The sequence below is a fragment of the Bacillus cereus group sp. MYBK227-1 genome, from assembly GCF_051916325.1.
In the GTDB taxonomy this organism is placed as follows: Bacteria; Bacillota; Bacilli; order Bacillales; family Bacillaceae_G; genus Bacillus_A; species Bacillus_A cereus.
The window spans coordinates 115,343-205,662 of sequence record NZ_JBQAGK010000008.1 but is presented as its reverse complement, the minus strand read 5'-3'; the positions used below and the strand labels follow the sequence as shown (position 1 = coordinate 205,662).

The following is a 90,320-nucleotide window of genomic DNA, read 5'->3' as shown; positions in this document are numbered from 1 at the left end:
CGTGTAAACCTTCTTCTCCATGGAGTTCGTATAAGCGTAACCAGTATTGAAATTGTGCCTTTGTAATATGCATCTGTTTTGCATATTCTGCTTGAGAAATTATTTTCGGATTAAATCCTTGAACGAGCGTTAACTTTAAATCCTTCGTAAATTTTGTCATACAAAAAACTGCACCTCCAATTGTTAGACTGTGTCTAACAATTGGGGTGCAGTTCAAATATCCTTGGCTTTTTTAACTATGCATCCACCTTTTGTATTTCTTCACTCTTTCTTGAAAGTTTACCTGGCCAAAAAGCAAATCGGCCTAAAACTACTGTAATCGCGGGTACAAGTAACGGTCTTACGATAAACGTATCTAGTAATACGCCAATTGCAGTTACAATACCAAATTGAACTAATACTTGAATTGGAAGTGTACCTAACACTGCAAAAGTTCCTGCTAAAATTAAACCTGCCGATGTAATAACACTACCTGTTTGTATTACACCATTTTTTACTGCATCCAAGTGATTTTGTGTCTTTCTGTTTTTCCATATTTCTGAAACCATAAAAATATTATAATCTTCACCTAAAGCAACTAAAAATACGAATGCGTACAACGGTATCGCACCTTGAATGGCCGGCGCTCCCATACCGTAATGAAGTAATACCCATCCTGCTCCTAACGCTGAGAAGAATGATAAGACAACAGTTACAATTAAATAAACCATTGCAACAACCGATCGTAAATAGACAAGTAATAGTAAAGCGATAATGCTAATCATTACTGGAATAATTACTGATTCATCACGTTCCGTAATTTGCTTTGTATCATATAATGAAGCTGTTTCTCCACCAATCCACAATTGCTCTTCAGCATTACTAATCCCAGCATCTTTTAATACTTTTTCCACACTGTTTTTCAATTTAGGAATTTGATCTAATGCTTCAATTGCGTATGGATTTTCCGCTAAAGAAACTTCATACATTTGTATTTGCTTATTTTCTTTTCCCTCTTTTGGCTCTTTCACTGTATTTACGAAAGAAAATTTCTCTAGTTCTTGTTTAATAGGAAGCTCTTTGCCTTTCGTATCAACAACAACTTTTATTGGTGCTAGTTCACCAGCTGAGAAATGATCACTAATTAACGTAAACCCTTCACGAGAAGGCATATCCTTTGGAAACGACTCTAATAAGTCATATGTGTATTGAATACGTGGTACGAATGAAGCCAATCCGCCTAATACAAATACAGTTAGCATAATTATTGTCCATGGTCTTCGTACTACAATATCTCCAAGTTTTTTACTAAAGGAGCCTTTTGATTTTTTAACTTTTACAGCCCTCTTTTTCTTTCTTGCAAACTCCTCATTCATTGAAGTTGTTCTCGGTATAAACGGGAAAAATGCAATTCTACCGAAAATTAATAATAGTGCTGGTAAAATTGTTAAAGCCGCGATTCCCATTATAAATACAGCAACACTAAATGGTACTGCAAATCGATGAAAGGCACCATAATGAGCAAGTAGTAATGTTCCTAATCCAAGTACAACAGTTAACGCACTCATTATTATTGCACCGCCAGATGCTTTAATCGCAAGTTGCAGCGCTTTATATTTACTTTCTTCTTCTAACAAGTACTCTCTATATCTCGAAATTAAAAATAGACAATAGTCCGTTCCAGCGCCAAACAATAATACTGTCATAATTGATATCGCTTGGGCATCTACTTTAATCCATCCGTGATCAGCTAAAAAACCGAGTGTAGGACTAATAATACCGTATGCAAAGCCAACAACAAGTATAGGTAAAATCGCTAAAATTGGTGAACGATACAGTAAAATTAACAAAACTAACACTAGTAGTACAGTAGCCACTAACAATTTCACATCTGCTTGACTAAATAAACTAACTGCATCTGTTTGAATACCTACAGGTCCTGATAATCGAACATGTAAACCAGATTCACTTATTTTTTGTTTAAATGGATCTTCATCCACCTTACTATTCACTATTTTTCTAAACTCTTCAAGATTTCCTTTTAATATATCCGTACCAGCAGATTTATTAAAAAATACCGGTGTAACAAATGATGTACCATCTTTTGACGCACTTTTTGATAATACTTGTTCCGGGATTGTATCAAATGGTGGTAACGTTGATTGTTCCTTTAAAGGACTAGCTTTTAACTCTTTATAAACGTCTTGTATGAGTTTATAATCCTGCGACTGTAATCCACCATCTCTATACCATACTACTAATAAAGGATTCCCTGCATTATTCGGAAACTCTTTTTTCATAAGTGCTTCCGCTTGCTGCGACATAGCTGTTTCGGGTAAATTTTTCGGGTTCGGTTCTTTCGTACTATTTACTTGTGGTAACGTAAATGAAAGTAATAATGTAATAAGAATCCATACCGATAAAGTGATCCATTGCGTATTTTTACCTGCTACAAGCCTCCCTAACATATGTAACGGGTGCTTTTTCATAAAAAACCCACCTTTCTTTTTTCCTCCACTATTAATTATATATACTGGTCGGTTAATTAATCAAGAATGAATAAAAATTATGTTATAATTATCTAAACAATACATGTCAGGAGCGAATGGATTTGGAACAAAAACAACGCACTCTTGGAAGGCCTCGTCAAAATAAAAATACAAAATCTACAAAAGAAACCATTTTAGAAGTTGCAACTCGGTTATTTCTTACTCAAAATTATCAAGTCGTTTCTATGGAGGAAGTAGCAAAAGTTTGTGGTATTACGAAAGCAACTGTCTACTATTACTATTCAACAAAAGCCGATTTATTTACCGCTACTATGATCGAAATGATGGTACGTATACGTGAGAATATGTCTCAAATACTCTCTACAAACAAAACTTTAGAAGAAAGATTATTAGACTTCGCTAAAGTTTACTTACACGCAACGATGGATATTGATATGAAAAATTTTATGAAAGATGCAAAACTGTCGTTATCTGAAGAACAATTGAAACAATTAAAAAATGCTGAAGATAATATGTATGAAGTACTAGAAAAAGCACTCGATAATGCTATGCACATCGGAGAAATTCCGAAAGGAAACGCTAAATTTGCGGCTCATGCTTTCGTATCTTTATTATCTATTGGGAATTTTAAAGATGAAAATCACAATCCTATTCTTGCAAATATAGATGAATTAGCACAAGAAATCGTTTCTTTTTATTGGAACGGATTAGGTCATTCATATTAAACAGATTTCCTTTAATAAAAAAGCATGTTTGAATTTTTTTCAAACATGTTTTTTATAATTTAGCATCCATTATCTAAAAATTATTATCTTCGACTTTTATAAATTTTGAAGTTGAATCTTTATATTCCCCTTACTTAATCCCCCATGGTAACAAACTACAGATTCAATATCTAGATTTAAATACTTCTTCAAAGACTGCTGTGCTTCCTTAATATTTATAGTTGTTGGGGCGTGAATTCCTCCTAACATCCCATTCACACTATACATAGAGTCTCCTGCAACAAGAATTTTACTTTGTTTCAAATATAAACTAATATGACCCGGGGTATGCCCTGGAGTATGAAGAATTAGTATTCCACCGCAATACGGAAGTTCTTGCCCGTCAATCATAGTATCACTCACTTTTCCTTTTGGTCGGTTCTCTACATTTCCGTCCTTCAATAAAGGTAAATCCCCCTCGATATATGGCTTATCTAGTTCGTGCGCATAAACTTTAATATTACTTCGACAGCGCTGCAACAACTCCGGAAGACTACCTATATGATCAATATCCTGATGCGTCAAAATCACGACTTTTAACTTATCAAATGATACCCCAACCTTTTCCATCTCTACTTGTATATCTTCAATTTGTCCTGGGAAACCCGTATCTATTAATACTGCCATTTCATCATCCCATAAAAGAATTGGATGAATAACAAATTCTTGAAATTCAAGTTGTAACATTTCTATCCCTTTAGCAATCTCCATACAGCCATTCTCCTTTATGTTGAAGTTTGAAAATATGTACGAGTAAACTGAAAATATAAAGTGAAACTTTAATCCGTGGGGCTTTTACTACTCGGCAAATAGCGGGATAAAGCACCTCTATCTTATAATATGTTTTGTCATCCCAATAGAGAATGCTTCAAACCCTATAGATTCATAGTAAGATTGCAATTTTTCTACACACATAAGTTGTGGAATAACCTTGTTTTGTTCACAGTGTTGGATTAATCGTTTCACTATTTCTTTTCCGATGCCACTAGACTGATATTTTGGCAATACACCAACTCCACAAATAATGCCTGTTATGACTCCATCTGATATGACACGCCCCATCCCTACTAACCTCTTATCATCAAAAACATAAATTGCATACCAACTTTGCTTACACATTCGTTCTAACTCGTTAACCGTTAATTTAAGAGAATTCCATCCTAAAGATTCGTATAAGGATAATAATCCATTAAAATCTGTAGGATGTTCACTTATGTAGCGTATACTATTTTCCATGTCAATACACCCTATTCTCTGGCTTGTTTATATTTCATAAAATTCCCTTTACACAAATCTGATTGATGTAAAAATAACTAGAACAAACTTCAATAAGAAAGATAGAATTCCTTCTCAATATAAAGTAAAAAGAAGTTATCTCACTTAAGATAACTTCTTTTATATAAGACTCTCATTATATTATCAACCAAAAAATATACAACTGCATACGATTAGCACAAACAAAACTAATAAACCATTTGAGAAATAACCCATTGAATACTACCCCTTTATTAAATTATGTAAAAGATTTTATCATAAAATGATTTACAACTTAATAACTGAAAAAGACATTGTATTCATTAGTTATATATGTTTAGTAATATTTTATTTTCGGTTATATTCTCGTTCCCTGAAAGTGCTTATCATACTCTTCTACTTCAGTTCATATAAGTTCAAAATATTAAATAATAAGTAAAAAAGACCTCCACCTTACGAGATCTTTTTTACTTATTTTCCAAATACACTAATTGATTCTTCCTCAATTACAAGTAAACAATTAGCATATTACATGATTTAATATCCCAATAGCCAATTCAACTCTATTAATTCGGTTCGACCTTAATATCCCCCTTTTGTTCCAAAAACTCAATAATCGTTTCACAGACTTTATCCATCTCCTCGATATCTGGGAAATGTCCACTATTTTCAAATATAACAAGTTTACCATTTTTCAATTGTCTCGTTATTCTATAACTCATTCCTACACCCGTGTTATAGTCATGCGCTCCAACTATGACACACGTATCAATTTCTAAACCTTTAATACGCTCAATAAGCGGTAAAGATGCTTTTGTTCCAAAAATAACTTTGCTCATCTTCCCTGTATTACTTAACTGACTTTCCTCCCAAAACCTTCTATTTAGCTTTGCAAATTCTTCATTTTTAAACAATAGTCGATCTACATTTTCTGTATCAACTATACTCCAAACTTGATTATATTTTTCTTTTAGCGCAATTTTCGACTTACTTATTTTCAATATTTGTTCTTTCATTTCCCCTTTCGTTACTTGTAGAAAACCTTCTATCTGCACAGTATACATATCATTAAAATCATCTAACGATGGTGCTTGTAATACCATTTGTTCAACATTTTTCGAATATTTCAAAGCATACTCTAAACAAAGTTGTCCACCAAAAGAGTAGCCTAACAAATTTATCTTCTCTACATGTAATTGCTTTCTTAATTCCTCTAAATCTTCGACTAGAGTATTGATTGAGTACTCACCGTCATCTTGTGGTGCCTCACTTCGTCCGCAACCTCTTTGTTCGTAATAAACTACAGTCATATTTCCTTCTAACTTCAAACCAAGCGTTCTTTCGAATACATAATGATTACCACCTGGACCACCATGTACTATAATAAGAGGGACTGTATTATGAGCTGTCCCTGCAACTTTACACCAATGCATAATCCCATTGATTTTCAAATAGTGTATACCATCTTGCAACATTAACTGATTCATTTATCTTCTCTCCTCATCGCTCACTTATTACTATCTAAATATATAAGTTCTGACCATTTACACTTTTTCCCTTTATATTCTTTAGACACTATCCTCATTTATAAGAATAGCTTTCTTATTCAAAAATAGATTTTTAAAAATTCCTACTCCCACAATTAATAAACCTATACCAACTAATTTATTTACTTGTAATGGAACACTCTCCATTCCAAATAATCCGAATGTATCAATGCATAACGCAACGACCAATTGAGTAATAAGACTAATTAGCACCGTATATGCTGGACCTAAACTCTTTATTGCACCCATTATACAAATAATTAACCCGATGCCAAACAGTCCACTTACATAAAACAAATAATTTGCAGTATACACTTTAATGCTAATACTGTTTTCTGTAATGATATAAAATAGAATAGAACTAATGAGACCTATTCCAAGGACACATGTAGTTGTTAACCACTGTCCTACATTTTCATTTACTTTTGCATTAAAAACAGATTGTACGCTAATTAATATTCCTGCTAATATAGCTAAACTAAATCCAATCAAAATCTTCCTCTCCCTTTCATTGCTCATATATATTATCTTTAGCGACTTCCTTCATTCTAGAAAAATCTTTAATTACAATAACTCCATTACTCTTTTCAATTAGTTTTTCATTATAAAATCTTTGTAATACCCGAATTACGTGCCTATAACTTACCCCTATAAAATCTGCAATACTCGTTACTGAAGTTGCATCCAAATCCCCTTTATACATATTCCCGTTACTATCTGTTGAAATTGAAAGCAAATAACTAGCTACACGTACTTCTACAGGATAAAGTAAATTAAGAGCAGTAAAACGAGTCGATATTTTTAACGTGTTGGCAATGTTTTCAAGCAAGAACTTCATAAATATAGGATCATGTAATAACTTGTTTCTAATAACCGTATTAGAAATAGAGATTGCTACAACATCTGAACAAGCCTCAACGACATTATATGCTTTGCTATTTTGAATTAGTTCAATATCACCAACAATGGCCAATGGATTGATAAAGCGAAGAATTAGTTTCTTCCCTTCAGGTGTAATCGTATAAACTTTTACTTTCCCTTTAACAACAAAATATAAACGATCCATTTCGTCATCTATATTGCAAATAAGCTCGCCTTTTTCAAAGTGATTTAATTGAAAATATGCTGTATCTATTTCTGAAAAAACCTCGAGCGTTTTATTGATTTTCAAATAATGCGTAATTAAACTTGATCTATTCTCCATATTCATTTCCTCCTTTCATTTACATATTAAATACAACAATACCTATAATCATTACTATTGTTCCCACAATATGATATCTCTCCATCTGTATCTTTTTTATATGAAACAGTCCTTTCATTTCAATAACTGTTGCCGTTAACAATTGAGCAACCATTAGTGTGCCAGCTGTCAATGTAACTCCTAGTGAATATATCGCCATAGTTTCTGCGCAAATAATGAATCCACCAAATGCACCCGCTACTAAATATATTTTTTTTACACTCTTTAAATCCGTTACTTTCTCTTCTTTCTTTAACAAAAATACAGTTGTTGCAATAATGAATCCAATTAAATGGGTTATAATACTCGTCGACCATATACCGATATGTGAACTAAGTTTCGCATTAAAGGTTCCTTGAAGTGTTATAAATATCCCCGCAAAAACAGCAAATAGAATACCTTTCAAAAAATCATCTCCTCATCCTTTATTTCTGACTTAATTAAAAACCATCATCCTATAATGACAAAAGGACAAATGTCACATCACTATGAAAATAACTTGGAATGAAAAAAAACACACCTCAAAAATGCGAGATGTGTTTTTTATTTATATATAGTGTTTTATAAATGAAAATTACGCTACATTAAAAGATTTCTTTTTCATAACAAACTTTGCAAATAAGAAACGTACAAGCGGTCCCATAATAATTAATTGTAATGGATATGCCATTATGAAATTTTTAATAAAAATCGAAAAATAAATTGAAACAAATGAAGCTCCTTGTAGTCCATCATGTAAATGCATCATAGCCATACCGAAAAATGACATAAAGAACACCATTCCGATTACCATAGTTGTCGCCATCGCAACGATAATATTTATTTTCTTAGATTTATCAAATGGCAACATGAATACAATTTTTTTCGCACAAGGTCCAACTATACTTATTTCAATTAATAGCGCAATAATAAAGCCAATTAATAGTTCTAATGCAATCTCTTTAATATAAATTGGTCCTCCTGTTTCATTCATTAGTAAATTGTAAAACGTCATTACGATAACCATTCCAAGGCACATCATCATGCCAAATTGGAGGTTTTCTTTTCTTGTTGTTGGCAAATTTCATCATCCTCTCTCTTTGAGTCTTTGTCATTATATCGACATTGGAACCCCCTTCGTAAGTGAACATTTTGTGAACAAATTTAAAACGTTTTCATGTATTTTCTTTACTTTCAACTCAAATTCTCACTTTTACTTATAAAGGTTTTATATATTTCAATGTTGAATTACTAAATTTAACATTGCATTACATTATTACCAGGAGGATAACCATGAATGAAACAGAATTTTACGCATATCACATCGTAACAAGGAAAAAAATGCATATCGGACAAATGATTCCTTTTAACAAAAATCAACACAATACTCTATATCACTTCTTTTTTGAAAGAGAACAATTAAATGCTAATGGTGAAGATGGCATACAAATTTTAAATAATCACTATAAAAATGACGAATTACATATAAATAATGAAAATGCTAAAGTAGTTATAAGTTATATGGATCAAACAATTAGAGCAGCTAGAGAAACCATTGTAGAAATGGTTAGACTACAAGAATTCCCTGAATATCCTTCCAGGTTATCTTGTTTATACGCTGCAAAAAGCTATGAAGATGCTTTAAAATGGAAAGCATTATTTGATTCTTACAATCGAGAAGTTTTACAGATTGTTAAACTACGAGTAATCGGAAGTTCTTTTGAAGGTGACGGGAATCTTTTACCAAAAGAAGATGGTATTCCTTTTTCTCAAAAAATCGAACAAGCTAGAAAGTATTGGAAAGGAAATATTAGAAATGAACTTCCTGAGCTACTGATTAATGGAGAAATTGAAGTGGTGGAAATTATTGATGACTTCTCCTCAATTCATATTTAATTTCTAACTAAATCATATAGGATGGAGATTACAATGAAGAAAAAAGTGTACTTCAATCATGATGGCGGCGTAGATGATTTAATTTCATTATTTTTATTACTTCAAATGGAAAACGTTGAACTTACCGGTGTATCTGTTATCCCAGCAGACTGCTATTTAGAACCCGCAATGTCTGCAAGTCGTAAAATTATTGATCGCTTCGGCAAAGGTAATATTGCAGTAGCCGCTTCAAACTCTCGCGGGCAAAACCCGTTTCCAAAAGACTGGCGGATGCATGCATTTTATGTAGATGCTCTACCAATTTTAAATGAGTCTGGAAAAGTTGTAACACCCGTGGTGGCAAAGCCTGCACATCACCATTTAATAGAAACACTTCTACAAACGGAAGGAAAAACAACTTTATTATTTACCGGGCCCCTAACTGACCTTGCTCGTGCATTATATGAAACTCCCATCATAGAAGATAAAATTGAACGTCTCGTTTGGATGGGTGGTACATTTCTTACAGCAGGCAATGTACATGAACCAGAGCATGATGGAACAGCTGAGTGGAATTCGTTTTGGGACCCTGAAGCAGTGGCTCGTGTATGGGATGCAAAAATTAAAATCGACTTAGTGACACTAGAAAGTACAAACCAAGTTCCGTTAACTATAGACATACGTGAACAATGGGCAAAAGAACGAAAGTATATTGGTATGGATTTCCTTGGTCAATGCTATGCAATGGTTCCCCCTCTCGTTCACTTCTCAACGAACTCTACCTACTATTTATGGGATGTACTAACTACCGCGCTTGTCGGAAACACTAACCTTGCAAAAACTGAAACAATTAATAGTATCGTTCATACATACGGACCAAGCCAAGGACGTACAGAGGAAACTGCTGATGGACGACCTGTAAATGTCGTTTATGATGTAAAACGTGATGTATTCTTTGAATATATTACTGAATTAGCAAAGAAAGCTTCTACTTGAACCACTATCTATACGAAAAATAAATAGAATAAAATCACTTCAGACGATGAACCCCTATATTTAGAATTTAGTTGAAACTACATATTTAACTATTGAAAAGAGTATTGAATTAAATTTCAATACTCTTTTTGTGCAATTTAATTATATTGGATTAATGTAGTGTCTTATTGATTATTCATTTCATAACCATTGACAAAATAAGTTATTGTTTCTAACTCATCTTCATTTAATTCTCTATCTAGTTCTTGTTTATACGCTGCCTTTATCTTCTCTTCATCGCCCTTATGAGCTTCTGTATAAGTTCCTACTGCTTTTAACATGCGAATCTCTTGTAAAAACTCCTCTCGATTTATCGCTTCCCCATGAGAAAGAATATATGTCTCAGCATCAAATTTTTCTAATTCATCTATTAATGCAAACGTTCTTTTCGTCGTATAGTTCCACTTCGAAGAAAAAATATCTGCATATATACAGTCTCCTAAAAATAATATCTTTTCTTCTTTCACGTAAATAACAACTGAATCATGTGCATGATCTCCGCCCACATGTTTTAACACGCATGTCACTTCACCAAGATCTAATTCCATTTGATTCTGGAACGTTAAGGTCGGAGGAATAATGTTAATATTTCTCGCTTTTTCTTCAAACTCTTTTTTTATGCAATCCGCACAAAATGCAATTTCAGTACCCTCTTTTACGCGTGCGTCCAAAGCTTCATCTGTCCATTCATAAGAAACAAGTGTACGCATCTCTTTTTTCGTTTCAGAATGTGCAATAGACAATGCATCTTGTAGTACAGGCAATCCAAAAATATGATCCCAATGCCAATGGGTTAGTGCTACGAAATCTGGATTCGATACATTTTGTTCTTTTAACATTTCTAAAAATAATTGTGCATGTTCTTCTGAATTCCCTGCATCAATCATTAACGTTTTTTCTTGTCCAACGACCATTCCTAAGATAGGTCTATCTGTTTCAGAAACAGGTGTCATATACCAAAATGAGTTTCCTATTTTTTTAATTTGTTGCATAACCAATTCCCCTTTTCATTTCCTCACTTAAGTTTAATATATAGATTATAACGAATCACTACTTTTTTCTCTATACTCAAACACAATTACTTGGACTATTCTAACTTTCCTTTTCGTAAGCTAAAAATAAGTGGAAGAATCGGAGTGTGATACTATGGAACGATTATGGATTCCAATGATTGTTACGTTTTTTTCATTTGGTGGATTACTATTAGGCGGTGCTGTTGGAGTAGCAACACGCCAACTCATTGAAGAAAAGATGCATCGTTTATACGCATTATGTGGCGGAATTTTACTTGGGCTTTTATCCCTTGAAATTATTCCTGAAACATTTTCAAGCTACGAAATGATTGGGCCTATACTTGGTATAGCCATCGGTATTTTAGTTATGAGCTTATTAGATAACTATTGTCACCATCCAATGATACATAAAAAAGATCAACAAGCATGGCAAACCTTCCTTTTTCTCTCTTTCGCTATATTTATTCATAATATACCTAGTGGATTTGCGTTAGGTACAGCTTTTATAAATCATAATGACTCTGCCATTCCCTTTTTAATAGCAATTGTCGTTCACCATATTCCAGAAGGATTAGCTTTAATTATTCCATTTCTTTTTACAAAACATAAATATATTTCCTTTTTATTAACGACTTTATTACTTTCGCTTATTCTCGGTACTGGCACAGTTTTTGGCATTTTGATGGAAGGAAAAGCTCTTCACCTGCAAGGGCTCATTATGGGAAGTGCTATTGGTTCACTTGGATATGTCACAATTCATGAAATGCTTTGGAAAGCTAAGAAACAGCTCTCTTTCCTTACATTTCTAATGTGGGCGACTAGTGGTTTTTTACTAATAACAGTGTTCACTTTATTCGCTAGTCATCATTAAAGTTGCTAAAGTAAAACTTTTGTTCCTCCCACACTGATTCTTAGATTACAAATAACCAGATAAATTTTCTTATTTGTATATTTTTCCTTTTTATCCAAAACATAATGTTATCTACCTATTATAAGGAGGAACACTTATGTTTGGGAAAACAGCCAGTGAAGCATTAGTTGATTTATTAATTGACTGGGGAGTAGAACACATATACGGTATGCCTGGAGATTCCATCAATTCTATCATTGAAGCTTTAAGAAAAAAACAAGATAAAATTAAATTCATTCAAGTTCGCCATGAAGAAGCTGGTGCATTAGCAGCGGCTGCCTATGCAAAATTAACAGGAAAACTTGGCGTTTGTATGGCAATTGCAGGACCTGGTGCTATTCATTTATTAAATGGTTTATATGATGCGAAACTCGATAAAGCCCCTGTTCTAGCAATTTCAGGTCAAGTAGAAACCGATTTACTTGGAACGGACTTTTTCCAAGAAGTAAATTTAGAAAGAATGTTTGATGATGTTGCGGTTTATAACCAGCGTATTATGTCAGCAGAACAGCTACTTGCTGTCGTGAATCAAGCGATTCGAATGGCTTATACGAAAAAAGGGGTCTCTGTTCTTACAATTCCTGATGATGTTCCGAAATTCGAAGTAAAAAGTGGTGCTCGAGTTACAAATACTTCCTTTACATTACCTGATTTATTTCCTCAAGAAGAAGATTTAGATGCTGCAAAACTCGCAATTAATGCAGCGAAAAAGCCTGTTATTTTAGCTGGAAAAGGTACGAAACATGCGAGAGAATCTTTACTTGCATTGGCAGAACATATTGGTGCTCCAATCGTACTTACATTGCCAGCTAAAGGAATTATTCCTGATGAACACCCTCTTTGTATTGGTGGATTAGGATTGATTGGCACGAAACCTTCTTATGAAGCAATGAAGCATGCAGATACTTTAATTATGGTCGGTACTTCTTATCCGTTCACCGGCTTCTTACCTGAAAAAGCAAAAACAATTCATATCGATACAGATCCTGCCCAAATCGGGAAACGTTATGCGACAGATATTGGTTTAGCTGGTGATGCTGATAAAACATTACGATGGTTAATTGAAAATGTTGAAGAACACACAGACCATTCCTTCTTAGAACATCACCAAGAAATGATGAAAAAGTGGGAAGAAAAATTACACGATCAAGAAGAAGACTCTTCCATTCCAATTAAACCACAACGCGTTATGCATGCTCTGCAGCAAGTAGCACATGATGACGCAATTCTATCAGTCGATGTCGGAAATGTAACAGTATGGACCGCAAGACACTTCCGTATGACAAACCAGCAATTTGTCATTTCTAGCTGGCTCGCAACACTTGGTTGCGGTTTACCTGGTGCTCTTGCTGGAAAAATTGCATTCCCGGATAAACAAGTATTTGCAGTTTGTGGTGATGGCGGATTTGGAATGACGATGAATGACTTCGTAACAGCTGTAAAATATAAATTACCAATCGTTGTCGTCGTATTAAACAATAATAAAATTGCGATGATTAAATTCGAGCAAGAAGTTATGGGTAATATCGAATTCGAAACAGACTTAACGAACCCTGATTTTGCAAAATATGCAGAGGCGTGTGGAGGTATTGGATACCGTGTTGAGAATTTAGATGAACTACTTCCCGCTTTCCAAAATGCAGTAAAACAAAATAAACCATGTATTATTGATGTAGTTGTAGATGCTAACGAAGCACCAATGCCAGCAAAAATCACATTTGGTCAAGCCGCTGGTTATACGAAACATATGATAAAAGAATTATTTGAAGAAGGTAAGATTGATTTACCACCACTTTAAGCGAAAAAAGATAGCTGAAAACAATTTGTCTTCAGCTATCTTTTTTATTTTTGTATCTCTCTATAAAAAGAAAAGTCATCCATAGTTAGTTGTACTTGTTTCTCTACTTGTAATTCTTTACTTTCCCTCTCTAGCTTTCTCACATTTCCTAACTTAATCGCATCTTGCATGCTATTACTAATTAGATTTCCAGCTAAAATTGTCATACTATAAAAAGCAATCGGTATAAGTACAATCCATGTATGAGTAGTTAAATGACGGAAGTTTTGACCAATTAGGCCGGTCCATTCTTTTGTTACACTATCTGCCTCTGTACCAAAGATAATTGTTCCGCCAAAAAATAACTCTAACAAGCCAAGATGCAAGAGAAGTAATAAAGTACTCACAAATTGTTGAACAACAAGTAAAAAAAATGATGGTAATACGTGTGGCCATACGTGATTTTTCACTCTATGCCATTTACTGCCCCCAAGCACAGTTGCTGCCATCATAAATTCTTCTCTTTTTATCCGACGGACTTCCTGCGCTGTATATAACATAATTGTTGGTACCGCTAAACATGTAAGGATAACCATTTGAAATATTACCCTTAAATGAAACGGCTCTGGTACTGTCCCATTTTCAAACACTAAAACTTCCTTTAACACAAAAAGAGAAATCATAACCATAGGTACAATGCTGAACGGATCAAAAAAAGATGCTATAACTGGAAAAGAACGTTTGCTATACATACCAAGAAGCAAACCAATACCTCCTCCAACTATAACTCGTAGAATCGCTATAATTACGCTCGCACCAACTGTCCATTTCGCTCCTTCTATTATTAGCTGGAAAAGATCGCGTCCTTTCTCATCACTACCGAACCAAAATTTATTCGACGGTGAAAATGGAGCAGCCTCTAGTTCTCCTTTTTCGTTATACATCATCGTAAGTTCACGGATATTCCCATCGAAAAATAAAGTATTTCCAATACTAACAATCATAAGTACGCTTAAAAAAGTAACACCAAACCAAAATCTCACATCTCTTTTTACAACTTGCCACATGCTAAACACGCTCCTTTATTACATTTTGTAAAAACGTATGTAATAAACGAAATAGTATAAAAAGCGGTACGTATAATATAATTAAACTTACTGTAAATATTTCTAATTTCGAATTTTCTTTTACAAAAACAAACATACCGTACGTATTAAATATCCATTCAATAATATATAAATTTGATAACATAAATAAAATATTTGTTTTTGCATAATAGATTGTTGTTAACAAAACATTTCTTGAAATATGATTTGTTAAAATATGTCGTAAACTAAGCCCTTTACTTTTAGCAAATATACTATAATCTTTCTCTAATTCTTCTCTGAAACGTAATAGTAGTAGCTTAATAAATAATAGTGTTGTAGGCAAAGTTAGACATATTATTGGCAATAGGCGAGCCCTTTCCTCCCCAATCCCCGCTAGTTTTACTGGCATAAAGCCTGTCTTTTGAAAGATTATTACGACTAGAAGTTGCGATAATAAAATTATTAAAATATCTGGGATGCTTTCAAGTACGACAAAAATCCCATTCCACATTCGTTGCTTTGATTGAGACCGTTGTAATACCCACACAACGAGAACATACGCAATAAGTAATGACAGTAAAAATGCCGAAATAAATACAAACATTGTCTCTAAATAATGAATCCATATTTGCGGAAATAATTTCCTCGAATCTCGAAATCCATATGTAATTTCCCAAGGTTGGAGTAACTTTCCTCCAATAAACACAATCGTGTTCCAAAAACCAATTAAATCAATTTGTAATCCCTTAAATAATCGAGGGAGCGCACCTAAACAGATTATACATAGAATTGTAGCGAATAATTGTAAACAAGTAATCCCACACCACTTAGCAGTTCGCATCAACATAACTATCACCCCTTTAAAAAAGAATATTCAGAAAAAACAAACCTCTTCAACCATACCTTGAATTCGCTTTTTCCCACTTAGTAAAATAGCTTGGAATAAACACGTAACAAAAAATAATCAACCAAACACGATAAATCCCAAAAGTAATTTTTTAAAAGTTTCATTTAGGTATATATACCTAATCCCTTCTTTAAACTCTGTTATTAACATCTTCAAATTAACTTCTTTCCATTTTGTTCTACCATTTGGTAAACAAACTTTTTCTGGAATGGAGATTGTTTGAATCAAAATACCACTCATAATAAAAGTGAGCGTATTTACTAAAATGCTCCCGTAAATTCCAAAAGTTCAGTACACCATCGTTGCAATTCCTACACCAAATAAAGCATACAAACTATTTACCATTTGATTAATACCCGCTGCTGCACCATATTGGTCTGATTCAACTACTCCCTGTATCATCGATTGTTCTGATGGAGAGGAAAATTGTATACATGCATTTTCCAAAAATAAAAATATAAAAACAAGTATAATTATCCCGTAATAAAGCGAAATTAGGATTCCAATATTACAGAGCGAACAACATATGTTACTTACTGTACAAATACGTTGTCTATCAAATCGATCCACTACTGTCCCTACTAATAGAAAAAAGATTAATGCAGGTAATGCAATCATAATTTTTGTCATCGTTGCGTAAACTGGTTGTTTTCCGTATTGATCTAACAAGTAAAACATTAAAGAAATTCCAGCAATCATAGAACCGAGTCGCTCTAAAATATTTGCTAGAAAAAACGTGCATACACTTTGTTGCGAAATAACTGTAGCATTTCTTTCATACTTCGTATCCTTCCTCTCGACAAAATAGTATTATTTTAGTCATTTCTTGGAAGTTACATTATATTTTTCGACCATTATCCAATCTTTTCCTTCTTTATAAAAAACATAAAAAAGAGCCCCTATTTTCAAAACAAGGACTCTTTTCATAAAATAAAACTTTAATCAGCCCTCACCAATCGGGCTGCCTGGCAAATAGCGGGATAAACTATTTAGCTACCTCTTCTTTCGGCATTACCATACCTTTATAAAGTTGAACAGTTATCCAGTAATAGATGAAATAAATGACTAAGAATATCCCAATTGGCACCCACACTTTTACAAACGGGTCAACTAATATAAAGCTGAATAAGTTAAGCCCTACTAAAACGTGAGAAATGCCAATGATTGCTGGGAAGATAAATAAATATGAAATTTCTTTATATATACTTTTCGTTAGCATACTGCGTCTCACACCAATTTTTCGTAACATTTCATAACGGCGTACATCACGAGAAGCACCTGTTAATATTTTGAACATAAGGGAACTCGCCATCATTGCTAAAAAGGCAATTCCGAGGAAAAATCCCATAAACATTGTTCCGCTCATGAAGCTGTTCATAAACTGATAAATTGTCATTTTCGTAAATAAGTCTACCTTTTCACCTGTTGCTTTTTCAATTTGTGCTTTTTGTCTCTTGTCTATTTCGATCAATAACGGTTTATATTTTTTCATATCATCTACTTTTGCTAATGTTACAGTGTGTTCTGTTCCTTGAATTCCTTTATAATGCTCTTCGTCTGCAATTCTTACTGGTTTTCCGCTAAATTGATTATGCGTAATTTGTATCTCTCTTACAACTGCATCTTCCCAATCCTTTGGCATACGAGGGAATTTTGCTAATTCAGGAGCCTCTAAAGCTGAATATACAGGTTCAGTTAAAGGTTCAGTCACACGTTTACGAACAGGCTCTTTTAACGTTTTTGTATCAAAATGGTCTGAAACAAGTGGTGGTTTCGCAGTTAAGTCGTTACGTAAATAATAAACCGCTTCTCCATCTACTTTATAGTTGTACTTGCTTTCTTCAACAATTTCCATTTCTTTTAAGGCAGCTTTGTCTTGATCATTCGGATCATGAATTACAACATCATATACACGAGAAAAGTCTGTCATAATACCTACATTTTTTTGGAAAGCCATACCTGCCGTCATCGCACCTGCGCCTAATGCAATTAACATCGCTACAGTACCTAATACTCTCGATAAACTATTTACTCGAAAGCGTAGCTGTGCATATGTAAAACTATTTAGACCAGTTTCATTTCGTTTTTTATTCCCCTTAATTTTCATCACAAAAAATGGGAGTAATGAACTAAAGATAAAATATGTTCCAAGTGTTGTAACGATGGTTGCTATAATAAAACCTAATTCAGCATATATTTTTACATTGATCATAAAATAGTACCCTATACTTACTAGTAATACACCAAGTACTGTCATTATAATAATGCGAGTTTTACTTTTCTTTACTTCATCTAGTGTTTCATCTTCACGAATTAACGCTAGTTCAGTTTTACGTAACAATCGGACACTGTTCATTAAGCCAGTAATGAAAAATAGTATTAAGAAGAAAATAGCTGTAACTAAAATTGCTGGTGTGTATACAGATGCATAACTACCTTTTGCTGAAATTTCCATTCCATTCATTAAAAAGTTTCCTGCTACACTTGCAAGTAACATCCCTACTAAAATACCGATAATAATACTGACAATACCCATACCGAATGTTTCAATAAATAATAACTGTGCTACTTTTTTCTTTTTTGCACCAAGCATCATGTACATACCGAGTTCTTTTCTTCTTAACGTGAGTAAGAAAGAGTTGGCATATATAATATAAAATACAGTAATGAAAGATAATAGTATTGCACCTACCCAAAAGACGAGTCTAATACTACTAATTAGGCTATTATCTTTCGTAAATTCGCTATTCATCGCCATCGTTTGGAACATATAGAAAATACTAATACTAATAACGAGGCCAATAAGTAAAACCATATAATCTTTTAACATTTTTTTCATACTATGACGTGATAATTTAAATAACATAGTTTCGCCCCCCTACTTAGACTCAGCAGCTGAGCCCATATGAGCGAGCACACCTAAAATGTCTTGATAGAAATTCTCTCTAGTGCCTTGACGATTTAATTCTTTATAAAGAAGACCATCTTGAATAAATAAAATACGCTCACAATAACTTGCACTAAATGCATCATGTGTAACCATCAAAATACTTACATTGTGATTTTCATGTAAATCTTGCATTGCTTCTAATAAACTTTTTGCGTTTTTACTATCAAGCGCACCTGTCGGTTCATCTGCTAATACAATTGCTGGATTATGTACTAAAGCTCTTGCCGCCGCTGTTCTTTGCTTTTGTCCACCAGAAACAGCAGTTGGATATTTTGTTAAAATTTCAGTAATTCCTAATTTCTTCGCAACGTCATTTACCTTTCCAGTAATCTCACTTGATGGTACGCCTTGCAGAGAAAGTGGTAAAGCTATATTTTCATAAATTGATAAGTTTTCTAGTAGATTAAAATCTTGAAAAATGAAACCTAATTTTTGAGAGCGAAAATCAGATAACGCATTGCCCTTCATAGAAGTAATATTTGTACCAGCTATCGTCACACTACCACCTGTCGCTTGGTCAAGTGTACTTATCACATTAAGTAAAGTCGTTTTTCCAGACCCAGAAGGACCCATAATCCCGACAAATTCTCCTTCTTTAATACTTAACGATACACCCCTTAATGCTTTTGACTGATTCTCATTTCTTTTTCCATACGTTTTTTCTACACTTTCTACAGTAACTACATTTGTTGACATCTCTTTCACTCCATCCCTTTTGTATAAAATTAATTTCTCACATATTTCTTATTATTTTGTCATGTAAATCCTTAAGATTTTTTTAATTATTCATTCAATAAGAGTTACACCTGTAACATGAACCTATTTCCTACTTCATATTCTCATTTTTCTACAACTCGTTCCCTCGATTTCGCTTACATTTACCTTACATTTTTGTAAGATAAAAAAGAAAACACACTAATTTCTAATAGTGTGTTTTCTTTACAATCAATATTTTCTATTCTTTATTTCTTCTTCAATAGTTGCCACAAATACATCTAGTGCAATAACTTCTGACTTCTCTTCCCCATATTTACGTACATTTACAGCTCCGTTTTCCATTTCCTTATCTCCAATAACAAGAACATACGGTACTTTTTGCATTTGTGCTTCTCTTATTTTATATCCTAATTTTTCATCTCGTGCATCTTGTTCAACACGAACTCCAGCTTGTGCTAATTTAAGTGCAATCTCATTGGCATATTGTTCATGTACTGCATTTGAAACTGGAATTACTTTCACTTGAACTGGTGCCACCCATGCCGGGAACGCACCTCCAAAGTGCTCAATTAATATTGCTAAGAAGCGATCTAATGACCCTAAAACTGCCCTGTGAATAACAACTGGTCTTTTCTTTTCATTATTTTCATCTATATAATTTAAATCAAATTTCTCTGGCATTTGGAAATCAAGCTGGATTGTTCCGCACTGGTGACTTCTATTTAAAGCATCTTTAATATGAAAATCAATTTTCGGCCCGTAAAATGCACCGTCACCTTCATTTAGTCTATATTTATAATTTAGCGATTGTAATACATTTTCTAATGCTGCTTCTGCTTGCTCCCATAATTTATCATCACCCATTGAGTCTTCTGGACGAGTAGAAAGCTCTACTTCATATTCGAATCCAAAAGTTTTATATACGTAATCAATTTGCGCCATTACTGATTTAATTTCATCTTCAATTTGTTTTGGAGTTACAAATAAATGTGCATCATCTTGGCAGAAAGTACGTACTCTTAATAATCCGTTTAAGGCACCACTAAATTCATGGCGATGTACTTGACCAAATTCACACATACGAATCGGTAATTCACGATAAGAATGCAATTTATTTTTAAACATAAGCATGTGCCCTGGGCAGTTCATCGGTTTTAATGCAAAACTTTTATTATCTACTTCAGAGAAATACATATTATCTTTATAATGTCCCCAGTGCCCTGATCTCTCCCATACTTCTTGGTTCATCATGAACGGAGTGCGTACTTCTTGATAATTGTACTCTTTTTGAATTTCTCTTAAAAATGCTTCCAATTCGTTACGAATCATTTGTCCTTTCGGTAAATAAAATGGCATTCCCGGAGCCTCTTCAGAAAACATAAATAACTCAAGCTCACTGCCTAACTTACGATGATTTCTTTTTGCTGCTTCTTCAACGAAATGTAAATACTCTTCTAATTCTTTTTGAGAAGAGAATGCAACACCATATATGCGCTGAAGCACTTGGTTATTACTATCACCTCGCCAATATGCACCGGAAACGTGAGTTAATTGAAATGCTTTCAAATAACCTGTAAATGGTAAATGTGGTCCTCTACATAAATCTACAAATTCACCTTGTTTATATAGTGTTACACTTTCCCCACTAGGAATTGCTTCTAAAAGTTCTAATTTCAAGCGATCGTTCATTTCTTGAAACAGTTTTGCTGCTTCTTCTCGAGAAACCTCAACTCGTTCTATCTTTATATTTTCATTTATAATCTTTTTCATTTCTTTTTCTATTTTCCGTAAATCTTCTACGTTTACACTACTTGGAAGATCCATATCATAATAAAATCCATTTTCAATAACAGGCCCTACTCCAAGATTTATATCACCATACAATCTTTTTACAGCTTGCGCTAAAATATGTGCCGCAGAGTGTCTTGCAATTTCTACACCTTCATTTGAATCTATAGTAATGATTTCTACTTCCGCATTTTCTTCAATCTTTCGGCGTAAATCATATAATCCATCATTTACTTTCCCCACGACTGCTTTCTTTTTCAAACTACTGCTAATGGATCCCGCAATTTCTTCTAAAGTAACTCCATTTACAAATTCTTTCACGCTACCATCTGGAAATTTAATTTCAATCATTTGTTCTTTCATTTTTCATCTCTCCATTTCATAATAAAAAGCACACTCATCCCTAACATAGGGACGAGCGTGCTTTTACCCGTGGTTCCACCCAGATTCCCATCACAAAATGCAATGGCTTCTTTTACGGTAACGTCGTTTATACGGCACTAGATACTTAATTTCCCCAGTGCAGCTCTAAGGTGGTAAGTTATTTTTCTGCGTTAGGAAGTTCTCAGCTTTCCTTCCTTCTCTGTATAACCGGGTAAAATAACTCGTGTCCTTTTCTTCGCTTATTATGAAATTGAATGCAAAAAAGCATATTCATCCCTAAATATAGGGACGAATATGCTTATATCCGTGGTTCCACCCAGATTCCCATCACAAAAAACATAATGGCTTCTTTTGCGATAACGTCGCATACACGGCACTAGATACTTAATTTCCCTAGTGCAGCTCTAAGGTGGTAAGTTATTTTTCTGCGTTAGGAAGTTCTCAGCTTTCCTTCCTTCTCTGTATAACCGGGTAAAATAACTCGTGTCCTTTTCTTTGCTTTTTGTAAAACATCCATTTATTGTTATTTAATATATCTTATTCATTTTATTTTTGCAAGTGTTTAAAAAAATTATTTATTTAATTAAAAAAGTGAAACCAAATTTTTTTGGTTTCACTTCACAATTTTACCAATCTTGTGGTTCGTAATTTAAATCTGCAAATAGACGTCTTTTCTCTTTCTTTGTTAAATCTCTCCACTGCCCAACCGGTAAATTATTCAATTCAATATTCATAATTCTCGTACGTTTTAACGTGTATACTTGATAACCTAAAGCTTCACACATACGGCGAATTTGACGATTTAGCCCTTGTGTTAAAATAATTTGGAACTCATATTTTGATAACTGTGTAACCTCACAAGGAAGCGTTTTTGTTCCTAAAATTTTAACACCCGCTGCCATTTTCTCTAAGAAATCAGGTGTAATTGGCTTATCTACTGAAACGATATATTCTTTCTCATGTTTGTTTTCAGCACGTAAAATTTCATTAACAATATCACCATCATTCGTTAACAAAATTAAACCGTCTGAGTCTTTATCAAGACGTCCAATGTGACTAATTCGTAAAGGATGGTTCACTAAATCGATAATATTACCTTTTACTGATTTTTCACTCGTACATGTAATACCTACTGGTTTATTTAAAGCGATATATACGTGATCTCGAGCAATTCGAAGCTGCTCTCCATTTACTCGTACATCATCACCTGGGTTCACTTGGTCACCAATTTTTGCAACCTTACCGTTAATAATTACTCTTCTCTCATTAATTAGTTTATCCGCTCCACGTCGAGACGCTTTTCCAGCTTCACTAATAAATTTATTGATACGCAAATTAGGCACATCCTTTTCTAAAAAAATTTCAAGCTCACACTGCTTCTACCGTACAATACAAAAGGGTAAGCCTCCTATTATAACTTAAATATATTAACATGAAAGGGTATATAACGTCTTCTATTAATTACTTGTTTATAAGAAAATATCTTTATTATACATTCATTTATACACTTTTTCAGCGTTTAATATACAAGCCATTCTTCCTTACATACAGCTTGTTTTCCTTTTATCTCTTCTATATCTTCATGAATATTAGCTAATTTATATAAATCTAGGAAAATCTCTTCCACATAATTTTGATGCGTCTGTTCATCTTTCCAATACGTTAACACTATGTAACGATTTTCATTTTTTAAAGACTTCCCAACTACTCCACCTAACATTCCTTTTGCTTTTTCCATTCCTTTATTCCAAATTGTTTCTTGCTTCTGTAAAAAATACTTTTCCTTTTCCACCTTTACATCACATATAGCAACTCTTACGAATGATCCTTCTGTAACAACGTCTTTCAAATGCGTATCAGTTATATCATACAACGTTTGAAATAATTCAATTTCACACGAAAGAAACGTATCCTCTTGATTACTATTTAAATAAATTGTATCGTGAGCACCATTCATAAATGATTGATATGTACTTCTATCTTCCCATAAAGTAAATACACATGCCTCATCTTCATACCATCCACCAAATTGTCCATGAAAACCATCTAGATGCCGTATATCACTCCATTTTTCTTGCGCATTTGAAAACAATTTCTTTTTCTCTTCTTCCACCTTACAGTAGATTGTTTTTAGTAACATTTTTAATTCCCCCTTTAGCATATAATTTATCTTCTTCTCACAATAATTAGTTCACATAATATTTTTATAATCACCCTAATACTCTTTATAGACATATAGAACTAATCATATTTATCACTACATCTATCAAAACATCTATCGAATTTAATTTCAAATGATTCAGAATAAAAAAAGATGTAACTCTTAATGAATTACATCTTTAGCTAATCTCCCTTATTCATCTTTTTCTCAAATAAATAATACGTAATTTCTCCCGGATAATGTACTACTGCTACCTTCCTTTCCCCTTTTTTAAAACTAACAGTATGCCCGTTTTCCCCTAAGTTCTCCCATCCATTTGCTTTTGTAATAGGCATTACACTTATATATTGATAGTCCTCTTCATTATCATCGTTAATATAGATTGCTGACATTGGCACTGGAAAATCTTTAATTTTAGATTCTTTGTCTACATATATGAGTGCAAATAAACCAACTAATAACATAGCCATTGAAATACTTAAAACCAGTTTTCTTCTATTCATTTTCACTAAAAACCCTCTCTTCTCGCATATAACTTTCATCATTTTACTAAATTTAATTATTCATGTATAGAAAAGACATAATTCAAATTATTTCTAACCTATTTTCTCTACTTTAAACAACATTATTGTTATATATTATAATTATAAGTTTTTAAATTTTGGAGGCGTTACATATTGCAGAAATTACTTTTTACTAAATGGACAGTTGTTATTTCTATTTTCATCATTTTCGGTACGATTTTCTATGTTACTAATGTTAAAAATAACAACGAAAAAGCAACTGTAGAAACAGCGGAGACAAAAACTTTCAAAACGAAATTACAACCTAAAATTCATGAATTGACTACTCATTATAATGACATCATCGAAAAAGATTGGTTACCTGCCTGGGAAGAGATTAACACGAATGGAGATTCAGTAGATCGAAATAAACTATTAGTTACAATGAGTGCTGTTTCCAAACAGTACGAAACAATTATGAACGAAATAGACACGCTTAAAATTGAAGAAAACATAACAGATATAGATATACAAAAACAACTACTTCAATTCACAACTCAGTTTAAATCCGCATCAAATTTCATGAAAAATGCAGCAAATTTGATTATAGACGGAGCAAATAACTCTACTTCAACCAATGAAACTATTGAAAAAGCAAAACAAGCTTTAGGACTTGCGGATCAACATATTGTCATCGCTTTATCTACTTTAAATGAAGTTGAAGATAAATTAGGACTTACAAAAAAATAAAACTATTTACTATTTTAAAATAAAAAATGATTGCAATTCACAATTTGTATGTCTATAATGTTTTTATTGATTTACAATCAATGTGTTTATAAATTTTATAATTCGGATGAACCATTCAGGAGAAGGTCTATTGATCTACCGACGGGGCAAAAAGTTGTTATACCAACTTTGAAACTCTCAGGTCTTGGTTACAAGTAGAACTGCATGGGGACGAATCTCTGGAGAGACTCCCTCTCGCTTTCATAGAGCGCGGAGGAAAACGAGCACCGAAGGAGCAAATCCGCTACTTTAGCGGATAATCTCTCAGGTAAAAGGACAGAGACAAGCGAAAGAAAAAGCCGATTGTATCGGTTTATTTTTCTATCCCTTGTTTCTCCAGAGACCATTTCATTTACTTGAAGTGGTTTTTATTTTTTCTAAAAAAGGAGAATAAAGATGGAGACAGTAAGTAAAGTATTAGAACAACTAAATCAATACGTGTGGGGATTACCAACTTTGTTGCTACTCGTTGGAACAGGTATCATTCTCACAGTGCGTTTGAAAGGTTTACAGTTTAGTAAACTATTATACGCTCACAAACTAGCGTTTAAAAAATCAGAAGATACTTCTTCTTCTGGAGATATTAGTCACTTCCAAGCACTCATGACAGCTATGGCCGCAACGATTGGTATGGGTAATATAGCCGGTGTTGCAACAGCGGTTACAATTGGTGGTCCTGGTGCAATATTTTGGATGTGGATTACCGCTTTATTCGGTATGGCAACAAAATATGCAGAGGCAATACTTGCAGTGAAATATCGTGTTAGTAATGAAAATGGTGAATATTCAGGTGGACCAATGTATTATTTAGAGCGTGGTTTAGGTAAGAAATGGCTTGCTATATTATTCGCTATATTTGGTACAACTGCTTCTTTCGGTATTGGTAATATGGTGCAATCTAACTCAGTTGCAGAGGCAATGCGAATTAATTTCTCTTTCCCTCCTGCTTTAACTGGTATAGTAATGTCATTTTTAATCGCAATTGTTATTTTAGGCGGTGTAAAAAAAATCGGGAAAGTGACGGGATATGTCGTTCCTATTAAAGCTTTCTTTTATATAATTGCTGGTCTTATAATTATTTTCTATCACTACGACCAAATTCCAGAAGCATTTTCACTTATTTTTTCTGGTGCATTTAATGGTACAGCAGCTGCTGGTGGTTTTATTGGGGCAACAGTTGCATCAGCTATCCAAATCGGAATGGCGCGTGGTGTATTTGCGAACGAAGCTGGTTTAGGGAGTGCACCAATTGCGGCGGCGGCGGCAAAAACCGATTCGCCTGCAAAGCAAGCTTTAGTTTCAATGACTGGTACTTTTCTAGATACGTTTATTGTATGTACAATTACAGGACTAGTATTAATTACTACAGGCGCTTGGAAATCAGGTAAAACTGGTGTTGAAGCTACAACACTTGCATTCCAATCTGTATTCGGTACTGCTGGTAGTATGATTCTCGGTATCGCAATTATTTTATTTGCCTACTCTACTATTTTAGGCTGGTCGTATTATGGAGAAAAATGTGTAGCTTATTTATTCGGAGAAAGTGCAGTTAAATATTATAAAGCAATCTTTATTTTCATGATTGCAATTGGTGCTAATTTAAAGCTAGGAATCGTATGGACATTTGCTGATATTGCAAATGGACTTATGGCAATTCCAAACTTGATTGGTCTGATTGGATTAAGTAGTATTGTTGTTGCTGAAACGAATCGCTTTTTACAAGCAGAGAAATTGAAAGAAAATAATAAAAAACAGGCAAGTTAATCTATGAAAAAAGGAATGACTCATACATGATGAGCATTCCTTTTTTCATCCCTTCTTTTACTTAATTACTATCATTAAAAATATATTTATATCAATATTTACTCCTTTTTATTCCTCCAAAAGTTTTTCACATAAATGTCATAAATCGTATGGTCTAACTATATAGTTGAAAAGGAATGCGACATTAAAGTGTCGCTGAAAAACTCATCCAAGAAAAGGGAGGAAAAATCTTTTGAAAAACAAAATCATTGTTTTCCTATCTGTTTTATCATTTATTATTGGTGGTTTCTTCTTTAACACGAATACTTCAAGTGCTGAAACATCATCTACTGATTATGTTCCTAACCAATTAATCGTTAAGTTCAAACAAAATGCATCTTTAAGTAATGTGCAATCTTTTCATAAATCTGTCGGAGCTAATGTCTTATCTAAAGATGATAAGTTAGGTTTTGAAGTCGTACAATTTTCAAAAGGTACTGTAAAAGAAAAAATAAAGAGTTATAAAAATAATCCAGATGTGGAATATGCAGAACCAAATTATTACGTTCACGCCTTTTGGACTCCAAACGACCCATATTTTAATAATCAATATGGATTACAAAAGATTCAAGCTCCACAAGCTTGGGATAGCCAACGAAGTGATCCGGGTGTAAAAGTAGCTATTATTGATACAGGAGTTCAAGGCTCACACCCTGATCTGGCTTCGAAAGTAATTTACGGGCATGATTATGTTGATAACGACAATACATCTGATGATGGTAATGGTCATGGTACACATTGCGCTGGAATTACTGGAGCACTTACGAATAACAGCGTCGGAATTGCTGGTGTTGCCCCACAAACTTCAATTTATGCTGTCCGCGTATTAGATAATCAAGGAAGTGGTACTCTTGATGCTGTAGCGCAAGGTATTCGAGAAGCTGCTGATTCGGGTGCAAAAGTAATTAGTTTAAGTTTAGGAGCTCCAAATGGTGGTACTGCATTACAACAAGCCGTTCAATATGCATGGAATAAAGGCTCTGTTATAGTTGCAGCTGCTGGAAATGCTGGAAATACAAAAGCTAATTACCCTGCTTATTACAGCGAAGTAATCGCAGTTGGTTCTACAGATCAATCAGATAGAAAATCTTCATTCTCTACTTATGGTAGCTGGGTAGATGTTGCAGCACCAGGTTCAAATATATATTCAACATATAAAGGAAGCACGTATCAATCATTAAGTGGTACATCTATGGCAACACCTCATGTTGCAGGAGTCGCTGCTCTTTTAGCAAATCAAGGATATAGTAATACACAAATTCGCCAAATTATTGAGTCAACTTCTGATAAAATTAGTGGTACAGGTACGTACTGGAAAAACGGTAGAGTCAATGCATATAAGGCTGTACAATACGCTAAGCAATTACAAGAAAATAAAGCTTCTTAAGAAAACTTTAATCAGTCGATCTACCATGAATGCGGAATAAAATAGAAGGAGAGACTTCTATAATTAAAGCCTCTCCTTCTTACAAACTATATTACTCTCCCTGCTTTTTAACCATATGTAAATACAGTACAAAATCCATCATTGTCGACGAATGACCAAGTTGACGGATCATCGCTGTTATATTTCCTCTATGATATGTACCATGATTTACGACATGTTGCACTAATTCTAAAATCGAAGTTTCTAATTTCCCTACATATGGATTCTCAATAACAAATACAGCATTCACATCTTGTATTGTAATTAAAAAATCTTTATATTGATTTGCCATGTTTTCAAACATTTTTTCTAATTCATGTAACGATTTAGTTTCAATTTGTTTTCGTAAATCTTCTCGGTCTTGTATTGCTTCATTCATACTTTTACCATGCAATATATGTAACCACACTTGATCTGTAATATAAATATGCACAAAAGTATCCTTAATGGATGGGAATACACTCTGTATCTGCTCATTAAAAATCGTCTCATAGTTTGGTAACTCTTTTAATCGATTGAATAATCTTGTATTGGCCCAAGCATGATAATCACACTGTTTTAATATATAATCTTTCAATTTATATTACCTCCTTATTGTATGAAACGAATGGTTTGTTTCTTCATTTCTGATTCTCTATCAGCCTTTGCAATCCCTTTTTCTTTCATTTCATGCTTATTTATCGTTTTATATTTTACATACGTATAAAATTCCGTTTGAAATGGAAATGGTGTAATCCGAATTGTTTCCTCGTCCACCCATTCAGCTTGAATAAGTTTCTCCTCTTCACTATTAAACATTTCTGTTCCTTCAAAACCATCTTTAAATAAATCAATTTCATCTTTCTTTTTGACACCAGGCTTATTGATACATACGTATAAAGAAAGTTCATCACAAAACTTTAATAATTTATAATGTTTATCGAACATCGCAAACTGTTCTTTTGTTAACGTTTTCAAGATTCTTTTTTGTCGTTCTAATTCATGTTTATAAAATGACATCATCTCTTCATCTTCCTCGTTTAGTGGAAATGATAAAAAATGTTTACTACAAAGCAATGCCCCGTATGGATTAGAATTTTCAATTTCATTCAAACCAATCGTATAAAAAACAAAACGTAATGGGCTTGGACAATCCATAAATGTATATGGAATATTTTTAGCATCATTCAAAATTGGTACTTTATCAAGCTCTATCCATCCTCTGTCATGCTCATATATTGCATCAACTGTTTCTTTTAAATATGTTTTACTTTCAAAAAAGTCTTCTTTTATATGTTTTGCAATCTCTCCAGCTAAAAAACCATGGTCATGTTGACGAATTAATATACTTTCCTTCTCATTTTTTTCACGAAAAATCATTCATATACTCCCCCTCATCCTCATACTAAAGCTTTTTATATGCATCGATTCTTAATTAATCCCTAAATAATAGAAGGGATTCAGTCTCTTGCAACGAAATTAACATAATTATATAGTATTCTATCTAATCATAGTGATAGCTTTATCTTTACTATCTATTATACTAAAACATTCATTCCAAAAATTTTTTTATGAGGTGAAAACATGAACAAAACAGAATTAATTAAAAACGTAGCTCAATCAGCTGATATTTCTCAAAAGGACGCTTCTGCAGCTGTACAATCCGTATTTGACACAATTGCTAATGCATTACAATCTGGAGATAAAGTTCAACTAATCGGTTTTGGAACTTTTGAAGTGCGCGAAAGATCTGCTCGTACAGGACGTAATCCGCAAACTGGCGAAGAAATTCAAATCGCCGCTGGTAAAGTTCCTGCATTTAAAGCAGGTAAAGAATTAAAAGAAGCTGTTAAATAAACAAGAAACCAGCCATTTTATAGGCTGGTTTCTTGTTTTTATTTAAGCAATTGCTTTATATTCTCTGCATGATACACTTCACAAATATAAAATACACATTTGCATTTACTTACAATTTGATACTTTCTAGTTGGATACACATTCGCTGTAACAGAACATCCATCAAACAATTCGATAATATTTCCAGATGGCTGATATCCTTCATATAATACATTTCTTCTTACTTCCATCTTTTCTATAAGCTTTTCAACAGGAATATTTCCACTCTCTAATTCACTCTTTATTGCGTCCGGTAAAAACGAAGTGTCTGCAAAAATTAGATTTTCAGATAACACCTTGCCTTTATAACTAACATTAGATACACGGTAAAGAAATGTTCCATCTTTATCAAAGAAATTCTTTGCTTCTTTCGGAATGTATTGTCTACCAAGTGCCTCTTGTTCAAGAACATCAAACTGAACTGTATCATTTAAAAGCTTTTCTAAAGCATGAATAGATGATGTATCTCCAGAAAATAAAATATTTTTAATTGCTTGTACGTTATAAGTGAATTCATTCTTTCTATTTTCCGCTACTAACATGAGGAACACCTCTTCTATAATTTTTTTATTTAAGATTTAAAAGTGCTGCCGCATCTAATTGCGTAATTTCAGTTACTTCCTTACTGAATATTGCAACAGAGGCCCTATAATCTAAACTAGGCTTTACATCTTCCATCATTGTATTATTTAATAACTCTTGTCTATCCTTAAAAACCAACAAGTTTGGAGGATCATTTGGAGCTGATACTGTAATATGTACTGGCGGAATCATTAGTCCTTCACCTGTCGCTTTCAGCACCGCTTCTTTTCGAGTCCAATATGTTAAAAATCCTTCTATTTTCTGTTCATTTGGCAGTTTCATAACTTGCGCTATTTCAATGTCTGTTAATACACCTTCTGCCATTTTCATAACATCTACATTTGGATTCATTTGTTCTACATCTATGCCAACAGGTGCAGATTTTGTAAAAGCAACGACAACCCACTCACCTGAATGCGAAACGGATAATTGCGGCATACCTTCTGGTAATTGTGGTCTTCCATGCTGCACTTTACATACTGAGCACATTCGATCAATTGGTACTTGGACTGGTGACATAGAAAGTATCTTACCGAGAACTAATCTACTTATTACGCAACCTATTATAAAACGAGCTCGATCTGCCGAATGATGATACGAATTTGCTTTCTCTCGCTCTATATCATTTAGTAAATTGTAATGCCATGATTGTAAATCCGAAATTCTTGCCCACCATATTTGACAATCATTCTCATTCAAAGTTGGAATAGAATCTACAACTTTACTTTCTATCATGTAAACTCTCCTTTATTCAACGAATATCAATTTTCATAAGAAAGCATGCGTATATTGTTATTCATTGACAAGTACTTTCTCTTTTTCTGATACAGATAATGTTTTTTCTTTCTTCTTTGACATTACCTCTTTATCGGAAATACGTAAAGAAAATAGTAGTGCTATGAGCAAAAATATTGCTGATCCAATTAATGCTGCTTGATATGGTAAAAAATCGGATTGAGCGTTATTACTTCCAAAACCAGCTAGTATACTAGCTAAAACAGCTACTCCTATTGCTGAACCTAATCGATTTTGCACATTGAATATAGTAGTAGCTCTCCCCATAGAAGGCGGCGTGATATTGTTAAAGGCAGAAAATTGAACCGCACCGACAGATTGACCTAAGAAAATACCGATACCAAACAATAATGCGCGGATTTGCCACGGATTCGTATCGTGATTTACAAAACTTAATAAAACAAAGATAACCACGGTACAAATTAATCCAATAGAAATTACCTTTCGCGCTCCTAATTTTTTATATGACCATGGCACAATTTGTGAAGAAATCATTAATCCAATCGCCTCTGGAAATGTCGTAAGTCCTGATTCCAGCGCGGAAACTCCTATCAAATTTTGATACATAAGTGGAAAAACAAATAACATTCCTAGTAAACCAGCTGATGAAAATAATGATATAAGACTCATCTTTCTAAACACTGGTTCTTTTAATAAACGTAAATCTAACATCGGTTGCTTTACTTTCAGTTCTACGATTATAAACAATGTAATGAATACCCCCCCAGCTATCCCAGTACTCATAATTTCTGGAGAAATCCACCCTTTTGATGGTCCCTGGCTGAGCGCATATATGAGCATCGCAAATCCTGGTGCTGATAAAATAAAGCCGAGCGAATCAAAGCGACCAGCTGATTTTTCAACATGCTCTGCTAAAAATAGAAGTCCAAATAGCAATGCAACGATTCCAAGCGGTAGATTAATATAAAATGCCCAACGCCAAGACATTTGATCTACAAAGAAACCACCGATGATAGGACCAATTGCTGGTGCTACAGCAATTGGAAGTATAATGAACCGAGAAATCTTCGGTCTTTCCTCTGGTGAAAATGTTCGAAATAACATTGCCATTCCGACCGGCGTTAAAAGCCCTCCACCAGCACCTTGAATAATACGGAAAATATTCAATGAAGTAATATCGTTAGCCATTCCGCATAAAGCAGAGGCAATTGTAAATACGAAAAGAGCAATTAAAAATACTCTTTTCGTACCAAATCGATCTCCTAACCAACCAGAAATCGGAAGGAAAACAGCTAAACTAACTAAATACCCAACATTAACCGTCCCCATTGCAGATGCAGGTACTTGTAGTTCTCTACTTATCGTTTGCAGTGCTACATTTACAATCGTTGCGTCCATCGCAGCCATAAACATCGCAGTTATATAAACGATACTTACAACTACTTTTGGATTTAGTTTTTCTTTCATTATCGTTTTCCTGCTAATGTTTTTTCGCGAACTTGATTACTTTTTGGATTCAAATCTTTCCAGTTATATTCAACATATTCTAAGCAGCTCTGCCTACTAGCTTCTTCATATACGATATTCCAGCCAATAGGTACATCGAGAAAAGCAGGCCAGAGAGAATACTGGCCCTCCTCATTTATTAATACTTTATATGTGTAATTATCATTTTCAAATGGATTCGTCATACTCTACTTACCCCTTTCTTATTCTGCAAATATTTCGCTAATACTTGTCCAATTTCCGTAAGCGGACCTGGCTGACATAGATCTTTATGTCTACAATCAATATCGTGCTGCACAATTTGCCCGTCTAAATAATTTAGCCACGTATTTGGAGAAATAGGATCAAACCAGTCTGGTATAACAGTAGATCTAAAGAACAGGATATCTCCGTTATAAACTTTCGGTACATATTTCCCTAACAACCCTACTGAATTTACATATGTTTCTTTCAAGTTCAATATAGTCTCTTCTTCAAGACTTGCTAATGCACTTCCATCTTTACGAAGGATTTCAACTGCACTTTCCATTGTAAGTGGTTTACCATCCATGTTATCTGGGTCATATCCGCCTAAAGCAAGTAATGCAATTAACGCTTCCTCTTCAGTAGGCGCTTCCGTATTCGGTAAGAAGTGTCCAGGATAAGAGTCAAGCATAACGAGTAATTCTACTTCTTCCCCTTCATTTTGTAATTGCGCCGCCATTGCATGCACAACATTTCCTCCAAGCGACCAACCTAATAAACGATATGGTCCATGAGGCTGTACTTCACGAACGTGTTTCAAGTAATCCGCCGCCATCTCCTCTAAACTTTTTGGAAGTTCTTCATTTTTAGCAATACCACGTGCTTGCACACCATAAATTGGATAATCTGTTCCTAAAGATTTCATAAGTCCTGCATAGCACCAACTTAATCCACCTGCTGGATGTACACAAAATAGTGGTAATTGATCCCCGCTTGCTCGTAATGGAAGCAACACATCAAGTGCACTTTGACCATTCCCCATCTCAAGTCTTTCAGCTAACCCTGCAACAGTCGGTGCTGCAAATAAAGTACCAATGTTTAGTTCCACTCCAAGCGCCTCTTTCATGCGGCTCATAAGCTGCACTGCAAGGAGTGAATGACCACCAAGATCAAAGAATCCGTCATCAATTCCAATTTGAGGTACACTTAGCACTTCTGTAAACAAGTCACATAACATTTCTTCTTGCGGTGTTCTTGGACCACGACTAGAAGATGATGCGATAAATGCTGGAGCTGGCAATGCCTTTCTATCTAATTTACCGTTTGGAGTTAAAGGTAACTCATTTACTACTACAAAAGCGTATGGAACCATATAATCTGGTAAACTACCACTAGCAAACTGACGCATTTCATTCGTATCAATTGCTTCATTATTTGATGCAACGATATAAGAAACTAACCGTTTATCCCCTGGTTGATCTTCACGTACAATAACGGCTACTTGCTCAGCTTTAGGGTGCTTCATTATGACTGCTTCTATTTCTCCTAATTCAATTCGGAATCCACGAATTTTGATTTGATGATCTGCACGTCCTATATAATCTAGCGTCCCATCATTACGCCAGCGAGCTAAGTCTCCTGTACGATACATTCTTGTACCTGGCTTGCCAAATGGATCTGCGATAAAGCGTTCAGCCGTTAATCCTGCTCTTCCTAAATATCCACGCGCAAGTCCTGCACCTGCAACATACATTTCTCCAACTACTCCAGGTGGGACTGGTTGTAAATAGTTGTCTAACACATACACTTTAAGGTCAGGTATACTGCACCCAATTAAACTATTTGCCCGTAAAGAGACGATAGTTTCATCTAATTCAATATAACTAACATGTACTGTCGTCTCTGTAATACCATACATATTAATAAGCTTTGGTGCGTTATGAGGATGTCGACTATACCAATCTTCTAAGCGACTTAGCTCAAGTGCTTCTCCTCCAAAAACAACATATCGTAAAGATAATTTTTGGCCAATCTCTTCATTTTCACGATCTGCTTGCATCAATTGGTAGAACGCTGATGGAGTTTGGTTTAAAACCGTAACCTTTTCTTTAACAAGAAGCTGTAAAAATTCTTTCGGCGAGCGACTTACAGTATGTGGGACTACAACTAAACGCCCTCCGTATAATAAAGGTCCCCAAATTTCCCAAACCGAGAAATCAAAAGCATATGAATGGAACATCGTCCAAACATCGTTTCCGTCAAACTGGAACCAATGATCAGTTGCTCCTAAAAGTCTCACTACATTTTGATGAGGTATCATAACGCCTTTCGGTCTGCCCGTTGACCCTGACGTATAAATAACGTAAGCAATATGTGATGGAGATAATGGCTTAATTCGTTCCACTTCATCAATATTGTCTTCACTATATTTCTCAACCTCTGCTATTACTTTCACATCATCAACTAAAACTTTTAGTGCCTCATTACATTCAATTTCCACTTCTGAATTCGTTAAAACACATGATGGTTTCGCATCGTGTAGCATAAATGAAATACGGTCTGCTGGGTAATCTGGATCTAACGGAAGGTATCCAGCACCAGCTTTAAGAACAGCTAATAAGCTTACAACCATGTTTAATGATCTTGGCATCGCTAAAGCAACGAGTTGATCAGGACCAATCCCTTTTGCTATTAGGAATCGAGCTATTTTATTTGCTTTTCTATTTAACTCTTCATAAGTTAATTTCTTATCTTCAAAGACAACAGCAATAGAATTTGGATTTATATGAGCCTGCTTTTCAAACAATTGTGGCAATGTCATTTCTGGTGCAATTTGAAAACCACCATTCCACTTTTCTAACACTGTATTTTTCTCTGCTAAAGTTAATATTTCTAATCTGCCAATGGATTGATCTGGATTTGTAGTTGCATCATCTAATAACAAAATGAATCGTTCTATTAGTTTTTGAACCGTTTCACGTTTATATAAATCGGTACTAAACTCTAGTAATCCATGTAAACCGTTCGGAGTACCATCAACCCCGTTACTCTCACTAATTTCAAATGTTAAATCAAATTTTGCAGAACCAACGCTTTGAATTTCAAGGCTCGCTTCTAAATCTGGTACATGAAACGTTGCTTCTGGTGTATTTTGAAAAGCTAACATAACTTGAAACAACGGATGGCTGTTTCGAGTACGTACTGGATTTAATACTTCAACAAGCCTTTCAAATGGAACATCTTGATTTTCATAAGCTGCAAGATTTACCTGCTTCACTCTATTTAATAATTCTTTAAAACTTGGATCTCCTGAAGTATTTGTACGTAACACTAATGTATTTACAAATAAACCAACAATATCTGAAAGTACATCATCATTTCTTCCAGCAATCGGACTTCCAATTGGTATATCAGTGCCTGCACCTAATCTTGTAAATAGTGCACTAAGCCCTGCTTGCAATACCATAAACAAACTAACTCCATTTTTACGTGCAAGCTCTACTAACCTACTATGCATACCTTCATCTATATGAAAATGAATTGTTTCCCCGCGGTAACTCGTCTCAATTGGACGCTGGAAATCTGTAGGTAACTCCATTTGGTCTGGTAAACCTTTAAGTTCTTCTTTCCAAAAATCTAATTGTGTTGAAATAAGACTCTCTTGTGTCGTTTCATCACCTAGCAATTGCTGTTGCCAAAGTGCATAATCTGCGTATTGAACTGGTAGTGTCTCCAGCTGAACTCTGTCACCTTGACTTCGCGCTTTATACGCCGCTGTAAAATCTCTCGTTAACGGCTGTAATGACCAGCCATCACCTACAATATGATGTAATAGAATTAATAATACATGTTCGTTTTCACTCATTGTAAAAAGTTGCAAACGAACTGCCGGCTCAAAATCGAGGTTAAAGCTATATCTTACCGCCTCTGAAAGTACACTTTCTAATTCATCTTTACATGTATTAGTTATAACCATTTCTAAATTTAAGTTTTCCATATCTAAAATTTTCTGATAGGAACTACCTAATACGTTAGGGAAAATTGTTCTAAGTGTTTCATGTTTCTCAACTACATCATAAAAAGCACCTTGTAATGCTTCCCGATTCAATATTCCATTCATACGAATGACTAGCGGAATATTATAAGTAGGACTTGGACCTTCTAAACAATTTAAGAACCATAACCTGCGCTGTGCAAATGAAAGTGGAACTTCATTTGGCCTACTTGCTTTCTGAATAGCTGGTCTTGCGCTTTTTGCATGGTTTAATTGTTTCGCCAGTTCGGCAACAGTTGGTGATTCAAATAGTTTCCCAATTCCTAATTCCACACTTAACGTTTCACGAATTCTTGCCATTAAACGAGATGCGAGAAGTGAATGTCCACCCATTTCAAAGAAATTATCATCAATGCCAATTCGAGAAACACCAAGTACTTCTGCAAATAAATCACATAATATTTCTTCTTTCGGATTTCTAGCAACTCTCTCATTGTTCATTCCATTAAAATCAGGAGCAGGTAATTTCTTTCTGTCAACCTTACCATTTGGCGTTAATGGTAATACTTCTAGCACAACAAATGTCGATGGTATCATATAATTCGCTAAACTTTCTGAAACATAAGAACGAATTTCTGAAAGATTAATCGGTTCCTTTTCTTCTGCAACGATATACGCAATGATGCGTTTATCATTTGCACGATCTTCTCGTACCATTACTACCGCTTGTTGAATATTTTCATGTCGTTGTAATACCGTTTCAATTTCAGCTAATTCAATTCGGAATCCACGAATTTTAATTTGATGATCTGCGCGACTAATGTACTCTAACGCACCATCACTACGCCATTTCACAAGATCTCCTGTACGGTACATGCGCTTCCCTGATTCTCCATAAGGATTTGCAACAAACCGTTCAGCTGTTAACTCAGGTTTTCCTAAATATCCGCTTGCAAGTCCTTCCCCTGCAATATATAATTCCCCAATAACTCCAGGTGGCACTGGTTGTAACCCTGCATCCAATACATACACTTCTGTATTGCAAATTGGTTTTCCAATAGGAGGTATGCCCTTTTCACCTTCATCAATGTTCATGAAAGTAGACCAAATCGTCGTTTCAGTTGGTCCATATAAATTAGTTATTGAGCAACCTAATTCTCGTAATTTATTTGCTAAATGCGCTGGAAGAGCTTCACCACCAACAAGTATGCTTAGCCCTTGTAGCTTCTCTGGATAATCAGTTACTAACGCCTGCCAAAGCGTCGGTGTAGCCTGCATAATGGTCACTCTTTCTTCATGTAAAAGTGTCGTTAATGCAGAAGGCTCTTGTATGTCTTCTTTTTGCGCAATTGTTAAACTTGCACCACTAATAAGAGGTAAATAAATTTCTAGTGCAGAAATATCAAATGCAAACGTTGTAACTGCTAATAAATGATCATTTTCATTTAATGAAAACTTTTGTTGCATAGCCATTAAAAAGTTACTTAAACCTCTCATAGGAACAATTACACCTTTTGGGTTTCCTGTTGAGCCTGAAGTATATATTGTATAGGCTGGGTTTAACAGTGATACATCATTCTTACATGCTATATTCATACGAGAATATGTATGTAACGCTAGTTTCGTTTCTTCGTCATCTAATACAATTTTTTTCATATCCTTTTCTATAACTAACTTAGATGAAACAGATGAATGTGTTATGATACAAACTGGTTTTGCATCATTTACTATATAAGTAACTCTATCTGCTGGGTATTCTGGATCTATTGGTAAATACGCTGCACCAGCCTTTAAGACTGCTAGCATACTAACTACCATTTCTATTGATCTAGGGAATACTAAAGCTACAAACTGATTTGGTCGTATTCCTTCTTCTACTAAATAATGTGCTAGTTCATTCGCTCGTTCATTTAGCTCTTTATACGTAAGGATTACACCGTCACAAGTAATCGCTAGTTTATTGGGATTTTTTTTCACTTGTTTTTCAAATGATATAGGCAGACTGATTAATTCATCGTCTTCCTTCGTTTCATTCCATTCCAATAAAACTTTATGATTTTCTTCAGGCAGAGTAATGTTTATTTTTCCAATCGACTCGTTTTTCTCATAATTATTTATTACTAATTCAAATAGATTCATAAATCTTTCTTTATGCAATGCTAGCTCCGCGTTATTATATACTTCAGGATTTGCATCAAAATGAATCATTATCTCATTTTGATCAAAACGTTTATATACATTTATCGATAAATCATCGACAGGTCCTGCTGATAAGTTATGCGTAATACCACGATTTCCAGCAAAATTAAGCCCGTAATCAAAAGGCATAACATTCACTAACGGTCCAAACAACCTTTGATTTTCACCTAGTAACTTTAAATCTCTTCTTAATTCCTCATGACGGTATTTATAATGGCGACGTACATCTCGGATTTCTTTAGAAACTTGCTGCAATAATTCCGCAAGAGTTATATTTGGAGTTACTGTAATACGAAGTGGAACTAAATTCATTACCATACTTGGTGTATGAATAGATACAGAACCTAGACGTCCCATCATCGGTAAACCTAAAACAATATCATTTTCACCTGTTAATTTATGCATATAAATACTTGTTACAGCCACAATGAATTCCGGCCAACTTGTTAACGAAATATTGATATCTTCTAGTAAAGTTTTCGTGCTAGAACTAGATAAATAAGCTGTTTCTCGTGAAAATCCATTTGATGTTCTCGGTGCTCGTTCTGCCAAACTTACAACTTCTGGGGCATCTGCAAACTTTTCTAACCAAAAAGTACGATCTTCCTGAAATTGTTTAGACTCACGATACTCAATATCTTCTTGCACGACTTTTGCAAGAGAACCAAATGGTTTTTCATTCTTGTTTGTTTCTTCTATAAGTGATGTATACTCATTCGCTACTTTTTGGCTAAGAAGTGAAAATCCATAGCCATCCATCACAATGTGATGGATGCGCTGATACCAAAAGAAACGATTATTTTCAACTTGAATAAGTGCTTCAGTAAATAAAGTATCTTTTTTCAAATCGACTGGCATAGATAAATCATTTTTCATCCATACTTTAGCAGCTTCTTCAGGATTTTCTTCTTTACGAACGTCAATAAAATGCATATGAAACTGTGATTCTTCAATAACTTGCCATGGGCCAATTTCATCCTCTTCGAAGCGAACATGAAGTGCTTCTGTTTCCATTACAACTTTACGTACAGCTAATTCAAAAATGTCTTGATGAATATTTCCGTTTATTTCTACATATTCCCCAGTATTATAAATTGGATTAAGCGGATCTAATTGTTGCGCAAACCACATACCAGACTGCGCAGATGATAACGAATGACGAATCTTTTGACTGTTAGGCATTCTTTACTACCCCTTTATTATGTAGTCTATTTGTTACAGCACCTGTGCTGTTTGTGAAGATAGTAAACTGTACCAACCTGCAACAGTTGGACGTTCTGCTAAATCTGCAAAAGTGATTTCTTTCCCTTCACGACGCCACTTCTCTACTAAACTCATAATTCTGACCGAATCAAGCCCTCTATTTAATAAGTCCTCATCAATATCAATACTCTCTACTGGCTCACGAAGTAGTTGTGCAACTAGTTCATGCACTTCCTGTATAGTGATTCCTTCACCCTCATCACCTTTTACACTTTGTAAATCTTTTAACAGTAGGTTTGTTGATGTCGTTACTGCACATCTATTAGATGCATACTCCAATGCTTGTTTATGATGCTCTAGTGAAAAATCAGCAACTGCATCTGCTACAAAGAACGGCTCTATACCATCCATAAATGCTTCACAAGCTGTTAAAAGACAGCCAATATGCGCATAAATACCGCAAATAATGAGTTGATCTCTTCCTTGTTCATTTAAAATTTCTAATAGATTTGTCTTTTTAAATGCACTATATCTCCATTTTGTTAGGAATATATCATCTTCATCAGGAGTAAGTTCATCAACAATTTTCTTTTTATCTGGTCCAGCAGGTATACCGTCACCCCAAAAGTCTTGTAATAAACCTCGTTGTTCTAACGTTTGCCCACCAGGTTGTGCTGTATAAACAACTGGTATACCAAGTTCCTTACATTTTTCTCTTATCATTTTAATATTTGAAACAAGTTCTACTTTTGGTGATTCTTTATCGCTATATGCATCAAGAAAATATTCTTGCATGTCATGAATTAAAAGTACTGCACGTTTCGGATCTGGTGTCCAATTCACTTTATTTTTCGGTAGTTCTGATTCAATTGGCATTTTATATACTGAAATAGATGGAATAGCCATCTAATCACTTCCTTCCGGTTTTTATTATTGTTTTACTGTAATAAGTTTTTCAGCAATGACTTTACGTAGTTCTTTTTTGCTGACTTTTCCGACTCCTGTTTGCGGAAATGATTCAATAAATTCAATTCGATCTGGAATTTTATAAGCCGCTATACCACGTTCTCTTAAAAACATTTTTAATTCACTTACTGCCGGAACTTGTCCGCGAGCTATAACAAAAGCACAGGTGCGTTCACCTAAATAATCGTCAGGCATAGATACAATTGCTACGTCATGGACCGCATCGTGTGCTAATAGATGATTTTCAACTTCTTCTGCAGCAACTTTCTCACCACCACGGTTAATTTGATCTTTATCTCTTCCTTCTACAATGATGTATCCTTGTTCATTTACTTTTACAAGATCACCTGTGCGATAAAATCCATCCTTTGTAAATGATCGTGCATTATGCTCTTCGGCTTTATAGTAACCACGAATTGTATATGGACCTCGTGTTAATAAACTACCTACTTCGCCCGGTTGTACATCGTTGTCATTTTCATCAACAACTCGTACTTCATCGAGTGCAGACATTGGTCTACCTTGTGTATGAATAATAATTTCTTCCGGATCGTCTAATCTTGTATAGTTCACTAATCCTTCCGCCATACCGAATACTTGCTGTAACGTACATCCAAATGTAGGGCGTATACGTCTTGCTACCTCAGCACTAAACTTAGCACCACCTACTTGAATAACCTCTAGGCTCGATAAATCGGTATTACGAGAAGATGCAGCATCAAGCCAAATCATTGCTAATGGCGGAACGAGCGCTGTAATTGTAACTTTTTCTTTTTCGATAAGAGCAAATGCCTCATCTGGACTACCACCAGTTGCCAATACCACTTTTCCACCCGCATAGAAAGTTCCAAATGTCCCTGGAGAACTCATTGGGTAATTGTGTGCTACTGGAAGAACTGCCATATAGACGCTTTCTGCATTCAAATTACAAATTTTAGCGCTAACACGTAAACTATAAATATAGTCATCATGTGTTCTAGGAATTAATTTAGAAAGACCTGTTGTGCCTCCTGATAATTGGAGAAACGCAACATCACTTGGCTGAACTTCTGGTAATGAGACGGGATCCATATACAGATCATTTATGTTCACAAACTCTTCTTCTTCTCCCACTACAATTACATGTTGTAAATTTGGCACTTTCTCTTTCACTTCTCTTGCTAGTTTTCGATAATCAAAACCGAGAGCCTTATCTGAAATAACGTAAGCGCTCGCCTCGCCAAAATCACAAAAATAACTAATTTCACTGCTTCGATGTGACGGCAGTGCAAAGACAGGAAGCGCTCCAATTCGAAATAGTGCAAAACATATTTCGAAAAACTCGATAATGTTAGGTAACTGGATTACAACTCTGTCCTCTTTCTTTATTCCTAAATTCAGTAAACCTGCTGCTAAACGATCTACCTTTTTATTAAGTTCACTATATGTTATATGCTTCTTACCACTTACAACCGCGATTTGATCTCCATATTTCTCAGCCCGCTCTCTTAACACTCCTCCAAATGTTTCACCAAGCCAACATCCTTCTTCTCGGTAACGATCGGCAAATTCTTTGGGCCATTCTGTATAACCTACTAGCATTCTTTCTTCCCCCTATTTTTCATTAAGTGAACTATCTCTTAACCCTAAAGCTTTTAGCATTGTTTGGAACTTAGCTGATGTTTCTGCTAACTCATCTTCTGGTTTTGACTCAGCAACAACTCCAGCTCCTGCATATAAACGCAGTGTATTTTCTTGTACTTCAGCACAACGAATTGTAACAATCCATTCTCCATCTCCATTTAAATCGCTCCATCCTAGCATTCCTGTAAAGAACTCGCGGTCAAATGGCTCAATATGCTGTATAGCCTCTCTTGCTTTTTCCATCGGAGTTCCGCAAACTGCTGGCGTAGGATGAAGGGCAATTGCTAATTGTAAAGAAGAAGTATTTGGATCCTTCAGTTCACCTTTCACTTCTGTAGACAAATGCCACATCGCTTCACTATGAATAACTGATGGCTTTTCTGGAACATGTAATGTATGACAATACGGACGAAGTGCAGCGGCAACCGCTTCCACTACTACCGCATGTTCATGTAAATCTTTTGGAGAAGAAAGTAATTCCTCTGCTCTTCTTTTATCTTCTACTGGGTCCTCACTACGTGGCCTTGAACCAGCTAACGGGTTAGAAATAACTTGCATACCATTACGTGAAACAAGTAATTCAGGACTTGCTCCAATTAGCGTCTTACTGTTCTCTTTTTCATCTTTCGGTAAATTCACAGCAAATGTATAACCATGCTTATTATGCTCTGCTAATTCTCGCAGAAGTTTTTGCTTATCAATCTTTTCCGAAGATTTAACATCTAACGATCTAGATAGAACGATTTTCTTTAAATCACCGTCCTGTATTTTTTTAATTCCTTGCTTCACACCATTCATATAAACTTCAGGGTCTGGCATTGGCGTCATTTCAAATGTTACGTTCTCATTTGTTTCAAGCTGATTTGTTGTATCCAATTGTAAACGCTCAGAAATCCTACTATATTCTGGTACGATAAGTTGGACTTCTTTTCTACGATCGAATGGCAAAGCACCCACAACGATAGGATTTGGATTTCCAGCTTGTTTCGCATTACTTAATGTCGCTTGCACAAGCTCTGGGAAATTTTCAATTTCACGATGCTTTACTGTAGTAAACTCTCCTTCTGCTAATATCGTTCGAGTTGGTGAAGCAAAAAAGAATGAAGATTCAGTCTTATAATCTTCTAAAAGTTTTTCTGACAATTCCTTTACAGCTATATGTTCATTCATAATATAATAACCTCCTGAATTTTGATTAAACTCCTAACGTAGCACCGCCATCGACACATAAATTGTGCATTGTAATATGACTTGCTCTATCTGAGGCTAAAAATAACACGGCTTCAGCAACTTCTGAAGGTTGTGCAATTTTTTGTAATGGAATTCCGAGTCTATATGTATTTTGAGAACCAGCAATTATATTTTTAGCTCCATTCTCATCAGCCCATAGTAATCTTTGCATCTCAGTTTCAGTAGAACCTGGAGAAACTAAGTTGCAGCGTATATTGTATGCCGCAAGCTCTAGTCCTAAACATTTCATAAACATCGTCGTTGCAGCCTTTGACGCAGCATACGCAGCCATCTCCATTCTCGGCGTATTTGCCGCATTTGAACCGACTGTAACAATTGCCCCTGATTTTCTTAACATCATATTTTTACTTACCGCTCGGGACATATTGAAAACCCCTGTAGTATTTACAGAGAATGTTTTATTCCAATCTTCATCACTTAACGAATGAATTGGTCCCATACGTAAAACCCCTGCAACATTTATTAAAATATCTATTGGCGCTATTTCATTTGCAATATGATTTACCATGTCTTCAACAGCAGCGCTATTACTCACATCTAAACGAAACGTTTTCATACGTGTTTTATTTAATTCATTTTGATTTAAGAGTACATTTAACCCCTCTTCATTTTGATCAACCGCAATAACTGTGGCTCCTCTTTCTAAAAACATTTTGGCAACAACACTGCCTATGCCTTGTGCTGCACCTGTTACTAAAACTGTTTGCCCATCAAATTCCCCTAAGTTCATTTTCTCTATCCTTTCACATAAACATTAATTTCATTAAGTAACATAAATGATATTGATTTTCATTATCAGTGATGTTGTAAAAAATAATACACTTACTAAACTAATTGGTCAAGTGCGCATTACTTTAAAATCCATTTTATTGATAATGTTTTTCATTTACTATCTTACACCGAAATGATAATGTTTCTCAATAAACTTGTCAATCTTTTTTTATTTTTCAGATAAAGTATTTTAATGCTTCTTAATAAAATCATACCTAAACGCATTAAATGTACTTATATTATAAATAAAATTCAAACTCCTCTTTTTAAAATTGAAGAAGATAAACTAGAGATACGTTCATTTACAATGCTTTATGAAAAACTCAAGTATATATTTTCTCAATATTTTTCTGAAAATATATCTTACAAATACTAATGAATGTCTTCTTTATCATTTAAGATTTAATATATATTTCGAATATGATGTATCAATTTATTATATTCCAAATGGGTATTCCACTCACTTTTACATCTATAAAAATCACAAAAGTAATTTAACCTTGTTAAAATAACTCATAAAAAAGCATCCTAATTAATAGAATAGGATGCTTTTTCGTAATCATAGTGTTATAGAAGATTTGTATACTTATGCTACGCTGCGATACTCTTCTTCTTGTTCTTTTTTCTGTTTAGGTGCTTGAATTAAAATTGCGATAATGAATGACACGACACATAATACACCGATCACCATGAACGTTGGTTTGAATCCACCTAGAAGTGCACCGATAAAGGAACCTGCAAGCGCCCCAAATCCAAATCCTTGATACACAATTCCGTAGTTCTTACTATGGTTTTTCATACCGAAGAAATCACCAACAATAGCTGGGAAAATAGTGATATTTCCACCAAAGCAAAACGCTACACTTGCTACACATACGAAGTAAATACCATAATTTAAATCTACAAAACTTAGAACTAAGACTGAACTCGCCATAACAACAAAAGTACCAGTAACGATTTTTAAACGCCCAATTTTATCCGATAACGGTCCTAAAATGATACGACCTAATGTATTGAAGATTGCAACCATAGCCACCGCATTAGCTGCTGTTGCTGCGCTAAGTCCTACAAGTTGAACACCAATGTCTTTTACCATACCAATTAAGTATAAGCCACTCATACATGATGTAAATAACATGATAAATAATAAGTATACTTGTTTTGTGCCTAACATTTCTTTCGTTGTGTATTCCTTAGTTTTTGTTTCATGAACTGCTCCTTGATCTGCAGCTTGATGGATTAAACAAGCACCAATTACAATCATAGCTGTAACAATTAAACCCCAGTATATAAATGCTTGCGATACACCAACTGATTCAATCAACTGTGCGTTAACGTATTTAAAGATTAAGCTACCTGAACCATATGCAGAGACAGAAATACCAGCAATTAAACCTTTACGCTCTGGAAACCACTTTATTAAATTTGATAGTGAAGTGATATATGCTGTACCATCTGCATAACCTACAACAACTCCCGCTAGTACATAAAGTAATATTAATGAGGACGCTTGTGAGCCAAGTATTAATCCTAGTCCTAATGCTAATCCAGCTATCATAATAAGTTTACGAAGTCCCCATTTTTCTTGCAATTTACTCGCAAATAAAGTTGAAAATGCTAAAGAAAGACTAGTAATTGAGAAAGTTATCGCAACAGCGTTAAGACTCCAACCGTATTTACTAACTAAGGGCTGATTGAATAAACTCCATGTATATATCGTCCCAAGCCCCATTTGTACTATAACTGTGCCAAGGACAACAAACCATGGATTAACAGTTGATTTTTTCATACCTTTCCGCCTCCTCTTTCTATTTCAATGCTATTCGCTAAATTTACTTTTTTTATGTTCATTTTGGTCACCTCTTTTGATTTGACACCTTCATTGTATAAGATGTTTTCGTTTATGTAAGCACTTACAAGACAGAGCGTCAAAAACGTAGAATCAGTTACAAAAAACGAAGGATGAAATACAAAAACTACTTATTAAATACGTAACACTTATTTAATAAGTAGTTTTTGTATAAGATCGATTTACATTTATTTTTGAACTCTTTTTTAAAAAGTGAAACAATAAAACCGTCTCTTTACTATTTATTAAAGAGACGGTTTTATTAGCTCAATTCATAAGCCTGACTTTTTTTATACGTTTATAATTGTTTCTTCAAATGTAACAATTGGCTCTACAAATTCCATCATAATGAAAGCATTTTTAATACGTCTTGTTAAAACTTCTTTTAATTCTGCACACATTTCTTCTGTAAGTGATTTTACAAATACAAAGTTGTGATAATAAATCACACTCTTCTCTTTACTTAATGGGTTTAAAAACATCCCCTCTTTTGTAACGAGAGCATTAGAATGCCCCGATAAAGTTGAAAGAAACGTCTCTAAAATTTTTATTTCTCTTTTTGAAAACGATTCTTCACAAACTACTTTAATATTCATTTCTGTTATCATTTATATATTCCCCCAACCATTTTTTCACAAGGGGATACTATAATACTATTAAATTTTCACAAGACTCCCCTTGTCGTTCATAAAATTCACCAGAAAACTAAGTTGACTAACTTGTTTTTTCCCTTTATTCATATAAATCTCTCCTTTCGTATATATTACTTCTCCATTTGTAATTGATTACCTTTTTATATTAAAGTTTTTCTATGTTTTTAATTGGAATTCTACCAATTAGAGATCTTATTAATAAACGTATATTTTTCTTATACTCCTGAAAAAAACTTTACTTATCTACTTTACGTTTTGGGCTACATAGTGTCTGTTTTTTGAATAATTTGCTTCTCTGCAGTATTTACATAGAAATATTGTTTCGCTAATGCTGAAAACAATTTACTTATAATAAAGTGAAACTTTAATCAACCCTCACCAATCGGGCTTTTATGGGCAGCAGGGCCCCCACCTAACTTCTTTGCTTCCACTGAATTTTGAGGTGGGGGTCTTACTGCCCAGCAAATAGCGGGATAAACTTAAATAAAATATAACTTTTAACATAAGAGTACTTTATACTCTTCTATTAGAGAACAAATTTTTTCCCAATAAATAAAACTAAATATTCACTAATATATCTATCCGTGGTTTAATATATATAATAAAAAAATATTTCTGTCTTTAATAAGGAGGTACTATGAAAGCAAACGTAGGGGATACTATACTTTTTCAACGAAATAATTTAAAGATTACAGGATCTGTATTAAAACTTTATACTGAATCGGTCTTAGTTGAAATTACAAATGTAAGCGGTGGTACTTTTGAATTTGATCGAACAATTGTAAATCATAAAAACTATAAAGTTTTAAATACAAATACATAAAACAACACAAAATAGCCTCTGCTCAACAGCAGGGGCTATTTTATATAAAAATATTTCACTAGTTTATATACCCTAAAACATTAACAATCTTACTCGCTTTTAAATTGTTAATATGATAATAAATTTCTAAACCTCTTCTCTCTGCTCGTAACACTTTACCCTTCATTTTTGATAAATGTTGTGAAACAGTAGATTGCGGAATATTCAGTAACTCTGTTAATTGTGTTACATTACAAGTTTTTCTCGTACTTAATTCATTTACAATTTGCAGTCTGATTGGATGCGCCATAATTTTTAAAATATCTACATCTTCTTCTGAAACTAAAGTTTTTCTCATTTCACTCGTATATGTTGTCATAAGACATTCCCCTTTTATATGAATTCCATATTCATAAGATCTATTTCCAAATTTTTTAAAACCCTTGATTAAAACTTTCATATAGAAATAAAAGGATTTTAAATTTTTGAAAACAGAACTTACATTCACTTTATTTATTTATTTATTTGGTACATATACATAATACAATGTTAATATGTGCTCTATGTGAAGTTCACATAAATTTGTGATGAAGATTTACTTAGCCACTCGCATCCTACTCATCTAATTACTCACTGCGTAAAATCATCAGTTATTTTAACACATTTTAGGCGTTTGTATATACTATTTATAAAGTGAAACTTTAATCAGTGGGGCTTTTGTTCATCCCCCACTGCTTATCAGCCCTCACCAATCGGGCTTTTACGGGCAGCAGGGCCCCACCTAAATTCTTTGCTTCCCCTGAATTTTTAGATGTGGGTCTTACTGCACGGCAAATAGCGAGATAAAACAACTTTTATAAAGGGGGGATTCATATGCCTACAGCGTTACAAGAAGAAGTCGAAGAAGCACGGGAAACATATGTCAGTCGTATCATCTTAGTTGGAGGATCGACTTTATTTTTAGTAGGCGGGGTTATATCGGCAATTTCAGCTTTTAAAGCTTATAATCGTTTGGAGAATACGCCGCCTTCTACAGATAATTCATAGATATTTTATAAAATAAAACGTCGCCTCTAATATGAAGAGACGACGTTTTATGATTCATACATATGACACTAAAAGTATCGATAGATTCCCTACTCCATTTTCTAAGCTTACTTCACCACAAACCTAGTCTGACTACAACCATCCTTCTGCTTCGTTACTTCTAATACAGCTGGCATTGCGTTTTTCAGCTCTTGTACGTGTGAAATGACACCGATAAATCGACCTGATTTTTGTAAGTCAATTAAGGCGTCTACTGCTTTCGTTAATGATTCTTCATCTAATGAACCGAACCCTTCATCGATGAACATCGTTTCGATGGAAATACCACCTTCATATGCTTGAATGACATCTGCCATTCCTAGCGCTAAGCAAAGTGATGCATTAAATTTCTCTCCGCCGGATAATGTTTTTACATCGCGCGTTTGGCCAGTGTATGCATCGTATACATCTAAGCCTAATCCACTTTGACGATTTCTCTTTTCAACTCGTTCACTTCGTTTTAAATAAAATTGTCCGTTTGATAATTTACGTAATCGTTCGTTTGCAATTTGAACAATTTGTTCTAAATACTCAATTAAGATGTAACGTTCAAATGATATACGGCTCTCGTTATCACCTTTCATTACTTCATATAAGTCAACAAGTTCTTGGAAGGCTTTTTCTTCCTCATGAATTTGCTCATCAATACGTCTAATGTTTTCATGTAAATCAGAAATATATGTTACCGCATTTTGCGCACGTTGACGTTTTTCTTTAATGATATCGAGATTAATTTGTAATTCTGTTATGTGTTCACCTAACGCTGTAATATCCATATACTCTTTATCTTTTAATTCAGCTTGTAACTCTTCAATTTGTTTTGCAAGCACTTCAAGCGATGAATAATAACCTTGAATTTCTTTTTGTAACATTTCCATCTCGTGATCGCTTAATTTGGCTTCTTTATACGTGAATTCGTCTGTAAACCCGCTTTGTTCTAGCTCTTTCATAAAGCGTGCGAAAGTCTCTTCTTTCTTTAATTTTGCACTTTCAAATTGATTAGAAGCACCTTTTTGTTCTGCTTGAATACGTATATTTTCATTTTGCCAATGCTGATACGCTTCCTGCACTTTCTTCCATTCGTCCTCCATTAACCTAAGTTCCTGCATAGCTTGGTCAAACTGTGCTTTCCAGGCTTGTACTGTTTGTAAGTTTTCTGGAATATTTCGTTTATCATGTTCATATGACGTACGAAGTTGCATACACTCCATTTCTGTACGGTGCTGCATTGTTTCCACTTCTCGTTTTTGTTTCTGAAGTTCTTCTATTTTTTCTTCTACGCTTTTCATGTTCGCAGCAATCTGCTTACGTGTTTCTTCACTTGCTTTTAACGTATTAACGTCTGCAGCTAATTGTTTTCCTTTTTGAACAAGTGCACTATATGTTTCAGCTAATTTTTCCGAGTTGTAGCCGCGCTTCACAACTTCTTCTATCACTTGTTCATATTGTAGTCGATAGAAATTCCATTTCTCCTCTACTTGCACATGTAATTTTTCAGCAATGTTCTTCTTATCTCTTAAATCGTTTAACTCTTTTTCATCGATCGCATTACTTTGTTCTGTAGCTTTTTGCGGATGATTCGTACTACCACATACCGGACAAGATTCACCGTCATGTAAATGAAGAGCTAATATACCAGCTTGTTCACTTAACCAGCGGCGCTCCATGTTTTCATATGCACGAACTGCCACTTGCATTTTATTATTTGCCGCTTCTTTTTCTTGCTCGAATTTTTGTTTTTCTTGCCAAACATCATATGCTTGCTTTAAAACTTTTGCATCTTCTCGCATATTCGTTAGTTCTTCTACTTTAGCTACATATTGCTCAAGTGCTTGTTCTAATTGCTGCAATTCATCAGACATTCTCTGTTTTTTGTTTGTATGCTCTTCTAGTTGTTGATCTAACTTTTGCATACTTTCTTTTAATTTCCCTATTTGGATTTCGGTATTTTGTAAATTCAGCTTTCTCTCAGCTAATGATTCAATAATCGCTTGTAACTCTTCTAATCTTTGAACAAGTTTTTTAGCCTCTTCTCGCTCAGCTTCTTTATTCTTTACTACTTCATACTTCTCCTGAGCAAGTTCAAAGCTATTCATTATCTGTTCTTGTTTGACGCTTATCTGTTTTAACAAACTTTCAGCTTTCTGCTCATTTTCCATCGCTTCTTCATACCATTGTTCAAATGGTAATAAGCGCTTTGCTTGTTCCGCACGTTTAAAGGATTTTTCTTTCCTTTCAATTGCTGCACGGTTCTCTTGTAAAGTGTTATATTTCTCATTCTTTTGTTGTAAATCTATAAATTTCTCATTTACAGATTTTGCTGCATGAAAACGTGTTTCTGCATCCTTTAATTGCTTCGTTTGAACATCTTGTTCTACTTGTAATTGCTCAACCTCTGCCTTATACACGGTTGTTTCTTGTTCTAACGCTTCTACTACTTGATGCGTATTTACATGTTCTTGTGCCACTAATGTCTCTAATAATGCTCCATCACGGATTGGTAATTTAAAAACATTACGGAAATAGAGCTCTCTCTCTTTTTGTTTTTCTTGCAAGACATCTTTCCATTGTTTTCTCTTTTGATCAAGTAACTCACGCATTAATTTATAACGATCCGTTTTAAAAATACGACGTAAAATCTCTTCTTTGTTTTCCGTCTCAGATGTTAATAGTTTTCGGAATTCCCCTTGGGGTAACATAACAATTTGGCTAAATTGATGTTTACTTAACCCAATTAAATCTTCCACTTTTTTGTTTACGTCTGTTACATGAAAACGATCGACGGCTGGAACGTTTTCTCCATCAATAACTTCATATAATTCTACTGCATGTCCTGTAATGGTCTTATTCCCTTGTTTTTTATGTCCAAGTTGTCGTTTTATTTCATAGCGTTTCCCTTTTAACTGAAAGGTTAATTCAACACTTGTATAAACATTATCATCAGCAAATTGACTTCGAAGCATGCTCGTATCACTACGTTCTTCTCCACTAGCCTCACCATATAACACATAACAAATCGCATCAAAAATCGTTGTTTTTCCAGCTCCCGTATTCCCAGAAATAGCGAAAATACGATGTTCTCCAAGATCTTCAAAATCGATTACTTCTTTCTGTTTATATGGCCCGAATGCTGTCATAATAAGCTGAATCGGTCTCATCCTCGTTCACCTTCCCGTTCTTGCACTGTTTGTAATACATCTATAAATAGGCGTTCTTTCTCTTCTGATAAATCTAACCCTTTCATTTCTTTATAGAAAGCCTTTAAAAGAGATAAATCATCCGTTTTATGTCTTGAAACCGTTACTTCATTTGTATCTGTGAGTTCTCGCCTTTGCATCGCTCTTTCAACGTGCATTGCATTTGGATATACAGATCGTATTTTCTCCATTGGCTGTAAGACAGGGTTTTCGTCTAATAATTTTACAAATACGTAATCTTCACTTACTGGGTGCTGTAATAATTCATCTATTTTCGCTTCTACTGTTCGCATTTTACGACGTGGTGAAAGTAACCTTTTTTCAATTGCTACTTCACCAGTTTCATTCAGTTCTACAATGTAATAACCTTTTTTATGTTTCTCTTCAGAAATTGAATAGGCAAGTGGTGAACCTGAATATCTAATGGTCTCATTACGTACGAAATGCGCTTGATGTAAATGTCCAAGCGCTGTGTAATGAAACTTATCAAAATAATGACTATTTACATATTCAGCACCACCAATTGAAAGTGGTCGTTCTGCATCACTTGTATTCTCCTCCGCTTCTCCTGAAGAAGTTACAAATGCATGTCCAACAAATACATGTCTAGCTTCTTTATCCATCGTTTCAGAGAGCTCATTCATAAAAATGCGCATCGCATCATCATGAGAACGTACGTCTTCATTTTTCAACACGTGTCTAACTATGCTTGGGTCTGCATACGGTATTAGATGGAAGTGAACCTCTCCATATTCATCATTTAGTACAACAGGTTCGTACGGGAATTGAAATTGACCTGCAATATGTAATCCTTGTTTTTTCATTAAACTACTTCCAAAATGGATACGATCCGGACTATCATGATTACCAGCTACTGCAATAACTGGTGTTTGTAAATCAATAACTATTTTTTGCAGCACATCATTTAATAAGTCTACTGCTTCTGTAGGTGGAATTGCTCGGTCATATAAATCCCCTGCAATAATTACAGCATCTGGTTTTTCTTCTTCAACAGCCTGTACAAACTGATCTAATACAATCTTTTGGTCTTCAGTCATATACACGCCATGAACAAGCTTTCCTAAATGCCAATCCGCTGTATGAAATAACTTCATATTTTTCTACTCCTTTTAATTTACTGATTTTAGTGAAACGAGTTGATAGTTTATTGTAGTTTTTCCGTTCTCCCACTCTAGTTTCAATATCGTTGCACTTCCAATTCTTTCTTCATTTGATTTATATAAAGGCAATATTTCTTTAATTGTAAATAAGTGGTAACCATCCAATATTAATTGAAATATATTTTCTTCAATATGTAATCTTACTTCTTTTTCATTTGAAATAATTTTTGTGTGCATCTCAAATTTCATGATAGATACAACCCCTTTTTATAATCTCTACATTTTAATAGTATAGTGGCTATGCAAGATTGACAAGTACATACACAGCAAAGTACACACTTTTCTATTGTTATATGCTTTATGTATTTTATATAAAATACGGTATGTGAAATTTTACATTTCCCCCAAAATAAAAATGCCTATTGTGACATCTTTATTTTTGTATAAAGTCTTTCATTACATAATATAAAACGGTAATTAAGACGATTGCGACGAAAAATGAGAACACTGCGACAATGTAGCCATCTTTATTTAATAAAATACAGAATGAAATAGATATTATAAAAATCGGAAATACGAGACGTACTTTATCCTTCACTTCTTCTGTCGTATCTGTATGATGAAAATACTGCGTTATTCCTATCATTAAAAAAGACAAAATAATAACCGACAATAGTAAAGGTCCTGGCATTCCGATTTCTCCTTTCTCTATTTCTAATTCAATGTAAAATTTTTTATTACAATTGTACGATTTATTTTTTCTTCAAACACACTTTTAGAATTGATAATGAACATTTCACACCTATATAATAGCGCTTTTATCATTATAACTTCAAATAATTACACTTACAGTAATGTTGTAATATTCCCCCTCAGTCTCTGAAATCCTGCAAAGATAACTCGTCAAAATATGCAGTGACCAAATTAATATTTACCGTCAACTTTTGACAAAATTTATAAAGGACATTTCAGTACATATCAAGAATTAAGAATAAGAAGATATGTAAGGGAGGATGCATTATGACTGAACAAGTTTTATTTTCTGTTAGTGAAAACGGCGTTGCGACAATTACTTTAAACCGTCCAAAAGCACTTAATTCTTTATCTTATGACATGTTACAACCTATCGGACAAAAACTTAAAGAGTGGGAACACGATGAGCGTATTGCACTTATCGTGTTAAAAGGAGCTGGCACAAAAGGTTTTTGTGCAGGTGGCGACATTAAAACTCTTTATGAAGCGCGTTCCAATGAAGTGGCATTGCAACATGCAGAACGTTTTTTTGAAGAAGAGTATGAAATTGATACATATATTTATCAATATACAAAACCGATTATTGCTTGTTTAGATGGAATTGTAATGGGCGGTGGTGTCGGTCTTACAAATGGTGCGAAGTATCGCATTGTAACTGAGCGTACGAAATGGGCAATGCCAGAGATGAATATCGGCTTCTTCCCAGACGTCGGAGCTGCATATTTCTTAAATAAAGCGCCTGGATATACAGGACGATTCGTTGCTTTAACAGCATCTATTTTAAAAGCTTCTGACGTATTATTTATTAATGCTGCAGATTACTTTATGACATCTGATTCATTACCAGAGTTTCTTACTGAACTTGAAAGTGTAAATTGGCATAAAGAAGATGATGTACATACTAATTTAAAAGAAGTTATTCGTACATTTGCAACTGCTCCAAACTTAGAAAGCGAGCTCGCTCCTTCATTAGAAGTAATCAATTCACATTTTGCTTTCGATACAATTGAAGAAATCATCCATTCATTGGAGAAAGATGAAAGTTCCTTTGCTCTAAAAACGAAAGAAACACTGTTATCAAAATCCCCTATTTCACTAAAAGTAACATTAAAACAGTTTATTGATGGACAAGATAAATCCGTTGAAGAATGTTTCGCTACGGACCTTATACTTGCTAAAAACTTCATGAGACATGAAGATTTCTTCGAAGGAGTACGCTCCGTTGTCGTTGATAAAGATCAAAATCCGAATTATAAATATAAACAGTTAAGTGACGTTTCAGAAGAAGATGTGAATCGTTTCTTTAACTTACTTAATGCATAAAATGAAATTGTCATGAGGGGATATTTTGTTCATCCCCCACCTAACTTCTTTGCTTCAGCTAAATCTTGTGCGGCGAAAATCTTACTACCCGCAAATAGCGGTATAAAATCGAGGCTATATAGTAGTGTAATTACAGCTACTATATAGCCTTTTTAATTTAATTATTTTTAATAAAATTTAATTTTATTAAATCCATTTTTGTGCTACACTGATTTTAATCAAATATTCTAAAAATAAAAAGGAGGGGCGGCTATGATAGAAAATTATCTTCTTTTCATCATTATGTCTATTTGCCTTATCATTTTACCTGGTCCAGATACAGCAATGGCTACGAAAAATACATTGGTTGCTGGTAAAGTCGGTGGAGTGAAAACAGTGTTTGGTACATGTATTGCACTATTAATTCATACTTTAGCTGCTGTAATTGGTCTTTCTGCACTTATTGTAAAGTCAGCTCTTTTATTTTCTATTTTCAAGTACGTTGGGGCTCTCTATTTAATATATATCGGTATTAAAGCCCTTTTAGCAGTAAGAAACAAAGAAAACTTAGATACAAATGATCTATCTTTGAATAATGAAAACGAACATACTTCTTGCTTTCGCCAAGGATTTCTTACAAATTTATTAAATCCTAAAGTAGCAGTCTTCTTTTTAACTTTTTTACCACAATTTTTAAATCCAAATCATAATACATTTATTCAACTTCTTGTAATGGGCCTTACTTACCTCGTTTTAACAGTCATTTGGTTTGCATTTTATATATTTTTAATTGATAAAATTAGTGCTTTTATGAAAAAACCGAAGACGCAACGTTATATTCAAGGGCTAACAGGAGTCGTCCTAATTGGATTTGGTATTAAACTAGCTTTTGAAAAAAATAATTAACAAGACGAAAACCACCACTATTAATAGTGGTGGTTTTCATCTAATAACTGATTTGGTTGTTTACTCTATATTAAAACCAGCGCTCAGTTACAACTTTTTTACGTGTATAGAATTGAACGCCATCTGTACCATTTGTACCTAAATCACCAAAGAATGAAGCTTTATTTCCTGCAAATGCGAAGAATGCCATTGGTGCTGGAACGTTTACGTTTACACCAATCATACCAGCATCGATATTATCACGGAATGTTTGTGCATGTTTACCATTTGACGTATAAATAACCGCACCATTTGCAAATTTAGATTGATTTGTTAGTTTAATACCTTCTTCTAAATCTTTAACACGTACAATACTTAATACTGGAGCAAAAATTTCATCTTGCCAAATTTTCATTTCTTGATTCACGCCATCAAAGATTGTCGCACCTACAAAGTAACCTTCTCCAACTTCTTCATTAATTTTACGGCCATCTACTAATAAAGTTGCCCCATCTGCTACACCGCTATTAATATAGCCTAAAACGCGCTCTTTATGAGATTCACGGATTAATGGTCCAACATAGTTATCTTCGTTAAAGCCATCGCCTACTTTTAATTTTTTCGTTTCTGCTACTAATACATCAATAAATTCATCAGCAATTTCATCCACTACTGCTACTACTGAGCATGCCATGCAGCGCTCTCCACTACTTGCAAATGCAGATCCAATTACACCTTGTACTGTTTTCTCAAGATTGCAATCTGGCATTACAATCGCATGGTTTTTCGCACCTGCTAATGCTTGTACACGTTTTCCGTGTTTCGTACCTGTTTCATATACGTAACGAGCTACCGGCTCAGAGCCAACGAACGAAACAGCCTGAATATCTTTATTTTCTAAAATGCTATTTACAACATCTTTTCCGCCTTGCACTAAATTTAATACGCCTTTTGGGAAACCTGCTTCATAGAATAATTCTACAAGTCGCTCCGCTAAAAGTGGCGTTCTTTCAGATGTTTTTAATACGAATGTATTACCGCAAGCAATTGCAAGTGGGAACATCCATAACGGAATCATCATCGGGAAGTTAAACGGTGTAATACCAGCAACAACTCCGATTGGGTAGCGCCAAATCGATCCATCAATTCCGCTAGCGATATTCGGAAGTGCTTGACCCATCATTAAATTTGGCGTAGATGTTGCAAGTTCTACCGCTTCAATACCACGCTGTACTTCACCTGTTGCATCCGTTAGCGTCTTACCATTTTCTAGCGTAATGATTTTTGCAAGCTCATCTTTGTTTTCTTGTAATAGCTGTAAATATTTATATAAATTTCTTGAACGATTTGGAACTGGTACTTTAGACCATGTTTCGAATGCTGCTTTTGCCGCTTCAACAGCTTTTTCAACATCTTCTTTTGGAGATAGTGGAACGTAAGCGATAATTTTTCCAGTCGCTGGATTTGGAACTGCTTCTACTTCCGTACCTGTCGATTCAACCCACTCACCGTTAATGTGATTTTTTACTCGTTTAATTTCAGTTGTAATCATTGTATTCTCTCCTTTGTATAATTTATTTTTGATTAGAAATTAATTGCTCGCTAACTTTCTTATATAAAGCAGCCATATCGTTTTCACCATATCCAGCTTGACTCGCTTCGTCATATACGTTTAATAACATTTCGCTTACCGGTAAATGGAGTTCGCTTTCCTTAGCTAAGTCAACTGCAAATCCTAAATCTTTCTTCAATAAGTTCACAGTAAATCCTGGCTCGTAGTTTTCAGGTGCTATAAAACTTTTATAATTACGTTCATAAATTCTACTTTGACCGTAACTTACATTTAAAATATCAAACATTTTATCTAAATCCATATTATTCTTTTTCGCTAATGTTAAAGCTTCACTCACACCAGCTGTATAAAAACCAATTAATAAGTTATTAATTAACTTAACAGTTGTACCACTATCAATCTGCTCACTAACGTGGAAAATGTTCGCGCCTAGTACGCCCATGATAGATTCCGTTTTCTCATATACGTCTTTCGATCCACCAACCATAAACGTTAATGTACGGTTTTCGGCTCCTATTACACCACCGCTCACAGGTGCTGCTAAAAAGTCTACTTTCTTTTCCTTTGCAGCTTCCTCTAACTGTTTGTTTAACTGCGGCGATACCGTACTTGTATCAATGAAAACTACATTCGAGTGACCATTTTCAAATAATCCTTCTGCTCCAAAATATACCGCTTCAACAGCGCGAGGTGAAGGTAAACTTGTAAAAACTACATCACATGTTTCTGCTAGTTTTGAGATTGATAGACCGATAATTCCGCCTTCTTTTTCAAAGGACGCTTCCGCCTCTTTATTTAAGTCCACGCCATACACTGTGTAACCTGATTTAACTAGATTTTTTGACATTGGAAGGCCCATGTTACCTAAACCGATAAAACCAATCTTTTTCATATCGCTTTCCTCCTATTTACACAATATATTTCCCGCGATTTATAATAGCTTTCGCAATTTCTCTCTTCTTCGTAAATACGTTCGTGTATAAAGGCACTAATAATTGACGGATTTCAGCTAAAATCACATGTCTACCTTGTTCTTCTGTGACAGCCGCTGAAAGTACAGAAATCGCCGCTTCTTCTACTTTACGGTATCCTTCTTCACAAATAACATCCGTTATTAATTGCTTCGTACGTTCTTTTTCCTCACCATTTTTACTTACCGCTTTTCTCGTACGTAAAAACGCTGATTCCATGACGTACACGTCCGTCAACATATTTGAAATTACACGTGAATATTCTTGTTCTTGGTCAATTTTTAGACCTGGAGTTTTAGAGAGCGTTTTCAAAGATTGTTTCAACAATTTTTTCGCTAATAAAATGTAACGATGGTTTCTTTCTACATTTGCTACATCACTTTCTACTTCAGTATCTTCTAATTGTTCGATTTGCTTCATTAACATTTTGGCAACTGTTAATCTATTAATTTCGTTCGTTCCTTCAAAAATACGACTAATTCTAGCATCACGATATAATCGTTCTACCTCATACTCTTGCATATAACCGTAACCACCATGAATTTGTACAGCTTCATCTACGATATAAGCAAGTGTTTCAGAAGCATTTACTTTATTCAGTGCACATTCAATTGCAAATTGGGACATTTTCTTCATAAGATCTTCATCGCTCTCATGAATTGCTTCATCGATTACACCTGCCGTACGATAAGCTGCACTTTCGGCTCCATATGTAGCAATGATCATATTTGCAATTTTCTCTTGAATCATCGTAAAGTCTACTAATTCTGTTTGGAACTGTTTTCGCTCTTTTCCATATTGAACCGACAAACCAATTGCTTGTTTTGCTGTTCCAATATTTCCAAAAGCAAGTTTAAGTCTAGCAAAGTTAAGAATATTAAGGGCTACGTGATGCCCTTTCCCAACTTCCCCTAAAACATTTTCAGCAGGGATGACAACATCTTCTAAAATAAGAGTCGCTGTTGAAGAACCTTTAATCCCCATTTTCTTTTCTTCTAATCCAATAGATACACCTTCACATGTTCTTTCGACAATAAACGCTGTCATTCCTTTATTTGTCTTCGCAAAAACAACGTATACATCTGCCATATGAGCATTTGTAATCCATTGCTTCTCACCATTTAACTTCCAAGCTGTTCCCTCTTCATTCAATACGGCGCTTGTTTTTGCACTTAATGCATCCGAACCAGCATTTGGCTCTGTTAAAGCATAAGCCCCAATCCATTCTCCCGATGCGATTTTCGGTAAATATTTTTCTTTTTGCTCTTTCGTTCCATAATATATGTAAGGCAATGTACCGACACCAGCGTGTATATTAAAAGAAACGCTAAACGCACCAGCGTAACCCATTTTCTCTGCTACAAGACCTGAGACAGCCTTTCCTAACTCGAACCCGCCATAATCTTCTGGTACCTCAATGCCTAATAATCCAAGTTCCCCAGCTTTCTCAAATAATTGACGAGAAACTTTATAGTTATGTTGTTCAATATTCTCCATTTGTGGAACAATTTCTTGTTTAACGAATTGTTCTGTCGTTTTTGCGATTAAATCTTCATCACCTGAAAAATCTTCTGGTGTAAAGTAAGTATGATTTATATCTTTATTAAGTGAAAAGAATTCATCCCATGGTAACTTCGTTTTCTCCATATGTATCCCCCTATCATTCGGCTTTCATAGCTTTTTGCTTATGCTCGTCTACGATGAGTGGAATATCTTTTTTGAAAATAGAAGGCGATGATTTTTCACATCAAGCATTTTATTTTGCCAAAGATGTATTTTCATCGCCTTCGCTGCTTTATCTATTGATCTTCTGATAATACTGTTTTTGCAATACCAGTATCTAACTCTTCAAAGTCATGATATGAAATTGTTTCGTATAATTCACTTCTCGTTTGCATATTAGAAAGTGCATCTTTTTGAGAACCTGTTTCTTTAATTAAAGCAAACACATTTTCATACGCTTTCGCTGCAACGCGAAGTGAAGTTACAGGATAAATAACCATTTGGAAACCCATATTCGCAAATTCCTCTGCACTATAATATGGAGTTTTTCCGAATTCAGTCATATTCGCAAGCAAAGGTGCATTTACCTTACTATTAAATAGACGGAATTCTTCCTCTGATTGAAGCGCTTCAGGGAAAATTGCGTCTGCACCTGCTTTTACATATGCATTTGCTCTTTCAATTGCTTCATCTAATCCTTCAACGCCACGAGCATCAGTACGTGCTACAATGTATAAGCTCGGTGCAACTTCTTTAATCGCTTTAATTTTTTGAACCAATTCTTCTGTAGTAACAAGTTTCTTACCATTTAAATGTCCACATTTTTTTGGTAATTGCTGATCTTCAATTTGGACAGCTGCTACTTTCGCTTCCACCATTTCTACAGCTGTTCTCGCCACATTTAGTACACCACCAAATCCTGTATCAATGTCAACAAGAACAGGTAAGTCTGTAGCTCTTACTAAATCTCTTGCTCTCTCAGCCACTTCAGTAGACGTCACGATACCTAAATCTGGTAAACCTTTACTTGCAGTATAAGCAGCTCCTGATAAATAAAGAGCTGAAAAACCTGTATTTTTCGCAACAAGAGCTGCCATTGCATCATGAGCACCTGGAATTTGCAAAATTTCATTTGCTTCTACTAAAGCTCGGAATCGATTCGCAAGCTCCTCTTGTGTTGACTGTTTTTTCACAACCCAAGCCATTCTAAATTCCCCCCTATTATTAAATTAAGAATAGATCTACAAATTCGTTTACATTCATATTTTCTAGTTTTTCTTCATTTAAACAAACTTCATGAATTTGTTCTTGTTGCTTACTAGAGTAATGACCTGCCATATTTGCAGTGAATTTTTGAACAACTTTTGGAATTGCTTCGTCTCTACGGAAGCGGTGACCAAGCGGATATTCACATTCCACATTTTCTGTTACTGTGCCATCTTTAAAGTGAACTTGAACAGCGTTGGCGATTGAGCGCTTGTTCGGGTCAAGGTAATCTAAACTGTACTGTTTGTTTTCAACAACAACCATCTTATTACGTAATTCATCTACACGTGGATCGTTTGCTACTGCATCTTCATAATCGTCTGCAACGATATCTCCTTTTAATAAACCAATTGCCGTAATGTATTGTAAGCAATGATCACGATCAGCTGGGTTATTTAATGGACCTTCTTTATCAATAATACGAATTGCTGATTCATGAGTTGTAATTGTAATACGGTCAATTTCATCTAATCTCTCTTTAATTTCCGGATGCAACTTCACTGCACATTCTGCAGCCGTTTGTGCATGGAATTCTGCTGGATATGACACTTTAAATAATACATTTTCCATTACATATGACTCTAGTGGTCTTGCTAATTTTAATTCTTGTTTATTGAATAATACATCTTGGAATCCCCATCCTGGCGCAGATAATGCTGTTGGATAACCCATTTCACCTTTTAGAGCAGTCATTGCAAGATGAACACCGCGGCTCGTTGCGTCACCTGCAGCCCATGATTTACGTGAGCCCGTATTTGGAGCATGACGATATGTACGAAGACTAGAATTATCAATCCACGCATGTGATAATGCATTAAAGATTTCTTCACGTGTTCCGCCAAGCATTTTCGCAACTACTGCAGTTGTTGCTACTTTTACATATAATACATGGTCAAGACCAACTCTGTTTAAGCTGTTTTCTAAAGCAAGCACGCCTTGAATTTCATGTGCTTTAATCATCATTTCTAATACTTCACGTACTTTTAAAGCTTCTTTTCCTTCTGAAATACGAACACGGCTAATATAATCTGCAACTGCTAAAATTCCGCCTAGGTTATCAGATGGATGTCCCCACTCTGCTGCAAGCCAAGTATCGTTATAGTCTAACCAACGGATCATACATCCGATATTAAATGCACCTTTTACTGGATCTAGTACATAAGACGTACCTGGTACACGTGTACCATTTGGCACGATTGTTCCTGGCACAACTGGTCCTAGTAATTTCGTACATTCTGGATATTGCAGTGCTAAAATTCCACATCCAAGTGTATCAAGTAATACGTAACGAGCTGTACTGAATGCTTCTGCACTAGTAACCTCTTTATTTAATACATAATCGGTAATCTCTTCTAATAATGCATCTTTTTGCTTAATTTCATTTGTTTTAATCATGCTATTCTTCCCTTTCTGTCGAAAATTCGTTATTATTAATGATGGGTGTCGGTCAAACACCCATCTGGCGGGCGGCGCTAACAACTCCCCAGTTGTTCTTATTTACTAAGTACATGTCGCTCGCCAATATAATTTACACGTGGACGGAACAAACGATTATTTGCATGTTGCTCAATAACGTGCGCACATAACCCCACTGTTCTAGAGCTAAAGAAGATTGGTGTGTAAAGTTGAATTGGAATACCTAGCATCCAATATACTGGAGCTGCATAATAATCAAGATTTGGATAAATTCCTTTTTCTTTTTCCATAATCTTTTCTCCAGCTTCACACATTTCATATAGTGTATAATCACCTTTTACATCACATAACTGTTTTAAAGCTTCCTTCATCATAAGTGCTCTTGGATCCATCTTCTTCATATAAACACGGTGTCCAAAGCCCATAATTTTTTCTTTGTTATATAGTTTCTTCTGTAATAACTCTTCAAATTTCTCAACATTACCAGCTTCTAAAAGCATGTACATAACCGCTTCATTTGCACCGCCATGTAAACTTCCTTTTAAAGATGCAACTGCACCTGTTAAAGCACCGTATAAATCTGATTGTGTTGATGCAATAACGCGAGCTGTAAATGTAGAGTTTGGCATTTCATGCTCACTATATAAAACAAGGGAACGATCAAAGATCTTTTCCTCAAGTTCAGTTGGTTTTTTACCAGTTAACATATAGAAGAAATTCGCACTATAAGATAATTCTTTAAGAGGTTCAATTGGCTCCTCATTATTTAAAATATGATAGCTATTCGCTACAATGTTTGGCACTTTACTTAACAGCTTGTACCCTCGGCTTTTATTCACTTCTAACGAGCGGTTTTCGATATCATTATCGTAACCAGCTAACGCTGACACACCTGTACGTAATCCATCCATGGGATGCGTCTCTTTAGGCAATGCCTTTAGTACGTTGAATACACCTTCTGGTACTGCATATTCTTCTTTTAATTTCTTTTCAAGTGTTACTTTTTCATCTTCATTCGGTAGGTGTTCCTCCAATAAAAGGTGCACAATGTCTAAATACTCTTTTGTTTTTGAGAGTTCGATTAAGTCATACCCTTGAATTACAATTTCACCTTTTACTGTGTCAAGAAACGAGATTTTCGTCTCCGCTGCCACTATACCATCTAATCCCGGGGAAAATTTCTCTTCAGCTTTCATCATTATTTCCTCCAATCCTAATAGATCTTCGTGCACATAACTGTAAGCCTTTACAATATTGTGAAACTACATTTCTATTTCAATGTATCAGAGTTTTTAGAAGATTTCAATTTATTTTACAATGATAAGTTTCCTACACTTTTCTTACTGTAACAATACAATTTTTTGAAAATAATTCTTATATTTTATAAAGAAAGGATAGACTTCTTTACGTATTTTCAAAAACAAGATATAAAGATTTTTCATATAACACCGCCAAATATACAATTATTCTAATTTTATTTGAGAAATAGAAAAAACGAGCTGTACATAAATACAGCTCGTTACTATATGATATTTATTTCACTATCTCTTAAATATAATTTTTATATAAAACTTATTCATTTTTAATAAAGTTATTATTTTACATAATTAAATTGAATTTCTTCCATTTCCTCATGATAACTTACAAATAAATCATAGTTTTGAAAATACCAAAGATCATCAGAATCTACAAAAAATATAATACCTTCCTTCTCAACTGACACTATTTCGCCATCGGGTTTCTCAGCAACAACCCCTAAAGAATATCCGGGCTGAATTGAACTATCCCCTCCGTACCTTACAGTAAAACGTACAGATTCACCGTGCTTTATACGTAATTCTTCCTGGAACCATTGCAGAGCTTTACGATCAATTGAAATTCTCATCTTTATTCCTCCAGTTTACGCAAACTCTTTTTTTCCTAATCGTTGTTTTACAAAGAAGACGAAAATAATTAAGGCTATCAATGCTGAAATTGCACTCCCTGAAAATAAAATACGATAACCAAACATTTGTGAAACAACTCCAAGTAAAATAGCACCTAACCCAATTCCTAAATCAAACGCTGTAAAAAATGAAGCATTTGCAACTCCTCTTTTACTCGGATCGACAATTGTAAGCATTGCCGCTTGCAAAGCTGGCTGCGCTGAACCAAATCCAATACCGTATAATGTTGCTGCGATAATTACACCTATCAAACCATTTGAAATAGTTAAAACAACTATAGCTAAAATAGTAATACATAATGCTGGAAGTATAATGAATACTTCTCCATACTTATCTAATAGTTTCCCTGAAATTGGTCTTACAATTGTTAATGCAATTGCATATACAAGAAAGAAAGTTCCCGGGTTTACATGAATTGATGATGCAAATAACGGTAAAAAGGTTGTTATTCCCCCATATGCAAACGATAAAAAGAATACTACAATCGTGATTGTTAATACGGATTTCTCAAATAGCTGAATTTTCCCTTTTTCTTTTTGTGGCGTAAATGGGATCTTCGTTATTAATGATAATACGACTGCCATAAAAGATAACAACGTCGCTAATAAAAATAGACCATCAAATGAATAATTTTGCACAACCCATAATCCAATCATAGGTCCGATCGCCATTGCAATTGTCATCGCCATCCCGTACCAACCCATACCTTCACCGCGGCGTGAATCTGGAATAATATCCGTTATTGCTGTTCCAACAGCTGTTGTAGAAACAGCCCATGTTACTCCGTGAATAACACGTAAAACAGCTAAAAGGACAATAGTCGATGCTATATTATAGGAATACATCGTTAAGCCAAAAAAGATGAGTCCGAAAATAATAAAGGATCTTCTACCATATTGATCTAACATTCCTCCAATAATCGGTCGTATTACAACAGCAGCTATTGTAAACATCCCCATCATAAGTCCAACTTGCGATTCATTGCCACCTATCTCTTTAATAAAGAGCGGGAGCGTTGGAACAAGTAAATAAAATCCTGTAAATAAAAATAACATTGCGAAAGTCATTTGAATAAATGATTTCGTCCATAATCGTTCCATAAAAATACCTCCATACACTCGTAAAATATTACGATTAACACCCTCATTGTATATTTTTTTTATCTCTTTTCCCTCCGCAAATAGACGTATCTTTTCATATTAAATAGTCCACCATCAGCTTACATTAGTCTTAAGACTTTGTACGCATATTTTAAACGAAAGTCCTATATATGTACCTTTATACGTGTGAAAAGAATATACTAATTTATTATCACAACTTAGGAGTGATTATTTTATGTGGGTATTATCATCAAGAGTAACTGTCGCGGTTCCTTCGATACCCGAAATACATGCCCCCGCCGTTCATACAGCAAGTTCCGATGTCGGCATTGAACTTCCAGCAATTTGGCAACAATACCAATCACCAGGTCAAGCTACCCCTTCATTTTGGCATCATGGTGCCCATCCAAGTAGCACTACCTTTTATCATCCTAGCCACGCTCCACTACCTCAGGCTCAAGTCTTTTATCATTTCCCATCAATTTATTTTCAAAATTTTTATGGTACGTTTAACATTTAAAACACATCATTTCATAGCTACTACATTTAAACGAAAAAAGCACTTAAGATTGTAATTTTCACAAATCTTAAGTGCTTTTTAATATTTTTTATAAATTTTTCTTATTGCCCATTATTAGCAGGGGTCTCTCCTGCATTACCGCCAGTCTCTGGTTGTGTGGTCGCTGGTGGAGTTGTATTTCCTTGACCTCCTCCGTTATTTGCTGGAGGTGTCGTATTTCCTTGACCTCCTCCATTATTTGCTGGAGGTGTCGTATTTCCTTGACCTCCTCCATTATTTGCTGGAGGTGTCGTATTTCCTTGACCTCCTCCATTATTTGCTGGAGGTGTCGTTCCTTGGCCATTTCCATTATTTTGTTCTTCTTGTTTCTTTTGCTCTTCTAGTTTCTTTTGTTCTTCTTGCTTCTTAAGTTCCTCTTGTTTCTTTTGTTCTTCTTGTTTTTTCAGTTCTTCTTGTTTCTTTAATTCTTCTTGCTTTTTCTCTTCTTCAGTTTTTTGCTGTTGATCTTGTTTTGGTTGCTCCGTTGTATCCGGTACGCTAGTATTTGGCGATGAATCACGTTTTTCACCTTTTATACGTAGCTCACTACCTTCTTGAATAACACTACTTGGCATTTTAAAGCGTGATTTATCTGTAGCCATTTCGCTCATCATTTCTTTAAAGATCAACTGTGCAATTTTCGTATTTTTACTACTAATATACTCGTCTTTACCATCTTTCATATACCCAGTCCATACTGCCATCGTATATTGCGGTGTATATCCAGCGAACCAACTATCACGAGTTGCACTTTCTGGAATTTTATATTGAGCTAATTGCTTTGATGAATAGTTTGTCGTACCCGTTTTACCAGCTACATCTAAAGAGCCTACATTTGCCGATGTACCAGTACCTGATGTAACTACAGAACGAAGCATATCAGTAATCATGTATGCGGTAGAATCTGTCATAACTTGTTTTGGTTTTTGTCCAAAACTTTGTGACTTACCGTCTGGATAAACGACTTTCTTAACAAAATGCGGTTTCGTATATTTACCTTCATTACCAAATGCCGCATAAGCACCCGCTATTTCAGTTGGCGATACTTCATTTGTACCAATCGCTGTCGATTCTGTCGGTGCTGTATTAAATGTAATACCTAGTTTCTCAGAGAATTCTTTCGATTTACTAATCCCTACTTCTTTTGCAGTTTTAATTGCAGGAATATTACGCGACATTTTTAATGCTTCACGCATTGTAATTGGACCCATATGACTTCTATCTGCATTTCGTACTTCTTGTCCCGTTGAATACTTAAATGGAGAGTCATCAATTTGATGGTACGTAGCCCATTTTAAATATTCAATTGCAGGAGCGTAGTCGAAAATCGGCTTCATCGTTGAACCAGCTGCACGATCTAATTCAATTGCCATATTATGCCCTTTAAATACAGCTTTATTTTCTCCACGGCCACTACCTATAGCACGAACTTCTCCTGTTTTCGTATCCATAAATGTGAATGCACCTTGGAATTTATCGTTCGGATAATCAATGATATTATTATTTAAAATATTATCAGCAAGTTTCTGTGCTTTCGGATCTAACGTTGTATAAATTTCTAAACCGTCAGAACCGATATTAGCATCTGGTAATTCTTTTTCTACTTCTTTCACAACTGCATCCATAAATGCAGGGTATGGCATTGTTTGTAGTTGAGCTGCAGGCTTAAGCCCCTTTTCTACGTCAACTTTTGATGCTTCTTCCATTTCCTGTTTTGTTATATATCCATGTCGGTTCATTAAACTTAGAACAACATTTCTTCTTTCTGTTGCTTTTTGAACATTTTCTTTTTTCGTTGGATCATAGTTATTCGGTGCTTTCGGTAAACCTGCAAGCATCGCAACTTCTGGTAATGTTAAGTCCTTCAATTCTTTACCATAGTAGTTTTGTGCTGCTGTTGCGATCCCATATGAACGGTTTCCTAAGTTAATTTTATTTAAGTACATCTCTAATATTTCATGTTTTGAATACTGTTGTTCTAGCTTATAAGCTAAATATATTTCTTGCGCCTTACGCTTTGGTGTTTTGTCCATTGATAAGAAGTAGTTTTTTATAACTTGCTGTGTTATCGTACTTCCACCTTGAGAACCATAATCCCCTTTAAGACTTACTAGAACAGCACGGGCAGTACCTTTAAAATCTACTCCGCTATGCTCATAAAAACGTGAATCTTCTGTCGCTAAAAATGCATTTTCTACTAATTTAGGTATTTGCTCATACGTAACATTCGTCCTTTTTTCTTTTCCATATTCATATACCAAATCCCCGTTTTTATCATAAATTTTTGAGGATAACGGATTAACAAGTTTTGCTTTCTCAAGTTTTGGTGCATCCTTAATCATTACGAAAAAGGTAGCAACCCCTGCCACTAAACCAACAATACCAAGTAATAAACAAGTAATTAAAAACTTGCGAAAGAATGATGTTTTACCTTTTGGCTTTTGTGTTTTAGAAGCTGGTTGTTTTTTCTTTTTAACTTGTCGTCGTTCCTCTCGAGAACGATAATTTTCTGACATGTTACTTTCTCCTGCCTTTCAATTCTCCCGTTGATTTACTTAAAAATATTGAGGTCACTTTCTAAAATAAATTTGATTAAGAAAGTATATTGACCTGGAGCATTCAATATTTTCCCAATTCACAGATTATAAATTTTAGAATACTTCTTATACAAACTATTTTCACTTCTATTTTTCCTAATAACGCTGCCCCTTGAAGCATAGAATGTAAAAAGTGAATTTTTAATACCTCGTATAAATAATATACCTTTTTTTCAAATGGTCAATATTTTCTTATTTATAAATCAAAGGTGAAATAAAAATAGCACAACGATATGTACTTCGTGTGAACTTCCTTATAATTACGTATAACAAACATTTAATATATTGCATATAAGTATAATACCTCTTAAATTATAAGGATTTCAACATCACAACCTCAACATCTACAAAAAAGTATTAAAAATAAAAAGTGAGGAGTTGCGTAATGATGAAGCTATCTCCCGTAATTTCAAAAAATATAGTTGCTGTTGGTTATAATCCTTTTTCTATGATTTTGCGAATCCAATTAAAGAATGGTATGTACGATTTCTTTAATGTACCAGAAAGTATTTATACTGGCCTATTACATGCACAATCTAAAAGTTATTATCATAATACTTACATTAAAAATTCTTTCCGCCACACAAAAATCTAAACTTAACACCCACTAAAAAAGAAAGGAGGTTAATCCTCCTTTCTTTTAAAAACATTTTGCAGATGAATTATCTTCGATTCCTCTTATTAATTTCATCATATGCTTGAATTTGTTTTTTCAAACGCCGATCAGTTTTTTTATCATGCACTACAAGAATTGCATGTATAACTCCTGGAACCCAAAATATTAATGTTAATATGAAATTTATGATTGCCTGAATTGGTTTTCCACAAAATAATACAGCAACAGGTGGAAGAAGAATTGCTAATAAATACATCATCCCTTGAAAACTCCTTATTTTGTATTTTATATATCACTTTTCAAAATATACGCAAAAAAACCTACTACCATTTTAATCTTAACCTACCTCTAAAATCAATGTATCTCCTTCTATTTAAATAAGTATTTCAGACTTTTTATTGTTTTCTAGCCTATTTTCTTCCTCTATTGCAGTTACTCCAATTGCAGAAATTAACGTTCCTATCGCTTGTATCCAAATACCAATGAGTGCAATGATTCTCTCATCCTTCTTATCAAAAATACTATCTTCATTTTCTCTCTCATCTTTCAATACATTTGAAACACCTTGATACGCTTGTAATCCAGCCCCTAAACTTTGCATGGAGTTACCCAGTATAATAATTTTCTGTAATACATTTATATCCAACAAAGCTGCTTCTACTCCTAAAAAAGCACCGATCGATTGTAAACTGTTCCCTGTAATGATAAGATAATCATTTTCTTTCAATTGTTCATTTATATTAAAATATGTTCCTATTACATTTGATATATTGCCTAATGCTAATAACTCAATTCCTATTTGATCAAGTAATTTACTTTGATTCTCTAAGCCTATATTTTGATTTTCTCTTTTTTCTTCCCCATCATCATAATTGCTCGCAATGATTTGTAATATATATCCGAGGGCTTGTAATGAGCTTCCTACAATAACAAGATCCGATTCAACTTTCTCTTCTCCAATAAATCCTCTTGTCGTTCCAATAGCAGCTGTAAGATTCCCTCCCACTTGAAACCATGCCCCTGTCACTTTTAAACTGCTTGGATTCATTTTTATCACCTATTTAAATATTTTCTAAAGCTTTCAAAACAAACAAATCTCACCCTTAATCTTTTATTTTATTTTTTAGATGTAATTTTGTGAATGATATAATGTGCTACTAATATAAAAGCACCTTAAAGGTGCTTTTTATATGCATGCTGGGCATGTCAATGAATCTCCATTTTTATCTATTGTTATATTCAATATATATTCAATTGCTTTATGTGACCAAGTTTCAGGTGTAGGCGATTCATTTATATATTGTGGCGCACATGACTTCAGCATTGGAGTACTAATACTCCCTCCAGGATCTAAAGCAACTACAGCCATGCCATGGGGTAATTCCAGGGCCATAGATTTAGTGATACCTTCAATAGCAAATTTCGAGGCACAATATGGCGCAAGCTCAGCCTCACCTTCTCTCCCCCAACTAGAACTCATATTAATGATAATTCCTTCTTTCCTAGCTACCATCGCTGGAACAAATGCTCTTATTACATTTACTACACCATTCACGTTTACATTCATTACATTTTCGAATTCTTGAGCCGTAATTTTCCAAAGTTGTGCATTTTGATTTACAATCGATGCATTATTTATTATCATATCGGGAGCTGTATGTGTATTAAGTATATAATTTGCCCAATTGTTAACTTGCTGAGAATCTGAAACATCAATTACTTGGAAATCATGTATTTTACTGTACTGTTTTTTTAGTTCTTCAATTTTATCTTTTGAACGTCCACAACCATATATGTTCCACCCTAATTCATGAAATCGATCAACCATCGCACGCCCTAACCCTTGTGTCACGCCTGTAATAATTACAGATTTACTAATTTCTTTTCGCTTCATTTCTCTCATCCTCCTTTCCTATATCTTACTCTCTTCATTTTTATTCAGCGATTTACTATAGTATCAACTCAACTCATACTTTAGTAATGGTTTTGATATTGTATACATAAACCAAAAAAGTAACCATCATGGTTACTTTTTGCTATATATCTAAAAATTCATTGTTTATTTCATTATTGTTTTTACATTTCAACTTCTCTTTTCCACATTTCTCACACTGGTAAATATAAACTACACCTAATGTACCTTTTTTAAAATCCTCATTATCCTGCATCTTAATAAAAACATATTTATGTTTACAATGCGATTCACCCAAATAATTTTTAAACCACTTTTTCAACACAACACATTCCACCTTTATGATAGAACCTTTATTTAGCTGCTTTATTACATACTTTTATTTAAATGTTCAATCTCATCTTGCAACTTTTTAAATTGCTCAAAATGCATGGTAATAGATTGGCTACTACCATAATCAACATTTTGTTTCACTAATATAACACCCGTATCATGAAAAAGCGCTTCAAGTTCTTTCCTAATAGACACTTTCGCAATATGAGCTGTTTTAATTGCAGATAAAATTGCAATTTCATTAAACTTTAATTTTATTTCATTTGGACAAAATGCGTCTTCAACTAATATAACTTCATTACTATAAATTAGTGCAACAAGATTACTTGATTTGGCATCTGTTAAATCAACTTTTTTCATAATATCTTTCATTACATTTTGCCTCCTTTATTTTCATATATATCGATTATACAAATTTTTTTAAAAAATTACTCAACTTTATTATATTAATTTTAACACACTTTTATTGAAATCCATGCTCCAAACGTTTTACTATTCCACAATTTTTATTATATGAACCATCTGGACTATAACTCCATATAGTAATGTTAACAACTTATTATAAAGCAGGTGAAAATTATGCCATCAGTTGTAGGAAATTTAGTTGTACAAAATAGTAATGGATCATTTAACTTAGGTGATTTCTACAACGTTTCTCCGAAAGAAAATACGAAAGCTTATAATGGTTCCGGCGCATCAAACGTTGGTTTTGTTGTTAATACTTTTAGCGGTGTTAGCGCGACCAATACATTTGATTCTGACCTTGCAGATCAAAACCAAGTGGGTACAGCCTAATCTTATGTTCAACTTTTTGTATAGAAAATTTTAATTTGTCTATACTATAATCAGGCTGTTTGACAGCTCTTATCGATTTTGGAGTACCCTATCTTTTTCTCCCTTTCCCTGGGGCTCAGCAGCTAGCACAAAGCTAGCTGCTTTTTCTTATATTATTTGTCTCATAAATCAGAAATAAAAAAAGCTGCCATTTAAATATTCAGCTTCTTTTACATTATTTCAATAATATCCATAGCGTTAAATACGTAAGTTTTATAAAAGGCGTCTGTACAAATTACAATTTGTTTTACCGGATTGATATGTACAACAGTCATGTAGCTTGTTAATATGTAACCATCTTCAAAATATGTTACCAATATTTCTTTCTCAGACAGTAATGACGTTAATAATTTATCAGAAATCCTCTCTTTTGCTTCATTTGTTAAAAGCGGTTTTTGTACTTTTAATTTCTCTCCAATAATCTTTCTCATATTTAAAAGTTGTTCGGACATTACTGTAAACGGAACCCACTCTCTTTCTTCTTTTTGTATCTTTACATCGTTCATTTTTTATCTCCTTGATCATTTATACATTTATTTATTCATGCTATCCCTTAGTTATTTTTAATACTTACTAAACTCGAATTTACTTCTAAACTATAATTAGGTTACCTCTCAAAAGAACATTCGTTCTTATTATACACGAACTTACGTTCCTTTGAGAAGAGCTATACTTATTATTTCTTAACAAAAAACATAATTTTATTTATCTCCATATTTTTTCCTTTATCAAATAAACTTTTCATTTCTTATATAAAATGCATATAAAAACTAAAAGGCGACTTCACACAAAGTGAAATCGCCTTTTTCTAAAAAATATTCAAAGCTTATTTTTCTATCCTAACTAATGTTCTTTCTGGAATACATAATTCATCTATATTAAAATGATTTATTTTTAAGTTCAATTCCCCTACTCGTTCCTTATCTTCATCACCAACCCAACAACTAAATAATTCGAAATAGTCTCCATCTTCCAAATAACTTTCCATAATCTTGCATAAAGTTAAAAGTTTTTCTTTCGCTTCTTTTTTTTCCTTTACATTTTGCCACTCGACAAGTTCAATTCCCCAATTAGTTGAAACCTCATATGTGTAATTTGTTTGGAATTGATAATCTTGTACAATTTCAAGCATACTTTCATCTGAAAAACACGGTCCAAAAACAATTACATCATTAGAATCTGGATCCGTTAACGGAATTTCTACATTACAGCCTATGTAACTTGCTAAACTCATTTTATACTCCTCCAATATTCGTATAAAAAATACTTCATAGTATATTTATTTACTCAAATATAAAATCCCTGCCTAAACGAAAAAGTTTTAAATTTTTATCGTTTATTAACCATCTATAACTGAAAACATATACTATGATGAACGAACTCACAAAGCATAAGAAAAGAGAGCATTTACAACACTCTCTTTTCTTACATACTCTATGGAACTTTACAAAACTGAATCAGTGATTTTTATTATTATATTTTATTACATATACTTAGGTTGTACTATTATATGTAACTCTCTCTCTGTATCCCCTTTTTTCGGATGACGAAAATAATTAAGTTCGTACTTTAACACTTTATACTCAACCATCCCAATTTTAATCCCTTTCGTTTCTTTTAATATAACTAATAAATCACTTATATTTTCATCATATGACTCAAAAATTTTCGCTCCGCCCTCTCCTTGAAAGATTACTTTCATATATTCTCCCCACCTTAATTTATTGATGTGGTAAATGATGCGTTTAAAACGATTCATTCTTTATCCTAAAATTTTCACAACAAAAAGAACATCCTTTCCAATCGAATGCTCAGCTTTTTACTAATTATCCATGTTAAATATTTATTCAAAAACATTATATGTATTATTTTTTAAATTATGTTCGATATTCATTATTAAAGAGTAAATATATGTAATAAACTTACATAATGAAAACCGTAGAATATCCACTTTCGTTGAAATAATTATAAACCATAATTTCCCATTGTAATTCTTAATATTTAAATGTAATATTGTATTGTCTTACTATCTATTTATAACTCACACACTAATTAGAAAAGGGAACTCTATATGAGTTCCCTTTTCTAATTATGATTACAGTCATTATTTCTTTTCTAGAAATTTAAATGTATCTTTAAATTCTTTATTATTCACTTTAATATCAGCATCTTTCAATAAATCATTGACTACTTGTTGTTTCCATTTACCTGTCGTATCTTGTAGTCTTTGTTGTTCTATATCTTTACGAATTTTATCCTTTACTTCATCAAATGGCTTCAATTCTTTTTTATCCGTCACTTTAATAATATGGTAACCGTAAGTTGTTTTAACCGGATCACTTACTTGGCCTGCATCTAATTTATACGCAGCTTCCTCAAATTCTTTCACTGTTTGCCCAGGAGCAAAACCAGATATTTCCCCGCCCTGTTCCTTTGAACCAGTATCCTCTGAATACTGTTTTGCTAAGGCAGCAAAATCTTCACCATTATTTACTTTCTCCTTTATTTCTTTAGCCGTTTTTTCATCTTTCACTAAAATGTGACTTACTTTCATTTCTGGTTTATAGTTATTTTTCACATCTTTATCTGTAACTGTTGCTTTAATCGCTTTCTCAAATGCAATTTCTGGCTTCATTTTTTCTTTTAATTCATCTTCGTTTTTCAATCCAAGTTGTTCTAAAGTCGATTTAAAGTTCTCACCCATTTTATCTTTTGCTTCTTCTACTTTCTTTTTTGCTTCCTCATCTGAAACTTTATATTTATCTAACAATGCCTTACTTAACATCATTTGATATAAAGTACTTTCTCCATATTGTTGTCGTAATTCTTTACTTAATTCTTTCTCTGTAACATTCCCTACTTTTGATGTTACTACGTTGTCTGAGGAACCACATGCAGATAATGCTAGCATCACGCATGAAATAATTGTTCCAATAAATATTTTTTTCTTTTTCAATTCAAATACCTCACTTTTATCATTATGCAAATTAACTATACACAGTCATTGTGAAAACAGTGTGTTTTCTACATGTAATTCATTTCATATGAGTAGACTATGTATCATGTATTTTCATTTTTAAACGTAAAGAGTCTTCTTACTATTATGTATAGTAAGAAGACTCTTTACATACTCCTTAAAAACAATACTGCCGCTATAGTTACTTAATAATTACATGTTTTTCAGGTATCCAACTATTCTGACCGATATCTACCGCATTTCCCACTCTACCCCACACTCGAAAAGATGTCGATCCATCTATATTCCCTTTATAATTCATACATTCAGGCTCTTCATAATAATTTACTCCGTAACCGACAGGATATTTCGAAGTTGCATAAAACCATTTCACATTAAAATGTTTTAAATATGCCCACTGCTTATCGTTCTCTAAACAAATCATATCTTGCTCACCGCCTCCCCAATAACCTGTTAAGATTAAATATGGAATTTTCTGAGTGAGTGCACCTGTAAATTGAGGGGTCATGGGAGTTTCATATAAATTTATTCCGTATCCATCAGGATATTTCGAAACTGCAATACCAATGCCATTCGGTTGCTGTGTATACACTATGTTAGATTGATTTGCTTTGTTGGAATCTATAAACCAAGAAAGTGACTTATTTCCTACTAATCGATTCAGATCACATTTCCCAATCCCAGGAACATTCCCTGAATCCGTATATTGCCACATATCGCATGGATATGCTGGCTTATTCCCTCCATAACGAGGGATCCATACAAAATCAGCTTCAATATTACATGCTCCAAATGATAAATACGTGTGATGCCCTACGTATAATCCTACTTTTTCCGCACCTAAACGGCGTAATTCATCAATAAATGCCTGTGTCCCGCCTTGCATATCTGCCATCGTTTGAACTTCTACGTCCGCCACCCAAAACTTAGCTGATTGATCACCACGATTCCAAAAATCTTGTGCCTCTTTCTTTGCATCAGCAATAGATATAAAACGGCAAAAAGCATAATTACCGAATGGGATACTATGCTTTTTCATTTCACTAACATAATTTTGATACATAAAATCCACCGTATTAGAGCCATCTTGAACTCTAGCAATCACTAAATCTAGCTGAGATGCTGCAATATCCCAATTAATAGTTCCATTCCATTTTGAAATATCTACAATATACCCCATACATTCCAGCTCCTTTTGAATGTCTTATTCATAGCTTGTTTTATTGTAAGCCTCCTCTCTCTAAAACTAGCTATCTATAATATAAATAAAAAGAATCTTTACTGTTTTCCAAAATATATTCTCTTTCAGAAATATTTCTATCAACTTTAACATGTATGCCACATAAAACATTCGAAATATACCCTACTATTCATTTATTATGTAATCTCGTCCTATCAATCATTTTTACAGATATTAAAAAAAATCTCCTGTATTATTAAATTATAACTTTCAGTATCGATTTCCTTTCAACTAAAAAATTTCATCCCTCATTTTCTATATATTCTTAAGTCAAAATTACTACCTCTACATGAAATTTGAGATTTAGAAAAATTTTAATTAATTGAAGTTTACTCCTATTAGATTGCAATTTTCCAACCTGAACACTATTGGTGCATAAAAAAGACATTTTCTATTACTGAAAATGTCTTTTTACAGTTTAATAAAACAACTTTGGTGCTAAATCTGTATTTTGTAATTGTGAGTTTTCACTGCTCATAACACAACTTGTGGAAAATAGAATTGGGATACCACAAACCTCATCATTCATTACATCACGAAACACATTGGCCGCAACACCTGTAAACGTTTGACATAAGTTAGAAATATCGTCATTGAAAAACTGAATGACTTCCGCAGCGAAAACCGGAAAAACAACATTCGGTCCGCCAGGGAACTGAGGCTGTACCACAACTTGTTCAAAATAAGGATTATTTTCTAGTGCTACTTGAAATAAATGAGCTATTTCAAATGCATCTAGTGGACAAGGAAATGGATTTACAATTTCATTCTCATTATTCGTTACAATAACTGTCACACTTACATTCCCAAATTGTACAAAAGATTTTAAAAGCGTTGCTAATGCTCTCGCTTTTTCGTTGCTTAACGCATGCACTAAAATAATATAATTACCACCAACAGGAATAAGCGGCCCAACTGTAACAGTTGGATCAGCACCTATTGAATTTTTTAATTCATTAAAATATGTGATCCACGGTGGCGAAAGCTGAGCTTGTACATTTTCTTCCACTATTTTATACTACCCCCTTATACCATTCTTACTAACATAATATGTAACAAACAAAAAAATGCATTAGTTATATTAACCATTTGCGTATTTATTGATTATATTAATTAAACATTTTATTTTCCATTCTCAATTTCCCCTTTACATCTTTAAGCACTTTTACTACTATAAAATTCTTTATTATAAGCAAATCCACTGAAATTTCATATTATACTAATACGACTCTATATCCATTAAATTATAATACTCAATATTAGGAGCTGATTTCATGGAAAAAAAACCTATCGTGTTCAAAATCCCACCAAATTCAAAGCTAAAAATTACATTTTTCGGTCCTTGTAACGAAGTAATTACAAATGTGTCTATAATTAATCAACTATGCACCCCTAAATGTCAAACTATCACGCAATACCCAGACTTTAAGAAATATGTAACGGAAGTACGATCGCTATCCCGTTGTTAGTCCGCATAATGCACGATTTTCACAACTTTATTACCTAAAATAACCGAGAAAGAAAATAACTGCATTCCTAGACTAAAATTACTCATGTTATGATATTCCATTGATAATTCATTGATTTTTTACACGTTTTTATGAAAAGAACATATATTATCGTATGGAGATTATCCACTCATAAAACCTATCTTTCTTTGGAGCGTACTTTTTATGTATGCTCTTTTTTTATGTAACCGTCCCCCTTCTAAATTGACCAACAATATATTAAAATTCTTTATATACTCAAGGAGGTCAAATATGTTCAAGTTGCATCCAATACTACTCATCTTAGGATTGATTTTGTTTTTATATAGTGTAATCGCCTTTATGCTATTCTTTTCAGTGTATTAGCATTCCCTACACAAATCTATGTTCAATATATAATTTCTATATGGTAAAGAAAAAACATAATGATACGATCTTTTATGTATTCCGTCTTTCTTGTTCTATAAGAAAACTAGTAAACTTACTAACAATGCGTTTTTACAAGCATGTTACTTATTATTCTGTTTATTATCTGAAGAAGGTTGAAGCCCCTACAAATTAAACTACGCTTTACCTATTTACTTATATATTTTAGAAAAACAATAATAATCCCCCACCATTTGGTAAGGGGATTAACTAAACCTACTAAAAAACATTTAATAATCAGTTTTATTTAGTTGGAGAAGGAAATCTTGCCGCTTCAAAGTGAACCGTATTTACACCATTAACATTTTGTACAATTACGCCAGCAATACTACTTTCTGCAAAAACTTCAACTAAATCTCCTGTTTCTAATTGAAGAATAGTAGTTACGGAAACATCATTATTAAAAAATACTCCTGTTCCAAAGAAATCATTATCTATCGCTATTGCCGGATTGCCATTTACACGAATTTCTACTCTAGCTCTGTAATTTACATTAAAATCATTTGGAGAAAATGTTATATTTCCTAATACACTATATACCCCTCTAGTTTTCGGAGTAAAAATCGACGTTACTGGATTATATTCATTCGCTAGATCAAATTGTTCATTTTGAAATAATACTTTAACAGGAGTATTTGCTAGAACAGGTTGATTAACTGTATTCACAGCTCTAAATGCCGATGCCCTTACAAGCTCCTCTTTCTTATCATCACAACACTTCACCTTTACATACTTCCTATCACATTTACTACTTTTCCTATAACAATCATGACTTTCCTTTTTGTAATCTTTACAATACTTACAGTAATAATAAGACATAGTGAGTCCCCCTTTACACTTATTTTTACATAGTATGCTATATAGATTAGAATAGCTTGGACGACCTGTTACTATTTTTAATAGATTAAAAAACCCTCACCATTTCGGTGAGGGTTTACCTTTAAGCTTCTGCAAACTCATTGTTTAATGACTTTATTTAATTGGAGAAGGAAATCTTGCTGCTTCAAAATGTGCACCATCTTCTAAAGGACTTAAAACTCCATCTATACTACTTTGTGCATAAATCTCAACTTCATCCCCTGCATTCAATTGAACAATCGTCGAAACACTTACGACATTTCCAAAACTTATTGGACCAAAAAAGTCATTATCTATAGCTATCGCTGCGTTTCCATTCACACGAATTTCTACACGCGCTCTATAATTTAAAGTTGGATCGTTTGGAAAGAAACCAATCGTTCCAATAATAGAATATACACCTTTAGTCTTCGGCATAAAAATAGATGTTGCTGGATTATACTCATTCGCTAAATCAAATTGTTCATTTTGAAATAACACTTTCACAAAAGTATTAGCAGGAACATTTTGATTCACAGTATTTCTAGCTCTAAATGCCGATGCTCTAACAAGATTGTCCTTGTTATCATGACACTTACTAGTGTTCTTACAACAATCATGATGCTTATTTTTATACTCCTTACAATACTTACAGTAGTAATAACAAGACATACTGATTCCCCTTTCAAACTTATTACTATATATTATGTAAGATTGATTTATAAGGTTTGGACTAGCTATTTTTATTATTCATAAGGGCGCTATTAACCTGCACCCTTATTTATATACACCACTTCATTCCTTACTAGTTATAAGTTGTATACAGTCCCATATGGAATAGTCAGAAAAGAACTTCCGTACGGTGTAACTTGATGTACTGGGTAAAAATACTCTACGGATGAATAATACGGTTGTACACCTTGCTGCTGCATTTGCAATTGTTGTTGCATTTGCAATGCTTGTTGAATAGCTTGGACTGTACTTTGTGCTCCACTATACGTTATAGATGTACCATACGCTGGTCGCATACCAGTTTCAGAATTAAAATATGAATAAAACATGATTTTCAACTCACTTCCGTATAAGTCATTACAAATTATATTATGATTCTTTATTTCAGTGGGTACTATAAAGCTAGTTCGCTCGCTTATATTCAAATGACAAAATAAAAAAGTAGCTGCTAGACTACTTTGACTCCATCTTATCACCAAATGAAATGATATACATATTCCCCTGTTACGCGCTCATTAATTCCCGCAACCCTAACGAACCTAAGTAAATCCGCTCCTTGAAGGAAATATACCGAAATCGTAACCGGTACTTGTGACCACATGAATTGATAAAGCTCATTCACTCTCTGATTCGTCGTAACGATTAAATCATTTACAGGTCCATGATTCCATGCAGAGGTTTGAACTGAAGTGAAAGAAAGGTCTTTCCCATTAACCACTATTCTTGATACGCTTTGAGTTATGTCCACAATAATCCCCTCCAACATTACAAAAATTGGACCTTTTTTAGTTCATATTATTATAAATATTCTTGACTGTAATAAATGTTTAAGGCAAATCCCTAATAAAGTGAAACTTTAATCAGCCCTCACCAATCGGGCTTTTACGGGCAGCCCGACTCCACCTAACTTCTTTGCTTCCGCTGAATTTTGAGGTTTGGATCTTACTGCCCGACAAATAGCGGGATAATTTTTTTTATCCATATCCCTTAATTCCCATTACAACCATATAATTTCTAACCTTATTCAATTTTTGTAATTAAAATAAAAAATAGCTAATTCACTACTTAAAAAGTAAAAAAAGCATCAGATTGACTAGTATGTAGATGGTTAAATGAATGTAAAATGTTTTTAAATTATCTACTCTTTTTTTAGTTTGGAAGTAACTCTCATCTCGTCCCATCTTTATACACCACTTTCTTAATCACACTGAACGCAATATTCAATTGATGAGTTTGTCATTTCGTTACCTCCAATTAACGCCTTTGTTCAATGTAGTAATTTTCTTGTATAATAAAAGTTAATTAATCTAGAAGGGACTGACTTATGCGCAGATATCAATATTTTTAATCTACCTATCATTACAACATAACGGAGGTAAAAGTATTGATTACAGAACTACACTCACAGAGATTATATTTAAGGAAAATGAAAGCATCTGATTCACTAAGTATGTTTAAAATATGGTCTGATCCTGATGTTACTAAATTCATGAATATAAGTAATTTCACTGATGAGAACCAGGCAAAAGATATGATTCAATTCCTTAACGAACTCGCTCAAAATAATAAAGCTATACGTTTTACTATTATTGAAAAAGAATCTAATCATATTATCGGTTCATGTGGCTATAATTCCTTAGATTTTGAAAACTCAAAGACTGAGATTGGCTATGATATTTCAAAAACATTTTGGGGTAAAGGATATGCACCTGAAGCAATATCCTCTTTATTAGATTATGCTTTTACACATCTAAAACTAAATCGTGTTGAAGCAAAAGTTGAACCTGCAAATGTAAATTCCATAAAAGTATTAGAAAAATTAAACTTTACTTTTGAAGGTACTCTGAGAAAGAGCGAAAAATCAGCTGGAAAGCTTATCGATTTAAATATCTATTCGAAATTAATAAGCGATTAATTTTAGTCCCTCTGCCCATACTCAATCAAAGTGTGGGCTTCTTTAATTTCTGTATAAAATTCAAAAGTTTGACACAATCCTGGAAAAAGCTTATAAAGAAAAGTGAGGTTCCATTATTTTCACACTTAGTAGCGCAGTCATGTTACATATAATTTTATAAGTGTGAACGAACTATAAAACTAAAAAACAAATAATAAGTTTGCAACATGTTTGCAAATACGAATTTTGCATATAAATTCGTGTGATATTGAAAGGAGTTTTACTTATGAAAGAAATTAAAACAGAACAAGAATTCAAAGACATCATCGCAAGCGAGGAGCCTGTAGTTGTTAAGTTCTTTACTACATGGTGCCCAGATTGCGTACGTATGGACAACTTTATCGGAGATGTAATGGAAGAGTTCAATAAATTTGAATGGTACTCTATCAATAAAGATGAGTTTCCAAGTATCGCTGAAGAGTATCAAGTAATGGGTATTCCAAGTTTACTTGTATACCAAAACGGTGAGAAGCTAGGCCACTTACATAGTGCTAATGCAAAAACAGAAGAGCAAGTTACTGAGTTTTTAGAAGCATACTAAAATGAAAGCCCTCTGGAAAATATTTTTCAGAGGGTTTTCATCTATTTTCACAATTATCTTTTGAAGTTTTTCATCGTTTAATGAATTACACCTTGTCATGATAAGAATAATACGTAGTAAGAAAAGTATTCGTTTCCTCATCCATCTACCCTCCTATCTCTTTAGTAAATAAACTCCAATTAGGTTCACACCTTGACTTTGTACTTTTCAACATATTTTTCCTTTACGAAACTTTGTTATCCCCTTCTTAAAAAGCTATAAAACGTCAACAATGTTTGTATAGACCCACACAACTTTCGTTTGATACTCTATTTATAGAAAGAAATTCCTTTAAAGAAAGGTGAGTGATTAAAATGGATACTCTTTCTCATAAAGAAGCTGATAAAGGTGCTATTGTCAGCATTATGGCCTACATATTTTTATCCTCTATGAAAATCATCATCAGTTATATTACCCTCTCTAGCGCATTACGCGCTGACGGTTTAAATAACTTAACGGATATCGGTGCTTCTTTAGCGATATTAATTGGTCTAAAAATATCTCGTAAACCTCGTGACCCAGATCATCCGTATGGGCATTCGCGTGCCGAACAAATCGCATCACTTGTTGCGTCCTTCATTATGGCAACAGTCGGATTAGAAGTTGTTATTAGTGCCATTCAATCTTTCTTAAATCCGAAACAAGCAGCGCCTAATGTACTCGCTGCATGGGTTGCTTTATTTTCTGCTGTCGTTATGTACTGCGTGTATTTGTATACGAAAAAAATTGCAGCACGAACAAAAAGTAAATCATTAGAAGCCGCTGCAAAGGATAATTTATCAGATGCACTCGTAAGTATTGGTACCGTAGTAGGTATTGTCGGTTCTCAGTTCCAAATGCCTATTTTAGACCCTATTGCCGCTTTAATTGTCGGTCTTATTATTTGTAAAACTGCATGGGAGATTTTCGTAGAATCTTCTCATATGCTAACAGATGGAATTGATCCTGATAAAATGGAAGAATACGCTGATGCTATTGAGCATATTGGCGGTGTGGAAAACATTGTAGATATTCGAGCACGTATGTATGGGAATCAAACGTACGTTGATATTACAATTGAAGTAGATGCTCGCATGGATGTTGGAGAAAGTCACTGTATTACCGACAACATCGAAGCTATGCTGCGCAAAAAATTTGGAATTTACCATGCACACATTCATGTTGAGCCAATGAAAAAAGAACCTATTATGACATAGGTTCTTTTTTTATGAACGTTTTATGGAATATAACACATAAAACGAGCCAGCTACCGCCAGCTGCCCATCCTGCTAATATGTCAGATGGATAGTGCACGCCAAGATATATTCGGCTAACTGAAATAGATAATACAACAAAGCTTGCTATAAGAATAATTAACAATTTTTTATGCAACGAAATACGCTCTTCAGTAATTGTGACGTATGCAATAAATCCTAAAAAAGCAGTAGCATTCATCGTATGACCGCTCGGAAAACTATATCCAGTTGCAGTAACAAGCTGCGTAACATCAGGTCTTGCTCGTTCGTACCATAGTTTAAGCATACTGTTTAAATAACGAGATCCGTAGTAATTAATTGTTAGAAGTAACGCACTAAGCAACTTTTTTCTAACGAGAAAATACATTACAAGAATAATGAGTAATGGAAAATATATTCTTTTGGAACCGATAAAAGACACCCAAGTAAAATAGGTCGTCAAATAATCGTTTCGAAAGCTTTGAATAAAATGTGCGACTATATTGTCAAAGTTCTCAATACAAGCGGTATGATACGAAAGTGATAATACGACAAAACAAATGAGTAACGTAAAACTTAGCAAGTATAAATGTCGATATCGTTTCACATACATAACCTCACTATGCAAAAAAATGGAGCGGTTGTTTTAGTTTTCCTCTCCATTTCTTTTTTATGCATAGTTTATTAAAAAATATAATTATTAATTTTTTGCTTCATCTCAGGGATATCTTCTCTTGTTACGGTAAAACGAATCACCTTCTCATCAAGATCAAGCGCCTCAGCGAATAATCCAGCTAAACCACGGGATTTTCTATCTACTTCCATAATAATTTCTAGTCGGTCGTATGCACGTGGCAAGATTAATAATTCTAATTCATCTAATTTCCCATAATGCTCTCCAGAAACCGGAATAAACTCAAATTCTTGTGCGAATGGAACTTGCTTACGTAATCGATGCGGTAATTCTTCACATTCTATATGACGTGCTTTAAACCCTAATTCATTTACACTATCTAAAACACTACTTAATAATGCATTGGGTAACACTTGAACGTAGTCGCGGTCACTTGGGTCTATACTATGTTTAATATCAAGACCTGTATGAATCCAAACCGTTTTCATACCAAGTGTAAGTGGTGCTTCAATTGGCATTGGAAAAGAAAATGGAATTTCAACTTTTTCATTCGGTTCTACAGAAAAAGGTTCTGTTAAGCGTACTCGCTCTAAATCATATGTTGCTGTTACTTTTTTATCATCCACTTCTCGTACATACGACGTCGATAATGTTAAGTAAATGCTTTCAATTTGTTGGCTAACTGAACCTCCAGTTATATGAACCTTTCCAACTATTTCTTCCCCAACAATATACTCATCTTTTTCAAGAACAGTATCTACCTTTGCACTTCCAATACCAACGCTTGCTAAAAACTTTTGAAACATGGAGTCTCCATCCTTTCTAAAGCAGAAGCTACATCTTGTTTTAAATCTTGTACATTCTCATAGTACGGCGTTTTTATTTGTAACATTCGCATAAGCATTTCACGATTATAATGTTCCAAAGTTAATTCTTCGTACCATGGTTTTTCCTGTTTTTCATTAGATTCATATCCTGCATATAATAAAAATAATGAGAAATGACCGAGCGCATAAAAGTCGCTACGAAAGTGAACTTCTCGCATCAAAGCTTGTTCACCTTCGTAAGTTGTAGCTCGCTCATCATCTTCACCTTTCCATTTAGCCAATCCAAAATCGATAATACTAATTTGATTTTCTTTCATTAGTATGTTTGGAATGCGTAAATCTCGATGAATAATGCCTTCACTATGAAACACCGATACAATTTCTAATATTTCATATAAAATCTCAAAAACTTCGCGTTCTGTATATACATACCCATCTATGAAAATATAATCTTCAAAATTTTTACCAGGCATGTACTCCATCACAAAGAAGCTCTTTTTCTCCCATAGGAAATGATCATATAGACTAGGAATTGCATGATGATTTAATGTTTGTAAAATCATTTTCTCTTGTTCAAATGATTTTCTACCAGACTCATATCTTTGTTTACTTTGTCTTAATTGTTTTAAGACTTTATATCTATTTATTTGTAAATCATTAACGACATATGTAACCCCATAACTGCCCATTCCAATTACTGATTCAATTTTATAACGCTCTGCAACAATTGTATTTTTTCGCAGTGGTCTATCAAATAATGCTAGTACACGACGCCATTTCATCAGCTACTTGAAAAGAAGCTACGGCTTTTACGTTTTCTTTTATAATGTTGATGTCCATAACCAGATGAACGTCGTTTATAATCGCTACTTGAATACGAGCGCCCTCTACGACGATAATCACTACTTGAATACGAACGATATTTTTTCTTTCCTAATAAAGAATCAATAATTTTTTTGAACATTCCTTCACCTCTTGAGTAAAATTTCCTTTTCATTATACCAATAATTATTGACTATATTTGTGACAGGTTTGTAAAGAGTAAAAAACGACGAGTTATGCCCGTCGTTACTTTCATTCATCCTCTTCATCAAAAACTTCATCAATCATGCATTTCTCTAATAAATACTCAAATGTAATATCTGCGAGATCTTCAATTTCTTCTCGTTTTGGGACGTACCCTCTTTCAATTAGTTGCTCATAAAAAAACTCCGCAATCTCTTCCGTATCAATCACGACTTCAATTTCCTTCATGAGCATCACTCCTTTATTTCTGTTTTATGAAAAAATCTCAAAATTATGTATATGAGATTAGAAAAATAGATTTTATTTTTTTATAGGTCATAAGCTTTGGACGAGATGCATACGATTGTAGTACAAGCTATTCAAAGGGGGAAATAATAATGGAAAATCAATATGAAGTAGGACAAACAAAAGAAGAGTTCATGCATGAAGATCAATGGGCAGACTCTCTTATAAAGTGGCTTTTTATTTTTTTAATAGTTGTAGGCATACCTTATACTGCATATGTTGTTGTTCAATTTATTCTCTCTTTCTAGTTAACTATTTTTTCTCTGTCAATTTAACTAAATAATTATGAACAACATCCATTACAATTTTATATTCTTCATCTTTAAATGTATCGAACAATAATTGATAATCGTTATAAATATCAAGTAATCCATCAATGATTTCTTGACGATTCGTCTTAACACTCACTTTTTTCGAGTTGTTAATTGACTTTAACTTTCCTAAATCTAATTTATTCATACCTGCTTTATCTTGTTTCATTTTCTTCAAAATTGCATTTGCCGTTTGAGCATTGGCGAGTAACGTTAAATCTGATTCATCCGCTTCTAACCATTCACCATCCGTAATCCGTGACAATTCATAAATTGTATCTTCCCATGCGTCATTCTTATATCTCCATACTTCTGTACGAAAACCAACAATACGGAAAACATCTTTATCATATCCAGTTACTTGCACAAGATCACCAAACGTGAAATTATAATTTAATTCAATCCACTCCGTATCGCCCTTTTTCATATCTTGCTCTGTAACGTGCTGCAATGTTTGCTCTACGTAAAATCCATCATGATTATTGACTTCGTATACATAAACTCCATCTAAAACCTTCATATTTGTGATTTTCCCAACGGTTCCATATAGCGTAATCACGACTATGTCCCCTACGTTGTATTTAGGTTGTTTTTTTCTTGCCATCTCTATCTCTCCTTTTTTTGACGTCGTGATTTTGATATCAGTATATGCAACCTACATAAAAACGCTTATCACAGAAGCTTATATTCATAAATTTTTTCAATAAAAAATATAATCTTATAAAATTTACATTACACTCAAACAAAAGCTAGTAACTAGACTAGCTTTAAATCAACAAATTTCATAACAAAAAAACATACAGAATACTTCACTTTAAATAAAGTAATGTATTCTGTATGTTTTCAAATAGTTTTTATCTATCTTGTATATATAAATCCCAGGCTTCATCAAATATAGACATACTTTCTAGCATTCCGCTCAACTCTAAGTATGAACTAATTTCATCATAGTCTTCAGATTGCTTCGGAAAACTTAAATCATCATACATCGCCTCTGCTAAATCTGAAATTTCATTTCTAAATAAAGCTGCACGATGCTTCATCATATAATGGTAAAATGTCTTTTTCAAAAATATTCCCTACCTTTCTAACTTGGGTACATTATACAAGGCAAAAAAGAAAAAAACCAGCATAAAAGCTGGTTAAAAGTCGAAATAATTTCTTTTTAATAGACGCGGTCTTCCCATTAATTCTTCATATGTTAGTTGTTTTGGTAAATCTTTCGTGTAAATTAAGAATAATTGATCTTCAATTTCTTTTACTGTATGGTCTGATTGATAGTCCATCCCGCACGAGGAACAAGAAATACATGGTGTCTCTTGGATTTCAATGGCTTTCGTACCATCTGGTAATTCCCAATATACAGTATTCAAGCTTTCTTTCGCTTCTGTACTGTCACACCACATACAATTCATACTGCATCACCCTCAGTTTTTTTGTCGTTTTCTTCTAACTTAGCCATTTGTGCTTGATATTTTTTATCTTTTAATTGATCGCGCTTATCACGTTTATCTTTTAAAGATGCATGAGTATCATTATCTTCGTAGTCTTTACGACGGTTCATACGCTGTAAGTCGTCTGGAACGAGGTTAAATTTCTTATCGCTCATAAGACCTGCGATACCAACATCTGAACGTTTTTCTTCGTAGTTCGGATAAATCTCTTTAAAGTATCCTTCCGCTCTTCCTGGAATATAGCTCTCTGGCTCTGGATACGTCGTAATAACACCTTCAAAGTTACGAAGTACAACTTTATCTGCACTTTGTGAGATTAAATAGTTTGGTTGAAGTGCAATTTTACCGCCTCCGCCTGGCGCATCAACAACGAATGTCGGAACAGCATAACCAGATGTGTGTCCACGTAAACCTTCAATAATTTCAAGACCTTTAGATACTGGTGCACGGAAGTGACCGATACCTTCAGATAAGTCACATTGATAAATGTAGTATGGACGTACACGGATTTTTACTAAGTCATGCATAAGTTTTTTCATAATTGGAACGCTGTCGTTAATACCAGCTAAAATTACTGCTTGGTTTCCGACTGGAACACCAGCATTCGCTAACATTTCACATGCCTTTTTCGATTCTTCAGTAATTTCAATAGATGTATTGAAATGTGTATTTAACCATACTGGATGGTATTTTTTAATAATGTTACATAAGTTTTCTGTAATACGTTGTGGGAATACTACTGGTGCTCTCGTTCCGATACGAATAATCTCAACATGCGGAATCTCTCGTAAATTTTTTAATACATATTCTAAAATTTTATCGTTAATTAGAAGTCCGTCACCACCGGAGATTAATACATCTCGTACTTGTGGCGTTTCACGAATATAAGCAATTGCATCATCTAATTGTTTCTTCGGTACACCCATTCCAATTTGTCCACTAAAACGACGACGTGTACAGTAACGACAAT

The 90,320-nt window shown here is 34.0% G+C and carries 90 protein-coding genes, 2 pseudogenes, 1 riboswitch and 2 other annotated features (1 of these 95 cut by a window edge); of the genes and pseudogenes, 21 read left to right on the top strand and 71 right to left on the bottom strand.

Features of this window, described 5'->3' with window-relative positions:
• Both ACTFRM_RS26325 and ACTFRM_RS26320 read right to left on the bottom strand, forming a co-directional pair.
• On the bottom strand, window positions 1–160 hold a 160-nt coding region (locus ACTFRM_RS26325; protein WP_031312893.1), incomplete at its 3' end, for a helix-turn-helix domain-containing protein.
• A gap of 76 nt (window positions 161–236) precedes the next feature.
• Window positions 237–2,468: an MMPL family transporter gene (locus ACTFRM_RS26320; RefSeq protein WP_048538739.1), complete on the bottom strand. Its 2,232-nt coding sequence runs from the start codon at window positions 2,466–2,468 to the stop codon at window positions 237–239.
• 122 nt (window positions 2,469–2,590) lie between these two features.
• Here ACTFRM_RS26320 and ACTFRM_RS26315 point away from each other — a divergent pair, with 122 nt between their 5' ends.
• Entirely contained in the window at window positions 2,591–3,214 is a 624-nt protein-coding gene (locus ACTFRM_RS26315; RefSeq protein ID WP_322372823.1) for a TetR/AcrR family transcriptional regulator, read from the top strand.
• Between the two features lie 96 nt (window positions 3,215–3,310).
• On the opposite strand, the gene ACTFRM_RS26310 is transcribed toward ACTFRM_RS26315, so the two are convergent.
• The 7 genes from ACTFRM_RS26310 to ACTFRM_RS26280 all read right to left on the bottom strand — a co-directional run bounded on the left by ACTFRM_RS26310 (window position 3,311) and on the right by ACTFRM_RS26280 (window position 8,357).
• Entirely contained in the window at window positions 3,311–3,964 is a 654-nt protein-coding gene (locus tag ACTFRM_RS26310; protein WP_000401476.1) for an MBL fold metallo-hydrolase, read from the bottom strand.
• 117 nt (window positions 3,965–4,081) lie between these two features.
• Window positions 4,082–4,489 (bottom strand): GNAT family N-acetyltransferase, encoded by a 408-nt coding sequence (locus ACTFRM_RS26305; protein WP_000431726.1) that lies wholly within the window; start codon window positions 4,487–4,489, stop codon window positions 4,082–4,084.
• A 584-nt stretch (window positions 4,490–5,073) separates the two neighbouring features.
• A complete protein-coding gene (locus ACTFRM_RS26300) occupies window positions 5,074–5,994 on the bottom strand; it encodes an alpha/beta fold hydrolase (RefSeq protein WP_001072682.1) in 921 nt (306 codons plus the stop codon).
• Window positions 5,995–6,075: 81 nt separating this feature from the next.
• Window positions 6,076–6,546 (bottom strand): DMT family transporter, encoded by a 471-nt coding sequence (locus tag ACTFRM_RS26295; protein ID WP_000579028.1) that lies wholly within the window; start codon window positions 6,544–6,546, stop codon window positions 6,076–6,078.
• Window positions 6,547–6,562: 16 nt separating this feature from the next.
• The gene (locus ACTFRM_RS26290) at window positions 6,563–7,258 is read right to left on the bottom strand and encodes a Crp/Fnr family transcriptional regulator (protein ID WP_322372821.1); all 696 of its coding nucleotides are present in this window, start codon (window positions 7,256–7,258) and stop codon (window positions 6,563–6,565) included.
• Between the two features lie 19 nt (window positions 7,259–7,277).
• Window positions 7,278–7,703, bottom strand: coding sequence for a DMT family transporter (locus ACTFRM_RS26285; RefSeq protein ID WP_000676258.1), 426 nt, complete (start codon window positions 7,701–7,703; stop codon window positions 7,278–7,280).
• Window positions 7,704–7,871: 168 nt separating this feature from the next.
• Window positions 7,872–8,357 (bottom strand): DUF2798 domain-containing protein, encoded by a 486-nt coding sequence (locus tag ACTFRM_RS26280; protein ID WP_440043768.1) that lies wholly within the window; start codon window positions 8,355–8,357, stop codon window positions 7,872–7,874.
• 212 nt (window positions 8,358–8,569) lie between these two features.
• Between ACTFRM_RS26280 and ACTFRM_RS26275 the strand changes: the two genes are divergently transcribed.
• Window positions 8,570–9,172 carry a DUF2441 domain-containing protein gene (locus ACTFRM_RS26275; protein WP_001005956.1) on the top strand — a complete coding sequence of 201 codons (603 nt, stop codon included), beginning with the start codon at window positions 8,570–8,572 and terminating at the stop codon, window positions 9,170–9,172.
• A 21-nt stretch (window positions 9,173–9,193) separates the two neighbouring features.
• Complete coding sequence (locus ACTFRM_RS26270) at window positions 9,194–10,147, top strand: nucleoside hydrolase (protein WP_002195488.1); 954 nt, start codon at window positions 9,194–9,196, stop codon at window positions 10,145–10,147.
• A 164-nt stretch (window positions 10,148–10,311) separates the two neighbouring features.
• On the opposite strand, the gene ACTFRM_RS26265 is transcribed toward ACTFRM_RS26270, so the two are convergent.
• Window positions 10,312–11,178: an MBL fold metallo-hydrolase gene (locus tag ACTFRM_RS26265; protein WP_001186119.1), complete on the bottom strand. Its 867-nt coding sequence runs from the start codon at window positions 11,176–11,178 to the stop codon at window positions 10,312–10,314.
• A gap of 154 nt (window positions 11,179–11,332) precedes the next feature.
• On the opposite strand from ACTFRM_RS26265, the gene ACTFRM_RS26260 reads away from it, so the two are divergent.
• Together ACTFRM_RS26260 and ACTFRM_RS26255 are read left to right on the top strand one after the other, a co-directional pair.
• A complete protein-coding gene (locus ACTFRM_RS26260; RefSeq protein WP_322372820.1) occupies window positions 11,333–12,070 on the top strand; it encodes a ZIP family metal transporter in 738 nt (245 codons plus the stop codon).
• Between the two features lie 136 nt (window positions 12,071–12,206).
• Window positions 12,207–13,907, top strand: coding sequence for a pyruvate oxidase (locus ACTFRM_RS26255; protein ID WP_322372819.1), 1,701 nt, complete (start codon window positions 12,207–12,209; stop codon window positions 13,905–13,907).
• Window positions 13,908–13,951: 44 nt separating this feature from the next.
• On the opposite strand, the gene ACTFRM_RS26250 is transcribed toward ACTFRM_RS26255, so the two are convergent.
• From ACTFRM_RS26250 to ACTFRM_RS26210, 9 genes and pseudogenes are all read right to left on the bottom strand, one after another.
• Window positions 13,952–14,953, bottom strand: coding sequence for an ABC transporter permease subunit (locus ACTFRM_RS26250; RefSeq protein WP_440043767.1), 1,002 nt, complete (start codon window positions 14,951–14,953; stop codon window positions 13,952–13,954).
• A 1-nt stretch (window position 14,954) separates the two neighbouring features.
• The gene (locus ACTFRM_RS26245) at window positions 14,955–15,821 is read right to left on the bottom strand and encodes an ABC transporter permease subunit (protein WP_000929107.1); all 867 of its coding nucleotides are present in this window, start codon (window positions 15,819–15,821) and stop codon (window positions 14,955–14,957) included.
• Between the two features lie 120 nt (window positions 15,822–15,941).
• A pseudogene (locus ACTFRM_RS26240) lies at window positions 15,942–16,660 on the bottom strand (MFS transporter); the annotation flags it as partial.
• 206 nt (window positions 16,661–16,866) lie between these two features.
• Window positions 16,867–18,747 (bottom strand): ABC transporter permease, encoded by a 1,881-nt coding sequence (locus ACTFRM_RS26235; RefSeq protein ID WP_322372817.1) that lies wholly within the window; start codon window positions 18,745–18,747, stop codon window positions 16,867–16,869.
• A 12-nt stretch (window positions 18,748–18,759) separates the two neighbouring features.
• Window positions 18,760–19,527: an ABC transporter ATP-binding protein gene (locus tag ACTFRM_RS26230; protein ID WP_000106426.1), complete on the bottom strand. Its 768-nt coding sequence runs from the start codon at window positions 19,525–19,527 to the stop codon at window positions 18,760–18,762.
• A 249-nt stretch (window positions 19,528–19,776) separates the two neighbouring features.
• Entirely contained in the window at window positions 19,777–21,699 is a 1,923-nt protein-coding gene (gene thrS / locus ACTFRM_RS26225; RefSeq protein ID WP_098771458.1) for a threonine--tRNA ligase, read from the bottom strand.
• A gap of 44 nt (window positions 21,700–21,743) precedes the next feature.
• Window positions 21,744–21,965, bottom strand: a binding site (T-box leader).
• Between the two features lie 36 nt (window positions 21,966–22,001).
• Window positions 22,002–22,225, bottom strand: a binding site (T-box leader).
• Window positions 22,226–22,346: 121 nt separating this feature from the next.
• Complete coding sequence (rluF, locus tag ACTFRM_RS26220) at window positions 22,347–23,054, bottom strand: 23S rRNA pseudouridine(2604) synthase RluF (RefSeq protein ID WP_001222171.1); 708 nt, start codon at window positions 23,052–23,054, stop codon at window positions 22,347–22,349.
• 185 nt (window positions 23,055–23,239) lie between these two features.
• Window positions 23,240–23,860 (bottom strand): YdbC family protein, encoded by a 621-nt coding sequence (locus ACTFRM_RS26215; RefSeq protein WP_137396827.1) that lies wholly within the window; start codon window positions 23,858–23,860, stop codon window positions 23,240–23,242.
• Window positions 23,861–24,063: 203 nt separating this feature from the next.
• Window positions 24,064–24,426 (bottom strand): hypothetical protein, encoded by a 363-nt coding sequence (locus ACTFRM_RS26210; RefSeq protein ID WP_127063937.1) that lies wholly within the window; start codon window positions 24,424–24,426, stop codon window positions 24,064–24,066.
• Between the two features lie 132 nt (window positions 24,427–24,558).
• Between ACTFRM_RS26210 and ACTFRM_RS26205 the strand changes: the two genes are divergently transcribed.
• The 3 genes from ACTFRM_RS26205 (at window position 24,559) to ACTFRM_RS26195 (ending at window position 28,363) form a co-directional block, all read left to right on the top strand.
• Window positions 24,559–25,134, top strand: coding sequence for a hypothetical protein (locus ACTFRM_RS26205; RefSeq protein ID WP_322372816.1), 576 nt, complete (start codon window positions 24,559–24,561; stop codon window positions 25,132–25,134).
• A 208-nt stretch (window positions 25,135–25,342) separates the two neighbouring features.
• Window positions 25,343–25,463, top strand: a riboswitch (glycine riboswitch).
• Window positions 25,464–25,569: 106 nt separating this feature from the next.
• A complete protein-coding gene (locus tag ACTFRM_RS26200) occupies window positions 25,570–26,937 on the top strand; it encodes an alanine/glycine:cation symporter family protein (protein ID WP_000451037.1) in 1,368 nt (455 codons plus the stop codon).
• 232 nt (window positions 26,938–27,169) lie between these two features.
• Window positions 27,170–28,363: a S8 family peptidase gene (locus ACTFRM_RS26195; RefSeq protein WP_000790938.1), complete on the top strand. Its 1,194-nt coding sequence runs from the start codon at window positions 27,170–27,172 to the stop codon at window positions 28,361–28,363.
• A gap of 91 nt (window positions 28,364–28,454) precedes the next feature.
• Here the strand turns inward: ACTFRM_RS26195 and ACTFRM_RS26190 are convergent, their stop codons facing one another.
• Window positions 28,455–28,979 carry a DinB family protein gene (locus ACTFRM_RS26190; RefSeq protein ID WP_000656267.1) on the bottom strand — a complete coding sequence of 175 codons (525 nt, stop codon included), beginning with the start codon at window positions 28,977–28,979 and terminating at the stop codon, window positions 28,455–28,457.
• A gap of 14 nt (window positions 28,980–28,993) precedes the next feature.
• Complete coding sequence (locus ACTFRM_RS26185) at window positions 28,994–29,761, bottom strand: DUF3891 family protein (RefSeq protein WP_440043766.1); 768 nt, start codon at window positions 29,759–29,761, stop codon at window positions 28,994–28,996.
• Between the two features lie 204 nt (window positions 29,762–29,965).
• Between ACTFRM_RS26185 and ACTFRM_RS26180 the strand changes: the two genes are divergently transcribed.
• Window positions 29,966–30,238: an HU family DNA-binding protein gene (locus tag ACTFRM_RS26180; RefSeq protein WP_001043905.1), complete on the top strand. Its 273-nt coding sequence runs from the start codon at window positions 29,966–29,968 to the stop codon at window positions 30,236–30,238.
• Window positions 30,239–30,276: 38 nt separating this feature from the next.
• Here ACTFRM_RS26180 and ACTFRM_RS26175 read toward each other — a convergent pair whose 3' ends face one another.
• The 11 genes from ACTFRM_RS26175 to ACTFRM_RS26125 form a co-directional block, all read right to left on the bottom strand.
• Window positions 30,277–30,819, bottom strand: a complete 543-nt coding sequence (locus ACTFRM_RS26175) for a hypothetical protein (RefSeq protein ID WP_000959125.1) — start codon at window positions 30,817–30,819, stop codon at window positions 30,277–30,279.
• Between the two features lie 25 nt (window positions 30,820–30,844).
• Window positions 30,845–31,594 (bottom strand): 4'-phosphopantetheinyl transferase Sfp, encoded by a 750-nt coding sequence (gene sfp / locus ACTFRM_RS26170; protein ID WP_000573004.1) that lies wholly within the window; start codon window positions 31,592–31,594, stop codon window positions 30,845–30,847.
• Between the two features lie 57 nt (window positions 31,595–31,651).
• Window positions 31,652–33,082 (bottom strand): MDR family MFS transporter, encoded by a 1,431-nt coding sequence (locus tag ACTFRM_RS26165; protein ID WP_088859493.1) that lies wholly within the window; start codon window positions 33,080–33,082, stop codon window positions 31,652–31,654.
• Complete coding sequence (locus tag ACTFRM_RS26160) at window positions 33,082–33,306, bottom strand: MbtH family protein (protein WP_000184055.1); 225 nt, start codon at window positions 33,304–33,306, stop codon at window positions 33,082–33,084. Before ACTFRM_RS26160 ends, ACTFRM_RS26165 begins: the two co-directional genes overlap by 1 nt.
• The gene (locus tag ACTFRM_RS26155) at window positions 33,303–40,460 is read right to left on the bottom strand and encodes an amino acid adenylation domain-containing protein (protein WP_001133911.1); all 7,158 of its coding nucleotides are present in this window, start codon (window positions 40,458–40,460) and stop codon (window positions 33,303–33,305) included. The genes ACTFRM_RS26160 and ACTFRM_RS26155 overlap by 4 nt, the downstream gene beginning before the upstream one ends.
• 33 nt (window positions 40,461–40,493) lie before the next feature.
• Entirely contained in the window at window positions 40,494–41,387 is an 894-nt protein-coding gene (locus ACTFRM_RS26150; RefSeq protein WP_001007283.1) for an isochorismatase family protein, read from the bottom strand.
• A gap of 24 nt (window positions 41,388–41,411) precedes the next feature.
• The gene (locus ACTFRM_RS26145) at window positions 41,412–43,028 is read right to left on the bottom strand and encodes a (2,3-dihydroxybenzoyl)adenylate synthase (protein WP_000960125.1); all 1,617 of its coding nucleotides are present in this window, start codon (window positions 43,026–43,028) and stop codon (window positions 41,412–41,414) included.
• A gap of 12 nt (window positions 43,029–43,040) precedes the next feature.
• Window positions 43,041–44,240 carry an isochorismate synthase DhbC gene (gene dhbC / locus ACTFRM_RS26140; protein ID WP_001002068.1) on the bottom strand — a complete coding sequence of 400 codons (1,200 nt, stop codon included), beginning with the start codon at window positions 44,238–44,240 and terminating at the stop codon, window positions 43,041–43,043.
• A 25-nt stretch (window positions 44,241–44,265) separates the two neighbouring features.
• A complete protein-coding gene (gene dhbA, locus ACTFRM_RS26135) occupies window positions 44,266–45,051 on the bottom strand; it encodes a 2,3-dihydro-2,3-dihydroxybenzoate dehydrogenase (protein WP_001048437.1) in 786 nt (261 codons plus the stop codon).
• A 627-nt stretch (window positions 45,052–45,678) separates the two neighbouring features.
• Window positions 45,679–46,881, bottom strand: coding sequence for an L-lactate MFS transporter (locus ACTFRM_RS26130; protein ID WP_440043765.1), 1,203 nt, complete (start codon window positions 46,879–46,881; stop codon window positions 45,679–45,681).
• Between the two features lie 350 nt (window positions 46,882–47,231).
• Complete coding sequence (locus ACTFRM_RS26125) at window positions 47,232–47,549, bottom strand: hypothetical protein (RefSeq protein ID WP_000627302.1); 318 nt, start codon at window positions 47,547–47,549, stop codon at window positions 47,232–47,234.
• 682 nt (window positions 47,550–48,231) lie between these two features.
• Here ACTFRM_RS26125 and ACTFRM_RS26120 point away from each other — a divergent pair.
• Window positions 48,232–48,417 carry a YkvS family protein gene (locus ACTFRM_RS26120; RefSeq protein WP_000646793.1) on the top strand — a complete coding sequence of 62 codons (186 nt, stop codon included), beginning with the start codon at window positions 48,232–48,234 and terminating at the stop codon, window positions 48,415–48,417.
• Between the two features lie 58 nt (window positions 48,418–48,475).
• Here ACTFRM_RS26120 and ACTFRM_RS26115 read toward each other — a convergent pair whose 3' ends face one another.
• Entirely contained in the window at window positions 48,476–48,775 is a 300-nt protein-coding gene (locus ACTFRM_RS26115) for an ArsR/SmtB family transcription factor (protein WP_000214801.1), read from the bottom strand.
• Between the two features lie 494 nt (window positions 48,776–49,269).
• On the opposite strand from ACTFRM_RS26115, the gene ACTFRM_RS26110 reads away from it, so the two are divergent.
• The gene (locus tag ACTFRM_RS26110) at window positions 49,270–49,443 is read left to right on the top strand and encodes a hypothetical protein (RefSeq protein ID WP_001141668.1); all 174 of its coding nucleotides are present in this window, start codon (window positions 49,270–49,272) and stop codon (window positions 49,441–49,443) included.
• A 107-nt stretch (window positions 49,444–49,550) separates the two neighbouring features.
• Here the strand turns inward: ACTFRM_RS26110 and ACTFRM_RS26105 are convergent, their stop codons facing one another.
• The 4 genes from ACTFRM_RS26105 to ACTFRM_RS26090 form a co-directional block, all read right to left on the bottom strand.
• On the bottom strand, window positions 49,551–52,640 hold the full coding sequence (locus ACTFRM_RS26105) for an AAA family ATPase (RefSeq protein WP_001247465.1): 3,090 nt from the start codon (window positions 52,638–52,640) through the stop codon (window positions 49,551–49,553).
• Window positions 52,637–53,794 (bottom strand): exonuclease SbcCD subunit D, encoded by a 1,158-nt coding sequence (locus tag ACTFRM_RS26100; RefSeq protein ID WP_000765150.1) that lies wholly within the window; start codon window positions 53,792–53,794, stop codon window positions 52,637–52,639. Before ACTFRM_RS26100 ends, ACTFRM_RS26105 begins: the two co-directional genes overlap by 4 nt.
• A gap of 15 nt (window positions 53,795–53,809) precedes the next feature.
• Window positions 53,810–54,049: a DUF2584 family protein gene (locus ACTFRM_RS26095; protein WP_000667342.1), complete on the bottom strand. Its 240-nt coding sequence runs from the start codon at window positions 54,047–54,049 to the stop codon at window positions 53,810–53,812.
• 184 nt (window positions 54,050–54,233) lie between these two features.
• Entirely contained in the window at window positions 54,234–54,491 is a 258-nt protein-coding gene (locus ACTFRM_RS26090) for a hypothetical protein (RefSeq protein ID WP_001119404.1), read from the bottom strand.
• Window positions 54,492–54,820: 329 nt separating this feature from the next.
• Here ACTFRM_RS26090 and ACTFRM_RS26085 point away from each other — a divergent pair, with 329 nt between their 5' ends.
• Both ACTFRM_RS26085 and ACTFRM_RS26080 read left to right on the top strand, forming a co-directional pair.
• Window positions 54,821–55,876 carry an enoyl-CoA hydratase/isomerase family protein gene (locus ACTFRM_RS26085; protein ID WP_000139777.1) on the top strand — a complete coding sequence of 352 codons (1,056 nt, stop codon included), beginning with the start codon at window positions 54,821–54,823 and terminating at the stop codon, window positions 55,874–55,876.
• 252 nt (window positions 55,877–56,128) lie between these two features.
• On the top strand, window positions 56,129–56,761 hold the full coding sequence (locus ACTFRM_RS26080) for a LysE family translocator (protein WP_000572360.1): 633 nt from the start codon (window positions 56,129–56,131) through the stop codon (window positions 56,759–56,761).
• A gap of 70 nt (window positions 56,762–56,831) precedes the next feature.
• Here the strand turns inward: ACTFRM_RS26080 and ACTFRM_RS26075 are convergent, their stop codons facing one another.
• The 8 genes from ACTFRM_RS26075 to ACTFRM_RS26040 all read right to left on the bottom strand — a co-directional run bounded on the left by ACTFRM_RS26075 (window position 56,832) and on the right by ACTFRM_RS26040 (window position 66,515).
• On the bottom strand, window positions 56,832–58,292 hold the full coding sequence (locus ACTFRM_RS26075) for a CoA-acylating methylmalonate-semialdehyde dehydrogenase (RefSeq protein ID WP_000633344.1): 1,461 nt from the start codon (window positions 58,290–58,292) through the stop codon (window positions 56,832–56,834).
• A gap of 22 nt (window positions 58,293–58,314) precedes the next feature.
• Entirely contained in the window at window positions 58,315–59,205 is an 891-nt protein-coding gene (locus ACTFRM_RS26070; protein WP_000719409.1) for an NAD(P)-dependent oxidoreductase, read from the bottom strand.
• A gap of 16 nt (window positions 59,206–59,221) precedes the next feature.
• Window positions 59,222–60,931: an acyl-CoA dehydrogenase family protein gene (locus ACTFRM_RS26065; protein WP_086402018.1), complete on the bottom strand. Its 1,710-nt coding sequence runs from the start codon at window positions 60,929–60,931 to the stop codon at window positions 59,222–59,224.
• 152 nt (window positions 60,932–61,083) lie between these two features.
• Window positions 61,084–61,992, bottom strand: a complete 909-nt coding sequence (gene prpB / locus ACTFRM_RS26060; protein WP_000312639.1) for a methylisocitrate lyase — start codon at window positions 61,990–61,992, stop codon at window positions 61,084–61,086.
• Between the two features lie 19 nt (window positions 61,993–62,011).
• The gene (prpD, locus tag ACTFRM_RS26055) at window positions 62,012–63,448 is read right to left on the bottom strand and encodes a 2-methylcitrate dehydratase (RefSeq protein WP_000598123.1); all 1,437 of its coding nucleotides are present in this window, start codon (window positions 63,446–63,448) and stop codon (window positions 62,012–62,014) included.
• 98 nt (window positions 63,449–63,546) lie between these two features.
• The gene (gene mmgD, locus ACTFRM_RS26050) at window positions 63,547–64,668 is read right to left on the bottom strand and encodes a citrate synthase (protein ID WP_002041090.1); all 1,122 of its coding nucleotides are present in this window, start codon (window positions 64,666–64,668) and stop codon (window positions 63,547–63,549) included.
• Window positions 64,669–65,063: 395 nt separating this feature from the next.
• The gene (locus tag ACTFRM_RS26045; protein WP_001222842.1) at window positions 65,064–65,354 is read right to left on the bottom strand and encodes a HesB/YadR/YfhF family protein; all 291 of its coding nucleotides are present in this window, start codon (window positions 65,352–65,354) and stop codon (window positions 65,064–65,066) included.
• Between the two features lie 15 nt (window positions 65,355–65,369).
• A complete protein-coding gene (locus ACTFRM_RS26040) occupies window positions 65,370–66,515 on the bottom strand; it encodes an MFS transporter (RefSeq protein ID WP_000440662.1) in 1,146 nt (381 codons plus the stop codon).
• 235 nt (window positions 66,516–66,750) lie between these two features.
• On the opposite strand from ACTFRM_RS26040, the gene ACTFRM_RS26035 reads away from it, so the two are divergent.
• Complete coding sequence (locus ACTFRM_RS26035; protein ID WP_000270101.1) at window positions 66,751–67,035, top strand: hypothetical protein; 285 nt, start codon at window positions 66,751–66,753, stop codon at window positions 67,033–67,035.
• A 101-nt stretch (window positions 67,036–67,136) separates the two neighbouring features.
• On the opposite strand, the gene ACTFRM_RS26030 is transcribed toward ACTFRM_RS26035, so the two are convergent.
• The gene (locus tag ACTFRM_RS26030) at window positions 67,137–69,590 is read right to left on the bottom strand and encodes a transglycosylase domain-containing protein (RefSeq protein WP_001293964.1); all 2,454 of its coding nucleotides are present in this window, start codon (window positions 69,588–69,590) and stop codon (window positions 67,137–67,139) included.
• A gap of 466 nt (window positions 69,591–70,056) precedes the next feature.
• Here ACTFRM_RS26030 and ACTFRM_RS26025 point away from each other — a divergent pair, with 466 nt between their 5' ends.
• On the top strand, window positions 70,057–70,266 hold the full coding sequence (locus ACTFRM_RS26025; protein WP_000977081.1) for a KTSC domain-containing protein: 210 nt from the start codon (window positions 70,057–70,059) through the stop codon (window positions 70,264–70,266).
• Window positions 70,267–70,333: 67 nt separating this feature from the next.
• Here the strand turns inward: ACTFRM_RS26025 and ACTFRM_RS26020 are convergent, their stop codons facing one another.
• From ACTFRM_RS26020 to ACTFRM_RS26000, 5 genes are all read right to left on the bottom strand, one after another.
• Complete coding sequence (locus ACTFRM_RS26020) at window positions 70,334–70,546, bottom strand: YqaE/Pmp3 family membrane protein (RefSeq protein WP_000990234.1); 213 nt, start codon at window positions 70,544–70,546, stop codon at window positions 70,334–70,336.
• 114 nt (window positions 70,547–70,660) lie between these two features.
• Complete coding sequence (locus tag ACTFRM_RS26015; protein WP_001070038.1) at window positions 70,661–71,335, bottom strand: DUF6944 family repetitive protein; 675 nt, start codon at window positions 71,333–71,335, stop codon at window positions 70,661–70,663.
• Window positions 71,336–71,473: 138 nt separating this feature from the next.
• Window positions 71,474–72,181: an SDR family oxidoreductase gene (locus tag ACTFRM_RS26010; RefSeq protein ID WP_000823062.1), complete on the bottom strand. Its 708-nt coding sequence runs from the start codon at window positions 72,179–72,181 to the stop codon at window positions 71,474–71,476.
• 142 nt (window positions 72,182–72,323) lie between these two features.
• Entirely contained in the window at window positions 72,324–72,524 is a 201-nt protein-coding gene (locus ACTFRM_RS26005) for a hypothetical protein (protein WP_000915148.1), read from the bottom strand.
• Window positions 72,525–72,568: 44 nt separating this feature from the next.
• The gene (locus ACTFRM_RS26000) at window positions 72,569–72,904 is read right to left on the bottom strand and encodes a hypothetical protein (RefSeq protein WP_000651907.1); all 336 of its coding nucleotides are present in this window, start codon (window positions 72,902–72,904) and stop codon (window positions 72,569–72,571) included.
• A 207-nt stretch (window positions 72,905–73,111) separates the two neighbouring features.
• Here ACTFRM_RS26000 and gerPF point away from each other — a divergent pair, with 207 nt between their 5' ends.
• Window positions 73,112–73,327 (top strand): spore germination protein GerPF, encoded by a 216-nt coding sequence (gene gerPF / locus ACTFRM_RS25995; RefSeq protein WP_001141569.1) that lies wholly within the window; start codon window positions 73,112–73,114, stop codon window positions 73,325–73,327.
• Between the two features lie 209 nt (window positions 73,328–73,536).
• On the opposite strand, the gene ACTFRM_RS25990 is transcribed toward gerPF, so the two are convergent.
• From ACTFRM_RS25990 to ACTFRM_RS25965, 6 genes are all read right to left on the bottom strand, one after another.
• On the bottom strand, window positions 73,537–73,872 hold the full coding sequence (locus ACTFRM_RS25990; RefSeq protein WP_002024004.1) for a YolD-like family protein: 336 nt from the start codon (window positions 73,870–73,872) through the stop codon (window positions 73,537–73,539).
• 320 nt (window positions 73,873–74,192) lie between these two features.
• The gene (locus tag ACTFRM_RS25985; RefSeq protein WP_000050503.1) at window positions 74,193–74,600 is read right to left on the bottom strand and encodes a hypothetical protein; all 408 of its coding nucleotides are present in this window, start codon (window positions 74,598–74,600) and stop codon (window positions 74,193–74,195) included.
• A 249-nt stretch (window positions 74,601–74,849) separates the two neighbouring features.
• Window positions 74,850–75,068, bottom strand: a complete 219-nt coding sequence (locus ACTFRM_RS25980; RefSeq protein WP_000864276.1) for a hypothetical protein — start codon at window positions 75,066–75,068, stop codon at window positions 74,850–74,852.
• Window positions 75,069–75,470: 402 nt separating this feature from the next.
• Window positions 75,471–76,322 carry a peptidylprolyl isomerase PrsA gene (locus tag ACTFRM_RS25975; RefSeq protein WP_000727348.1) on the bottom strand — a complete coding sequence of 284 codons (852 nt, stop codon included), beginning with the start codon at window positions 76,320–76,322 and terminating at the stop codon, window positions 75,471–75,473.
• 202 nt (window positions 76,323–76,524) lie between these two features.
• Window positions 76,525–77,523 (bottom strand): glycoside hydrolase family 25 protein, encoded by a 999-nt coding sequence (locus ACTFRM_RS25970; protein ID WP_000540655.1) that lies wholly within the window; start codon window positions 77,521–77,523, stop codon window positions 76,525–76,527.
• Between the two features lie 478 nt (window positions 77,524–78,001).
• Window positions 78,002–78,592: a hypothetical protein gene (locus tag ACTFRM_RS25965; RefSeq protein WP_000392281.1), complete on the bottom strand. Its 591-nt coding sequence runs from the start codon at window positions 78,590–78,592 to the stop codon at window positions 78,002–78,004.
• 265 nt (window positions 78,593–78,857) lie between these two features.
• On the opposite strand from ACTFRM_RS25965, the gene ACTFRM_RS25960 reads away from it, so the two are divergent.
• Window positions 78,858–79,052, top strand: coding sequence for a hypothetical protein (locus ACTFRM_RS25960; RefSeq protein WP_000412555.1), 195 nt, complete (start codon window positions 78,858–78,860; stop codon window positions 79,050–79,052).
• A 687-nt stretch (window positions 79,053–79,739) separates the two neighbouring features.
• Here the strand turns inward: ACTFRM_RS25960 and ACTFRM_RS25955 are convergent.
• The 5 genes and pseudogenes from ACTFRM_RS25955 to ACTFRM_RS25935 all read right to left on the bottom strand — a co-directional run.
• Window positions 79,740–80,315 carry a hypothetical protein gene (locus tag ACTFRM_RS25955; protein ID WP_000122946.1) on the bottom strand — a complete coding sequence of 192 codons (576 nt, stop codon included), beginning with the start codon at window positions 80,313–80,315 and terminating at the stop codon, window positions 79,740–79,742.
• Window positions 80,316–80,468: 153 nt separating this feature from the next.
• The gene (locus ACTFRM_RS25950) at window positions 80,469–81,005 is read right to left on the bottom strand and encodes a C1q-like domain-containing protein (RefSeq protein WP_002182716.1); all 537 of its coding nucleotides are present in this window, start codon (window positions 81,003–81,005) and stop codon (window positions 80,469–80,471) included.
• 137 nt (window positions 81,006–81,142) lie between these two features.
• Window positions 81,143–81,394: a DUF3947 family protein gene (locus ACTFRM_RS25945; protein ID WP_000500098.1), complete on the bottom strand. Its 252-nt coding sequence runs from the start codon at window positions 81,392–81,394 to the stop codon at window positions 81,143–81,145.
• Window positions 81,395–81,537: 143 nt separating this feature from the next.
• Entirely contained in the window at window positions 81,538–81,813 is a 276-nt protein-coding gene (locus ACTFRM_RS25940) for a hypothetical protein (RefSeq protein ID WP_000355695.1), read from the bottom strand.
• 322 nt (window positions 81,814–82,135) lie between these two features.
• Window positions 82,136–82,246 (bottom strand): annotated as a pseudogene (locus tag ACTFRM_RS25935) (2TM domain-containing protein); the annotation flags it as partial.
• A gap of 203 nt (window positions 82,247–82,449) precedes the next feature.
• Here ACTFRM_RS25935 and ACTFRM_RS25930 point away from each other — a divergent pair.
• The 3 genes from ACTFRM_RS25930 (at window position 82,450) to ACTFRM_RS25920 (ending at window position 84,795) form a co-directional block, all read left to right on the top strand.
• Entirely contained in the window at window positions 82,450–82,980 is a 531-nt protein-coding gene (locus tag ACTFRM_RS25930) for a GNAT family N-acetyltransferase (RefSeq protein ID WP_000627261.1), read from the top strand.
• A gap of 265 nt (window positions 82,981–83,245) precedes the next feature.
• Window positions 83,246–83,560: a thioredoxin family protein gene (locus ACTFRM_RS25925; RefSeq protein ID WP_000658787.1), complete on the top strand. Its 315-nt coding sequence runs from the start codon at window positions 83,246–83,248 to the stop codon at window positions 83,558–83,560.
• Window positions 83,561–83,913: 353 nt separating this feature from the next.
• Window positions 83,914–84,795 (top strand): cation diffusion facilitator family transporter, encoded by an 882-nt coding sequence (locus ACTFRM_RS25920; RefSeq protein WP_000380385.1) that lies wholly within the window; start codon window positions 83,914–83,916, stop codon window positions 84,793–84,795.
• Here ACTFRM_RS25920 and ACTFRM_RS25915 read toward each other — a convergent pair.
• The 5 genes from ACTFRM_RS25915 to ACTFRM_RS25895 all read right to left on the bottom strand — a co-directional run bounded on the left by ACTFRM_RS25915 (window position 84,785) and on the right by ACTFRM_RS25895 (window position 87,528).
• Window positions 84,785–85,420 (bottom strand): phosphatase PAP2 family protein, encoded by a 636-nt coding sequence (locus ACTFRM_RS25915; RefSeq protein WP_000833370.1) that lies wholly within the window; start codon window positions 85,418–85,420, stop codon window positions 84,785–84,787. The two genes, ACTFRM_RS25920 and ACTFRM_RS25915, sit on opposite strands and share 11 nt — an antisense overlap.
• Window positions 85,421–85,497: 77 nt before the next feature.
• Complete coding sequence (locus ACTFRM_RS25910; protein WP_000486622.1) at window positions 85,498–86,253, bottom strand: sporulation protein; 756 nt, start codon at window positions 86,251–86,253, stop codon at window positions 85,498–85,500.
• Window positions 86,235–87,056, bottom strand: a complete 822-nt coding sequence (locus ACTFRM_RS25905) for a serine/threonine protein kinase (protein ID WP_000872063.1) — start codon at window positions 87,054–87,056, stop codon at window positions 86,235–86,237. The genes ACTFRM_RS25910 and ACTFRM_RS25905 overlap by 19 nt, the downstream gene beginning before the upstream one ends.
• Window positions 87,056–87,238, bottom strand: coding sequence for a hypothetical protein (locus ACTFRM_RS25900; protein WP_000473371.1), 183 nt, complete (start codon window positions 87,236–87,238; stop codon window positions 87,056–87,058). Before ACTFRM_RS25900 ends, ACTFRM_RS25905 begins: the two co-directional genes overlap by 1 nt.
• A 110-nt stretch (window positions 87,239–87,348) precedes the next feature.
• Entirely contained in the window at window positions 87,349–87,528 is a 180-nt protein-coding gene (locus ACTFRM_RS25895) for a YozD family protein (RefSeq protein ID WP_000658451.1), read from the bottom strand.
• Between the two features lie 149 nt (window positions 87,529–87,677).
• Between ACTFRM_RS25895 and ACTFRM_RS25890 the strand changes: the two genes are divergently transcribed.
• Entirely contained in the window at window positions 87,678–87,833 is a 156-nt protein-coding gene (locus tag ACTFRM_RS25890; RefSeq protein WP_000431486.1) for a DUF3930 family protein, read from the top strand.
• 4 nt (window positions 87,834–87,837) lie between these two features.
• Here ACTFRM_RS25890 and ACTFRM_RS25885 read toward each other — a convergent pair whose 3' ends face one another.
• From ACTFRM_RS25885 to ablA, 4 genes are all read right to left on the bottom strand, one after another.
• On the bottom strand, window positions 87,838–88,500 hold the full coding sequence (locus tag ACTFRM_RS25885) for a hypothetical protein (RefSeq protein WP_000101499.1): 663 nt from the start codon (window positions 88,498–88,500) through the stop codon (window positions 87,838–87,840).
• 250 nt (window positions 88,501–88,750) lie between these two features.
• Complete coding sequence (locus ACTFRM_RS25880) at window positions 88,751–88,966, bottom strand: YozE family protein (RefSeq protein WP_000750717.1); 216 nt, start codon at window positions 88,964–88,966, stop codon at window positions 88,751–88,753.
• Between the two features lie 72 nt (window positions 88,967–89,038).
• Window positions 89,039–89,311, bottom strand: coding sequence for a YokU family protein (locus ACTFRM_RS25875; protein WP_000995763.1), 273 nt, complete (start codon window positions 89,309–89,311; stop codon window positions 89,039–89,041).
• A protein-coding gene (ablA, locus tag ACTFRM_RS25870; RefSeq protein WP_000902142.1) for a lysine 2,3-aminomutase crosses the window boundary here: on the bottom strand, window positions 89,308–90,320 show its 3' portion. The gene runs 409 nt beyond the window's last position; the window shows 1,013 of its 1,422 coding nt (coding positions 410–1,422); its start codon lies beyond the right edge, outside the window; its stop codon occupies window positions 89,308–89,310. The genes ACTFRM_RS25875 and ablA overlap by 4 nt, the downstream gene beginning before the upstream one ends.

What these genes read in the sequence shown, in the direction of transcription:
- ACTFRM_RS26320 (WP_048538739.1), bottom strand. Translation starts at nt 2,468, where the DNA reads ATGAAAAAGCACCCGTTACATATGTTAGGGAGGCTTGTAGCAGGTAAA.
- ACTFRM_RS26310 (WP_000401476.1), bottom strand. Translation starts at nt 3,964, where the DNA reads ATGGAGATTGCTAAAGGGATAGAAATGTTACAACTTGAATTTCAAGAA.
- ACTFRM_RS26305 (WP_000431726.1), bottom strand. Translation starts at nt 4,489, where the DNA reads ATGGAAAATAGTATACGCTACATAAGTGAACATCCTACAGATTTTAAT.
- ACTFRM_RS26300 (WP_001072682.1), bottom strand. Translation starts at nt 5,994, where the DNA reads ATGAATCAGTTAATGTTGCAAGATGGTATACACTATTTGAAAATCAAT.
- ACTFRM_RS26290 (WP_322372821.1), bottom strand. Translation starts at nt 7,258, where the DNA reads ATGGAGAATAGATCAAGTTTAATTACGCATTATTTGAAAATCAATAAA.
- ACTFRM_RS26275 (WP_001005956.1), top strand. Translation starts at nt 8,570, where the DNA reads ATGAATGAAACAGAATTTTACGCATATCACATCGTAACAAGGAAAAAA.
- ACTFRM_RS26270 (WP_002195488.1), top strand. Translation starts at nt 9,194, where the DNA reads ATGGAGATTACAATGAAGAAAAAAGTGTACTTCAATCATGATGGCGGC.
- ACTFRM_RS26265 (WP_001186119.1), bottom strand. Translation starts at nt 11,178, where the DNA reads ATGCAACAAATTAAAAAAATAGGAAACTCATTTTGGTATATGACACCT.
- ACTFRM_RS26260 (WP_322372820.1), top strand. Translation starts at nt 11,333, where the DNA reads ATGGAACGATTATGGATTCCAATGATTGTTACGTTTTTTTCATTTGGT.
- ACTFRM_RS26255 (WP_322372819.1), top strand. Translation starts at nt 12,207, where the DNA reads ATGTTTGGGAAAACAGCCAGTGAAGCATTAGTTGATTTATTAATTGAC.
- ACTFRM_RS26250 (WP_440043767.1), bottom strand. Translation starts at nt 14,953, where the DNA reads ATGTGGCAAGTTGTAAAAAGAGATGTGAGATTTTGGTTTGGTGTTACT.
- ACTFRM_RS26245 (WP_000929107.1), bottom strand. Translation starts at nt 15,821, where the DNA reads ATGTTGATGCGAACTGCTAAGTGGTGTGGGATTACTTGTTTACAATTA.
- ACTFRM_RS26235 (WP_322372817.1), bottom strand. Translation starts at nt 18,747, where the DNA reads ATGTTATTTAAATTATCACGTCATAGTATGAAAAAAATGTTAAAAGAT.
- ACTFRM_RS26230 (WP_000106426.1), bottom strand. Translation starts at nt 19,527, where the DNA reads ATGTCAACAAATGTAGTTACTGTAGAAAGTGTAGAAAAAACGTATGGA.
- thrS (WP_098771458.1), bottom strand. Translation starts at nt 21,699, where the DNA reads ATGAAAGAACAAATGATTGAAATTAAATTTCCAGATGGTAGCGTGAAA.
- ACTFRM_RS26215 (WP_137396827.1), bottom strand. Translation starts at nt 23,860, where the DNA reads ATGTTACTAAAAACAATCTACTGTAAGGTGGAAGAAGAGAAAAAGAAA.
- ACTFRM_RS26210 (WP_127063937.1), bottom strand. Translation starts at nt 24,426, where the DNA reads ATGATGAAAGTTATATGCGAGAAGAGAGGGTTTTTAGTGAAAATGAAT.
- ACTFRM_RS26200 (WP_000451037.1), top strand. Translation starts at nt 25,570, where the DNA reads ATGGAGACAGTAAGTAAAGTATTAGAACAACTAAATCAATACGTGTGG.
- ACTFRM_RS26185 (WP_440043766.1), bottom strand. Translation starts at nt 29,761, where the DNA reads ATGATTTTTCGTGAAAAAAATGAGAAGGAAAGTATATTAATTCGTCAA.
- ACTFRM_RS26180 (WP_001043905.1), top strand. Translation starts at nt 29,966, where the DNA reads ATGAACAAAACAGAATTAATTAAAAACGTAGCTCAATCAGCTGATATT.
- ACTFRM_RS26175 (WP_000959125.1), bottom strand. Translation starts at nt 30,819, where the DNA reads ATGTTAGTAGCGGAAAATAGAAAGAATGAATTCACTTATAACGTACAA.
- sfp (WP_000573004.1), bottom strand. Translation starts at nt 31,594, where the DNA reads ATGATAGAAAGTAAAGTTGTAGATTCTATTCCAACTTTGAATGAGAAT.
- ACTFRM_RS26165 (WP_088859493.1), bottom strand. Translation starts at nt 33,082, where the DNA reads ATGAAAGAAAAACTAAATCCAAAAGTAGTTGTAAGTATCGTTTATATA.
- ACTFRM_RS26160 (WP_000184055.1), bottom strand. Translation starts at nt 33,306, where the DNA reads ATGACGAATCCATTTGAAAATGATAATTACACATATAAAGTATTAATA.
- ACTFRM_RS26155 (WP_001133911.1), bottom strand. Translation starts at nt 40,460, where the DNA reads ATGCCTAACAGTCAAAAGATTCGTCATTCGTTATCATCTGCGCAGTCT.
- ACTFRM_RS26150 (WP_001007283.1), bottom strand. Translation starts at nt 41,387, where the DNA reads ATGGCTATTCCATCTATTTCAGTATATAAAATGCCAATTGAATCAGAA.
- ACTFRM_RS26145 (WP_000960125.1), bottom strand. Translation starts at nt 43,028, where the DNA reads ATGCTAGTAGGTTATACAGAATGGCCCAAAGAATTTGCCGATCGTTAC.
- dhbC (WP_001002068.1), bottom strand. Translation starts at nt 44,240, where the DNA reads ATGAATGAACATATAGCTGTAAAGGAATTGTCAGAAAAACTTTTAGAA.
- dhbA (WP_001048437.1), bottom strand. Translation starts at nt 45,051, where the DNA reads ATGAACTTAGGGGAATTTGATGGGCAAACAGTTTTAGTAACAGGTGCA.
- ACTFRM_RS26130 (WP_440043765.1), bottom strand. Translation starts at nt 46,881, where the DNA reads ATGAAAAAATCAACTGTTAATCCATGGTTTGTTGTCCTTGGCACAGTT.
- ACTFRM_RS26125 (WP_000627302.1), bottom strand. Translation starts at nt 47,549, where the DNA reads ATGATAACAGAAATGAATATTAAAGTAGTTTGTGAAGAATCGTTTTCA.
- ACTFRM_RS26120 (WP_000646793.1), top strand. Translation starts at nt 48,232, where the DNA reads ATGAAAGCAAACGTAGGGGATACTATACTTTTTCAACGAAATAATTTA.
- ACTFRM_RS26115 (WP_000214801.1), bottom strand. Translation starts at nt 48,775, where the DNA reads ATGACAACATATACGAGTGAAATGAGAAAAACTTTAGTTTCAGAAGAA.
- ACTFRM_RS26110 (WP_001141668.1), top strand. Translation starts at nt 49,270, where the DNA reads ATGCCTACAGCGTTACAAGAAGAAGTCGAAGAAGCACGGGAAACATAT.
- ACTFRM_RS26105 (WP_001247465.1), bottom strand. Translation starts at nt 52,640, where the DNA reads ATGAGACCGATTCAGCTTATTATGACAGCATTCGGGCCATATAAACAG.
- ACTFRM_RS26100 (WP_000765150.1), bottom strand. Translation starts at nt 53,794, where the DNA reads ATGAAGTTATTTCATACAGCGGATTGGCATTTAGGAAAGCTTGTTCAT.
- ACTFRM_RS26095 (WP_000667342.1), bottom strand. Translation starts at nt 54,049, where the DNA reads ATGAAATTTGAGATGCACACAAAAATTATTTCAAATGAAAAAGAAGTA.
- ACTFRM_RS26090 (WP_001119404.1), bottom strand. Translation starts at nt 54,491, where the DNA reads ATGCCAGGACCTTTACTATTGTCGGTTATTATTTTGTCTTTTTTAATG.
- ACTFRM_RS26085 (WP_000139777.1), top strand. Translation starts at nt 54,821, where the DNA reads ATGACTGAACAAGTTTTATTTTCTGTTAGTGAAAACGGCGTTGCGACA.
- ACTFRM_RS26080 (WP_000572360.1), top strand. Translation starts at nt 56,129, where the DNA reads ATGATAGAAAATTATCTTCTTTTCATCATTATGTCTATTTGCCTTATC.
- ACTFRM_RS26075 (WP_000633344.1), bottom strand. Translation starts at nt 58,292, where the DNA reads ATGATTACAACTGAAATTAAACGAGTAAAAAATCACATTAACGGTGAG.
- ACTFRM_RS26070 (WP_000719409.1), bottom strand. Translation starts at nt 59,205, where the DNA reads ATGAAAAAGATTGGTTTTATCGGTTTAGGTAACATGGGCCTTCCAATG.
- ACTFRM_RS26065 (WP_086402018.1), bottom strand. Translation starts at nt 60,931, where the DNA reads ATGGAGAAAACGAAGTTACCATGGGATGAATTCTTTTCACTTAATAAA.
- prpB (WP_000312639.1), bottom strand. Translation starts at nt 61,992, where the DNA reads ATGGCTTGGGTTGTGAAAAAACAGTCAACACAAGAGGAGCTTGCGAAT.
- prpD (WP_000598123.1), bottom strand. Translation starts at nt 63,448, where the DNA reads ATGATTAAAACAAATGAAATTAAGCAAAAAGATGCATTATTAGAAGAG.
- mmgD (WP_002041090.1), bottom strand. Translation starts at nt 64,668, where the DNA reads ATGATGAAAGCTGAAGAGAAATTTTCCCCGGGATTAGATGGTATAGTG.
- ACTFRM_RS26045 (WP_001222842.1), bottom strand. Translation starts at nt 65,354, where the DNA reads ATGAGAATTTCAATTGATCGTAAAGCTCTGCAATGGTTCCAGGAAGAA.
- ACTFRM_RS26040 (WP_000440662.1), bottom strand. Translation starts at nt 66,515, where the DNA reads ATGGAACGATTATGGACGAAATCATTTATTCAAATGACTTTCGCAATG.
- ACTFRM_RS26035 (WP_000270101.1), top strand. Translation starts at nt 66,751, where the DNA reads ATGTGGGTATTATCATCAAGAGTAACTGTCGCGGTTCCTTCGATACCC.
- ACTFRM_RS26030 (WP_001293964.1), bottom strand. Translation starts at nt 69,590, where the DNA reads ATGTCAGAAAATTATCGTTCTCGAGAGGAACGACGACAAGTTAAAAAG.
- ACTFRM_RS26025 (WP_000977081.1), top strand. Translation starts at nt 70,057, where the DNA reads ATGATGAAGCTATCTCCCGTAATTTCAAAAAATATAGTTGCTGTTGGT.
- ACTFRM_RS26020 (WP_000990234.1), bottom strand. Translation starts at nt 70,546, where the DNA reads ATGATGTATTTATTAGCAATTCTTCTTCCACCTGTTGCTGTATTATTT.
- ACTFRM_RS26015 (WP_001070038.1), bottom strand. Translation starts at nt 71,335, where the DNA reads ATGAATCCAAGCAGTTTAAAAGTGACAGGGGCATGGTTTCAAGTGGGA.
- ACTFRM_RS26010 (WP_000823062.1), bottom strand. Translation starts at nt 72,181, where the DNA reads ATGAAGCGAAAAGAAATTAGTAAATCTGTAATTATTACAGGCGTGACA.
- ACTFRM_RS26000 (WP_000651907.1), bottom strand. Translation starts at nt 72,904, where the DNA reads ATGAAAGATATTATGAAAAAAGTTGATTTAACAGATGCCAAATCAAGT.
- gerPF (WP_001141569.1), top strand. Translation starts at nt 73,112, where the DNA reads ATGCCATCAGTTGTAGGAAATTTAGTTGTACAAAATAGTAATGGATCA.
- ACTFRM_RS25990 (WP_002024004.1), bottom strand. Translation starts at nt 73,872, where the DNA reads ATGAACGATGTAAAGATACAAAAAGAAGAAAGAGAGTGGGTTCCGTTT.
- ACTFRM_RS25985 (WP_000050503.1), bottom strand. Translation starts at nt 74,600, where the DNA reads ATGAGTTTAGCAAGTTACATAGGCTGTAATGTAGAAATTCCGTTAACG.
- ACTFRM_RS25980 (WP_000864276.1), bottom strand. Translation starts at nt 75,068, where the DNA reads ATGAAAGTAATCTTTCAAGGAGAGGGCGGAGCGAAAATTTTTGAGTCA.
- ACTFRM_RS25970 (WP_000540655.1), bottom strand. Translation starts at nt 77,523, where the DNA reads ATGGGGTATATTGTAGATATTTCAAAATGGAATGGAACTATTAATTGG.
- ACTFRM_RS25960 (WP_000412555.1), top strand. Translation starts at nt 78,858, where the DNA reads ATGGAAAAAAAACCTATCGTGTTCAAAATCCCACCAAATTCAAAGCTA.
- ACTFRM_RS25955 (WP_000122946.1), bottom strand. Translation starts at nt 80,315, where the DNA reads ATGTCTTATTATTACTGTAAGTATTGTAAAGATTACAAAAAGGAAAGT.
- ACTFRM_RS25950 (WP_002182716.1), bottom strand. Translation starts at nt 81,005, where the DNA reads ATGTCTTGTTATTACTACTGTAAGTATTGTAAGGAGTATAAAAATAAG.
- ACTFRM_RS25945 (WP_000500098.1), bottom strand. Translation starts at nt 81,394, where the DNA reads ATGTTTTATTCATATTTTAATTCTGAAACTGGTATGCGACCAGCGTAT.
- ACTFRM_RS25925 (WP_000658787.1), top strand. Translation starts at nt 83,246, where the DNA reads ATGAAAGAAATTAAAACAGAACAAGAATTCAAAGACATCATCGCAAGC.
- ACTFRM_RS25920 (WP_000380385.1), top strand. Translation starts at nt 83,914, where the DNA reads ATGGATACTCTTTCTCATAAAGAAGCTGATAAAGGTGCTATTGTCAGC.
- ACTFRM_RS25910 (WP_000486622.1), bottom strand. Translation starts at nt 86,253, where the DNA reads ATGTTTCAAAAGTTTTTAGCAAGCGTTGGTATTGGAAGTGCAAAGGTA.
- ACTFRM_RS25905 (WP_000872063.1), bottom strand. Translation starts at nt 87,056, where the DNA reads ATGAAATGGCGTCGTGTACTAGCATTATTTGATAGACCACTGCGAAAA.
- ACTFRM_RS25900 (WP_000473371.1), bottom strand. Translation starts at nt 87,238, where the DNA reads ATGTTCAAAAAAATTATTGATTCTTTATTAGGAAAGAAAAAATATCGT.
- ACTFRM_RS25895 (WP_000658451.1), bottom strand. Translation starts at nt 87,528, where the DNA reads ATGAAGGAAATTGAAGTCGTGATTGATACGGAAGAGATTGCGGAGTTT.
- ACTFRM_RS25890 (WP_000431486.1), top strand. Translation starts at nt 87,678, where the DNA reads ATGGAAAATCAATATGAAGTAGGACAAACAAAAGAAGAGTTCATGCAT.
- ACTFRM_RS25885 (WP_000101499.1), bottom strand. Translation starts at nt 88,500, where the DNA reads ATGGCAAGAAAAAAACAACCTAAATACAACGTAGGGGACATAGTCGTG.
- ACTFRM_RS25875 (WP_000995763.1), bottom strand. Translation starts at nt 89,311, where the DNA reads ATGAATTGTATGTGGTGTGACAGTACAGAAGCGAAAGAAAGCTTGAAT.